A 110,695-nucleotide genomic window follows, 5' to 3' on the forward strand; every position below is an offset into this window, starting at 1 on the left:
ATGGTGGTCGAGATCGGCGGCAAGCGCGGCGAAATCAGCTACACGGCCGGCATGGTCGGCGTGACCGACGAAGACCTGCAGGCCCCGGGCATGGCGCTGCTCATGAAGCGCGGCGTGCTCAAGGCCAACGCGCGGCTGCCGGTGCAGTGGCTCGAGCAGATCGCCGCCACCGGCGCCGAGAGCGGCCAGACGCCGCCGCCCGACAAGGTGGCCGGGCTGGTCGAGCAAGGCGAGCAGCTGGGCTTCGTCAAGCGCGACGGCGAGCACGTCACCGGACAGGTCGAGTTCAGCGAAGGCAGCCTGAAGGTCAACGGCACGCCGCTGAACGCGCTGGGCAAGTAAGCCCCGGCCGAAGCCACGAAAAAGGCGCTGACCCTTGCGGGGCAGCGCCTTTTTTCATGGATCAGCAGGCGGCCGTCAGACCAGGCACTGCTCCAGTCCCTGCTCGAGAATTTCGCGCGGCAGCTCGATGCCGATGAACACCATGCGGCTCTGGCGGTTCTCGTCCTTGCCCCACTCCGGGCCCAGGTCGCTGCCCATCAGCTGGTGCACGCCCTGGAAGATCACCTTGCGCTCGGTGCCCTTCATGTGCAGCACGCCCTTGTAGCGCAGCATGCGCGGGCCGTAGATGTTGACGATGGCGCCCAGGAAGTCTTCCAGCTTGGCCGGGTCGAACGCGCGGTCGGCCTTGTAGACGAAGCTCTTGACGTCGTCGTCGATGTGATGGTGGTGGCCGTGGCCTTCGTGCTTGTGCGAGGGATGGTCGCAAGCCTCGCCATGCGCATGATCATGATCGTGGTGGTCATGCGCCTCTTCTTCCTTCAGGAAGTCGGGGTCGATGTCCAGCTTGGCGTTCAGGTTGAAGCCGCGCAGGTCGAAGATGTCCTTGAGCGGCACGTCGCCGAAATGCGCCTTCTGCTGCGGCGCGCGCGGGTTCATGTGCTTCAGGCGATGGATGAGCGCCTCGGTCTCCTCGGCCGACACCAGCTCGCTCTTGCTGATGAAGATCTGGTCGGCAAAGCCCACCTGGCGGCGTGCTTCCTGGCGATCGTTCAGCTGCTGGGGCGCGTGCTTGGCGTCCACCAGCGTGAGGATCGAATCGAGCAGGTAGCTCTCGGCGATCTCGTCGTCCATGAAGAAGGTCTGCGCCACCGGGCCGGGGTCTGCCAGGCCCGTGGTCTCGATCACCACGCGATCGAAATCCAGCAGGCCCTGGCGCTTCTTGGCGGCCAAGAGCTGCAGCGCTTCGCGCAGGTCTTCGCGGATGGTGCAGCAGACGCAGCCGTTGCTCATCTGGATGATCTGCTCCTTGGATTCGGTCACCAGGATGTCGCTGTCGATGTTCTCTTCGCCGAACTCGTTCTCGATGACCGCGATCTTCTGGCCATGGGCCTCGGTCAGGATGCGCTTGAGCAGCGTGGTTTTGCCCGAGCCGAGAAAGCCGGTGAGGATGGTCGCGGGAATGAGGGCCATGAGGAGTGCTCCGGAAGCGGAAAAACAGGGAATCGGGGGATTGGCGGGCAGTTTAGCCAATGCCACTGAGTTGCGTTGGCGAAGGGGTCAAGCGGCCTTTTCAGAGGGGTTTGCGCACCACCACCAGGCCCTTGAGGTATTCCCCTTCGGGGAACTCGATGGTCATCGGATGGTCGGGCGCCGCGCCCAGGCGCTCGCTGATGTAACCGTCGACGTTCGCGTCCAGCCCGGCCGAGGCCACGATCTTGTGGAACAGGTCGGCACCGATGCCGCCCGAGCACGAAAACGTCAGCAGCACGCCGCCCGGCTCCAGGATCTTGAGCGCGAGCCGGTTGATGTCCTTGTAGGCACGCGCCGCGCGCTCGGCATGCGCCGCCGTGGGCGCGAACTTCGGCGGGTCGAGCACGATCGCGTCGAAGGTGCGGCCCTGGTCGATGAACTCGCGCAGCACGGTGTTCACGTTGGCGTCCAGAAACTCGGTCTTCACGCCCGAGCCCTCGCCGCCGAAGCCGTTGAGCGCGATGTTGGCGCGCGCGAAATTCAGCGCCGGCTGCGACGAATCGACCGACACCAGCTCGGCGCCTTCCAGCGCGCCCGCGGCCTTCAACCCCGCCAGCGCCGCGACGGTGAAGCCGCCCGTGTAGCAAAAGCAATTGAGCACGCGCCTGAATCGCCGGTGCTTCGCCAGCTCGGCAAAGCGCTGGCGGCTGTCGCGCTGGTCGAGATAGAAGCCGGTCTTGTGCCCGGTCGCGATGTCGAGCGACAGTTTCCAGTCGTGCTCGCGGATCGTGATCGCGGTGGCGCCCTCCCCGCGCAGCCAGCCCGTGACCGGCTTCAGGCCCTCGCGCTCGCGGCCGCTGGCGTCGGAGCGCTCATAGAGCCTGGTGAGGCCCGTGGCCTTCAGCAGCGCATCGGCCAGCGCGTCCTTCCATCGCTCGACGCCGGCCGAGAGAAATTGCGCGACCAAGGTGTCGCCGTAGCGATCGACGATCAGCCCCGGCAGCCCATCGGCCTCGCCATGCACCAGCCGCACGCCATCGCTCTGCAGGTCGAAGAGGCCGCGTGCGCGCACGGCGCGCTCGCACACCGAGGCGAGGAACGCCGCGTCGATGCGCTGCGTTTCCACGAAGCTCCAAGCCCGCGCGCGGATCTTGGAAATCGGGCTGAACGCCGCCCACGCGAGGAACGCGCCGTCATGGGATTCCACGCGCACCGTCTCGCCCGAGTCGGCACCGCCGCGCGCGATGGCGGATTCGAAGACCCAGGGATGGCGGCGCTGCATCGAGCGCTCTTTGCCGGGTTTGAGGCGAAGGGTTTTCATTTTTTACTTGCTTGCTTGCTTATTTGTCTTTATCGGTCCGGGCCTTGGCACGCGGAGCCTCGGGGCGCGCCTGCGCGCGCGGATGTGCCGCGTCATAGACCTTCGCCAGATGCTGGAAATCCAGCCGCGTATAGACCTGCGTGGTCGCGATGTTGGCGTGGCCCAGCAGCTCCTGCACCGCGCGCAGGTCGCTGCTCGATTGCAGCACGTGGCTCGCGAACGAATGCCGCAGCATGTGCGGATGCACGGGCGCCGCGAGGCCGGCCTTCAGGCTGCGTTCGCGCAGCAGCTTCCACACCGCCTGCGGCGACATCCGCGCGCCCTTGGCGCTGATGAAGAGTGCGGGCGCGGGTCGGTCGCCGCGCACGTCGAGCCATTCCTGCAGCGCCTCGGCCGCCTTGCCGCCCACCGGCACGATGCGGCGCTTGCTGCCCTTGCCGAGCACGTTGGCCTCCTTCGCATCGAGATCGACCCAGCCGAGCGCCGTGTTGCTCGCCTGCGCATCGAGCCCCGTGAGTTCGCTCACCCGCAGGCCGCAGCCGTAGAGCAGCTCGACGATGGCGCGGTCGCGCGCCTCGGTCCACGGGTCGGCGTCTTCGTCGTGCAGCTCGGCCAGGCGCACCGCATCGTCCACGCCGAGCGCCTTCGGCAGCGGGCGGCCGGCCTTGGGGGCGTGCACGTCCTGCACCGGGTTGAAGCCGATCAGCCCTTCATGCCCGAGCCAGCGGTAGAAGCTGCGCCAGCACGACAGCACCAGCGCGATGCCGCGCGGCTCGCGCCCGGCGCTGTGCAGCCTGGCCATCCAGCGGCGGATGTGGGCGGTCTGCACGCGGTCCAGCGGCAACCCGGCCTCGGCCGCGTTCTCCCGGAGCGCCTGCAGGTGAAAGGCGTAGAGCTCGAGCGTGCGCGCCGCGAGCCGGCGCTCCACGCGCACATGCGCCAGGTATTTTTCGATCGGGTCCATCTCGCTCAAATGGATGCCTGTACGCGCAATACCGCGGAACCGGCTTTGCCGGGCCGCTGGCAGTGCCCCCGGCGAGGGGTAAGGAGAAGCGACACGAAGTGCGCCAAGCCTGGGGGAGAGCTAAAACAAGTAGCCATGGGCGGCATTGTTGATGATCGCCGCCGGCTCGCGCAATGCACCCTTGAACAACATGCCCCAGCGGCGCCAGCACGAGGTCGATGCGGCCGCGTACTGCACGTCGAAGGTCTGGTCGAAACCGCTCATGCGCACCAGCCGCTCGATGCGCCACAGGTGATACGGCTCCGACACGATGACCACGCTGCGCACCCCGGCCGCCTGCAGCAACGGACGCGAGAGCGAAAGATTCAGCCGCGTGGAAGTCGATGCGGGCTCCAGCAGCATCGGCCCCGCAAAACCCAGGCCCAGTGCGTGCGCGTGCATCACGTCGGCTTCGATGCGCCCGTCTTCCTTGTCGACACCGCCGCTGAACACGAGTTGCTTTACCCCGCCGGCCTTGGCCAGGGCGATGGCCGTGTCGACGCGCCCCGTGAGGCAGGGGTTCGGCTTGCCGTCCAGGTAGGCGCGGCTCCCCAGGATCAGCGCCGCATCGGCGGGCCTTTGCGGCGGGTTGTCCAGCACCTTGTCGGCGCGCTGCCAGATGACGGCGCCGATCGCCGCATAGGCCAGCGCCAGAGCCAGGAGGCCGCCGAACAGCGCGACCTGCCACGGCCGCCGAAGCCAGCGCGGCCGGTTCAAGGACGCAGCCGCGAGAGCCCGCCCGAGGCCAGCTCGGCGATGCGCTCCAGAAAGTCGGTGCCCATCTCGGCATTGAAGCGCTGCGCGTCGGGCGACGCCAGCACCAGGAGGCCGAAGGCCGGCGATTCGGCATCGGCGCGCAGCGGAATCAGCGCGATCGACATCGCGGCAGCCGGCTCGGGCAGCCAGTTGGCCGCTTCGAAGCCCGAGTTCAGGCCGCAGTACGGCGAAGTGAGCGAGGTGGCCAGCGCCTTCACGTCGTCGCTCACCCACTGGGCATAGGCCTCGTTCAGGTATTCGCTGCTGCAGTCCCACACCTTGATGGCCGTCTGCGGCACCAGGAACAGCGACTGCAGATCGACTGCGATGCGGTACGGCAGGCTGCGCGGGTCGCGCGTGGTGAGGAGGCCGTTGGTCCAGCGCTGCAGGCGGTCGGCGATGACCACGTTCTCGGTGCCGTGGCGCACCATGTCCATCAGGCGATGCTCCAGCGCCTTGATCTTCTCGCGCAGCATCTCGGCCTGGCGCTCCTGCAGGCTCACGGCGCGGTTGCCGTGCGGGCTGGTGAGCTGCACCTGCGCCAGCAACTGGGCATGGCGCTCGAAGAAGTCGGGCGTGTTCGCCAGGTAGTTGGCGATGTCGTCTTCGGTGATCGGGTTCATGGCGTCGTTGTCGTGTGTGGAGTTGGTCATGGCTGTTCCGAGATTTCGGGCACGTCGGGTACGTCGGGTACGTCGATGTCGCCCTCGAACACCGTCGTGGCCGGGCCCGTCATGAGCACCGGCTGGCCCTCGCCCTGCCATTCGATCGTGAGGATGCCGCCGTGCGTCTGCACGTCGACGCGTCGGTCCAGGAGCCCCAGACGGATGCCCGCCACCACTGCCGCGCAGGCGCCCGTGCCGCAGGCCAGCGTTTCGCCGGCGCCGCGCTCGAACACGCGCAGCTTGATGTGCGAGCGGTCCACCACCTGCATGAAGCCCGCGTTCACCCGCTGCGGAAAGCGCGGGTGGTGCTCGATCTGCGGGCCCTGCTCGGCCACGGGCGCCGTCTCCACGTCGTCCACCACCTGCACCGCGTGCGGATTGCCCATCGAGAGCACCGCGACCGACACGATGGCGCTGCCGGCCCGGGTGCCCAGGGCGAGGTGCCACTTTTCCCACGCGCCGTCGGGCTGCGCATCGAGCCCGGCGGTGTCGAAGGGCACGCGCGCGGCCTCGAAGATGGGGGCGCCCATGTCGACCGTCACGCGGCCGTCGGCGCCCATGCGCGGCTGGATGATGCCGGCCAGCGTCTGCACCCGCACTTCGGTCTTCTCGGTGAGCTTGTGTTCGCTCACGAAGCGCATGAAGCAGCGCGCGCCGTTGCCGCACTGCTCGACCTCGCCGCCGTCGGCGTTGTGGATCACGTACTGGAAGTCGATGCCCTCCGCGGGCGAAGGCCGCACGGTGAGGATCTGGTCGGCGCCGACGCCGAAATGGCGGTCGGCCAGGAAGCGGTATTGCGCGGCCGTGAGGCCCAGCGTGCCGCGCGTTTCGTCCAGCACGACGAAATCGTTGCCGGCTCCCTGCATCTTGGTAAAGCGGATTCGCATGGGGGGATTATCCGCCGCTGGCCACGCGCAGCTTGTCCAGCGCCCGATCGAGAAAGTCCAACCGGTCCTGTCCCCAGAACCGCTCGCCGCCCAGGATGAACGTCGGCGCGCCGAACACGCCCGCCTCCACCGCCTCCGCGCTGTTCGCGCGGTACACCGCCAGCGTGTCGGCCATCTGCTCCAGCGCCTGCAGCGAGGCACCGTCGTAGCCGTTCTCCTCGGCGACTGCGATGCGCACCTCGGCCTGCGAGGTGTCGCGCTCCTCGGCCCAGAGCGCGCGCAGCAGCGCGTGCGAGAGCGGCTGCGCATCGAGCCCCTGCAGCTGGGCTGCGATCACCATCCAGCCGGCGTACTTGTTCCAGTTCGGATCGGTCGGCGCGCCCTTCGGGTAGTGCGCGGGCGCCAGGTTCATCGGCATGCCGAGGTAGTCGCTCCAGCGCGCAAGCTCCAGCGCGTGGTACGTGCGGCGCGGCTCGGGGCGCGTCTTCAGCGGGATGCCGCCGGTCTGCGGCACCACGGCCTGGAAGTCGTAGGGCTTGAGCGTGAGCTGCACATGGTGGCGGCGCACGATGTCCTGCAGTTGCGGGCCGCCGAGGTAGGCCCAGGGGGAAGAGAGGCTGTAGTAGCAGTCGAGGGCGATCATGGCCCGATTATCTTCAGCGCCCGTTGCGCCGCCATCCGCCTCTCGCGGCGCAACGGGCGACGGGCGAAGCGATTCGCCCGATCAGGTCTTGCCGGGCTGGGACAGCGACCGCCTGATGGCGTCGATGCGCTCCAGGATCGTGGCGATCTGGTTGGAAAGCAGTGCGCCTTGCCGCGCGTAGCGATCCCTGCATTCGTCGAGCTTCTTCGTGAGCACCGCGACCTGCGCCTGGTGCGCGACCTGCTGCGATTGCAGCTTGGCGGCCAGTTTGCGCACGGTCATTTCGTTCGCGTCGGGGGTGGGGACGGCGGGAGCTTCCGCCCGCGGGGGCTGTGGTTTAGGTGTGTCGGTCATGGATGGATTTGCACGATCGGCGCGAACCGCCAGCCTCATGCGGACTGGACGGGTTCGGACGATCCGGGAGTCAAAAAAAAAACCATGAACGCGCGCCATGCGGAGACTGCGAGGCGATGTCCATGGGGCTGCTTGCGACGTCGCGTCCAGTATCTGTGCGCCGATTGCCGGCAACCGCCTGCGCCGGTCAGGCGATGGGCGTCGCGCCGTTAAATTCTTGGCGTCGCGTTCGGCTCAATTGCAAGCCAGTTGCAAACTGGCTTTTCACACCCGGGCCGGCCCTTCGCTCGGCTACATCACCTTGACCGCGCGCCCGATGAACTGGATCGGCCCGGTCGGCCGGTCGATCGGCGAGCCGTTCTCGGGCTCCAGCGTCAGCTCGAAGAGCTGGTTGGGCTCCAGCGGGGGGAGCTTGTCGATGGGGATGCGCAGCGTCTGGCCCTGTTGCTTCACGAGGCCGAGCGACACCGGCCCGCGCCACTGGTCAGCCTTGGTCCAGAACTGCAGCGTCTTCTGCGGCGGCACCTCGAAGGTGCCCAGCGGCACGAGGTTCAGCTGGCGCGACGAATTGGCCTGGATCACCCAGCCGGGCGACTTGTTCTCGGGCGCGACCAGCACCACCATGTACTGCGTGGCCGGCGGCGCCGCGACGCGCGTGACGACCACCGCCAACAGCAGCGCCGCCGTGGCGAAGCCGCCCGCGGCCAGCCCGCGCCAGAGCTTGAGGTTGTTCCACCAGCCGACAGCGCCCGCGGCCTGCGCCTTCGAGGCCTTGCCCAGCCCATCGACGCTGCGCTCGATGCGCGTCCAGAGCGACGGCGACGGATCGGCCGGCTCCGCCAGCGCGGTGAGCGGCTGCAGCCGCGCCTCCCACGCGCGCACCGCTTCGCGCAGCGCCGGCTCGCCGTTGCGCATGCGCACTTCGACCGCCGCGCGTGCGGTGGCCGAGAGCGTGCCCAGCACGTACTGGCCCGCGAGCCCGTCGATGTCGTTGGTGTCGTTGGTGTCGTCCGTGTCTTTGTCTTCAGCGGCGCTCATGCCATGCACTCCCGCAGCGCGCGCATGCCGCGCTGGATCCAGGCCTTCACCGTGCCCAGCGGCGTCTGCAGCCGCTCGGCGATTTCGCCATGCGAGCAGCCTTCGACGTACGCATAGAGGATGCAATCGCGCCGCGCCGGCTCCAGCCCCGAGAGGCAGCCGTGCAGCCGGCCGAGATCAGCGCGCAGCTCGAACGGATCGCTTACGGCCGCATACGCCGCGAGCGAGGCCTGGTCGTCGACCGCAACGGCTTCGTCTTCGTCCAGGCTCACCTGCCGCGCGCCGCTGCGCACCATGTTCAGCGCGGCGTGGCGCACCACGCTGTAGACCCAGCCCCGGCCTTCGCCGAGCGCGGGGTTGAAGCTCGCCGCCCGTTGCCAGATGCTGATGAAGGCGTCGTGCAGCACGTCTTCGGCCTGCTGGCGCTGGCGCACGATGCGCAGCGCCACGCCCATCAGGTAGCGGCTCTCGCGCTGGTAGAGCTGCTGCAACGCCAGACGGTCGCCGCGGGCGCAGGCCATGAGCGCGGCGTCGTAGTCGAAGGGGACGGTGGATGTGGGGGGCGACAAGGTCGGCGGCGGGTGGTGGGCGGCCCCATCGTAGTGGAGCCGGCGCGCCGCGCCGCGGATTCACCCCCGGATCATCAGGACGCCTTGTAGAAGATGTAGTCGGCCTGGTACTTCACGACCTGCTTCTGGCCCTTGGTGGCGGGCGTGCAGGGCACGGCCGCCGGTGCCACGCCGCCTTGCAGGGCGACACGCTGGATGTAGGTGACGCCGGACATCGCGCCCGAGCCCACGGCCGGGTTGGCCTTCACGAGCTGGAACGGCAGACTGGTCGGACCCGAGGGCGCGACGGCCAGCTGCGTGGCGGTGAGCTTGGAGCCGTCCATCGACTCCCAGGTGGCCGGCGGGCCGTAGTACTTGCCGACCTGCTTGCCGCTGCGGTCGTTCAGCTTCGCATCGGGGCCGACGAACACCCACTCGGTCGCGCCGGGTGTGTTGGCCTTGTCGCGGCATTCGTAGGTGATGTCGCCCACGCCGACGGTTTCCATGGCGACCTTGTTGCCGGCCGGGACCTGGATGGTGGGCGGCAGGCTGGACTGGTTGAAGGCCGGGGCCATCGACATCGAGCCGCAGGCGGTGAGCACGGCGGCGGCTGCGGAGATGGCGCCGAGGACGGCGATCGAACGGGTGGTGTGCATGGAATTACTCCTGGGTTGTAGAGGGTCAGCAGCGCCTCGCTGCTGAAGGGAACTACACGCCAGGTGGGCGTTTGGATGCGGGGGTGCGAAATATTTTTTGGACGACTGTCGGAGCACAGGCTCGACGTCGTCGGCCGCAACAGCTGCTTGACGCTCGTCCTTCGGCGCTCACTCGCCGGTCTGGGGCAGATGGCGCGCGAGTGGCCGGGCGCTGAGGTGGAAGACAGCCGGCGAACGCTGGCGAAAAGACAGGGAGACGGAAAGAGCGAAAGAACGAAAAAGGCCGCCGGGCTCACCGGCGGCCCGGCGCTTACTTACTTACGTCGCCGAGGGCAGGAGGCTGTTGCTGCCGACGCCGATTGTGCTGCCGCCTTGCAGCGCCCGGCGAACGTCGCCAGCCGCTGCGTTGACGGCGCCGATGCGCGCCACGAGCGCTTCGTTGATCAGGCTGAGCAAGGCGCTCAGTTCGCTGCGTGTGGGGGCGAGCGCCTCGCTGTCGTTCGGGGCGCCGGTTTCGATGAGCTTTTCGAACGCGGCGTAGGCGAGGAGGACCTCGTTGAGGTTTTCGGCGTCGTCGCAGGTTTGGATTGCGAGGGTGTCGAGGGTGGACTCGGGTGTGAGATGGGCGCGAGTTTGCGCGGATGCGGATGCAGATTCAGCCATGTGTGGCCTCCCAGAACTTCGGTTTGCAACAACCGCCGCACCCGCTTCCAAACGGTGGCGGCAGCTCGAACGGGTTGGAAGACCGGGAAGCTCTGACGAGAACCGGCAAGGCTTGCGCCTTCCCGTTCGAGCCGCCAAAACTGGAGGCGCAAACAGAAAAGCCGCAGACCATGTTGCGGTGACTGCGGCTTTCGTCGCAGAACTTCGACGGGCTTCCAAACCCGGTCGCGCTACGCGCGCGACGGCTCGCAGTATATCGACCAGATAACGATGGCAGCCTTGATGCCCTCAATGCATTCCACGATGGTTCACTCGCGCAAGCAAGGCGAATCCAAGGGTCATGCCACTTGATACTGCGTCGGAAAACACTCCAAAAAATAAAGATTGCAATTATGGAATCCCCCTAAGAAGCCAGATTAAAAGTACGCAGTTACGAATCGCAGCATATGATTACCCGCAATCCCGTTGGAGGAGTGAATAAATGACTGATAGCGCCAAACATAGCGCACCGGGGCCTTACCTAGGCTTTGCGCTGCAACCAGTTCGTCTCTGCTATCACCTACTTTCTTGCCCGGAAACGGCATCGGTATCAATCGAGCATTTAGATGATGTTGCCGTGCATTATGCAGACGGAACAACATTGCTCGAACAGTCAAAAAGTGCACTTAGCCATAATGCCTTGGCTGACTGGTCAAAGGATCTTTGGAAAACTGTAGCAAACTGGGTTGCTGACGCCCAAAACGGCACTATAAATTGCAAAGCAGCCTATTATCAAATTTATGTAACGCCCATCAAAACCGGAAAAATATCAACTCGCTTTCACGAGGCAAAAAATGCGGCTGACGTGATGGCTTTAACTGCAGACGTGACAAACAAGCTCAAACTGCGAAAGAGCTTGCCGGACTGCATTGATCACGTGAATGTTTTTCTTAATGCGGACGAAGCGATTAGGCGAGCCATCGTGATCAATATGCGCGTTGTAAGTGCCCATGACGATCCTATAGAAGCTCTTAGAGAGCTTCTAAAACCAACTACACCAGCAAACGTTCTGGATCAGATATGTGCATCTGCGATTGGAATAGCACAAGAGCAAGCAAATAAGTTATTGCGTGAAAAAAAGCAGGCACTCGTATCGGCCTCCGAATTTCGCAAACAATTCCACGCATTCGTACAAAAAAACAATCTCCCTGGTCTTCTAACCTCGTTTGCCGAAGAACCGCCCTCCGCAGAGGTTCAATATTTATTCAGTTCTCGGCCGTGCTTTGTTCAGCAATTAGATCTCATCCAGACACCTCCCGACCAGCAAATGCGCGCTGTAAGTGACTATTTAAGGACGCGTGCCACGAAGACTGAATGGGCAACGAGAGGCGCAGTATATGAAGGCAGCTTTGACGAATGGGATCAAGGTCTTTTAAGACACTACAACTCCATTCGCTCGGAAGTTGCGGAAGTTCATAGTGAAAAGCCTGAAGCCAGCAGAGGAAGAATTACCTATAACCAATGCACGAGGATTCAACAAGCACTCGAAGGCCGTGAGGTTCCTTTGCATTTTTGTCATGGCAGCTTCAACGTGCTAGCCGATCAACAATTGCTTGGCTGGCACCCTCGCTACAAAGATCTTTTGAGGTAAAGCCTGATGCCCAGAACAAACTTGCGTCCACTCAGTGAAACTGCATTAATTCAAAATCCAGCGCTGGGCGCATTTGCACTATGGAATTTTGGAATCTCCTACCAAGCGGAGCGGGCGGAACGTCCTAGTCTTCCTTTAGCATTTATCGTATTGCCTCTCGTGCTTCATCAAGAGACAAGAGAACTCATTGGAAGCACTCTTAAGGCATCAGGCTTGGCGCTGTTTGCGGAGAAGCTTGGGGAACAACGGGAAAATCTACTAGCGGTACACAATCGAGCTCTGCATTTAAGAACACTGACGCTCAATTCCATCGCGGTTGGCGCATCGACGAGACTCCTCACCATCAACTACGAAACCGCAAAACTGCGAGCCAATAGTCTCGAGGGTCGATCACTCAAACCCAAACTCCCAGAGCGAATCAAATGGATCGGTGCCGCCACAGAAAAATTAGGGCATTGGTTTTCCATAATTCCCGATCAACAAATTGCTCGAACGCTCAGGATTGATTTCTGATGTACTTCCAAATTCGTAAAGTCATATTGTGGCCGCGCAGCGAGGGACTTGATCCTCGCCTAGTTCATTTCGAAGCGGGGAAAGTCAACGTCATTAGCGGCGCTTCAAAAACAGGAAAATCTGCCGTTATCCCAATCATTGACTACTGCTTAGGATCCGATAGGTGCGGAATTCCTGTAGGGGTAATTCGTGAGTCGTGTGCTTGGTTTGGCATTGTGATTGACACCATTGAGGGGCAAAAACTTTTAGCAAGACGAGAACCGGGCGACGCGCAATCTACGGGCGAAATGTTTCTTGCAGAAGCTGATTTTGTTGAGATACCGCATCGTATAGACAATAAAAATACGAACGTCGATATTGTCAAATCAGCATTAAATCGATTAGCTGGATTACCCAATCTCAGCTTCGAACCTGGAACCGATATAGGATACAAGAGTAGGCCAAGTTTTCGCGATCTTATGGCTTTTACGTTCCAGCCGCAAAACATAGTCGCGAATCCGGACGTAATGTTTTTCAAGGCAGATACGACTGAGCATCGAGAAAAACTAAAAACAATTTTCCCCTATGTTCTTGGTACTGTAACCGCCGAGATCCTAGAGGCTAAACACCAGATCGACCATCTATTTCGCTTGTTAAAGCGCAAAGAAGCTGACCTGAGAGCACTCGATGCAGCAGGCTCGGCTTGGCAGCGTGAAGGTCAGGCATGGATCCGCCAAGCAATTGAATATGGGCTCCTGCCATCGGGCCATCTTATTCCTTTCGACTGGTCGGGTATCGTAGAAAATCTCCGGCAAATTGCGCGCGTCGATCCCAAAAGCGCGCTGCCTACGCTCGAGGGGTTTGACACGGTTTTAGAGCGCCTAGCAATATTGCGAGCGGAAGAAACTAATCTTTCAATAAAATTGTCTGAGCATAGACAAAGGTTGCAAGAGCTCCGCCGCCTTGAAGAAAGCAGCGACGAGTACGGATCGGCAATGCGCGTTCAACGCGACCGGCTCTCTCTCTCGACGTGGATTCGCGAATTATCCGAAGTCGAGCAAGACCCTGTTTTTGCTCTCACGGGAAGTGCGAGAGAGCAAATTGCTCATTTATGCGAAGCGCTGAACGGAATCGAAGTGCAATTACGCTCTCACCCAGTCATGAATGAAACTGTTGGAAGAGAAACAATTCGCCAACGCCAAGCAACCCAATCTGTGCTCGACGAACTCAACGGTGTACGCGGAGAAACTCGCCTACTCGAAATTCAATCGAAACAAGTCCAAGATGCCGCGGCGTCACAGGATCGATTGGATCGATTTCTCGGCCGATTAGAAGAAGCATTGAGGCTTTACGACAAAGCGGATCAATCCGGAGAACTAATAACCGAGGTAAAAGTTCTTCGTGATCAGATCGCAGAACTGCAACGTGCTATCGCCGAGCACGAGACTGCTCGAAAACTAAGGAATGCCCTCGAACGCGTTGAAAATTTTGCAGGCAAATTGATCCCATTACTTGATGGTGAATGGCCTAACGATCCCATCAAACTAATCATCAACGATTTGACCATCAAGGTGATTCGCGGTGCTAAAGACGTCTATCTTTGGGAGGTTGGCAGCGGAGCCAATTGGCTTGCTTACCACATTGCGATCACAACTGCTCTGCAGCGATATTTTCTCGAGGTGCCTCACCATCCTGTACCCGGATTGCTCATTTATGACCAACCGAGCCAAGTTTATTTCCCAGTTAAGCGAGTGGTTCGAGAAAATGAACCAGCAGAGGATTTGGATTGGCGCATGGAAGACGTAGCAGCTGTGCGAAAGGTATTCACGTTGCTAGATGCGGAGGTACATTTCGCTCAAGGTCGCTTACAGGTTATTGTTCTCGATCACGCCGATGAAGAAGTATGGGGTGGCCTACCAAATGTTCATGCCGTGGAAGAGTGGAGAGGCAAAGCAAAAGCCCTAGTCCCCCCAGCTTGGCTAGATTCCGGCTCCTGAAGTTTAAAAATAAAAGCTTTCTCTATCCTCTATTTTTGATTCCGCTCTAGAGGCAATCTCCACTAAATTGACGCTTAAAGGCTTCTGAGCTAGGTCGATATAGTTGCGTTCGAATCAACTATCTTCTGCAAGATCACCCCTTTATCCGCAAAGGTATCCCCAAGACACTCCTCCTAACCCATCCAGGAGTGCCTCATGCCAATCGCCTTACTCGCGCTGACCCTCAGCGCCTTCGCCATCGGGACGACCGAGTTCGTCATCGTTGGCCTCATCCCCACGGTCGCTGCTGACCTGGGCATCGGCCTGCCCTCGGCCGGCCTTCTGGTCAGCCTCTACGCGCTGGGCGTCGCCATCGGCGCGCCGGTGCTCACCGCCCTCACGGGCAAGCTGCCGCGAAAGGCGCTGCTGCTTGGGCTCATGGCCCTCTTCACGATCGGCAATCTGCTGGCGTGGAAGGCACCGAGCTATGAATCGCTGGTGGCCGCGCGCATCCTCACGGGCCTGGCGCACGGGGTGTTCTTCTCGATCGGCTCGACCATCGCCACGGGCCTCGTGCCCAAGGAAAAGGCGGCCAGCGCCATCGCGATCATGTTCACCGGGCTCACGGTGGCACTGGTCACGGGCGTGCCGCTGGGCACGTTCATCGGGCAGCACTTCGGCTGGCGCGAGACCTTCCTGGCCGTGTCCGCGCTGGGCGTCATCGCCTTCATCGGCAGCTGGATCTTCATTCCCAACAACATCCGCCACACGCCGCCGGCCTCGCTCGCGCAGCAGGCCAAGGTGCTGGCCGAGCCGCGCCTCTTGCTGGTGTATGCCAAGACGGCCATCGGCTACGGCGGCTCGTTCATTCCGTTCACGTTTCTCGCGCCGATCCTTACCGACGTGTCGGGCTTCAGTGCCGGCTCGGTGGGCTGGGTGATGCTGGTCTATGGTGTGTCGGTGGCGGTGGGCAACATCTGGGGCGGCAAGCTGGCCGACCGCATGGGGCCGGTGCCGGCGCTGAAGATCATCTTCGCGCTGCTGGCCGCGGTGCTGCTGGTCTTCAACTTCGCGGCGCCGCACAAGTGGCCCGCACTGGTGGCCGTGCTGATGTGGGGCGCGGTCGCCTTCGGCAACGTGCCGGGGCGGCAGGTGTATGTGGTCAAGCAAGCCGAACGCTTCACGCCGCAGGCGGTCGATGTGGCCTCGGGCCTGAACATCGCGGCCTTCAACCTGGGCATTGCCCTGGCAGCCTGGGCCGGCGGCCTGATCGTGACGCACCTGGGCCTCATGCACACGCCCTGGATCGGCGCACTGGTGGTGCTGGTGTCGCTGGGCCTCACGTACTGGAGCGGCGCGCTGGACCGCCGCGCGGGCATCCCGGTTCGCGCTTCCGGGCCGGTGCCGGTCGGCCACTGATTTCCGATTTCTTTCTTCTTCTTTCTGTCTTTCTTTTTTTCAACGCACAAAGGACAACTCAGCCATGACAACGAACAACAACGCCACCATCCCCGCCTTCGGCCTCGGCACCTTCCGCCTGAAGGGCCAGGTGGTGATCGACTCGGTGAAGAACGGCCTGGACGTGGGCTACCGCGTGGTCGACACGGCGCAGATCTACGGCAACGAGGCCGAGGTGGGCCAAGCCATTGCCGAAAGCGGCGTGGCGCGCAAAGACCTGTTCATCACCACCAAGATCTGGACGGACAACTACGCCAAGGACAAGCTGGTGCCCAGCCTGAAGGCGAGCCTCGCCAAGCTGCGCACCGATCACGTCGACCTCACGCTCATCCACTGGCCCTCGCCCGGCAACGCCGTGCCCGTCGCCGAATTCATGGGCGCGCTGGCCGAGGCCAAGGCGCTGGGGCTCACGAAGCGCATCGGCGTGTCGAACTTCAACATCGCGCTCATGAAGGAAGCGATTGCGGCCGTGGGCGCGGAGAACATCGCCACCAACCAGATCGAGCTGCACCCGTACCTGCAGAACCGCAAGGTGGCCGAGTTCGCCAAAAGCCAAGGCATTCACATCACCTCGTACATGACGCTGGCCTACGGCAAGGTAATTGCCGACCCGGTGATCGAGGCGATTGCCAAGGCGCACGACGCCACCACCGCGCAGGTCACGCTGGCCTGGGCGATGCAGCTGGGCTACGCGGTGATTCCGTCGTCCACCCAGCGCGCGAACCTCCAGGGCAACCTGAAGGCGCAGCACCTGAAGCTCTCGGACGCCGAGATGGCGCAGATCGCCGCGCTCGAGCGCAACGAGCGCCTCACCGACCCGGCCGGCCTCGCGCCGGCGTGGGACTGATCGATCGGCAGGCCACACGATGAACGACGACAAGACCCTGCCGCCGTTCGCCGGCCGCACGTTCGAAGTGCGCTACGGCGAGACGATGACCGCGCTGAACATCTACGCGGCCGACGGCCAGACGATGCGCTACGAAGTCACGGCCGGCCCCTTCAAGGGCGCGACGGCCGAGGTGCGCTACCAGGCCGAGGCGCTCGGCCCCGGGCTCTATGCGCTCTCGTGGCAGGAGGCCGACCAGGGCACGGTGGTGCATGTCGACGACTTCGAAGGCGGCCACTCGCGCTCTTACTACACGACGGCCGGGCACGACTTCGTGCGCATGGCCGGCACGCTGCGCGAGGTGGCTGCGGCATGACCACCACCTCACTTCAACGGCTGGTCGCCACCAACGGCAGCGGCCCGAGCATCGGGCTCGAACTGCCGCTGGACAACGACTGGTCGCCCGCGGGCGACACCGCGCGCCGTGCCGCAGGCCGGCCGTTCGGCGTGCCCGACATCGCGCAGCACGCCACGCTGGCGAAGCTGGCCGACCGGCTGGGCTTTCGCGCGCTGTGGGCACGCGACGTGCCGCTGTACGACCCGGCCTTCGGCGATGCCGCGCAGGTGTTCGAGGTGTTCAGCTACCTGGGCTACCTGGCGGGCGTGACCGAGCGCATCTTGCTGGGCACCGCCGCCGTGGTGCTGCCGCTGCGCGAACCCGTGCTCACGCTGAAGTCGGCCGCCACGGTCGACCACCTGAGCAATGGCCGGCTGATGCTGGGCGTGGCGAGCGGCGACCGGCCGGTGGAGTACCCGATCTTCGGGCGCGACTACGCCTCGCGCGGCGAGCGCTTTCGGGAGCAGGTGGCGATGGTGCGCGACTGGGGTACCGGAGAAAGGTCCGCATTGCCCGAAGGCATCGCGCTGCTGCCGCGTCCGCAGCCGCACCCGCTGCCGCTGCTGGTGGCCGGCCTCGCGCAGCAGACGCCCGACTGGATCGGCACGCACATGGACGGTTGCCTCGCCTACCCCGGCACGCCGGAAGACCACGCGCGGCGTTCGGCGCAATGGCGTGCGCTGGCGGGCGAGCACAAGCCCTACGTGAGCTTCATCCACCTCGACCTGGCGGACGATGCCGATGCGCCGCTGGAGCGCTACCGCTTCGGCGGGCGCATGGGGCGCCACGCGCTCATCGCCGAACTGGCCGCGCTGCATGCGGCGGGCGTGCAGCACGTGGGTCTGCATCTGCGGCGCAACCGGCGGCCGATTGCGGAAACGATGGAAGAGATTGCGCAGTTCGTGCTGCCGGTATTCCATGCGGAAGCCGGCATGCGCCGGTCGGAAGAAGACGACGCCGTCGCGGCCGTCGCGGTGTAAGGCCTATTCGGCGGCCACCGGCCCGCTCTTCTTCTGCGCGGAGATGGCGGCAGGCTTGATGTGCAGCGCGTTCAGCGCATCGCACTCGGTCTTCAACTCGGCCGCGACCTTCTCGGGCGCCACGCGCAGCTCGACGATGTCGCGCTCGCCGACGCAGTGGCCATCGAGCCGCACGTAGATGCGCTTGAAGTCGACGCCCAGCGCCTTGGCCACATCGCGCAGGCACTCGGGCAAGGTCACGAAGCCGCTGTTCTTGTAGGAGCTGGGAGGAATCACGCCCTTGGAGCGCGGCGCGCGAACCGAATAAGCGAACGAGGCGCCCTCGGCCCGCAACTCCACGACGGGCTGCAGGTTGCGTTGGACTTCCTCGGGGCGCTTCATGGGGGCAGTTTAAGTGCGGCACGGGCGGTCGCAGCGGCCGCACCGGTCATGGCGGTCATCGCGATCACGGCAGTCATGGCAGTCATGGCGGTCATGGCGGCCATTCACGCGGCGAGTCCGTCAGCGGCTGCCCGGTTTCTTGCGCGCCGGCCCGGTCGCCGCGGGCTTGTCGCGGCGGGCGTGCAGGAGCATGTCGTAGAACAGCCGGGCGGCCGGCATCAGCTCCCGGCCGCGCCGCTTGATAAGGCCGATCACGCGGGTGACCTTGGGGTCTTCGAGCGGAATGCTGATGAGCCCCGAATGCCCCTTGGGCGGCATCGCCAGGCGCGGCACCACGCCCAGGCCCAGGCCCGCTTCCACGAGGCTCACGAGTGCCGGCACATGCCGCACTTCGCAGATCCACTGCGGCTTGTTCTCCACATGGCTGAGCGCCTGGTCGATGAGAAAGCGGTTGCCGCTGCCCTGCGCGATGGTGACGTACTCGTGCTCCGCCAGTTCGGCCCACGTCACCCGCCGGTGCTTTGCGAGCGGGTGCCCCGCGGGGCACGCGACGACGAAGCGCTCTTCGAGCAGGGGCTCGAAGTCGATGTCGGACTCCTGCGTGCCGATGTAGGTGAGGCCGAAGTCGGCATCGCCCCTTGCAACGGCCACCAGGATCTCCGCGGACGATTCGTCGATGAGGCGGATGCGCACGCGCGGGTACGCGGCATGGAAGCGCTTGATGGCCACCGGCAAAAAGTAGCCGACCGCCGACGGCACGCAGGCGATGGTCACCTGCCCCGAGATGCGCTCGGTCGTGTCCTTGATGCCGACGAGCGCGTCTTCCAGCTCGCGCATCACGTTGCGGGCCTTGGGCACGAAGGCGCGCCCCACGGTCGTGAGCTCGACCTTGCGCGTGGTGCGGCTGAAGAGCTTCACGCCCAGCGCCGCCTCGAGCTTGTCGATGCGGCGGGACAGCGCGGACTGCGACAGGTGCAGGTTGTCCGAGGCCGCGCGAAAGCTCGCGAAGTCGGCCACCGACAGGAAGGCGCGGAGGTCCGCCAGATCGAAATTCATGCGTTGGCTGCAAGAGTAGAGCGAATATTTGCAATTTACACCGACTCCACTCGTCACGATCATTCAGCCCTGACTCGCAGCCAGCCGCAACGAAGGCGGCATGAACAACAAGGAGACATGGATGAGTATCTGGCCCCGCACCGGCCGTCGCCCCCGACGCCCGCTTCTTCTGCCCGCCGCGCGCCGCGTGATCGGGTTCGCGTCCATCGCCGTGATGACGGCCATCGCGCCGCTGGCCCACGCCGCCGCCTGGCCGGACAAGCCCGTGCGCCTGGTGGTGCCCTACGGCCCCGGCGGCAGTTCCGACGTGATTGCGCGCCTGCTTGCCAACGAGATGGGAAAGATCCTCGGGCAGGCGGTGGTGGTCGACAACAAGGCGGGGGCGTCGGGAATCATCGCCATGCAGGAGGTGGCGCGCGCCGCGCCCGATGGCTACAACGTGGTGCTGGGCCACGTCGGCACGCTGGCGGTGAACCCGGCGATGTTCGCCAAGCTGCCCTATCGCGATGAAGACTTCTCGCCGGTCGTGCTGCTGGCCAAGGTGCCGATGGTGTTCGCGGTCGGGGCCAAGGTGCCGGCGCAGACGCTGGCGGAATTCGTGGCGCTGGCCAAGGCGCAGCCGGGCAAGCTGAACTACGGCTCCGCGGGCAACGGCAGCGCGGGCCACCTGGCGTTCGAGATGCTGAAAGTCACCACCGGCATCGACGTGACGCACGTGCCCTACAAGGGCACCGGCGCGCAGCTGAACGACCTGTTGGCGGGCAACACCGACGCGGCCTCCGCGGGGCCGCCGGGCTTCGTCGCGCAGGCCAAGGCGGGCAAGCTCAAGATCATCGCGAGCGGTTCACCGCAGCGGCTCGCGGCGCTGCCCAACGTGCCCACAGTGGCCGAGCTCGGCTATCCGGGGTTCGACAGTTCGCAGTGGTTCGGGATTCTTGCCCCCGCCCACACCCCGCCCGAAATAGTCACGCGCCTGCACGACGCGGCCGTCAAGGCGCTGAACATTCCCGCGGTCCGCGCACGCCTGGAAGACGAGGGCAGCACCGCATCGCCGATGGCCCCCGCGGAGTTCGCGAAGTTCATCAAGACCGAGCGCGAGCGGTGGAGCACCGTGGTGCGCAAGGCCGGCCTGAAGGCCGAGTGAATCCGAAGGCCCTGACCCTCACATCGACATCAACGCAACGACACCATGAACAGCATCACCGCAGAAAAAACCACGCTCAGCGAATCCGAACTGATGGCGCTCGGCACCCGGGCCTTCACGGGCCTGGGCCTCGAACCGAAGGACGCGCACGACGTGGCGCGCATCCTGGTCATGGCCGATCTCTTCGGCCTCTCGACGCACGGCCTGAGCCGCATCGAGTCTTACGGCGAGCGGCTGGCCGTGAAGGGCATCAAGGCGCGGCCCCGCATCACGGTCGAGCAGGTGGCGTCGGCCATGGTGCGCGTCGATGGCGACAACGGCGTGGGCCCGCTGGTGGGCATGCGCGCGCTCGAAGCGGCCATGGCCACGGCGAAGCAGACCGGGGTCGGCATCGCCTTTGCGCGGGGCAGCAACCATTTCGGGCCCGTCTCGCCCTACTCGCTCATCGCGGCGGAGGCGGGCTTCGCGAGCATCATCGGCAGCAACGCCACCACGACGATCGCTCCGTGGGGCGGCAGCGATGCGCGGCTGGGCAACAGCCCGGTCGGTTTCGGGGTGCCGAACCCGGGCGGCAAGCCGTTCATGCTGGACATGGCCATCAGCGTGGTGGCGCGCGCGAAGATCCGCAACGCGCTCAAGCGCGGCGAAGCGATCCCCGACAGCTGGGCCACCGACAAGGCCGGCCGCGCGACGACGGACCCGGCCGCGGCGCTGGACGGTTTCCTGCTGCCCATCGGCGGACACAAGGGCTACGGCCTCGCGCTGATCGTGGACATGTTCGCGGGCCTGCTCTCGGGCGCGGCGTACCTCACGCATGTGAAGTCGTGGGTCGATGCGCCCGATGAGCCACAGAACCTGGGGCACTTCTTCATCCTCATCGACACGCGGCACCTGGGCTCTACCGCGTGGCTGGCCGAGCGCATGAACGATTTCGCGGCGATCCTGCACGACAGCCCGCCGGCGGATGCATCGCGCCCAGTGCTCGTGCCTGGAGAAATCGAGCTAAACAACCTCGCACGCCACCGGCGCGATGGCCTCGCGCTGGACCCGGCCGTGCTCGCATTGCTCGAACAACACGCGGCCAACGCATGAGCACGGCGATGACCATCGACAACGCCCTGCGCTCTGCGCTCATGCCCACCGGCGTGCTGCGCGCATCGATCAATCTCGGCAACCCGATCCTTGCGAACTGGGACACCGGAAACCAGCGGGCGCGGGGCGTCTCGGTCGATCTCGCGAACGAACTGGCCAGGCGGCTGGGCGCCGAACTGCAGCCCGTGGTGTTCGATGCGGCGGGCAAATCGGTCGCGGCCGTGACCGGCGAAGAGGCCGACGTGGGGTTCTTCGCGGTCGATCCGCTGCGCGGCGAAGGGTTGCTGTTCACGGCGCCGTACATCCTGATCGAAGGGGCGTACCTCGTGCGCGAGGGGTCGGCCCTGCGGGCCAACGAAGAGGTCGATGCGGAGGGCCTGCGCATCATGGTCGGCAAGGGCAGCGCCTACGACCTCTTCCTGAGCCGCGAGCTGCAGCACGCCGCGATCGTGCGCGCGAACACGTCGCCGGCGGTGGTCGACGAGTTCATTGCGCAAGGGGTCGAAGTGGCCGCGGGCGTGCGCCAGCAACTGGCCGCGGATGCGGCGCGGCTGCCGGGGCTGCGCCTCTTGCCGGGGCGGTTCATGGTGATCCAGCAGGCGATGGGGCTGCCGCGCAGCCGGGGCACGGAGGCTGCGAATTTCCTCTGCGGCTTCGTGGAAGAAATGAAGGCGACGGGGTTCGTTGCCGATGCGATGGCGCGGCATGGCATCGAGGGGGCGCTGGTCGCGCCTGCCACGAAAAACTTGGCCGGCTGAAACAGCGCACCGAAGTCATTGCGGCTCGACCAGCCCGGCCACCTCTACCTGCATGCGCGGCGCATGCGACTTCGCGCGGGAGCTGCCGCTCAGACAACGAGCCCGGGCCGCGCATTGACGAAGCCGGCTTCGCCGTGGAACTCCAGCCAGTACTGCCCCTTGTGCTGCATGCGCTCCAGCTCCAGGATGGGCTTTTCATGGACGTACTTGTCCTGGCTCGAATACCTGTCGCCCTTGTCGATGCTGTAGTGCCATGCGCGGTCGGCCTTGATTCGCTCGATGGGGTGGTCGACGGCGCGGCGTGCGTCCTTGTTGACGCGACGGGTGTATTCGTCGGTTTTCTCGTAGCCGCCGCGAGCACCCGCGTCTCGCGTCGCGATGTCCAGCGACCTTTGCATCGGCGAGGTCGAAAAGCGCTCGATCAGTGCTTTTCCGCGCGCCTGCGCCTGTTTGAGGACCGCCGCTCGCCGCGCTTCGTAAAAGCTGATGAACCACTTGTCCTGCTTCGCGGCAAGGGAGGCCACGTTGTTCGCGGAGCGAAGCGTCTCCTTGGTCAGCGCATTGGCGCTCGGATGCGACTTCAGCCGCGCATCCAGCTCCTGGGGATGCGGGGGCTGCGCTTGCTTCTTCGACCAGGTGTTGATGGCCGACGTCAAATTCGCCGGGTTGTCGAACCACTCCTGCCAGCGTGTGCAATCGACAAGGTATTCCCACAGCGGCGAGCGCCGATAGGCGATGCCCTCGTTGTCCTTCGTGAACAAGGGAACCTTCGACATGCGCCCGGCCACGTTGGCATAGTGCTGCCCGGTCGCCGGCCCCCAGTTGAAGGCCAGGCCCGCGACCAGCCATTGGTAGGAATGCGAGAACTCGCCATGCCCGAGCGCGAACGAGTCCTTCCACAGGACCTTGGCACGAACTCTCTTGCCGAAGGCCGCGCCGCCCAGAGGGCCCGCGAAGACAACGTTGTCCTGCGTCGCGAAACCCATCTCGCGATTGGCCAGGTTGATGATGGATCGCGTGTAGCGATTGGTCCGATCCTCCATGCCCGGCTTTCGGTACTCCGCCCACAGCAGGACAGAGAGCTTCTCCAGCTCCCTGGCGAAGTTCGGATAGCCCTCGAAGCCGCACAGCAGGCCCAGCAGTTGCACATAGGGCGCCGCGTCGTGCCCCTGGAGCCCGTAGAGGTCCCGCAGGCGCTGCCGCGCATCGGCTTCGTCTCTCATTTCCATGATCGTCATGAGCTACTCCCGTTGGCGCAAGGCGCGCGCATCTCACGCCACGCTCCTCGCAACACCAGAAGGTTCACGCGCGCCCTGAGCTTTCGCGCGCGTGCCCTTCGGCACCTCTTTTTTCTCCCCTGCAGGGCTACGACCCGGGCGCGAAACCCCAGGCCTGCTTCTCGAACCCGGTAAAGCTGATCGCACTGACCACGGCGGCGGCCGCGGACTGCTCGCCTGCCACCCCGATGACCAGCGGCGGCTGCGAATTGCTCGCGCTGAACTTGCTCTGGATGTACCAGTAGCCCAGCTTCTCGGTGGACTGGAGGCACCACAGCTGCTCGGGCGGCTCGGCCGCGTTCCTGGGCATCATGACGACGGGCGTGGACTCGCCCTGGGCGTAGGGCTGCAGCGTCATGACGAAGCCGGTGCCCATCATCGACTTCAGGAACCACCACCCGGGATTCAGCGGACCCGCGGGAACGAACTGCCACAGCTGGTTGCCGGTGCCCGAGGTCTTGCGCGGATACGCGATGACCTGGGTGCCCGAGCCGGTGCTGCCGCTGTCCACGTCGAGCACGAGGTGGCTTGCGAGCATGTGCTGGATGAAGTACGGGCCCAGGTCCAGTTCGTCCGTCAGCGGCGGCGTGAGCGGCGGCGGTGAGATGACTTTTTCAGTGGTCGACATCGTTGCTCCTTTTCAAGGAAAAAGCGTTCGTGGGGGCTGTGCCGCTCAGCGGCGAGCGGCGGCGTTCTGGCTTTCGCCCTCGAAGGGCCCGTCCGGCAGGTGGTTCCACCAGTAGGCGTCGATCAGCGCCTCCGCATGGGCGGTGTCGGCTTTCTCGCCCTTGTCCTGCAGCAGCTGGATGGCCTGCGGGTAGGTCGTGTTCTCCGGAATGAAGAACGGCAGCCTCGGGTTGATGTTGACGTAGCGATCGCCCAGCAGAAAGCCGGCCAGCGTGGGCATGAGCTCGGTGGAGGTGCCGTTCAGGCACATGTCCAGGATGGGCCCCGGCTTGCTCTGGTTCATGAGAAAAGGCGGCGTGCTGTTGAACGGATTGGCATCGCCGTTCATCCACTGGTTGGCGCCCCATTGGCCGGTGTCGCTGGCGATCCAGTCGTGCATCATCCCGGTGCCGATGGTGATGGCGGTGATGTCCTCCAGCTTGTGCCCTGCCCTCACCGCAAGGGCGATGGCGGCCACGGTCGGGTCGTGGTTGAAGAACGCCCCATCGACATTGCCGTTGTAGGAGCCCAGCTGCCCCGGCATCGCGCCGCTGGAGGTGGCGGCCTCGGCGATGGAGACGTTGCCATGGTCCGGGATCATGTTGGTGTACATGACCGGCTTCCACGGAATGGGCGTCTGCACGCCGTCGATCGTTTCGATGCCGCCGACATTGAAGGTCACGAAGAGAACCTTGCGCGTGAGAGCCGAGACCAGCTTGTCTCCGTGCAGCGCGTGCTGCGACTTGTAGACCTTCTGGATGTCGTACGCGGGCGTGTCCGGGTCCGTGTCCATGTTGTCGTAGAACTCGATCTCGCCGTTCTTGAAGAAGTCGATGATCTCCGTGGTCGGCAGGCCTGCCACGAGTTCGCTCGTGATGATCGACCCCGTCGAGCACCCCGCGATCAGATCGGTGCGCCGAATGAGATCCGGAAAGTGCGTCTGCAGCTTCTTGAGGACCGTGACGGACATCAGTCCGCGAATGCCGCCGCCGACGAACGAGAGGATGGTGAATTTTTTTCCAGGCTCTGCCATTACCAGCTCCTTTCAAATCATTGAATCCCCGGGTTGGGGAAGCGGAGTCTCGGCCTTGGGCACATGCATCGTCTACGCGTGAAATCCCGTTCAATCCATCTGCGTAATTCCGAACGCTGCGCAAGATATCGGTTCCCTCTGAAGCATCGTCATACGGGTTCTCGCAGTGCTTGCAGCGCAGTCCTTAGTTCACTCTGTTGCGCGGGATCGAGCAGCCGTGCGAGGCCGAGGAATTCGGCCTGGTAGCAAGGCAGCACCAACGCCGCGGTGAATGCATGAACGCTGTCGCCGCGCGCGATGTGCGCATGGCATGCGGCGATGCTCCGGTGAATGGCGAGCGCGCGCTCGACAGCCGCGCGCGTCATCGCTTCGTCGTCGTTTCTCGTGATGGTCATTGCAGGCTCCTCATGGCGCACTGCAGATGGCGCCGCATCACGACTCTAGGGATGTGGGCGCGCGGCAGGGAGTAACAACATCGTCGTGAATCGGATCGCGATCAAGGAGCGCCGTGCGGGGACAATGGGTGACTCCTTGCAAACGAATGCATCCATGTCGACCGAACCCCGCACGCCTTCTTCTTCTCCCACGGACCAGCCGCCAACCGATGCGTCCGCGCCGGCCTCTCAGGCGCGCGCCGCACAAAGCGCGGGCAAGGCCCGGCGCCTTCGCACCGAGGCCGACAAGCTCGAAGCGTTCTGCGTGGTCGTTCGCGCGGCTTCGGCTGCCACGGACCACGCGGCGTTCACCGAGGTGAGCCGTGCGGCATCGAAGGCGCTGAAGGCCAAGTTCGGCGGCGGCTCGATCACCTCGGTGTTCGCGTGGCTCACCAGCAGTGCGGGAAAAGACGCGCTGGACAGCGTGCTCGCCGGCGAGGTCGAACTGACCGGTCCGCTCTCCACCGAGGAGATCGTCGAGGCTGTCGCGCTCGCGCAGAAGGCGGAGCTGCTGCGCGCCACGCAGGGCTGAGGCTTCCTCGGCTCAGCCGGCCGCGCGCCACTCGCCCGTATCGGGGCACACGCTGGCCCGCGTGCCGTTCAGCCAGACCTGCTCTTCGTTCAGTTGCGATGCGGTCGAGGGGTCGGTGTCGAAGTCGATGCGCAGTGCGCGTGCCACGTCGGCGTTTTCGATGGGGAGCTCCCATGTGAGGAACAGCTGGGTGCAGTCGACGTCGGGCGCGAAGTGGGCCGCATCGAAGCCGCTGCTGTCGCGGCGGATCACGGCGTGCGGCAGTGCGGTGTCGAACATCAGCACCGTGCCACGGGCCAGCGCAATGCGATCGCCCGTCGATGGGAAATGCACATCGAGCCCCTTGTCCTCGCTCACGAAGAGATTGCAGAAGGCGGCGCTGCCGTATTGCTCGCCGTCGTGGTGGTACCGCGCGCCGCGGCAGGCCATGAGGGCGATGTCGCTTGCGGCCAGCACGTCCTTCAGGCCAAGCGCGCGCGTCCAGTCGGCCATCGCCTGCACGCAGTGCTTGTAGTCGGGCCAGCGCATGCGGGCGCGGGCCAGCGGCAAGGGTTCGACGTCGCCGGGTTCGAGGAACAGCGTTGAAGCGATGTCGCGCTCCCAATCGGCCATGAGCCGCGCGGGCGGCGCGGGCACATCGACCCTGGCCGCCAGCACGACACCGCCCACGCTTCGGCTGCGCAGGGCGGTGCCGCTCCAGAAGTAGGACGTGTGGGGTTGGCTCATCAGAGCCAGTGTAGTGAGCGCCTTATCCGATCTCGAAGGACAGGTGTTCGGGGCTGAGCGATGCGAGGAAGTCGCGCGCATCGAACGCCTGGCCGGCCGTCAGCACGCCGGGTGTCTGGACCTGTCCGCCGACGACGCGCGCCAACGCCTCCACCACGAGCGGCGCGGTGAACGCGTAGATGTCCCGCCCGCTCGCGATTGCCCTGCGCTCCTGGCCGTCCTTGCGCGCGATCACTTCGACGACGAAGGTCTGCGACGAACGGCCGCTCTCGTCGCTGGCCGTGGGCGCCTTTGCGCTCGGATCGATCAGGTCCTTGACGGCGGCGAGCGTCATGTACGAGCGGATCTCGGGCACCTCGATGTGGCGCGAGATCGTCACCGTGTCGGCCATCGTGAATTCGGAGACGGCCTGCTGCCGGCCCACGGGCGCGGGAAATTCCCATTCGACGACCGGCGCGGTGCCCGTCGTGTACGCGATCTTGCCGTTCGCGAAGACGACGCGGCGGCCATCGCGGCGCTGCCTGGAGACCTGGCCCGCGACCAGCGTGCCGGCGGTCGGCAGCCAGCTGTCCAGGCCGTAGGCGATGGAGATGTCATCGGCCGATGTCCAGTCGCCCATGGCCGCGGTCGCGAGCAGGTCGCCCAGCCCGCCGTAGAACGCCATCGCGTGCACGACGACGACGCCGGCCTCGCGTGCGCGGTCGGCGTACTGCGTGAAGGTGTCGATGTTGGCTTCGACTTCGGCGGCGACGTCCAGGTACGGAGTGCGTGCGCGCAGTGCCGCTTCGATGACGGGTCCGGCCGTGCTGGCGAAGGGGCCGGCGCAGTTGATGACCGCCGCCGCGCCCTGGAGCGCGCGGTCGAGCGAGGCAGGCTCATCGACCGATGCGGGCCTCGCTTGGAGGCCGGGGTATTCGGTTGCCAGCGCGTCCAGCTTGCGTGCATCGCGCCCCGAAAGCACAGGTGTCCAGCCGCGCTTGCGCAGTTCCGAAACGACGAAGCGGCCGGTGTGGCCATAGGCGCCATAAACGACGACGGATTGATTCGATGCCATCGGAATTCCTCTGATGCAGAGCCATCCGCGGCACGACGCTACAGATCTGTACTCCTTGGCGCGGAGCTTAGAGTACAGATCTGTAGCGTGTCAAGGTAAACTGCCGGCATGAACCAACGCACGGTCGCGACCACCGAAGCAGTCGCCAGCGAACGCAGCCCTTCCGTCGCGCGGGCGCGCATCCTCGAAACGGCGGCGGCGCTGTTCTATCGGGAAGGCGTGAGGGCTGTGGGCGTGGACTTGGTGGTCGAGCGATCGGGCGTCGCGAAGACCAGCCTCTACCGGCACTTCACGACCAAGGACGATCTGGTCGTGGCATTCCTCGAACAGGAAGACGCCGAGTACTGGCGCGACTGGGACGACGTGGCGGACAAAGCGAAGGGCGATGCCGCAGCGGAACTCGAAGCGCACATTCGCTGGATCGCCCATCACGTCCTCAAGCCGACCTACCGCGGCTGCCCGTTCCTCAACGTGGCCACGGAGTTTCCAGATGCCGCGCACCCCGCGCGCGCCATCACCACGCGGCACAAGCTCGAATTGCACCGCCGCCTCTCCGCATTGGCGAAGAAGGCGGGCATTCGCAAGCCCGATGAACTGGCGGATCAGTTGGGCCTGCTGTTCGATGGGGCCTACATGAACGGCCACCTCACGGGAAAGAAGGGGCCCGTGCGCTCCTTCGTCGCGGCCGGGCTCGCGCTGCTGCGCCTTGCCCGGGAACAAAAATAGCGCGCGCGGTTTTTTAGCCCGCGTTCTTCAGCGACTGCTTGGCCTTGTCGGCCGAGCTCTTGGAGCGGTTCTTGTGATAGCCCGACTTGACGTTGTTCACCGCCTTGCCGACCGGACCGCTCTTCTTGGCCTTGCTGTCGGCCTGCTTCTCGTCGATCTTGTGCTGCGCGGCATCGGTCGCCTCGGAGGCGGCCTTGCCGACCTGTGCACTGGCCGTACCGGCCGCGAGCAGGGTGAGCGAAGTGGCCAGGGCGATCAGGGTCTTGTTCATGGGGTGTCCTCCAAGTGTTGAAATCGGCGTCCATGGTTGCACCGCCGGTGGCGGCGCCGTGTCAGCCGCGGCCTCGCGTGGCGTGAGGACCAAGCCCCGCGGCGGCGCCGTTCACAACGCCGCAACCTCCGCCTGCAGCACGCCATCGCGCGCCACGACGCGGCCACCCGCCACCACCAGCTTGCGCACCGGCCGCGACACCACCGCATGCGCGACGGTCTCTGCATCGAGCAGCACCAGGTCCGCTCGGTTGCCCGGCACGAGCCCATAGGCCTCGAAGCCGCAGCCGCGCGCGCCCGAGTGGGTGACGGTGTCCAGCGCCACCTCGACCTCGTCGTCGCGGCGCAGGTTGTAGCGCAGGCCGATGAGCATCGCGCGCTCCAGCATGTCGGGGTTGCCGTAGGGCGTCCATGCGTCGCGGATGCCGTCGTTGCCGCCCACCACCGTCACGCCCGCCTGCCGGCAGGCCATGAGCGGGGGCACGCTGCGGGACGGCGGCGCGCTGGTGACCAGCACCACGCCGAGCCTGGCCATGCGCGCGAGCAGCGTCTCGCGCTCGCGTTCGGCCACCTCGCCCAGGCAGAAGCCGTGGCTCACGGCGACCTTGCCCTGCATGCCCAGCGCCTCGGTGCGCTGCAGGATGAGGTCGAGCGAGAACGCGCCCATCGCGCCCGGCTCGTGCAGGTGGATGTCGATGGGGCGCTGGTGCTTGTCGGCGATGCCGAAGAGCACGTCGAGCGATTTCACGGGGTCGCCGTCGATCGCGCAGGGGTCGAGGCCGCCGAGCACGTCGGCGCCGAGCGCGAGCGATCGGTCGAGCAACTCGGCGGTGCCCGGGCGGCCCAGCAGACCGGACTGCGGGAACGCGACGACCTGGATCTGCTGCAACTCACGCAGCGCCTCGCGCGTGCGCAGCGTGCCTTCCAGGTGAACGAGGCCCGCCTGCGTATCGACATCGACATGCGTGCGAAGCCGCGTGGTGCCCAGCGCGAGAAAGGCCTTGGCGAGCGCGAGCGACTGCGCGGCGGCATCGTGCCCGCTCGCGTGGCGGAAGGCCCGCTCGTTCTCGATCTTGTCGATGAGGTGGGTGCCGACTTCGTTGCGGTACCAGTCCATGCCCCACATGTCTTGTCCAGGTGGGTGTGGCCTTCGACGAGGCCGGGGAGCAGCAAGGCGCCGCCGCCCTCTTGCACCGTCGCATCGGCGGGCGCGGACAGCGCGGCGCCGATGCCTGCGATGCGGCCGTCGCGCACCAGCACGTCGACGGGGGAAGCGCCCAGGGGGCGAACGTTGCGGATCAGGAGCGTGGGCATGGTCTTTTTTTGAAAAGCATCGGGCGGGTCGTCGTGAGACAGCGTACCCAGATTCGGGCGCGTGGTCATCACCGCACGGTTCGTTCCAGGGCGAAGTGTCCGCGGCGCCCGCTCGCGATGATCGGCGCACCATGCACACGACCACACGCGATACGACCGCCACGCCCCGCCCCAACCTCGCCTTCGAATGGGCGCTGCTCGCGGTGCTCGCGACGTGTTGGGGCGCCTCGTACACCTTCATCAAGATCGGCGTGCAGACGCTGCCGCCCGTCACGCTGATCGCCACGCGCACGCTGGTCGCCGGCCTGCTGCTGCTCGCGGTGCTGCGCGTGCGCGGCGTGAGGCTGCCGGCCGAGCCCGCGATGTGGGGGCGCTTCGCGCTGCAGGCGTGCCTGAACAGCGTGCTGCCGTTCACGCTCATCGCATGGGCCGAGCGCAGCGTGGATGCCGGGCTCGCGACCATCCTCAACTCGACCTCGCCGATCTTCATCTTCCTGCTGGGCCTTTGCATGGGCGGCGCGGACAGGCCCACGCTGCGCCGCCTCTTCGGCGTGGGCGCGGGGCTGGCGGGCATCTGCCTGATCGTGGGCTTCGAGGCGCTGCACGGCCTCGGGCATTCGCTGCTCGCGCAGGTCGGGCTGGTGGCCGCGGCCGTCTGCTACGGCTGCGCCGCGATGTTCGGCCGCGTGTTCAAGGGGCTGGACCCGATGGTGCCGGCCGCGGGCTCGCTCTTGAGCGGCGCGGCGATGCTGCTGCCCGCGAGCATCGCGCTCGACAGGCCGTGGACGCTCGCGCCATCGGTCGCTTCGATCGTGGCGGTGCTGGCGCTCGCGGTGCTCTCCACGGCGCTGGCCTTCACGATCTACTTTCGCCTCATCAAGACCCTCGGGCCGATGTCCACCGCCGCGCAGGCCTACCTGCGCGTGCCCATCGGCGTCGCGATCGGCGTGGTGTGCCTCGGCGAGGCGCTCTCGCCCACCGCATGGATCGGCCTGGCGTGCATCATGGCGGGCGTGGTCGCGATGACGATGCCCGCGCGCGGCAGCACCCCAACGATGCGGAGATGAACGACATGCTCGAACTCAGGCCCAACTGCGAATACTGCGACAAGGACTTGCCCGCCCACGCGAGCGATGCGCACATCTGCAGCTACGAGTGCACCTACTGCACCACCTGCGTGGAGACGGTGCTGCACAACGTGTGCCCCAACTGCGGCGGCGGCTTCGCGCCGCGGCCGATTCGGCCCGCGACCGAGCGGCGGCCAGGCGTCTTCCTCGGCAAGCAGCCGGCATCGGCCACGCGCAAGCACCTGAAGTGGGATCGGGGCGACCTGCCCGCGTTCGTCGAAGCCGTGCGCCGCATTCCGCCGGCCGAGCGCTGAGCCTTCCCGCAGATTCATTTTTTTTCGAACGGATGCGTCCGTTCGGAAACCCGTGGCGTAAGTGAAAGCAGGACAACGACGCGGACCGCCATGTGCCCACGTCCGGACGGCCCATGACATCGGCGCGCAGCCCCGGCTGCGCGCGGTGGCATCCGTCGGGCCGAAGACATATGGACGGGCCGAGGGGGCTTCAGGAATAGGGCCGCCCGTTGCCTTCGATGCGCAAGCAACGATCCTTTCACCGATCCCAATGAATACGACGACCATGATTTCCGACCTCGACAACCCCTCGCGCGCCGCACTCTGGACCGGCCGCATCCTCGGCGCCGTGGTGGTGCTGGCCTTGCTCGCCGACGCGGGCGTGTCGCTCTTCGCGTCGCACCTGCTTGCCAGGAACATGGAGGAAACGGGCTTCCCGGTCGGGCTCTCATCCGTCGTCGGGGGCATCCTCGCCGTCAGCACCGTTCTCTATGCAATTTCCCGCACGAGCGTGCTCGGCGCGATCCTGCTGACGGGATTCCTGGGCGGCGCCATCTGCACGCACCTGCGCATGGGCGAGTTGGGCTCGCCCCCGCAGATCGTCAGCGCCCTGCTGGGGGTCGCCGTCTGGGCCTCGCTCTATCTGCGAAACAGCACCGTCCGCGCGCTGCTTCCGCTGACCGGCCAACAACGAGGCTAGGCGCCTTCGAGTTCGAGCCGCGCAGTCGGCCGCAGGAGGCGCCAGGCCACGATCAACCCGACCAGTGCGAACACCGCGCACGCCACGAACGACGCCCGGTACCCGTGGTTCAGCGCCGCCGCAGTGCTGCCCACGGTGAACGACACGGCCACCGTCGCGACCACGGCGGAGCCGAATGCGCCGCCCAACTGGAAGGCGGCCGTGTTCAGGCCCGAGGCGAGCCCCGCCTCGGAGCGGGTCACGCCCATCAGCGCGGCGATCGAGGCCGCGACGGCGCACGAACCGAGCCCCGCACCGAAGATGAACAGGCCGAAGAAGATGTCGCCGAAGTAGGTGCCCTCCACGCGGATGCGGCTCAGGAGCAGGCTCGCGATGCCCAGCAGCAGCATCGCGCCCATCGCCACGCGGCGTGAGCCCACGCGCGTGACAAAGCCCTGCCCGAAAGTCGAGCCGACCACCGCCATCACCGTGAGCACCGCGGTGCCGAGCCCGAACTGCAGCGCCGAATAGCCGAGCACCTTCTGCGCGTAGAGCGACACGGTCGTGCCCACGCCCCACGCGGTCATGCCGAGCACGAGCATCAGGAGGTTGCCGCCCACCAGCGTTCGTGCGCGGAAGATCGAGAGCGGCACCAGCGGCGCGGCCGAGCGCGCCTCGATCAAGGCGAAGAGCGCGATCAGCACCACGGCCGCGGCGAACACGCCCAGCGTCTGCCGGCCTAGCCATCCGACGGCGGGCGCCTCGACCAGCGCATAGACCAGCAGCATCAGCCCCGCCGTGATGGTGAGCGCGCCGGCCGGGTCGTAGCGGCGCGGATGCGTTCGCTCTTCGGCGCGGCTCTCGCGCAGCAGCACGGGGGCCAGCAGCATCACCGCGCCGGCCACCGGCACGTTGATGTAGAAGATCCACGGCCAGCCCAGCGCGTCGGCCAGCGGACCGCCGATGAGCAGCGCCGACGTCGCGCCCACGCCGCCCATGCCCGACCAGATGCCCAGCGCCTTGTTGCGCTCGGCGCCCTCGGTGAAAGTGGTCATGAGGATGGAGAGCGCCGAGGGCGACATCACCGCCGCGGCCACGCCCTGCAGCACGCGCGCCACGACCAGCGCCTGCGGCGAAGCGGCCAGCCCGCAGCCCAGCGAAGCCAGCAGGAAGAGGCCGGTGCCCAGCATGAACAGGCGCCGCCGCCCCAGCAGGTCGGCCATGCGCCCGCCGAGCAGCAGCAGGCCGCCGAAGCTCAGCAGGTAGGCGCTCATCACCCACTGCACGCGGCCGGGCGAGAAGCCCAGCGCCCGCTCGATGGACGGCAGCGCCAGGATGACGATCTGCGAATCCAGGATCACCATGAAGTAGGCGGTGCACAGCACGGCCAGCGCTTTCCAGCGGCGTGGATCGGGCCCGTTCGCAACTGCGGCAACGCGGGCGGCCTGGGGTGAGGTGTGGGAGGTGTTCATGACCAGTAGTCGAACGGCGATGGCCCGGATCGACATGCGCGCTTCAAACTTTTGCGCCGGCGCCCCGTTTTTTTACACGGCTTTTAGACGCCTCCTCCTACGCTGCCGGCTCCTCCATCCGTTAGCGATTTCTTTCGATGAAACACCTTATCCGCATCGCCCTGCCGGTGCTCGTTCTCCCCACCCTCGCCGTCCTGCCGATGTTCGCGAGCGCGCAGCTCACGGGCAACGTGGCGCTCACCAGCAACTACAAGTTCCGCGGGCAGGACCAGGACATGCTGGGCCGCAACGACTACGCCAAGACCAGCGGCTTCAAGCCCGCCATCCAGGGCGGCCTGGACTACGCCTTCGGCGAGAGCGGCTTCTACGTGGGCAACTGGAATTCGAGCGTCAACTGGCTCAAGGGCAACAGCCTGGAGAGCGATTTCTACGGCGGCTACAAATTCAAGGCCGGCCCGCTGGACCTGGACGTGGGGGCGCTCACCTACGTCTATCCCGGCAATTCATCGGGCAACACGACCGAGCTCTACGGCAGCGCCGGCTACACCAACGAGGCGATCGGCTCCTTCACGCTGAAGTACTCGCACACCGTGTCCAAGGACTACTTCGGCTACGCAGGCAACAAGGCCGGCTCGGGTTTGAAGGGCACCAACACGGGCTACCTGAATCTTGCGTACAGCAAGGAGATCGTGCCCAAGCTCACGCTGAAGGCGGCCGTGGGCTACACCAACATGTCCAGCGACATCCGCAGCCTCGGCTACAAGAGCTACGTCGACTACAACGTGGGCGCCTCGTACGACTTGGGCAACGGCCTCTCGCTGGCCGGCTCGGTGCAGGGTGCGAACAAGAAGAGCGCGTACACCGCGGTGAGCAACCCCGGCGTGGACTTCGGCTTCGGCACCTTCGGCCAGGCGACCTACTCGCCCAACAAGGCGCGCTTAATCGTCACACTGACGAAGACGCTGTAGTCACCAGAGCACTGGCGCCAGCCACCCACCCCCAGCGTGCCTATGTGCGCAGGGCGTCGGGTGCTCCCCGCAGCGAAATAAAGGAGGAGGGCGAAGCCCGGGGGACATTCGCGGAGGGGAGCACCCGGCGCCCTGCGCACGCGCCCCGAACACACGCCGAACCGATCAGTCGATGCTGATGTTCGCAGCCTTCGCCACCTCCGCCCACTTCACGCGGTTCTCATGCACGGTCTTCTTGAACTGCGCAGGCGACTCGATGCGGATGGTGTTCCCCTGGGCCTCGAACTTCTCGCGAATGTCGGGCTGCTCGAGCACCGCCTTCACCGCGGCATTGAGCTTGTCCACGATCTGCGGGTCCGTGCCCTTGGGCGCGAAGATGCCGAACCAGATCGAGCTGTCGAAGCCCTTGGTGCCCGGCACGCCGCTGGAGGCGATGGTGGGCACTTCCTTCACCGCCGCCACCGGTGTGGCCGTGGTCACGCCCAGGAGGCGCACCTTGCCCGCCTTGTAGTGCGGCAGCACCGTCTGCACCTGGTTCATGATGCAGCAGGTCTCCCCGCGCACCACCGAGGTGATGGCCTCGGGCCCGCCCTTGTAGGGCACGTGCACCATGTTCAGCCCGAGGCGCGAATTGAATTCGGCAAACGCCATGTGCGTGCCCGCGCCGTTGCCTGTAGACGCATAGTTGTACTTGCCGGGGTTGGCCTTGACGAGATCGACGAACTCCTTCAAGGTCTTCACGTCGATCACGCTCGAATTGATGGTGAGCACGTTCGACACGTCGAGCACCGGCGCCACGGGCACGAAGTCGGCCTCCACGTCGAAAGGCAATTTCTTGTAGAGCGCGGCATTGCTGCCATGCGTGGCCGCGGTGCCGAACGAGAGCGTGTAGCCGTCGGGCTTCGAATGCGCCACGTATTCGCTGGCGATGTTGCCGGCGGCGCCCGAGCGGTAGTCAATGATGACCGGGCGGCCCAGTTGCCTGGCCAGCGGCTCCTGGATGGTGCGGGCGACCACGTCGACGCCCGAGCCGGCCGGAAAGCCCATGATCAGCGTGACGGGCTGCTGCGGCCAGTCTTGCTGGGCGAAGGCGGCCGGTGAGGCGGCGGCGCACAGCGCGGCGGCAACGGACAGCAGCGAGCGGCGCGAAAACAGGGAGAAGGGAGAGGAAGGAGAGGAAGGAGAGGACGGAGAATGGGCCATGACTGTCTTTCTACGAGACTGACGGTAAAGACGGTGCAAAAAGCGGATTGTGGCGCGCGGCTCATGCCCGTTTCCCCATGAGCTTATGCACCGCGACACACGTGCATCGCACCCGCTCCCCATAATCACCCCATGGTCCGCTTCTCCCAACTGATCCACCCCGCACGCGAGCCCGCGCCCGTGCGCGCCGCCGCCACCGTGCTGCTGCTGCGCGACACGCCCGCCGGCATCGAGGTGCTGATGACCCGCCGCTCGGCCACCGCGAGCTTCGCGCCGGGCGCCTATGTGTTTCCCGGCGGCCACATCGACGCGGCCGACGAAGCCGCCAAGCGCATCGCCACCCGCCGCACCACCCAGAGCCGCGCACAGCGCACCCAGGCCATCGCGGCGATCCGCGAGGCTTTCGAAGAACTGGGCATCCTGCTCGCCCACCACGCCGACGGCCGCCCGGTGAGCGCCGAAGACATCGCCGCCATGGACCGCAACGCCACCGCGGGCACGGGCTTTGCCGACCAGTGCGCGGCGCGCGGGCTGGTGCTGGCGTCGGACCAGGTGTTCACCTTCGCGCACTGGATCACCGACCGGGACCTCCCCAAGCGCTTCGACGTGCCCTTTCTCGTGGCACGCATGCCCGAGGGCCAGGTGCCCACGGCCGACGAGAGCGAGCAGTTCGAGCCCAGCTGGGTGCGCCCGGCCGATGCGCTCGCGCGGCACGCGGCGGGCAACTTCTTCATGATCTTTCCGACCGTTCGCACGCTGCAGCGCATGGCCGCCTATGCCACGGTCGATGCGGTGCTCGCGGCCTGCGCGCCGGGCGGCAACGGCGGAATCGCCGAAGGGCCTCTCTGGACCAGCTGCCCGCGCGCCGGCCTCCTCAAGGGCGAGGACGTGCGCTACATGGAAAGCGATTCGCCCTACGGCGAGCTCGCGCTGGTGTGCCCCGACGGCCAGGTGGTGCATTCGCTGGACTGGCAGAGCGAACAGCCGGTGGCGCTCCTGAAGAACGTGCAGCGCCTGACCGCGCCCAACCCGAGCGCCATGACAGGCCCGGGCACCAACACCTACATCGTGGGCGACGCGGCCACGGGCTACCTGGTGATCGACCCGGGCCCGAACGACTTCGACCACATCGGCCGCCTCTGGCGCCTGACGCGCGGCGACATCCGCATGATCGTCTGCACGCACTCGCATGCCGACCATTCACCGGGCGCCGCGCCGCTGCAGGCGCTGTGCAAGGCGAAGAAGCCACCGATCCTGGGCCTGCCCTCGGCGCCGACCGCGCGCGCCACGGCGCGCTTCACGCCCGAGCGCTCGCTGGAAAACGGCGAGCGCCTGTCGCTCTCGGGCACCACCGCCGAGGGCGAACCCATCAGCCACACGCTGCGCGTGATCCACACGCCCGGCCACGCGGCCAACCACCTGTGCCTGGTGCTGGAAGAAGACGGCCTGCTCTTCTCGGGCGACCACATCCTGAACGGGAGCACCACGGTGGTCGATCCGCCCGACGGCGACATGACGGCCTACCTCGATTCGCTGGACACGCTGGACGTGGCCTGCGCCGCGGGCGTCGTCGAATTCATCCTGCCGGCCCATGGCTACGTGATCGGCTTTGCGCGCAACGCCATCGCGCAGTTGAAGGCGCATCGCCTCAAGCGCGAGGCCAAGATCGCCGCGGCCATGCACCGGCTGCCCGAAGGCACGCCCGAGCAATGGCTGCCGCTCGCCTACGACGACGTGCCCGAGCGCATGTGGCCGGTGGCCGCGCGTTCGCTGGCCGCGCACGTGGCGCGCATCCAGCAGCAACAACAGGCGGGCGCCCGATGAACAGGGGCTCTCCGGAAGACGAAGGCATCCGCCTGGCCAAGCGCGTGGCGGCCCTGGCGGGCGTGTCGCGGCGCGAGGCCGAACTCCTGATCGAGAACGGCGCGGTGCGCGTCGACGGCGTGCCCGCCGTGCTGCCGCAGTCGCGCGTGCAGGCGCACCAGCAGGTCGAGATCGCCGCCGGCGCGAAGCCCGAGCCGGTGGTGCCCGTCACGATGCTGCTCTACAAGCCAGCCGGCATGCCGACCGACAACGCCTTCAAGCTGCTGGTGGCCGCGAACCACCACGAGCCCGAGCGCGCCGGCCAGCGCTTCCTGCCGGTGCACGTGAAGGGACAGCACTGCATGACGCCGCTGGAGACCGGCGCGAGCGGCCTCGTGGCGTACACGCAGGAGTTCCGCATCGAGCGCAAGCTGCAGGAAGACGCGGGCATCCTCGAACACGAGGTGATGGTCGACGTGGCCGGCACCGTGGGCCCCGAGGTGCTCGCGCGCTTCGAGCGTTCGCCCGCGCGCGTGAGCATCGGCCGGCAAGCCGAGGACGGCCAGCAGACGGGCCTGCGCTTCGCGCTCAAGGGCGCGCGGCCGGGGCAGATCGCGCACCTGTGCGACCAGATGGGCCTGACCATCGTCGCGATGCGGCGCATCCGCATCGGGCGCGTGCCGCTCGCGGGGCTGGCGCCCGGCCAGTGGCGCTACCTGGCGCCGCACGAACGTTTTTGATCGAAGAAGAAAAGAGAACGACGCGCCGCATGCGCGCTGAAAGGGAGACCGAGCCATGAATTTCAGAGGAACCAGAGCCAGAACCAGAACCACGGCCGCTGCATTGGCCTCGACCGTGCCCCTGGCCCTGCTTGCGGGCTGCAGTTTCTTCGCCTCGCTGCAGCCCGCGACCGAACCCGCCGCGGCGTCCGCCCCGCCCGCTCCACCGCCCGCGGTGGTGTCCAGGGAAGGGCTGGCGCCGATCACCGGCGAGCAGGTCGAGCGCATCCGCGAAGCCATCGGCGGCAAGACGCCCAGCCCGGCCGTGACCAAGGTGGTGCGCGGCGCGGCGCCCACCATCGAGTCGTTCGTGCGGACCGAAGGCTGCATCACCGCGCGCAACGGCGCCGTGCTCAACCCCTTCGCGGCGCCGGGGCGGCTGTTCGACGGCACGGGCTTCCAGGGAGGCCCGATGCTGCAGATGCAGTACCACGACAAGACGGCCTGCGTGACCGTCAAGCGCATCCAGAACTGGAAGATGGTCTCGCCCAGGCTGCTGCGCTTCGACGTGGTCTACGTGGGCGACGACGGCGAGGAGCACTCGATCCGCCGCCACGAGCTGATGCGCCAGCCCAAGGGCGGCTGGCTGTTCACGCGCTGACGGCGATTCGCCTATGCCGTTGAGCCGCCTGCTTGATCGCTCGGACGTACTGCACGAGACGATCCTGCGGTACTTGGATCATTCGTCGTTCTACGACTCCTCAAGAGAGGAAGCGAGCTTCGGAATGTGCAGCGTTTCGCTCGAGCACGCGCAGAGTTTGCGCCTGCTTTTCGCAGCCGATCTTCCGACTTCGGCAGTTGGCTTGTTGCGGCTGCAATTCGAGGCGCTGACACGTGCCATATGGTTGCTCTATGCAGCACCGGAGCTGGCCGTCGAAAAACTGATGCCCCCGCTTTCTCTGCAAAGTGAACAGGGTGCGAATAATTTACCAAGCCTCAGCAGCATGGTCGACGAAATCGGCCGGAGCATCGCGAAAGGCACTCCCACCCAAGCACATCGGATGCTGGTTCAATTCAAGGACGTGACGTGGAAGTCCCTGAACTCGTATGTACACGGTGGAATTCACCCGCTGCGTAGACACACGGAAGGGTTTCCCATTCCCCTCGCCGCACAGATCGTTCAAAGCTCCAACGGGTTGTTGACCATGGCCGGCATGACGCTCGCGGTTTTGACCGGCGAGCAGCTGGTTGCCTCTGCAATCAAACGGATTCCACTTGATTTTGAGGACTGCTTGCCGCCGCTTATTCGATAGGCCAAAGACGCGATCACGCACCCTGCTTCTCGAGCTTCTGGGTGCGTAGCGCGATGCCGAACGACAGCTGCGCCACGATGCCCGCCACGGCCAGCACGAGGGCCGCGGCCAGCGCCGGATTTGCGTGGCCCATGCCGGCCAGCGCCGTGCACAGCGCGCCTACCGCCATCTGCGTGAACCCGTAAAGGCCCGAGGCCGATCCGATCACCCGCGGGTTGACGCTGATCGCCTGCGTCAGCGCGGTCGGCGAGGCCATGCCCGCGCCGACGGTGTAAAGGAACATGGTGCCGATGACCAGTGGCACCGACAGGTGCCCCGACAACACCCCGCCCAGAAGCACGAAGGACGCGAGCACGCTGAGCATGTTCGACCGGATCATGAGGCTGTCGACCCGCACGCGCTGGATCAGGTGGCTCGTGAGAAAGCTGCCGAGCCACACGCCCGACACCAGGATCGCCAGGTAGATGCCCGCCTCGTGCGCCGGCCTGTGCAGCTGGTCCACGAAGATGAACGGCGCGGAGGCGATGAAGGCGTACATCGAGGTGGTCGCGCAGCCGCCGCCGATCGAGAAGCCGAGGAACGCGGGCGAGCGCAGCAGCTGGCCGTAGTTGCGCGCGAGCGCCGATGCATCCAGCCGCGCGCCCGGCGTGCCGGTCTCGGGCAGCAGGCGCCAGGTGAACAGCAGCCCGACGATGCCGAGCGCGAAGAGCGCGTAGAAGATCGAGCGCCAGCCGAGCGCGGTGGCGAGCGCGCCGCCGACCAGCGGCGCGATGCTCGGGCCGACGGTGACCATGAGGTTCATGAGCGCGAGTCGGCGCGTGGCTTCCTGCGGCCCGGCCGTGTCGCGCACGATGCTGCGGCCCAGCACGAGGCCGGCGCAGCCGCCGATGGCCTGGAACAGCCTCGCCGCGATGAGCGCATGCACGTCGGGCGCGAGCGCGGCGACCAGCCCCGCCGCCGAGTAGAGGCCGAGCCCGAACAGCAGCACGGGCCGTCGGCCGAAGCGGTCGGCCATCGGGCCGTACAGCAACTGCCCCACGGCGAGGCCGAAGATGTAGAGGCTCACCGTCATCTGCATCGCGCCCATGCCGGCGCCGAGGTTCTTTGCGGCGATGGGCAAGGCGGGCACGAAGATGTGCATGGCCAGCGTGCCGCTGAAGGTGACCAGCGCGAGCAGCCACAGCGGCGCGTGCGGACGTGGCGCAGGCGCTTCTTCGGTCGGCGTCATTGCTTCACGGTCGCCGCGTGCCCGCCGACTGCGACGGCACCCGATTCGTCGGGCTCCCAGCCACCGCCGAGCGCCATGAACAGCACCACCTGGTCGTCGGCCAATTGCGCGTCGCTGGCGGCCAGGGCCGCATCGCTCGCGGCGAGCGAGCGCTCGGCATCGAGCGCGTCGAGGTACGCGGTGCGGCCGTTCTGGTAGAGCTGGCGCGCCTGCGCCGCGACCTTCGCACTTTCGTCGCGCGAGGCCTGCAGGGCGGCGCGGCGGTCGAGCTCGCGGGCGTAGGTGCCGAGCGCGGTCTCGGTTTCGCGCAGCGCGGTGAGCACCGTGCCGTCGAACCTGGCGAGCGCGCCGCGCGTGCCGGCTTCGGCCTCGGCGATGCGGGCCTGTGCGATGCCGGTGTTGGGAATGGTCCAGGAAATCAGCGGGCCCATGCTCCAGCTGAAGGTGTCCTTGCGGCCGAAGTCGGCGGCCGTGCCGACTGATGAAGCCGAGAGGCCGAGCGTGACCTTCGGATAGAGATCGGCCGTGGCCACGCCGATGCGCGCGGTCGATGCGGCAAGGCTGCGTTCGGCCTGGCGGATGTCGGGGCGGCGGCGCAGCAGGGCCGCGCCATCGCCCACGGGCAGCGTGCCGGCCACGCGCGGGGGCACGGTGCAGTCGGCCACTTCGCGCGGAAAGTCCTGCGGCAGTGCGCCGGTGAGCGTGGCGAGGCGGTAGAGCGCGCCCTGGCGCTCGGCCTTCAGCGGCGGCAGCGCGGCGTTCAGTTGCTGCAGTTGCGCGCGTGCGCGGCCCGCATCGATGGCGCCGGCGCGGCCTGCGCGCTGCAGGCGGTCGGTGACGTTCACGGCGTCCTGCTGCAGCGCGACGGACTTCTGCGCGATCTGCAGGCGCAGGCCCGTCGAGCAGGCCTCGGCGTAGGCGCGGGCGGTGCCGGCGGCGACGTTCACGCGCACGAGGTCCAGCGCGGCTGCGGCGGCTTCGGTGCTGGCGCCGGCCGCTTCGATGCTGCGGCGGATCTGGCCGAACAGGTCGACCTGGTAGGAGAGCGATGCGCCGGCGCTGTAGTTGAAGCGGCTCGGCGGCTCGTAGCCCTTCTGCAGCAGCGAGAGGCCCGACACATGGCCGAACGACGGGCCGCCGTTCACGCCCAGCGTGGGGCGTTCGGCGCCGGCCACTTCGGACTCGATGGCGCGTTCGCGTTCGAGGTTCGCGACGGCCTGGCGCAGGTCGGTGTTGTGCGCGAGGGCTTGCGTGACCAGCTTGTCGAGCAGCGGGTCGCGGTACAGGCGCCACCAGTGCGGCGGCAGCGGCGCGGCATTCGCGGGCGCCTCGGCGAAGGGCCTGGCGGCAGCGGACTGGCTGGCGAGCGCGTCGGCGGGCTGCTTGTAGTCGGGGCCGACCGCCGCGCACGCGGCGAGCCCGGCGGCCACCGCCAACGAGGCCATGCGGAAAGCGAAGCGGGTCGTCATGGCGTTATCCCTTCTGCGGTGCGGCTGCACCGCGGGCGGCGACGCGATCCAGCACCTGCACGGTCACGGTCTGGCCCGCAACCAGCCGCGCGCCTTCGGGCAGCGGATCGAGCTTCACGCGCACCGGAATGCGCTGCGCGAGCCGCACCCAGTTGAAGGTCGGGTTCACGCTGGGCAGCAGGTTCGCGCTGGTGGAGCGGTCGCGGTCGGCGATGCCGGCGGCCACGCTGTCGACCGCACCTTCGAGCACCGCGCCGCCGCCCATCGGCGTGACGCGCACGCGGTCGCCCAGGTGGATGCGCGGCAGCTTCGTTTCCTCGAAATAGCCTTCGACGTAGAACGACTGCGCATCGACCAGCGCGAGCACCGGCCGGCCGGCGGCGGCGTAGCTGCCCTGGCGCAAGTCCAGATTGGTGACCAGGCCGTCGGCCGGCGCGCGCACCTGGGCGCGCTGCAGGTTCAGGCGCGCCGAATCCAGCGCCACCTCGGCCTGCGCGACGGCGGCCTGCATCTGCTCGACGCGGGAGCGCGTCTGTTCGCGCGCTTCCTTGGAGACGAGCTCGTCCAGGCCCGTGTTGCGCGCGTTCTCGCGCTGCACCTGCGCGCTCATCGCGCGCTGCGCCGAGAGCGCGGCCTGGGCCTGCCGCACGGCGAGGTCGTAGCGCGCGCGGTCCACTTCGAACAGCAGCGTGCCGGCGGCGACCGACTGGTTGTCCTGGATCGGCACGGCGGTGACCAGGCCCGACACGTCGGGCGCGATCTGGACCACGTTGGCGCGCACGCGGCCGTCGCGCGTCCACGGCGCGAGCTCGTAGTGGTCCCAGAGCCGGAAGCCGGCCCAGACGGCCGCGGCCACCACGGCCACGGTGAGGAGGACGCGCACCAGGCGCTGCGCCCGGGAGTTGTCTGCGGATGAACTGGCTGTCATGGGAATCTCGTCGTCTATTGAAGGTGTGAGGTGAGGCGGCTGAGCGCGTAGAGCAGCAGCAGGTAGAGCGCCATGTCGAACAGCGCCGGGTGCCACACCCAGCGGTACAGGCCCGTGGCCGCGAGCAGGCGGCGCACGCCCCAGAGCGCGACGAGCGCGGCGGCTGCGAGCACCATGAGCCATGGCACGTAGAGGCCGTAGAAACTGGCTTCGCCGATCATGCGGAAGCTCCTTGGGGAATGACTGCGGCCAGCGTGGGCGGCGCGTCGGGGAACAGGTTGCGGCGCAGGCCCACCAGCGCTGTGACGGCGGAGCGCGACGCCGACGATGTGTCGCGCGCGGCGAGCACTGCGCGGAGCGCTTCGTCGATCTGCGGCAGCAGCGCCTGCGGGCGCGGCGCCATGCGGCCTTCGCCGCGCTGGCGGAAGAAGCGCGAGATGCCGCCCAGCAGCGCGGCCGAGGTGGCCAGCGGCAACTGCGTGCGCACGCGCTGCAGCACCGCGATGTCGGCGCCCATGCGCAGGTCGCGCAACGCGTCATCGGCGGCCACGCCTTCGACGGTGCCGCCGGCCTGCGCGATGCGCGGCGCGAGCAGGCCGATGCGGTCGAGCATGCGCACCGCGTAGGCGTCGCTCTGCGCGTACTGCGGGTGCGACGACGCGGCCATCTCGCCGAGCTCGCGCCAGGTCGCGCGCTGGATGCGGCGCGCGCTCCAGTCGGCGCCCACCGAACGCACGAGCCGCGTGACGCGGGCCGCGACCACCACGCCCACGACCTGGCCGATCATGCTGTTGATGAAGCTCACCAGGTCGGCGCTGGCGGTGTCGTACAGCGCGAGCGTGCCGGCCACGCCGAAGACCATCGCCATCGCGGGCATGAAGTGCGTCGGCCGCGGCAGGTACAGGCCCAGCAGCAGGAAGAGCGGCGCGCAGATCGCGACCAGCATGCCGAAGTCCTGCACCGTGGGCATGAGCACCAGCACGTAGACCGCGGAGATCGGGATCGACCACAGCGTCCACTTGAGGAAGCCGTGGATCGCGGGCACCGGGTCGTCCATGGTCGCGAAGAAGCAGCAGAAGACCGCGGCCATCATGGTGGCGGCCGAGCCCATGGTCCAGCCGGTGAGGATCCAGAACGCGCCGCACAGGCAGATGGCGATGACGGCCGCGAGCGCGGAGAGCAGTGCCATGCCGTAGTCGCGGTGCAATGTGCGGCTGCTCAGGGCGGCGGTGCGGCGCAACGGGGCGGCGCCCTTGAGGCCTTCGTCGATATCCAGGCGCAACTGGGCGCAGGCGGTCCAGCCATCGACGAGTTCCGCGAGGCGGCCGGCCAGGCCGATGCGCAGCGCGCGGCCCCAGGCAGTGGGTTGCGCGCCGCTGCCGGCTTGCGGTGCGGCGCCCAGTGCGGCGATGGCAGTGCGCAGGGCCTGCAGGCGTTCGGTGCGCGCGGCGTTTTCGCTCGCGGGCTCGGCTTCTGCGCGCAGCCATTGCCCGGCCTGCGAGAGCACGGCGGCAACATCGGGTGCGAGTGCGCCTTCGGCCTGTTCGAGCGCGCGCAGCCGGTCTTCGACGGCCGAGAGCGCGGGCGTGAGCGCGGCGACGCGGTCCTGCATCGCGCGGATCGCGCCGGCCGTCCAGCGCAGGTGCGTGGTGTCGAAGGGCACGTGGGTGGAAAGCAGGCGCAGCTGCGTGATGTCGCCCGCGAGGCGGCGGCGGTCGTCGTCCAGGCGCTTGGGGTCGGCGTCGCTCTTGCGGCCGGTCGGCTGCAGCAGGTCGCCCAGCCACTTGCGCGCGTCCGTCAGCGTGCGGTCGAGCAGGCCCAGCACCGTGGGCGCGAGGCCTGTGGGCAGCACGAGGCTGTGGACCAGCGTCGCGCAGAAGATGCCGAGGCCGATCTCCTCGACGCGCGCGACGGCGGTGTCGAACAGCACCAGCGGCGTCTGCACCGACGGAAAACCGATCAGCGCCGCCGTGTAGCCCGCGAGCATGAAGACGTACGAGCGCGGCGTGCGGTCGAAGAGCGAGATGCACAGGCACAGGCCCACCCACAGCGCGAGCACCAGCGTCAGCAACTCGGGCGCGTTGGAAAGCGCGGGCACGAGCAGCACCGTCGCCGTGCTGCCGATCAGCGTGCCGACGAAGCGGTACACCGCCTTGGAGCGCACCGCGCCGGCCAGCGGATGCGCGACGACGTAGGTGGTCATCAAGGCCCAGAACGGGCGCGGCAGGCCTGCGCGGCTCGCAAGATACATCGCGAGCATCGCCGCGGCGAAGCTCTTGACGGAGAACAGAAGCTCCGCGCGGGTGAAGCGCGGCAGGCGCAGCGCGGTCATTTACTTGCGGCCCTCCTGCAGCGCCGGGGCGTTGCGGCCCAGGCGCTCTTCGAGCGTGGCGAAGACGCGCAGGCAGGCGGCGATGTCGTCGTTGCCGATGCCTTCGAACAGCGTGCCGCGCATCTCGCTCAGCGAGGCTTCGAGGGTGGCGCAGGCGGTCACGCCCGTGGGTGTGAGGTGCAGGGTCTTGGCGCGGCGGTCGGCAGGGTCTTCCAGGCGCTGCACGAAGCCCGCCTCCACCAGTTGATCGACCGAGCGCACCAGCGACGGCCCCTCGATGCCCAGCACCTCGGCCAGCACGCCCTGGCGCATGCCGTCGCCCATGCGCCCGATCATCACGATCGGCCAGGCCAGGGTCTGCGACACGCCGACGTGGGCCACCGCCTTGTCGGCCGCGGCACGGTAGGCGCGCTGCAACGTGGACAGCGACATGCCCAGGTGCATGAGCGCGTGTTCGCGGGTCTGGGTGTTTCTGGAGGTGGGCACGTCGGATAGCAATTAGTTAGCTTGCTATCTATTATAGGGGTAACTACCGATCCGCGCGGCGGACACGCTGGCGCCCGCCTCGGGCGCCGGAAAACCGGGAAAAGAAAAACGGGGGGAAGAAGAAAAGTGTGAAGCCCGCCGATAAGCCGGATTCTGTGCACCGAAGGCCTCTTGCGAAGCCCTCGGCGTGACCGCCATTACTCTGGGCCGTTTGTCGCCAAACGGCTCGATGCCACCTACCCGCCAGCTCAGCGGAACCACCTCGATACTGGCCTACTTGGTGTTGCTGCGCGCAGAGATTGCCCGTTTCACCCGAACTCAATCGGCTCGTCTCTGTTGCTCTGATCCTCACCTCACGGTGGAGAGTCGTTAACTCCTGCGCTGTCCTGTGCAGTCCGGACGTTCCTCCAGTGCGGTCTTTCGACACGATGCCCGAAGGCAGAGCGTCCCTTTCGGGCTTGCACCAGCGGCGGTCTGGCGTGCTTCACGGCTCGATTATCGCCCGGCGCGCCGATGGCCCCGCGCAGCGTTACGGCGTGCCCGCCGCGAACACCTCGATGGCGATGAGGTTCGACACCGAGCGCCCCTGCTTCACCTCGCCCGGCACCACCAGGCGCGCCACGCCGTTCGCGCCCAGCGGCGCGGCGTTCATCTCGTAGGCGATGAGCGCCGTCTTGTTGCCGAAGCCCGGATCGATCTCGCCCAGCGACACCGCGGCCCTGTAGCCGTCGCTGCCGGTGGCCACCGCGTACATGCCGAGCGATGCGTTCTTGCCCGCCGGCAGGCGCAGGCCGATGGTATCGAGCAGCGTCCAGAGCGTGACGCCCTTGTAGGTGTTGGGCCCGACGGTGACGCTCGTGGCCGGCAGGCCCTGCAACGCAGCGATGTCGAAGCTCATCGGCGTGTTCACCTGGCCCGAGACCGCGAAGCCCGAGGACACGCCGCCGCCGACACCGGCCGTCGCCGCCGGCGAGGCGCTCACGTCGAGCCGCGTCATGTTCGACACGTAGCGCCCGCCCTTGATGTCGCCCGGCGCGGTCACGCGGAACGGGCCGTCGGTGGCGTTCAGCGGCGCGGAGGCGCCCGCGGTCGTTTCCGCATACGCGACCACGCTCTGCTTGTTGCCGAAATCCGGACTCAGCTCGCCCAGCGTGAAGACCACCTTGTAGCCATCGGCACCGGTGGCCAGCACGTAGCGATTCAGGATGTCGTTCTTCGGGGTGGCATTGGTCTGGATGCCCGCATCGCTCAACAGCGCCCAGAGATCGGCGCCCGTGTAGATGTGCGTCTGCGCGCCGCTGCCGCCGCTGGTGAAGGTCACCGTCTGGGTGACGGCGGCGCGCGCCGACAGGTCGGCCACGGTGAAACCGGCCGGGTGGTCGATGGCGCCGCCCACCTGGAGCGCGGGCGCCGGTGGCGCGGGGGGTGGAGGTGGGGGAGGCGGTGGCGGCGCGGGCGCCGGTGCGGGCGGCGGCACGATCGGAAAGAACGTGCCCCCGTTGTCGCCTCCACCACCGCAACCCGCCAGCGCGAGCGCGGCAACCCCTGAAACAAGTCCTGTTGACCAGCGCATAGCTCGAATCTCCTTATCGATGTATTTATTCAGGCACAGCGAAATTCATGCGCCGGGCCTGTAACCCGCCAGCCCTGCCGGACGAACTAAAGACGTAAACGCCGAAATCGCCGGAGCGAATGTACATCGCTATGTTCCAACGGATACATCGAAAGCGCGTTTCCGCCAACTTTCCATGAAAGGGCTGTCATGACGCAAACCACGGGACGCCGCTTCGCCATCGCCGCCGGCGCATCGACGCTGGGCCTGGCCATTGCCCACGCATTCGGCTGGGGCACGCGCCCGGCCGAGGCGGCGGAAGCGGCGACATTCGAAGTCACCCATACAGACACCGAATGGCGCAAGCTGCTCGATGCCAACGCCTACGCCGTGCTGCGCAAGGAAGGCACCGAGCGGCCCTACACGAGCCCGCTCAACGACGAGCACCGCGCCGGCAAGTTCGCCTGCGCCGGCTGTGCGCTGGACCTGTTTTCCTCGAAGACCAAGTTCGACAGCCGCACCGGCTGGCCCAGCTTCTGGCAGCCGCTGGACAACGCCGTCGGCCAGACCGAAGACCGGACCTTCGGCATGCGCCGCACCGAGGTGCACTGCCGCCGCTGCGGCGGGCACCTGGGCCACGTGTTCGACGACGGCCCCAAGCCCACGGGCCTGCGCTACTGCATGAACGGCGTGGCGATGAAGTTCACGCCGGGCGCGGCCTGATCAAGCGACTGCCACATCGTTCGAGGAACGCCGGAAACGCCCCGGCGTGATCCCCGCGTGGCGCGCGAACGCGCGGTTGAACGCGGCCTCCGAGCGGTAGCCGACCGCCTCGCCGATGCTGGCCATGTCCTGTGCGCCCTGCCCGCCTTGCGCGAGCAGGCGCGAGGCCAGTTCCATGCGCAGCGTCGTCAGGAATTCCAGCGGCCCGCTGCCCACGCGCCGCGTGAATTCGCGCGCGAAGGTGGCGCGCGAAAGATGGCAGCGCGCGGCCAGCGACGCCACGGTCCAGGGCTCCCCTGGCTGCGCCAGCATCGCCTGCAGGCCGGGCGCCAGACGGGGGCTGGCCATGAGGGCGAGCACGCCGGTGAGCTCGGGCCGCGTCTCCAGGTGCGCGCGCACCGCCAGCGTGAACAGCGTGCCCGACAGCTGCGCCACGATGGCCGCGGCGCCGGCGCGCTGCTGCGCGATCTCCTGTGCCATGAGCCGCACCAGCCCTTCGAGCCAGGCGAACCCGGGGCGGTCGGCGAAGGCGATCACCATGGGCTCGGGCAGCGCCTCGAGAAGCACGCTGCGCCGCCGGCCGGGGAATTCGAATTCGCCGCAGAGGATGTCGGTGTCCGCCTTCTCGGGGCGCCGGAGGTTGGTCTTGAGATCGAGCAGCCCGCCCGTCCGCAGCCGGATCGCGCGGCCCTCGCCCGCCTCGCTCTTGAGCCCGGCGGTGCGCAGCACATGCGCCGGCCCGCGCGGCAGGACGACGAGGCTGCCTTCCTCCAGCGGCACGAGCGTGCGGCTCTCGGGCAGCCAGAGTTCGCAGCGCCCGCGCAGCACGATGTGAAAGGGCGCGCGCCACGGGCCGATGGCCGCGTGCGGCGCCGCCCAGTCCTCGCCGAACAGGCAGTGCAGGTCCATGCGGCCGCGCAGGCCGAGCCAGTCGACCAGTTCGCTCAAGGGATCGGTGTGCGGATTCATTTGAGACGATGGAGCAATTTACAGAGGCTGCGGAGCATTCAAAATCTTAGCTCCGGCGCCCAGAATTCATCCAACGATCCTCCGATCCTCTCAGGTGAAAAGAATGACTTCCGCGCGTGCCCCCATTCCCGTTTCCTATTTCGGCATTGCCGTCGGTGCGCTGGCGCTGAGCAATGCCTGGCGCGTCGCGGTGCCGCTCTGGCATCTGCCGCAGGACATCGCCCATGTCGCGACCTGGAGCGGCCTTGCGGTGTGGCTCGCGCTGCTGGCGCTCTACGCCCACAAGTGGCTGCGCCACGGCGACGCCGCGCGCGCCGAGATGAACCACCCGGTGCAGTCGTCGTTCGCCTCGCTGGTCCCGCTGGCCAGCATGCTCGCGGCAATGGCGCTGCTGCCCTATGCGCGGGCCGTGGCGCTCGCCCTGTTCGTGGTGGCTATTGCCGCGTCGCTCGTGCTGGGCCTCTGGCTCTACGGGCGCACGTGGCAGGGCGGGCTCGCGCCCGAGCTCGTCACGCCGGCCTTCTACCTGCCGGCGGTCGGGCAGAACTTCGTGGCCGGCACGGCCGCGGCGGCCTTCGGCTGGCCGCAACTGGGCATGTGGTTCTTCGGCGCGGGACTCTTCTCGTGGCTGGCCATCGAATCGCTGATCCTCGGCCGCGCGGCGACGCAGGCGCCGCTGCCCGAAGCGCTGCGCCCCGTGCTGGGCATCCAGCTCGCACCGCCGGTGGTGGGCGGCGTCACGTACATGAGCCTGAACCACGGCGCGCCCGACCTGTTCGCGCAGGTGCTGCTCGGCTACGGTCTGTTCCAGGCGCTGCTGCTCCTTCGGCTCTTGCCGTGGATCGCAAGGCAGGCCTTCACGCCGTCGTACTGGGCCTTCACCTTCGGCGTGGCGGCGCTCCCGACGTTGGCCATGCGCCTGGTCGCGGCCGGCGCCACCGGGCCCATCGAATGGGTCGCGCCGGTGGCCTTCGCGGCGGCCAACGCGATCATCGGATTCCTGGCGCTCAGGACGATCGCGCTGCTGGTGCAGGGGCGCCTGTTGCCTGCTGCAACACCCTCGCGCTGAAGCGGTCATGGGCTGGTCTCACAATGCGCGCTGTCTGTCGAACAACCGCATAAGGAGATCCATTCCATGAAGGCCCAGAACATCCTCCAGACCATCGGCAACACGCCGCACATCCGCATCAATCGCCTGTTCGGCAACGCGAAGCAGGCGGTCTGGATCAAGTCAGAGCGCGCCAATCCCGGCGGCTCGATCAAGGACCGCATCGCGCTGTCGATGGTGGAAGACGCCGAGAAGTCCGGCGCGCTCAAGCCCGGCGGCACCATCGTGGAGCCCACCTCGGGCAACACGGGCATCGGCCTGGCGATGGTGGCGGCGGTCAAGGGCTACAAGCTCATCCTGGTGATGCCCGACAGCATGTCGATCGAGCGCCGCCGCCTCATGCTGGCCTACGGCGCCACCTTCGACCTCACGCCGCGCGCCGGCGGCATGAAGGCCTCCATCGCCCGCGCCGAGGAAATCGTGGCCGGCACGCCCGGCGCGTGGATGCCGCAGCAGTTCAACAACCCGGCCAACGTCGAGGTGCACGTGCGCACCACGGCCGAGGAAATCGCGGCCGATTTTCCCGATGGCATCGACGTGATCATCACCGGCGTGGGCACGGGCGGCCACATCACCGGCGTGGCACGGGTGCTCAAGAAGAAGTGGCCCCGGCTGCAGGTATTCGCGGTGGAGCCGGTGGCATCGCCCGTCATCTCGGGCGGCGCGCCGTCGCCGCATCCGATCCAGGGCATCGGCGCGGGCTTCATCCCGCAGAACCTGGACACCTCGCTGCTCGACGGCGTGCTGCAGGTCGATGCCGAACCGGCGCGCGAAATGGCCCGCCGGTGCGCGCAGGAGGAAGGCATCCTCGTGGGCATCTCCTCGGGCGCCACGCTCGCGGCCATCGCGCAGAAGCTGCCCTCGCTCGCGCCCGATGCGGTGGTGCTGGGCTTCAACTACGACACGGGCGAGCGCTACCTGTCGGTCGAAGGCTTCCTGCCGGCCTGAATTCCGGCCTGAGTTCCGGCCTGGATTTCGGTGTCACAACAGCTATCTCTTTCATAGCGCCCCGGCGCGTAAAATCCGCGGTCTGCTTGATAACCACAAGCCACCGCCATGCTGAGAATCTCCGAACTCAAACTCCCGCTAGACCACGCGCCTGACGCGCTGGTCACCCTGATCGCCCGGACCCTGGACGTCCCGCTCGAAGCGATCGCTTCCCACACCGTCTTCAAGCGCAGCTTCGATGCGCGCAAGGTCGACCTGCTCACGGTCTACATCTGCGACGTGCAGCTGGCCGATGCGAAGCTGGAAGCCGCGCTGCTCGCGAAGCACGCCGGCCATCCGCACATCCAGCCCGCGCCCGACATGCGCTACACGCCGCCGGCCGATGCGCCCGAGGGCACGAGCCGCCCCGTGGTGATCGGCTTCGGCCCCTGCGGCATCTTCGCGGCGCTGATGCTCGCGAAGATGGGCTTCAAGCCGATCGTGCTCGAGCGCGGCAAGACCGTGCGCCAGCGCACCCGCGACACCTGGGGCCTGTGGCGCAAGAGCGTGCTCAACCCCGAGTCGAACGTGCAGTTCGGCGAAGGCGGCGCAGGCACCTTCTCCGACGGCAAGCTCTACAGCCAGATCAAGGACCCGCGCTTTCTCGGCCGCAAGGTGATGCAAGAGTTCGTGAAGGCCGGTGCGCCGCCCGAGATCCTTTATGTCGCGCATCCGCACATCGGCACCTTCAAGCTGGTGAAGGTGGTGGAGAACATCCGCGAGCAGATCGTCGCGCTCGGCGGCGAAATCCGCTTCGAGCAGCGCGTGACCGACGTGCGCATCGAAGACGGCCAGGTCCGTGCGCTCACCGTGCTCGACCAGACCACCGGCCAGTCGAGCGAACTGCGCGCCGACCACGTCGTGATGGCCCTGGGCCACAGCTCGCGCGACACCTTCGCGATGCTGCACGAACGCGGCGTGCACATCGAGGCCAAGCCCTTCTCGATCGGCTTTCGCGTGGAGCATCCGCAGGGCCTCATCGACCGCGCGCGCTGGGGCCGGCATGCGGGCCATCCGCTGCTCGGCGCGGCCGACTACAAGCTGGTGCACCACGCGAGCAACGGCCGCTCGGTCTACAGCTTCTGCATGTGCCCCGGCGGCACGGTGGTCGCGGCCACCAGCGAACCGGGCCGCGTGGTCACCAACGGCATGAGCCAGTACTCGCGCAACGAGCGCAACGCCAATGCGGGCATCGTGGTGGGCATCGACCCGCGCGACTTCCCGGGCGATGCGCTCGCGGGCATCGCCCTTCAGCGCGATCTCGAATCGAACGCCTACGTGCTCGGCGGCAGCAACTACCACGCACCGGGGCAGCTCGTCGGCGACTTCGTGGCCGGCAAGCCCTCGACCGCGCTCGGCAGCATCGCGCCTTCGTACAAGCCCGGCGTGACGCCCACCGACCTGCGCGAGGCCCTGCCCGCCTACGCCATCGAGGCGATGCGCGAGGCCTTCCCCGCCTTCGGCCGCAAGATCAAGGGCTTCGATACGCACGACGCGGTGCTCACCGGCGTGGAGACGCGCACCTCGTCGCCGATCCGCATCACGCGCGGCGACGACTTCCAGAGCCTCAACGTGCGCGGCCTCTACCCCGCCGGCGAAGGCGCGAGCTACGCGGGCGGCATTCTCTCGGCGGGGGTCGATGGCATCAAGGTGGCCGAGGCGGTGGCGCGCAACGTGCTCGCCGCGGCCGAACGCGAGCGCACGGCGAACGCCTGATGCAGCTCACCTCTTTCGCGCGCCCCACCGCCGGCCAGTTCGCCGTCGCCACGCTGGCGATGGCCGCAGTCGTGCTCGCCTCCAACATCCTGGTGCAGTTCGCCCTCAACGACTGGCTCACCTGGGGCGCCTTCACCTACCCGGTGGCGTACCTGGTGAGCGATCTGGTCAACCGGCGCTTCGGCCCCGGCATGGCGCGCCGCGTGGCGTGGGTCGGCTTCGCGGTGGCCATCGTGGCTTCGCTGCTGCTCGCGCCGGTGCGCATCGCGCTCGCCTCGGGCCTGGCCTTCATCGCTTCGCAGCTGCTCGACATCCGCGTGTTCGACCGCCTGCGGCGCGGCCTCTGGTGGCGCGCGCCGCTGGTGGCGACGGTGATCGCGGCGGTGCTCGACAGCATCGTGTTCTGGGGCATCGCCTTCGCGGGCACCGACGGACCCTGGCTCACCTGGGCCGCGGGTGACCTCGCGGTGAAGCTCGTCGTGGGCGTGTTGATGCTGCTGCCGTTCCGGCTGCTGATCGGGCGGCAGGCCGCGCGCACCTCGGCCATGAGTCACTGAGAGCCATGATGAGCGACGATTTCCACTACTACGAACCGGCCAAGGGCCACGGCCTGCCGCACGACCCGTTCAACGCGATGGTCGGCCCGCGCCCCATCGGCTGGATCTCGTCGCAGGACGAGAACGGCGTGCTGAATCTCGCGCCCTACAGCTTCTTCAACGCCTTCAACTACACGCCGCCGATCGTTGGCTTCGCGAGCATCGGCGCGAAGGACAGCCTGCACAACATCCGCCAGACGCGCGAGTTCGGCTGGAACCTCGCCACGCGCCCGCTGGCCGAGCAGATGAACCAGTCGTGCGCGATGGTGCCGCCGGAGGTGAACGAGTTCGAGCTGGCCGGCCTCACGCCCGTGGCTTCGAAGCAGATCGCGGTGCCGCGCGTGGCCGAGAGCCCCGTGTCCTTCGAATGCCGTCTCACGCAATTGATCCAGCTCGAAGGCGTCGACGGCGTGCCGGTGCAGACCTGGCTGGTCCTGGGCGAAGTGGTGGGCGTGCACATCGCGCGCCACCTGCTCAAGAATGGCATCTACGACACCGCGGCGGCGCAGCCCATCCTGCGCGGCGGCGGCCCGGCCGACTATTTCGAGATCAGCCCCGACAATATGTTCAGGATGTTCCGGCCGCGCTGAGCGCAGAACCGGTTTTTCTCTGTTGTTCCCCTTTCATCCCATCGCGCCCACCGCCGAGCCCCACCGTATGACCGACGCATCCACCGCAGCCCCGAACACGAACGCGCGCAACGCACGGCGCCAGCGCCCGGACCTCGCCGAGCAGCTGCAGCAGCTCAAGACCGGCGCCAGTGCCGACACAGGTGCCGACGCGCAAGCGCCCGCCGAGCAGCAGCCACGCCAGCAGCAAGAGCAGCGCCCACCGCGCGAGAAGAAGCCGCGTCCGCAGGGGCAAGGGCAAGGGCAAGGGCAACAGCCCCGCCAACAGCAGCAGGCCCGCAAGCCCCAAGCTCAAGCGCAACAGCAACAACCCCAGCGCGCGCCGCGCAAGGTCAACCCGGTGCTCGAGCGCCTGTTCGAGCTGTACCCGCAGCTCTTCGGCGCGCGCTTCGTGCCGCTCAAGCTGGGCGTGTACGAGGAGCTGATCGCGCGCCATCCGGAAGACTTCAAGGCCGAAGACCTGAAGATCGCGATGGGCCAGCATGCGCGCTCCACGCGCTACCTGGAGAGCGTGGCCGCGGGCCTCGCGCGCCACGACCTGGACGGCAACGCGCTGGACCCCGTCGCGCCCGAGCATGTGCATCACGCCATCCTCGAGCTGCACCGCCGCCGCATGCATCGCAATCCCGGCGAAGACCTGCGCCCGCAGCTCGTCGCGCGCATCGCCAAGGCGATCGAAGCCTCGGGCCTGGACCGCGAAGCCTATGCCGTGCTCGTGCGCTCGCGCGACGCGAACACCAACGCGGTGGTCGACGAGGCGCTGGCCGAGCTCGCCCAGCAGGCTGCCAAGCGCGAGGCGCTGCTGCGTGCCTTCGAGGCCAGCGGCCGCACCGAGCAGGAGTTCGCCGACATGTACGGCATGAAGCCGGGCGAGGTCGCGCGCACGCTGCAGCACGCACGCGCCGAGCGGCAGGCGCCGGCTGCTGCCGTTGCTGAACCCGCTGAGCCCGCTGAAGCGGCTGAATTGGCTGAATCGGCTGAACCGGTCGAGCCCACCGAACCCGCCGCCGACTGACACGCCAAGCGCCCCCGGGCCGCAACGGCCCATAAAAAAACCGCCACGCAAAGCTGGCGATTTTTTTTCATCCGGCGGCAGCGCCGCGTCGATGTCAGCGCGCGTTCTGCAGCGCGGCGATGCGCTCCTCGATCGGCGGGTGCGTCGCGAACAGCTTGCCGATGCTGCCGGTGATGCCCATGGCTTCCACCGCCTTGGGCAGTTCGCCGGCCGGCAAGCCGCCCAGGCGCGCGAGCGCGTTCATCATCGGCTGCTTCTGGCCCATGAGCGCGGCGGCGCCGGCATCGGCGCGGAACTCGCGCTGGCGCGAGAACCAGGCCACCACCATCGCGGCGGCAAAGCCCAGCACGATGTCCAGCACGATGGTGCTCACGTAGTAGCCGATGCCGGGGCCCGAGGAGCGGTCGTCGCCGCGGCGCAGGAAGCTGTCGACCGCATAGCCGATCACGCGCGAGAGGAACACGACGAAGGTGTTCATCACGCCCTGGATCAGCGTCATCGTGACCATGTCGCCGTTGGCGATGTGCGCCACCTCGTGGCCGATGACGGCCTCGACCTCTTCGCGCGTCATGTTCTGCAGGAGGCCCGTGGACACGGCCACGAGCGACGAATTCTTGAAGGCGCCGGTGGCGAAGGCATTGGGCTCGCCCTCGAAGATCGCGACCTCGGGCATGCCGACGCCGGCCTTGTCGGCGAACTTGCGCACGGTGGCGACGATCCAGGCCTCGTCGGGCGACTGGGGGTTGTCGATCATGCGCAAGCCTGCGGTCCACTTGGCCATCGGCTTGCTGATGAGCAGCGAGATGAATGCGCCGCCGAAGCCCATGATGAGCGCGAAGCCCAGCAATGCCGTGAGGTTCAGGCCGTTGGCCGTGAGGAAGCGGTTGACGCCGAGCAGGCTCGCGACGATGCCGAGCACTGCGACGACCATCACATTGGTCAAAACGAACAGAAGGATACGTTTCAAGTTGAATTCTCCGTGGGGGAACTGCCGCTCAGATGAGGGCCGGCGGGCCCTCTTCAAGCCATGCGGTGATGCGGGCGCTTCTTTGTTGTTTGGATACTGACGCGGCCCCGGCATGGCGGCTGCGGGTAGAGCAATGATAGGAGCAAAAGTTCTACGGACGGGGCCGGAAGACCTTCGGATCGTCGTAGTACTCGGCCGACGCATTCCCTGCACACCACCCCGGCATGCCCAGTACCGGAAGCGGCACGAAAGGCTTCTGCGCGAGCCATTCCGGGTTCAGGCGCTGCGCCAGCGCGGTGTCATCAAGGGCATTCGAACGCGCCGTGTCCGGCAAGAGCACGTGCGCCGTCGCAGCCTTGCGAGGCGCGACGAGCTTTTCGAGCAGCGCGTGGCCGAACACCAGCAGCCGCGCTTCGGACCACAGCGCGCGCCGCGTCACGAAAAGCGCGTGCCAGTCGCGCGCCACCAGCGCCTCCCACAGCGCGGCCGGCGCATCGAGCACCGCGCCGTTCTCGTCGAACAGCGTGAGCGCGTCGCGCAGCGGGCCGCGCGTGGCGCCGATGCCGGTGCGGGCGATCTCGGCGGCCTGCAGTTCGTTCAGGCGCCGCTTGGCCTCGGGAAAGGCGAGCCAGACCAGGCCGTTGAAGAAGTCGTGCAGGTTGTCGCGGGTCGGCACGGTGCGGGTCCGGAAGATGTGCGCTTCGTAGGCCTGACCGGCGGGCAGATGGTCCTGATGCACGAAGTCGGGCGCCGAGGGCGGCTTGAGGGCCTGCAGCGCCGAGGCGACCGACATGCCGTTCGCGGCCCGCACCACCGCTTCGCCATGGGCGCGATAGGGCGCGAGCCAGGGCTGCGCCCAGTCGACCGCCGGCAGCATCGGATCAGGACGCGGACGCACCCGTCCAGCGGATGCGGTCCGGGTGCTGCAGCACGGCGAACTCCGCGGTGAGCTTGTCGAAGAGCTTGAGCGAGCTGCCGCTCTTGCTCAGGAGGCCCGCGGTGCGCAAGGCTTTCGCCACGTCGTTGAGCGGCACGTCCTTGCCGCTGCGCAGCGCCGGCGCGGCCGCGAGGATGAACTCGGCGGCTTCCGAGACCGGTTGCTGCACGGGCTGGGGCTCTACCGCTGCCCGCGTCGTCTTCCTGGCTGCCGTCTTCGTCGCTGCTTTCTTCGCGGGCGCTGTCGTGCTCTTGGCGCGCCCAGTCTTCACCGCAGGCACCTTCGCCGCGACCTTCTTTGCGGCCGTGGTGCGTGCCGCCGGCTTCGCGCTGTGGTGCGCAAGATCGATGAAGGTGTCGTAGATGCCCACCGTCTCGTCGCCCGTCTTGCCCTGCTGCCCGATGCCGCAGACGCGGCAGCCCTTTTCGCGCAGCCGGCTCACGAGCGGCGCGAAGTCCGAATCCGAGGACACCAGCACCACCACGTCGGGCCGCTCGGCGATCACGAGGTCGATCGCATCGACCGCGAGCGCGATGTCGGTGCTGTTCTTGCCGGCCGAGAGGTTCACCATCGGCCGCACCGAGAGCTGCTTGAACAGGCCCTGCCGGTTGACCGCCATCTCGGCGTTGCAGTACGCGCGGCGCACGTGGATGGCGCCGTACTCGTCCATCGTGCGCTGCACGGCCTGCTCGATCACGTCGGCCGAGACGTTGTCGGCATCGATCAGAAGCATCACGCGCAGCGTCGGTGTCATACGAGTTTCCAGTTGATGGTTTCGCCGCCGCGCAGCGGCTTGAGCGTGGCTTCGCCGTAAGGCACGGTCTCCGGCACGGTCCAGGTCTCGCGCTTGAGCGTGACGGTGTCGGTGTGGCGCGGCAGGCCGTAGAAGTCGGGGCCGTGGAAGCTCGCGAAGCCTTCGAGCTTGTCCAGCGCGTTCACGCTGTCGAAGGCCTCGGCGTAGAGCTCGATCGCGGTCAGCGCGGTGTAGCAGCCCGCGCAGCCGAGCGCGTGTTCCTTCAGGTGCGCGGGGTGCGGCGCGCTGTCGGTGCCCAGGAAGAAGCGGTCGCTGCCGCTGGCAGCCGCCTCGACCAGCGCCACGCGGTGCGTCTCGCGCTTGAGCACCGGCAGGCAGTAGTAGTGCGGACGGATGCCGCCGGTGAAGATGGCGTTGCGGTTGTAGAGCAGGTGGTGCGCGGTGATGGTGGCGGCCGTGAAGCGGTCGGCATCGCGCACGTAGTGAGCGCCCTCTTTCGTGGTGAGGTGCTCGAACACCACCTTGAGCTCGGGGAAGTCGCGGCGCAGCGGGATCATCACGCGGTCCACGAAGACCGCCTCGCGGTCGAACAGGTCGATGGCCGGGTCGGTCACCTCGCCGTGCACCAGCAGCAGCAGGCCGTGCTTCTGCATGGCTTCGAGCGTCTTGTAGGTCTTGCGGATGTCGGTCACGCCGGCATCGCTGTTGGTGGTCGCGCCTGCGGGATAGAGCTTGAGCGCGCGCACGCCGGCTTCGGCGGCGAGGGCGATTTCCTCGGGCGGCAGCTTGTCGGTGAGGTAGAGCGACATCACCGGCTCGAAGGCGCTGCCTTCGGGCACGGCGGCAAGGATGCGGTCGCGGTAGGCCACGGCCTGTGCGGCGGTGGTCACGGGGGGACGCAGGTTGGGCATGATCAGCGCGCGGCCGAACTGGCGCGCGCTGTGCGGTACGACGGCTTCGAGCGCGGCGCCATCGCGCACATGCAGGTGCCAGTCGTCCGGGCGGGTGATCGTGAGGGTGTCTGTCATGGCGCGGGAATTGTCGCACCGCCTCCCCGGGCGTCGCCCCGCATCCTTCGCCGGGCTACGCGTGCAGGAACACCCGGCAGATGCCTGCCGCCATCTTCTGGCGCCACATGGCATGGTTCACCGAGCACCGCGCGCCCTTGTTCGGCGGCCAGGGATCGAGGATGCGCAGCGTGGTGCCGGCATCGCCGTCGCCGCGGATGCCGGCCACGACCACCAGGTGCCCCGGGCTGCCGACGCGCTCCGCACAGCCCTTGGCGCCCCAGCGCAGGTCGAACATCAAGAGGCCGTGCTGCAGCGCCGCGCGCATTGCGCCGACCGTCCAGGGCGCCGCGGGCTGCAGCGCCAGGCCGTGCACGGACGCGAAGAGCGCATCGGCCGTCATCGCGTCGTCGGTGTCCGCAAAGGTGCGCAGACCGCCGTCGTCGGCAATCAGCCGGGGCGGCGTGCGCGCGACCACCGCCTGCACGGTGGAGCGGGTGATCATCGCCGTGGCGGCGGCCCAGCACAGCGCCGGCCCGGGCTGCGGAATCAGCGCGACGGGGTGCAGGATCGGCGCGCTGCCTTCGCTGCCGAACACGACGCCCTGCGTGCAGGGGCCGGCCTCGCCGTCTTCGACGAGCCAGTTCGCAGCCTGCAGCCGGCGCACGGCCATCCGGGTGAACGGGCCGTAGTCGCCGTCGAGCACGAGCGCGGGCCCCGGCTGGAGGCGCCTGTTCAGGGCCTCCTGCAGCCTGCGGACATCGGCCCCGCGCGAGCCTTGCCTCAGTGTCGTCATCGGTTCTTGCCCCCTCGCCCTCGCGACTTCGACTGTCCCAGCGGGGCGCGGCTGCATTGTGGAAACCGGCGCGGCGCCGCGTCTATCGGTCGGACGGCATAGCCGGGATGGCGACGCCGCAATGACCAGCGCGTGCCTGGGGGCTCTTCGCCGGTTGGCACATGTCGTGCTTGAGCGCTCCTCTCGCCTTTTCGTCATCCCCACACCGGAGTTCCATGTGAAGCGTGCCGCCCCTGCCCTGTCCCTGAAACCCCTGGCCGCCTGCGCGGCGCTCGCCGTCCTGGTCCTTGCATCGCCCGCCGCGCTGGCGCAGGAAAAAACGCTGCGCATCGCGATGACCGCGGCCGACATTCCGCGCACCCTCGGCCAGCCCGACCAGGGCTTCGAGGGCAACCGCTTCACCGGCATCCCGATCTACGACGCGCTCACGCAGTGGGACTTGTCCAAGGCCGACGCACCCAGCGTGCTGATTCCCGGCGTCGCCACCGCCTGGGCGGTCGATGCGAAGGACAAGACCAAGTGGGTCTTCAAGCTGCGCCCCGGCGTCAAGTTCCACGACGGCTCGGCCTTCAACGCCGACAGCGTGGTGTGGAACGTGCAGAAGGTGCTCGACAAGGACGCACCGCAGTTCGACCCGAGCCAGGTCGGCGTGACGGCTTCGCGCATGCCCACGCTCAAGTCCGCTCGCAAGATCGACGACATGACCGTCGAGCTCACCACCAGCGAGCCCGATGCCTTCCTGCCGATCAACCTGTCGAACCTGTTCATGGCCTCGCCCGCGCATTGGCAGAAGAAGTTCGATGCCGCCGCCGGCGCCACGCCCGCCGACAAGGCCAAGGCCGCCTGGACCGCCTTCGCCGCCGACCCGGCCGGCTCGGGCCCGTTCAAGGTCACGCGCTTCGTGGCGCGCGAGCGGCTGGAGCTGGCCGCCAACAAGACCTATTGGGACGCGAAGCGCGTGCCCAGGATCGACAAGGTCGTGATGATCCCCATGCCCGAGGCCAACGCGCGCACCGCCGCGCTGCTGGGCGGCCAGGTCGACTGGATCGAGGCGCCCTCGCCCGACGCCATGGCGCAGATCACGCAGCGCGGCTTCAAGATCTATTCGAACGCACAGCCGCACGTGTGGCCGTGGCAGCTGTCGTTCGCCGAAGGCTCGCCCTGGCTGGACAAGCGCGTGCGCCAGGCAGCGAACCTGTGCATCGACCGCGGCGGCATGAAGCAGTTGCTGGGCGGCATGATGGCCGAGCCCAAGGGCACGGTGCCGCCGGGCCACCCGTGGTTCGGCAAGCCGACCTTCGACATCCGCTACGACGTGAAGGCCGCGCAGGCGCTCATGACGCAGGCCGGCTACTCGGCGGCCAAGCCGATCAAGGTGAAGGTGCAGATCTCCGCTTCGGGCTCGGGCCAGATGCAGCCGCTGCCGATGAACGAGTTCGCGCAGCAGTCGCTCAAGCAGTGCTTCTTCGACGTGCAGTTCGACGTGATCGAATGGAACACGCTCTTCACCAACTGGCGCAAGGGCGCGAAGGACCCGTCGGCCAACGGCGCCAACGCGGTCAACATCAGCTTCGCGGCGATGGACCCGTTCTTTGCGATGGTGCGCTTCGTGAGCACCAAGGCCTTCCCGCCGGTGTCGAACAACTGGGGCTACTACGGCAACGCCGAGATCGACAAGCTGGTGGCCGATGCGCGCACCAGCTTCGACGACAAGGCGCGCGACGCCGCGCTCGCCAGGCTGCACACGCACATCGTGGACGACGCGCCCTTCGTCTGGATCGCGCACGACGTGGGCCCGCGCGCCATGTCGGCCAAGGTGAAGAACGTGGTGCAGCCCAGGAGCTGGTTCATCGACATCGCCACCATGACGATGGACTGACCGTTTCCCTGCACCCGACCACGAGCCAGCCACGAGCCAGCCACCCTCATGTTCACCTACCTCCTGCGCCGCGTGATCTACGCCGTGCCGATCATGATCGGCGTGGCCCTCGTGTGCTTCCTGCTCGTGCACATCGCGCCCGGCGATCCGCTGGTGTCCATCCTGCCGCCCGACGCTTCGGCCGAGCTTCAGGCGCAGTTGCGCGAGCTCTACGGTTTCAACCGCTCGCTGCCCGAGCAGTTCGCCATGTGGGTCTGGCGCGCGGTGCACGGCGACCTGGGCGTGTCCATTGCCAGCAACCGCGCGGTGGCCGGCGAGGTGTTCACGGCCGTAGGCAACACGCTGCGCCTGGCGGTGGTGGCCACCTTCATCGGTTTCGTGCTGGGGTGCCTCTTCGGCTTCGTGGCGGGGTACTTCCGCAACTCCTGGATCGACCGCTTCGCCTCGATGTTCTCGGTGCTCGGCGTGAGCGTGCCGCACTACTGGCTGGGCATGGTGATGGTGATCGTGTTCTCGTCGCAGCTCATGTGGCTGCCGGCCACGGGCGCGGGCCCCAGCGGCTCGGACGACTGGGCCTGGAACTGGGAGCACCTGCAGTTCCTCCTGCTGCCCGCGCTCACCATGTCGGTGATCCCGATGGGCATCATCGCGCGCACCGTGCGCGCGCTGGTGGCCGACATCCTCGACCAGGAGTTCATCGTCGGCCTGCGCGCCAAGGGGCTCACGCACCTGGGCGTGTTCCGCCACATGGTGAAGAACGCGGCGCCCACGGCGCTGGCCGTGATGGGCCTGCAACTGGGCTACCTGCTGGGCGGCTCGATCCTGATCGAGACGGTGTTCTCGTGGCCCGGCACCGGCTTCCTGCTGAACTCGGCCATCTTCCAGCGCGACCTGCCGCTGCTGCAGGGAACGATCCTGGTGCTGGCCATGTTCTTCGTGGTGCTCAACCTGCTGGTCGATGTGCTGCAGACCTTGCTCGATCCGCGCATCGCGCGGGCCTGAAGGAAGAGAACCGCCAAGCCATGTCCACCACAGTGCTCGCTTCTTCTCCCACCGCCGCAGCCGTCGAACCGTTTCCGGCGCAACGCTCGCGCGGCTACTGGGCCTCCGTCTGGCTGCGATTTCGCCGCGACCCGGTCGCGGTCGGCGCCGCCATCGTCGTGCTGCTGCTGATCGCGCTCGCGCTGTTCGGCCCGTGGCTCGCGCCGTCCGACCCGTACCAGTCGTCGATGCTCAAGCGCCTCAAGCCCATCGGCACCGAGGGCCTGCCCTTCGGCAGCGACGAGCTGGGCCGCGACATGCTTTCGCGGCTGATCGTCGGCGCGCGGCTGTCGCTCTTCATCGGCATCACGCCGGTGCTCTGCGCCTTCGTGGGGGGCACGGTCATCGGCATCGTCGCGGGCTATGCGGGCGGCATCACCAACACGCTGATCATGCGCACGATCGACGTGTTCTATGCGTTCCCTTCCGTGCTGCTGGCCATCGCGCTCTCGGGCACGCTGGGTGCGGGCGTGGTCAATTCGCTGATCTCGCTGACCATCGTGTTCATTCCGCAGATCGCGCGCGTGGCCGAGAGCGTGACCACGCAGGTGCGCACCCGCGACTACGTGGAGGCGGCGCGCGCCTCGGGCGCCAGCCCCTTCACCATCGTGCGGGTGCATGTGCTGGGCAACGTGCTCGGACCGATCTTCGTCTACGCCACCAGCCTGATCGCGGTGTCGATGATCCTGGCCTCGGGCCTGTCGTTCCTGGGCCTGGGCGTGAAGCCGCCGGAACCCGAATGGGGCCTCATGCTCAACACGCTGCGCACTGCGATCTACGTGCAGCCCTGGGTGGCGGCGCTGCCGGGGGCGATGATCTTCATCACCTCGATTTCCTTCAACCTCCTGTCCGACGGCCTGCGTTCGGCGATGGACAACAAGGGCTGAAGCCATGGAAGCACTGAAGGACATCGGCGGCCCCGCGCAGCCGCTTCTCACCGTCACGGGACTGGTCAAGTACTTTCCGCTCAAGAAAGACCCGCTGGGCCGCGGCGGCGGCGTGGTGCGCGCCGTGGACGGCGTGGACTTCGAGGTCATGAAGGGCGAGACGCTGGGCGTGGTCGGCGAATCGGGCTGCGGCAAGTCGACCACCGCGCGCCTCCTGATGCAGTTGATCGAGCCGACACGCGGCGAGGTGATCTTCGACGGCCGCGAGGTCGGCGGCCGCGACCTGCCGCTGAAGGAATTCCGCCGCCAGGTGCAGATGGTGTTCCAGGACAGCTATGCCTCGCTCAACCCGCGCCTCACCATCGAGGACTCGGTGGCCTTCGGGCCGCAGGTGCATGGCGTGTCGCGGCGCGAATCGGTGGCGCGGGCGCGCGACCTGCTGGCGCGCGTGGGCCTCGCGCCGCAGCGCTTTGCCGAGCGCTATCCGCACGAGCTCTCCGGAGGACAGCGGCAGCGCGTGAACATCGCGCGGGCGCTCGCATTGCAGCCGCGCATGGTGATCCTGGACGAAGCGGTGTCGGCGCTCGACAAGTCGGTGGAAGCGCAGGTCATCAACCTGCTGCTCGACCTGAAGACCGAGTTCGGCCTCACCTACGTCTTCATCAGCCACGACCTGAACGTGGTGCGCTACGTGAGCGACCGCGTGATGGTGATGTATCTCGGGCAGGTGGCGGAGATCGGTCCGGCCGATGCGCTGTACGAAACGCCCGCGCATCCCTACACGCGCGCATTGCTGTCCTCGATGCCCTCGATGGACCCGGACCACCGCACCGAGGTGGCAGCACTTGCCGGCGACCCGCCCAACCCGATCAACCCGCCCACGGGCTGCCGTTTTCATCCGCGCTGCTCGATCGCTGCGCCCGTGTGCAGCCAGGTCGTTCCGGAACGCATCGCGACCGGCTCGCAGCATGCGGTGAGCTGCCTGGTGCACGAGCCGGGCAGCGGGCATCCGATGGCGCAGCCGCAACCCTTTCAAAGGCAGGCCGCATGAGCGCAGCAGCAGCAACAGCAACAGCAGCAACGACGACGGAAGCCCCCGGCCCCATGGTGCGGCTGCGCGACCTCAGCGTCACGTTCAGCGGCGGCCGCAAGCCCGTGCATGCGGTCAGCGGCGTGAGCCTGCAAGTGCAGCGCGGCGAGGTGGTCGCGCTGATCGGCGAATCGGGCTCGGGCAAGAGCGTGACCCTGCGCACGCTGCTGCGCCTGCACCCCGAGCGCCGCACGCGCACGGGTGGCCTCGTGGAAGTGGCGGGCCGCGACGTCCTCGCGATGTCGCAGCGCGAACTCGCGGACTTTCGCGGCAAGGTCGCCTCGATGATCTTCCAGGAGCCGCTGCTCGCGCTCGACCCGGTGTACTCGGTGGGCGCGCAGATCGTCGAGTCGATCCGCCGCCACGAGTCCGTGAGCCAGGCCGAGGCGCACCAGCGCGCGCTGGCCCTCTTCGAGCGCGTGCGCATTCCCAGCCCCGAGCGGCGCCTGCAGGCCTATCCGCACGAAATGTCGGGCGGCATGCGGCAGCGCGCCATGATCGCGCTCGCCCTCGCCTGCAAGCCGCAGCTGCTGCTGGCCGACGAGCCGACCACCGCGCTGGACGCGACGGTGCAGATCCAGATCCTGTTGCTGCTGCGCGAGCTGCAGCGCGACCTCGGCCTCTCGGTGATCTTCGTCACGCACGACATCGGCGCGGCCGTCGAGGTGGCCGACCGCATCGCCGTGATGTACGCGGGGCGCATCGTCGAGGAGGGCACGGCGCGCGAGCTGATCCGCTCGCCGCGCCATCCGTACACCATCGCGCTGCTCAAGAGCCGCGCGCACGGCGCGCTCGCGCGCGGCACGCGGCTGGAGACCATCGGCGGTGCGCCGCCCGATCTTTCCGCGCTGCCGTCCGGCTGCTCCTTTGCCGAGCGCTGCGCGCTCGCGAGCGATGCCTGCCGTGCCGCGCAGCCGCCGGTGGTTGAACTGGCACCGAATCACCGTGTACGCTGCATCCACACGGATGCGGCTGCGGCCATTGCGCCCGTGCTGGTTGCCTGAATCCCTTCCTTCTTCACGTTCATCGCCATGCCATTGCACGACCCCGCCCACGCCTTCGTTCCGTACCCCGATGCGCCCGTGGCGCGCGCCGGCACCGGGCCCTTGTCGGACCTGAGCTTTGCCGCCAAGGACCTGTTCGACGTGGCCGGCTACCCCACCGGCGGCGGCAACCCCATCGTGCTGGCGATGTCGGGCATCAAGACCCGCACCGCGCCTACGGTGCAGAAGCTGCTCGATGCCGGCGCGCGCTTCGCCGGCAAGACCGTGACCGATGAGCTCGCGTTCTCGATGAACGGCAACAACGCGCACTTCGGCGCGCCGGTCAACGGCGGCGCGCCGCTGCGCATCACGGGCGGCTCGTCGTCGGGATCGGCCTCGGCGGTGTCGTCGAACCTGTGCGACTTCGCGCTCGGCACCGACACCGGCGGCTCGGTGCGCGCGCCGGCCAACCACTGCGGCCTGTACGGCTTGCGCCCGACGCACGGCCGCGTGAGCCTGGAGGGCGCGCTCGACCTGGCGCCCAGCTTCGACACCTGCGGCTGGTTCGCGCGCGACGTAGGCACCTTCGCGCGCGTGGCCGATGTGCTGCTGGGCGCCGATGCAGCTGCCCTGCCCGGGCGCGTGCGGCTGCTGCGGCCCGACGACGTCTGGGCGCTGGCCGTGCCTGCCGCGGCCGACGCACTCCAGGGCGCGGCCGATCGCGTGCAAAGCCTGCTCGGCCCCGCAGAAAGAGCGACGGTGGCGATGGAATCCTTCGACGCGATGTACTGGCACTTCCGCTACCTGCAATCGCGCGAGGCCTGGCTCACCGACGGCCCGCTGATCGAGCGCTACGCGCCGCCGCTGGGCCCGGGCGTGGCCGAGCGCTTTGCGTGGTCGCGAGAAGTGACCGATGCGCAGGTGGCGACCGCACGCGTCTTCCGCACCGCGTTCCGCACACACCTGACCGCCCTGCTCGGCAACGACGGCGTGCTGCTCCTGCCGACGATGCCCGACATCGCGCCGTTGCGCAGCGACAGCGAGGCGTCGCTGGAGGATTACCGCAACCGCGCGATCCGGATGCTGTGCATCGCAGGGCTGGCGGGCTTGCCGCAGCTCTCGATGCCGCTCGCCACGCGCGACGGCGCACCGCTGGGCATTTCGCTGCTCGGGCCGGCGGGGTCGGACCGGTCGCTGGTCGCATTGGCCGAGCGCATCGCGGGGTAACGCGGGATAACGCGGGCTGGGGTAGGCTGCGCCTCCCACGTTCAAGCAGGAGCCCCATGTCCAACGACAGCCAGGTCACCACCCCCAGGGAAATCGCCGCTTCGCTCACCGAGTTCTGGTCGCCGCGCGTCGTCGCCGAAGTCGACGACGCCTACATCAAGGTCGCCAAGGTCCACGGCTCGCTCGCCTGGCACAGCCATGACGACGAGGACGAGCTCTTCATGGTGCTCAAGGGGCACCTGCGCATCGAGATGGAAGCCGGCCCCGTCGAGCTCGGCGAGGGCGAGATGTTCGTCGTGCCCAAGGGCGTGCGGCACAACCCGGTCGCCGACGAGGAATGCCACCTCATGCTCATCGAGCGCAAGACCACGCTGCACACCGGCAGCACCGTCACCGAGAAGACGCGCTCGCTGGCGGACCAGTTGCGCCCGGTCTAGGCCGTCGCGACGCGGGCCGCGACCTGCAGCTCGCAGACATCGCAATCGACAGCGCCCGCAGCCCGCTCGATCACCACGAAGTCGCCCGCATCGACCGCCAGCAGCGCGTGGTGCCAGGTGCCGGGCGCGAGCGCCACGCCTTGATGGCCATCCGTGACGAAGGCCGCGAGGTGATCGGCCGAAGCAGGCGCATCGCCAGCCCGCGCCACCACGATCACGAAGCGCCGCTCGCCCAGCGGCACGAAGGCCTGGCTGCCCAGCGCATGCCGTTCCATCTGCGTGACCTCGTGCGGAAAGTGCCGCGCCTGCGCGCGGAACAGCGCGAGCATCGGCCGGCCGCCATCGGCATCGAGCTGCAGATCGCCCAGCAGGTCGAAGCGCCGCGCGTTGCCGCCGTTGATCGGCCGGCCTTCGCCGGCAGGCGCCTCGATCACGGTGCCGTAGGGCGCGAAGGCCGTGGACGTGAGCGGTTGCGCAATGCGCAGCGTGGCGGCGGGTGATTCGTCGTTCATGCCGCGATTGCAGCAGAAACCGTGCCGCGCGCGCGTTCGAGGTCGTCCAGCCAGCGGGCATAGGCCTCCGCGCGTTCGCCGTCCGCCAGCCGCAGCAGCGCGGACGGATGCAGGGTCACGAACACGGGCCTTCCGTCGCGGCGCTCGTGCAGCCACGCGCCGCGCTCGGCCTGCACCGCCACCGGCCGGCCCAGCAACGCGCGCGCCGCCGTGGCGCCGAGCGCCACCAGCCCCTGCGGCCTCACGAGCGATATCTCGCTGTCGAGCCAGTGCGCGCAGGCGTCGGCCTCGCGCTGCGCCGCGGTCTTGTGGATGCGCCGCTTGCCGCGCAGCTCGTACTTGAAGTGCTTCACGGCGTTGGCCAGGTACACGGTGTCGCGCGCCCAGCCCAGTTGCGCCATCGCGCGGTCGAGCAGCTGGCCGGCCGGGCCGACGAAGGGACGGCCGGCCAGGTCTTCCTGGTCGCCGGGCTGCTCGCCGACGAGCATGTGCTGCGCCGCCAGCGGGCCTTCGCCGCAGACGGCCTGCGTGGCGAGCGCGCCGATGGGGCAAGCGCGGCAGGCGTGCGCGGCGGCGCGCAGCTCGGCCAGGTCGGCGGGCGCCGTGCCATCGGCCGGCCGCAAGTGCAATGCAATGGGCGCGCGGATGCGGCGTGCCACCGTCGGCGGCGCATCGATCATCGACTGGCTGCGCGCCTGGGCCGCGTCCGTGAGCGGCTGGATCAGCGCGGCCTCGGGCAGGTTGTGCCAGTAGCGGCGCGGCATCTCGCGCCGCATCATCGCGACCTTCAGGCGCGCGGGATTGAAGATGTGCTCGTAGTAGGTGAGCCAGAGCTGCTCGCCGGCATCGGGCGGCGGTTTCTCGCGGCGGTCGGCGCCCTCGCCGAAGGCCAGCGCCTGGCCGTTCCACTCGACGCAGCGCTCGGGCGTGAGGATGGCCCAGCGCATCTGCGCGAAGCGGCGTGCGAAGAAGGGCGCATTGGCCTCCACGATGTGGTGGTCGGGCTCGAACCACGCGACGTGGTGCTCGAGCCCGTCATCGCCCGCCACGCGGGTGAAACGCACGAAGGCGCGCATCTTGTGGATGTCGCGGTGCACGGCCTTGGCCATCTGCTGGGCCTGCAGCATGTCGGCGTCCAGCGGATCGTGCCGCAGCGCGGGCTCGTGCGCGAGCCGCCAGAGCAGGCGGTACAGGAGCGCGAAGCGTTGCGGATCGCGGTGCAGGACGACGTCGCCGCACAGCGCGACGAAGGACGCGGGCACGGCATGCCGCGCGGCTGCGACGGGCGCTGCGGATGGCGCGGCGTCGCCCGCTTCGCCCGATTCGCCCGATTCACCGAAAAGATCGGCTGCGCCCCCGCCCGCCCGCTCCCCGTTCCATTCGACGCGGTCCGGCGGCACGCCCGCCGCCAGCAACTGCCGCGCGTGGCGGCGGAAGGCGTCCAGATCGACCGGGTCATCGAGCCGCACGTGCATGACCTTCTCCCTTCGGCCCTTGCTCAGAACAGCGCGGCCTGCACCGCTCGCGGCGGCTGCGCGGCGGGCGCGGACGACGCCATGGCGCCGGCCGCGGGCCGGTGCCCGTCCGCCACCACGAACGGCAGCACCTTGCGCGCGGGCACGTGCAGCCGCCGCAGGTCGTCCGCGCGCACCCGGCGCACGCGCCGCGCCTGCAGCAGCCGCTCGACGGCCTTCACGCCGAGCCCCGGCACGCGCAGCAGCATCTCGCGCGGCGCGTGGTTCAGGTCGACCGGAAAGCGCTCGGCGTGCGCGAGCGCCCAGGCGAGCTTGGGATCGACATCGAGCCGCAGCAGGCCGTCGGGCGCGGCCACGATCTCCTGGTGCTCGAAGCCGTAGAAGCGCATGAGCCAGTCGGCCTGGTAGAGCCGGTGCTCGCGCATCAGCGGCGGCGCGACCAGCGGCAGCGCGCGGGCCGCATCGGGGATGGGGCTGAAGGCCGAGTAGTAGACGCGCTTCAACTTGTAGGCGCCGTAGAGCGTGGCGCTGGAGGCGAGGACGTGCCGGTCGTCGGTGGCGTCGGCGCCCACGATCATCTGCGTGCTCTGGCCCGCGGGCGCGAAGGGCGGCGGCTTCGCGGCGGTGGGCGCGGCGCCGGGCAGCGCGCGGATCGGCACCACGCGGCGCGCCTCCTCGCGCGTGTCGTCGATGCGAAGGCGCAGCCGCGCCATCGAGCGGCGGATCGCGCTCTCGTCCTTCTCGGGCGCCAGCGCCTGCAGGCCCTCGGTGGTGGGCATCTCGACGTTGATGCTGAGCCGGTCGGCGTAGCGGCCGGCGCGCGCGATGAGCTCGTCGCTGGCGTCGGGAATGGTCTTCAGGTGGATGTAGCCGCGAAAGTCGTGGTCTTCGCGCAGCTGGCGCGCCACCTCGACCACCTGCTCCATCGTGTGGTCGGGCGACTTGATGATGCCGCTGGAGAGAAAGAGGCCCTCGATGCAATTGCGGCGGTAGAAGTCGAGCGTGAGCTGCACCACTTCTTCGACGCGAAAACGCGCGCGCGGCACGTTGCTCGATGCGCGGTTCACGCAGTAGAGGCAGTCGTACTGGCAGTGGTTGGTGAGCAGCACCTTCAAGAGCGAGATGCAGCGGCCATCGGGCGCGTAGCTGTGGCAGATGCCGGCGCCCTCGGTCGAGCCGATGCCGCGCCCGCCGAGCGAGTCGCGCGGCTGCGAGCCGCTGGACGCGCACGAGGCGTCGTACTTGGCGGCGTCCGCGAGGATGGCGAGTTTGCGCTGGAGGTCCACGGGTTCGGGTTGGAAAATACTGTATGAATATACAGCTTTCAAATACCCATGTCGGAAGAAAGCGCAGGCTGGTCGCGCTGCATTGCGCGGTGCCCGGCCCTTGGGCTACGCTCCGCGGCAGATGACGTCTCCCGCCCTCAGCGACACCGCAGCCCCCCGCCTGATTTCCCCGAGCCTCGCCGACGGCGGCCTGGCAGCCACGTTCATGACGCCCGACGGCGCGCCCGCCTTCGCGGTGCGATGGAGCGGCGGCGTGTACGGCTATCTCAACCAATGCCCGCATGCGGGCGGCCCGCTCGATTTCGAAGGCCAGGTCCTCGAAAGCTCCGGCCGCTTCCTGATGTGCGCGCGGCACGGCGCGATCTTCGAGCCGGACACCGGAAAGTGCGTCGGCGGCCCCTGCCGCGGCGCGCGGCTCACATCGCTCGCGGTCCGCGAAGAAGCGGACGGCAGCGTATGGCTCACCGATTGACAACAACCACCCCTGGAAAACACATGCGCACCCTCTCCCTTTCGACCCTCGCCGTCGCAGCCCTCGTCTCCGGCTGCGGCGCCATGGCCCCTGCCACCGGCGGCAAGGCGCCTACCGGCATGAAGGTCACCTCGACCGCCTTCGCCGACAACACCGTCATCCCGGCCGAACACGCCGGCGTGGGCGACTGCGGCGGCAAGAACGTCTCGATGCCGGTGGCCTGGACCCAATTGCCCGTCAACGCGAAATCGGTCGCCGTGCTGCTGTCGGACCCGGACGGCGCGCTGGGCCTGGGCGTCTCGCACTGGGTGGCCTACAACATCCCGGCCGAGCGCGGCCAGCTCAAGGCGAACGAGACGGGCGGCTTCACCGTGGGCACGAACGTGGCGGGCGCGACGGCCTACCGCGGCATGTGCCCGCCGGTGGGCGACCATCCGCACCACTACGTGCTGACCGTGGTCGCTTCCGACCTGGCACCGGGCGCGCTGCCGGCCGCGCTCACGCGCGATGCGCTGCTCGCGGCGCTCAAAGGCCATGCGCTGGGCGGGCAAAGCGTGGTCGGGCTCTACAGCCGCTAAAGTCGCAGGCTCCTTCTTCCTTCCTCTACCGTGCGCAGCGATGCGCATCTCCGATGCGCCCCTCGCCCGCCCTCCTCGCTCTTCTTTCCGCCACGCTCGTCATTGCAGGCTGCGCCTCGTCCAGGCCCTCGCCGCGCGTGAGCTTCCTCGGCGATGGCGTCTTCAAGTCGCCCACCGCGCGGGACGCCGAAGCCTATTGCCGCAACTTCGGCGCGCCGCTGCGCTACCTCGACCCGAAGGGCGTGCGCGAGCCGGTGGGCGAAGTCACCTACCGCTGCGACTGATCGACCGGTTCCGCGGCGGGCGCACGCACCCGCTCCAGGATGAAGTCGATGAAGGTGCGGATCGCCCGCGTGTGCTGCCGGTTGGGCATGTAGAGCATGAACATCTGCGTGCCGAAGATGGAGAGGCGCCAGTCGTCCAGCGTGGTCAGCACGTCGCCGCGGCGCACGTCTTCCTGCACCACGTAGTCGGGCACGAGGCCGATGCCCAGGCCCGCGAGGATGGCCTGGCGCAGGAACAGGAAGTTTTCCGAGATCAGCGTCGGCTCCAGGATCACCTCGCGCCGGGTTTCCCCTTGGTAGGCCGACACGCGCAGCTGCCGGCCGATGACGGCGGCGGTGACCACGGGCGCGCCCTGCAGTTCGTCCAGTTGCACGGGCAGCGGATGTTTTTTTGCATAGTCGCGTGAGGCGCACGCCACGTAGCGCACCGGCCCCAGGTCGCGCGCCACCAGGTTCTGCGGCGGCTCGGGGATCACGCGCACCGCGATGTCGACCTCGTCGCGCAGCAAGTCTTCGATGCGGTTCTCGAACACCACGTCCAGCACGATGCCGGGGTACTGGCGCTTGAAGTCGATGAGCCAGTCGGCCATCACCAGCTGCCCGTAGCCGCTGGGCACGCTCAACCGCACGCGGCCCTGCAGGCCCTCGCCCAGCGCGGTGACCGATTCGCGCGCGGCCAGCAATTCGGTCTGGATGGCCACGCCGTGTTGGTAGAGCCTCAAGCCGATTTCGGTCGGCTCGGCGCGCCGCGTGGTGCGCCGCACGAGCTGCGCGCCGACCGAGCGCTCCAGCTGGTTCAGGTGGTAGCTGACGTTGGCGCGGCTCATCTTGAGCCGGCGGGCGGCGGCGCTCAGGTTGCCGGCGTCCAGGATTTCCACCAGCAGGGTGAGCGATTGAAGGTCCATTTGACGATTGTGTCAAAAATTCTTTGACAGTCTGTCAACCGTCTATGCAATTGTCAAAGCGGCGGTGCGGGCCAAGAATGCGGGGTTCACCCCCAGAGCCTCGGGTCCCTCGCCTTGCATCCGCATTCGAGGGCCCGCCAACGCAAGAGACAAGCACATGGCCACCACCACCCCGAGCACCACCACGTCTTCCGGTCCCGTCACCTTCCAGCGTCTTGGCGACGTGTTCGTGGTGACCATCGACAACCCGCCCGTCAACGCCCTGGGCGTGGATGTGCGCCGCGGCCTCGTGGCTGCCATCGACGCGGCGGAGGCCGACGGCGCGGCCAAGGCGGTGCTGATCGTCGGCGCGGGCCGCAACTTCATCGCGGGCGCGGACATCCGCGAATTCGGCAAGACACCACAGCCGCCGTCGCTGCCCGAGGTGTGCCTTGCGATCGAGAACTGCACGAAGCCGGTGGTCGCCGCCATTCACGGCGCGGCGCTCGGCGGCGGACTCGAAGTGGCGCTCTCGGCGCACTACCGCCTCGCCTCGCCCACCGCCAAGCTGGGGCTGCCCGAAGTGGCGCTCGGTCTCCTGCCCGGCTCGGGCGGCACGCAGCGCGCGCCGCGCCTCATCGGCGTGAAGCCCGCGCTCGAGCTGATGCTCAGCGGCCGCCATGCGGGCGCGAAGGAAGCGCTGTCGCTCGGCCTTATCGACCGCCTGGGCACCGATGCCGACGCGCGCGCCGAAGGCCTCGCCTACGCGCAGGAACTCATCGCCGCCAAGGCCCCGGTGCGCCGCACGCGCGAAGCCACCGGCCTCGCCGACAAGGACGCCAGCCGCGCCGCCCTCGAAGCCGCGCGCGCCGACACCGTCAAGAAAAGCCGCGGCCTCTTCTCGCCCATGAAGATCATCGAAGCCGTCGAGGGCGCGCTCACGCTGCCCTTCGACGAAGGCATGGCGCTGGAGCGCAAGCTCTTCATGCAGTGCATCGACAGCCCGCAGCGCGCGGGCCTCATCCACGCCTTCTTCGCCGAACGTGAAGTGCTCAAGGCGCCCGAGACCCGCTCCGCCAGTCCGCGCAAGCTCGAATCGGCCGGCATCGTCGGCGGCGGCACCATGGGCGCGGGAATCGCGGTGGCGATGCTCGATGCGGGCCTGCCCGTGACCATGATCGAGCGCGACGAGCCCAGCCTCGCGCGCGGCCGCCAGCATGTGGAGAAGGTGTACGACGGCCTCATCGCCAAGGGCCGCATGACGCCCGAGGCCAAGGCCGCCGTCATGGCGCGCTTCAGCGGCTCCACGTCGTATGACGCGCTGGCCAGCGTCGACATCGTGGTCGAGGCGGTATTCGAAGAGATGGGCGTGAAGAAGGCCGTGTTCGCCGAACTCGACCGCGTGTGCAAGAGCGGCGCGGTGCTCGCCACCAACACCTCGTACCTGGACATCGACGAGATCGCCGCCAGCATCTCGCGCCCGCAGGACGTGGTGGGCCTGCACTTCTTCTCGCCGGCCAACATCATGAAGCTGCTGGAGATCGTGGTGCCCGCCAAGGTGAACGCCGACGTGGTGGCCACCGGCTTCGAGCTCGCGAAGAAATTGAAGAAGGTGCCCGTGCGCGCCGGCGTGTGCGACGGCTTCATCGGCAACCGCATCCTCGCGGTGTACCGCCAGGCGGCCGACCACATGATGGAAGACGGCGCCTCGCCCTACCAGATCGACGAAGCCGTGCGCGCGTTCGGCTACCCGATGGGGCCGTTCCAGGTGTCGGACCTCGCGGGCGGCGACATCGGCTGGGCCACGCGCAAGCGCAAGGCCGCCACGCGCGACCCGCAGGCGCGCTACGTGCAGATCGCCGACCGCATCTGCGAGCGCGGCTGGTTCGGCCAGAAGACGCAGCGCGGCTACTACCTGTACCCCGAGGGCGCGCGCACCGGCTCGCCCGACCCGGCGGTGCTGGCCATCATCGATGCCGAGCGCGAGCGCGCGGGCATCGTGCGGCGCAGCTTCACGAACGAGGAAATCATCCGCCGCTACATGGCCGCGATGGTCAACGAGGGCGCCAACGTCGTGCTCCAGCGCATCGCGCTGCGCCCGCTGGACGTGGACGTGACCTTCCTCTACGGCTACGGCTTCCCGCGCCACCGCGGCGGCCCGATGAAGTACGCCGACACCGTGGGCCTGCCCAAGGTGCTGGCCGACATCCGCGAGTTCGCCAAGGAAGACCCGATCTTCTGGAAGCCGTCGCCGCTTTTGGTCGAGCTGGTCGAACGCGGCGCTGATTTCTCGAGCCTCAACCAAAACTGAAACCTTGCGGGACAGATCAAGAAACTGCGCAGCAGTTTTTGCTCTGTCCTCAACCAATTAAGGAGATATCTCATGCGCGAAGCCGTCATCGTTTCCACCGCCCGCACCCCGCTCACCAAGGCGCACCGCGGCGAATTCAACATCACCCCCGGCGCCACGCTGGCGTCATTCGCAGTGAAGGCCGCAGTCGAGCGCTCGGGGCTGGACCCTGCGCTCATCGAGGACGCGATCCTCGGCTGCGGCTACCCCGAGGGCACCACGGGCCGCAACATCGCGCGCCAGGCCATCATCCGTTCGGGCCTGCCGATCAGCATTGCCGGCACCACGGTGAACCGCTTCTGCGCCTCGGGCCTGCAAGCCATTGCCATGGCCGCGGGCCGCATCGTGGTGGATGGCGCGCCGGCCATGATCGCGGGCGGCGTCGAAAGCATCTCGCAGATTCGTGGCCGCAGCCCCGGTGATGGCGGCGACCTCAGCCTGGACCCGTGGATCGTCCAGCACAAGCCCGACCTCTACATGGCGATGATCGACACCGCCGACATCGTGGCCAAGCGCTACGGCATCAGCCGCGAGGCGCAGGACCGCTTCTCCGCCGAGAGCCAGCGCAGGACCGAAGAAGCGCAACTGGCCGGCCGCTACAAGGACGAGATCGTCGCCTGCACCACCACGATGGCCGTGACCGACAAGGAGACCAAGGAGGTCACCTACCGCGAAGTCACCGCCACCGAGGACAACTGCAACCGCCGCGGCACCACCTACGAGGCGCTCGCCAAGCTCAAGCCGGTGATGGGCGAGGACAAGTTCGTGACCGCGGGCAACGCCTCGCAGCTCTCGGACGGTGCCTCGGCCTGCGTGCTGATGGAAGCCAGGGACGCCGAGCGCGCCAACATCCAACCGCTGGGCACGTTCCGCGGCCTCGCGCTGGCCGGCTGCGAGCCCGACGAGATGGGCATCGGCCCCGTGTTCGCGGTGCCCAAGCTGCTTGCGCGCCACGGCCTCAAGGTCGAGGACATCGGCCTCTGGGAACTCAACGAAGCCTTCGCCTCGCAGTCGATCTACTGCCAGGACAAACTGGGCATCCCATCGGAACTGCTCAACGTGAACGGCGGCGCGATCTCCATCGGCCACCCCTTCGGCATGACCGGCGCACGCCTCACGGGCCATGTGCTCATCGAGGGCAAGCGTCGCGGCGCGAAGTACGCGGTGGTCACGATGTGCATCGCCGGCGGCATGGGCGCGGCCGGTCTCTTCGAAATTTTCTGAAACCTTGCGGGACAGACCAAGAAATTGCGCAGCAATTTTTGCTCTGTCCTCAACTGATTGGAGTGCTATGGACCTGAACTTCACCCCCGAAGAAGAAGCCTTCCGCGCGGAAGTGCGCGCCTTCCTCGCCGACAAGCTGCCTCTGCGCCTTTCGGCCAAGGTCGGCGGCGGCAAGATCCTGACGAAGGCCGACATGCAGGAATGGCACGCCATCCTGAACGCGCGCGGCTGGCTCGCCAACCACTGGCCCGAGCAGTACGGCGGCCCGGGCTGGACGGCGGTGGAGAAGTTCATCTTCGAACACGAATGCGCGCTGGCCTTCGCGCCGCGCATCGTGCCCTTCGGCGTGAACATGCTGGGGCCGGTGATGATCAAGTACGGCAACGAGGCGCAGAAGCAGCGCTGGCTGCCGCGCATCCTCGACGGCTCGGACTGGTGGTGCCAGGGCTATTCGGAACCCGGCGCGGGCTCCGACCTCGCAGCGGTGAAGACCTCGGCCGTGCGCGGCATCGATGCCAAGGGCGACCACTACATCGTGAATGGCCAGAAGACCTGGACCACGCTGGGCCAGCACGCCAACATGATCTTCTGCCTGGTGCGCACCAACCGCGAGGCGAAGAAGCAGGAGGGCATCAGCTTTCTCCTGATCGACATGACCTCGCCCGGCGTGGAAGTGCGCCCGATCATCACGCTCGACGGCGAGCATGAAGTGAACGAAGTGTTCTTCTCGGACGTGCGCGTGCCGGCCGAGAACCTCGTGGGCGAGGAGAACAAGGGCTGGACCTGCGCCAAGTACCTGCTGACCTACGAGCGCACCAACATCGCGGGCGTGGGCTTCTCGGTGGCCGCGCTCGAACAGCTCAAGGGCATTGCCGCGAAGCAGGTGAAGAAGGGCAAGCCACTTGCCGACGACCCGTCGTTTGCAGCACGCCTGGCGCGGGTCGAGATCGACCTGGAGAACATGAAGACGACGAACCTGCGCGTGATCGCGGCCGTGGCCGGCGGCGGCGTGCCGGGTGCGGAGAGTTCGATGCTGAAGATTCGTGGCACGGAGATCCGCCAGGAGATCTCGTCTCTGGCGCGCCGCGCGATGGGCGTCTACGGCCGCCCCTTCGTTGCGGAAGCGCTGCAGGACGGCTACGAAGGCGAGACCTTCGGCCCGGCCTACGCGAAGGCAGCCGCCGCGCGCTACTTCAACAACCGCAAGCTGTCGATCTTCGGCGGCTCCAACGAAATCCAGAAGAACATCATCTCCAAGATGATCCTGGGCCTCTAAAGGAAACGCCATGAACTTCGAACACACCGAAGACCGGCGCATGCTCGCCGACAGCCTGAACCGCTTCATCGCCGAGCAGTACGCCTTCGATGCGCGCGATCGCATCGCGAAGTCGGCGCACGGATTCAGCAAGGAAATCTTCCAGCAGTTCGCCGAGCTCGGCGTGATCGGCGCGCTGTTCAGCGAAGCCGATGGCGGCTTCGGCGGCGGCGGCTTCGACATCGCCGTGGTCTTCGAGGCGCTGGGCCGTGGCCTCGTGGTCGAGCCGCTGCTGGGCGCGGTGATGGTCGGCGAGGCGCTCGTTGCCACGGGCAGCGATGCGCAGAAGGAAAAACTCGGCGACCTCATCAACGGCGTCACCGTCGCGGCCTTCGCGCACGACGAGGCTGACTCGCATTACGAACGCACGCGCGTGGCAACCCGCGCCGAACGCAGCGGCGATGGGTGGGTGCTGAACGGCGCCAAGGCCGCCGTGCCGCAAGGCGAGCAGGCCGACCTGTTCCTGGTCTCGGCCCGCACCTCGGGCAACGTGGACGACGAAGCCGGCATCTCGCTGTTCCTCGTGCCCGCGAAGACCGCCGGCCTCACGGTGCGCGGTTGCCCCGCCATCGACGGCGGCCGTGTCGCCGAGCTCGCGCTCGACGGCGTGAAGCTCGGCGCCGATGCATTGCTCGGCGCCGAAGGCCAGGGCACCGCGACGCTGGAGCGCGCCATCGGCCGCGGCGTGCTCGCCCTGTGCGCCGAAGCCGTCGGCGCGATGGAAGCCGCCAAGACCGCGACGCTGGAGTACCTGCGCACGCGCAAGCAGTTCGGCATCCTCATCGGCAGCTTCCAGGCGCTGCAGCACCGCATGGCTGACCTGCTGCTCGAAATCGAACAGGCCCGCTCGGCCGTCATCAACGCCGCGGCCGCCATCGACGGCACGGACCGCGTGGCGCGCGAGCGCGCGCTGTCGGCCGCCAAGTTCAGCATCGGCCGCATCGGTGCGCTGGTGGCCGAAGAAAGCATCCAGATGCACGGCGGCATCGGCATGACGTGGGAGCTGCCGCTGCCGCACTACGCCAAGCGGCTCGTGATGATCGACCACCAGCTCGGCGACGAAGACCATCACCTGCAGCGCTACATCGCGCTCGGCAAGGAGTTGGCCGCATGACGGACAAGACGGTTCTGATCTCGCAGCAGGGCGCGGTCCGCATCCTGACCAACAGCAACCCCGGCGCACGCAACGCGATCACGCCGACGCTGTATGCCGAACTGTCGGCCGCGCTCGCCGATGCGCAGAACGATCCCGAAGTGGGCGCCATCGTCTTCACCGGCGCCGGCGATTTCTTCTGCTCCGGCGGCGACTTGAACCTGCTGGCCAAGCGCCGCGAACTGCCCGCTTCGGAGCGCCGCGAAAAGCTCGAAGGCCTGCACGACCTGATCCGCGCGATCCGCGATTGCGGCAAGCCCGTCATCGCGGCCGTCGAAGGCGGTGCGGCGGGTGCGGGCCTCTCGATGGCGCTGGCCTGCGACATGCTGGTGTCGGCGCGCGATGCGTTCTACACGGTGGCCTACGTCAAGGTCGGCCTCACGCCGGATGGCGGCGCCACGGCGTTCCTCGCGGAATTCGTCTCGCGCCAGGTGCTCACCGAGATGTGCCTCACCGGCGACCGCATGCCGGCCGAGCGCCTGCACGCGCTGGGCGCCGTCAATCGGCTGACCGACAAGGGCGCGGCGCTGGCCGAAGCCATCGCGCTTGCAGCCAAGGTGGCCGACGGTCCGCAACGCGCGAGCGCGCGCATCAAGACGCTGTGCCGCCAGGCGCACCGCGCCACGCTCGAAGCGCAGATCGAAGCCGAGGCGGTGTACATGGTCGAATCGCAGGCCGACGCCGAAGCGGCCGAAGGCATCGGCGCGTTCCTCGGCAAGCGCCGCGCCGACTTCGTCGCGCTGCGCCGCAAGAAGCAGGACGCGCCCTGACGCCGCCCGCACAACCCCGCTTTCCTGCCTCGCACGCCGGTCACGCCGCGCGAGGCTTTCTCGTTTCCAGGGAGTTGCCTTCATGCCACTGCTGAATTCCTCGCTGCCGCTGGCCGGCGTGCGCGTCCTCGATCTGTCCCGCATCCTCGCGGGCCCCTGGTGCGGCATGGTGCTGGCCGACATGGGCGCCGAGGTGATCAAGGTCGAGCACCCGGGCCGCGGCGACGACACGCGCGATTGGGGCCTGCGTGTCGGCAAGACCGAGACGGCCTACTTCAACAGCGTGAACCGCAACAAGCGCTCGGTCACGCTGGACCTGCAGACGCCCGAAGGCCAGCAGATCGCGCGCGATCTTGCCAAGCAGTGCGACGTGGTGATCCAGAACTTCAAGTTCGGCGGCATCGACAAGCTGGGCCTGGGCTACGAACAGCTGAGCAAGGAGCAGCCCGGCCTCATCTACTGTTCGATCTCGGGCTACGACCGCACCGGCCCCGAAGCCGCGCGTCCGGGCTACGACCTCGTGGTGCAGGGCGAAGCCGGCCTCATGGCGCTCAACGGCGAAGCCAACCAGCCGCCGCTGAAGTTCGGCGTGGCGGCCGTGGACCTGTTCACCGGCATGTACTCGGCGCAGGCCATCCTCGCCGCGCTCTACCAGCGCGAGAAGACGGGCAAGGGCCGGCACGTGGAGATGGCGCTCTTCGACTGCGGCCTGATGATCACCGCCTACTACGGCCTCGAGGCGCTCCTGATGGGCGAAGACCCGCCGCGCTACGGCAACTCGCATCCGTCGATCGTGCCCTACGGCGTGTTCGATGCGGCCGATGGCCCGCTGGTCATCACCGTGGGCAACAACGCGCAGTTCGCGCGCTTCTGCACCGAGGTGATCGAGCGGCCCGACCTCGCGGCCGACGAGCGCTTCAAGACGAACATCCTGCGTTCGGCGAACCGCGCGGTGCTGCTGCCCGAACTGCACGCCGAACTCGCGAAGCGCCAGCGCGCCGACCTGCTCGCCAGGCTCACTGCCTCGGGCATTCCGTGCGGCGAAGTGCTGGGCCTGCTCGAAGCGCTGCAGTCGAAGCGCGCGACCGATGCGGGCCTGGTGACCACGCAGCCGCACCCGGTCGCCGGCACGGTCAACGTGCTCGCGCCGCCCTACCGTTTCGATGGCGAGCGCCTGCCGGTGCGCAGCGCGCCGCCCACCCTGGGCGAAGGCACGCACGACGTGCTGCAGTCCCTGCTCGGCATGTCGGACGACAAGCTGGCCGCGCTGAAATCGAGTGGCGTCGTCTGAAGAAGACGCCTGTGCATTCCTGATCTCCCTGATTCCCTGATTCCCTGAAGTAGCAAGAAGTCCATGGCCTCCCTCGTTTCCCGTTCCCTTCGCAACCCTCTTCGCCGTGCACTCGTCGCCCTGGCCCTTCCCCTTGTCACCGGCGCTGCCTTCGCGCAAGCCTGGCCCGCCAAGCCGATCACGCTGATCGTGCCCTTCCCGCCCGGCGGCCCGACCGACGTGGCCTCGCGCATCGTGGCGCAGAAGATGTCGATTGCGCTCAAGCAGAACATCCTGGTGGACAACCGCAGCGGCGCCTCGGGCACCGTGGGCGCGGCCGCCGCGGCACGTGCCGCACCGGACGGCTACACCTTCGTGATGCTGGCCACGCCCACCCTCCTGGCCTCGCACCTGTACGGCCCGACCGGCTACGACATCTTCAAGAACTTCACGCCCGTGGGCAGCGTGTACGACCTGCCGATCGTGCTGGTGGTGAACCCCAGGTCGCTGCCCGACGTCAACACCCTGCAGGGCCTGATCGCCAAGGCCAAGGCCGAGGGCGGCAAGCTCAACTACACGACGGCCGGCGCCGGCAGCTTCGGCCACCTGACGACCGAGCAACTCAAGACCATCGGCAAGTTCGACATGCAGCACGTGCCCTACCGCGGCAGCGCGCCGGCCGTGACCGACCTCATCGGCGGCCAGGTGCCCGCGATGTTCTCGGACCTCGTGGGCGTGCTGCCGCACATCCGCGCGGGCAAGCTGCGCGCCATCGCCGTCGGCTCGGGCCAGCGCGTGAGCCTGCTGCCCGACGTGAAGACGGTGGCCGAGCAGGGCTTTCCCGGTTTCGATGCGACCTCGTGGGGCGGCCTGCTGGCGCCGGCCGGCACGCCCAAGGACGTGATCGACCGCATGAGCGCCGAGCTGAAGACCGCGCTGGCCGACAAGCAGGTGCAGGAAAAGCTCGAGAGCGTCGGCTCGTTCGCGGCCTACCGCACGCCCGAGAAAACCGGCGAACGCATGCGCCAGGACTTCGAACGCTGGGGCAAGGTCATTCGCGACAACAAGATCACGAACCAGTAGAACTGCGGCACGCGGCACGCCGCCGGCAAGACGACATCAAGGAGACGACATGACAACGGGCAACGACAAGAACAACCACACGGGAACGGCCGCCGCGCCGTTCCGCCCCCTGTTCCCGGTGCGCGGCCTCGCCGACATCCGGCGGCTGGAAGAAACGCCGCTGGAAGAAGCGCTCACGGTGCGCAGCACCTACGAGATCTTCCGCAACTCCGGCGCGGCCTTTGGCGACAAGACGGCGCTGACCTTCCTGCGCAGCGGCAATCCGGCCGATGCGCCGATCCGCTGGTCGTATGCCCAGTTGCTCGCCGGCATTCACCAGACCGCGAACCTGCTGCACACGCTGGGCGTGGGGCCCCAAGACGCGGTGGCGGTGCTGCTGCCCGGCTGCCTCGAATACCACCTCGCGCTCTGGGGCGGCGAGGCGGCCGGCATCGTGCAGCCGCTCAACCCGCTGCTGACCGACGAGAAGCTGGTCGCGCTGATGACCGCGGCGCGCGCGAAGGTGCTGATCGCCTACGGCTCGGACGCCGAATCGGGCATGTGGTCGAAGGCGATGCGCCTGCGCGGGCAGGTCCCCACGCTCACCACCGTGCTGCGCGTGGCGCCGCACGACGAAGCGCCGGGCGCGGCGGGTGCATTGCCCGAAGGCGTGGCCGAGTTCGATGTGCTGCGCGCCGCGCAAGCGAGCGACCGCCTCCTGAGCGGCCGCGACATCGCGCCCACCGACATCGCCGCCTACTTCCACACCGGGGGCACCACCGGCGCGCCCAAGCTCGCGCGCCACAGCCATGGCGCGCAGGTGTTCACCGCCTGGGCCAGCGTGCAGCTGGCGGGCATGAACGAACACGGCATCTCGATCAACGGCTATCCGCTGTTCCATGTGGCGGGCGTGCTGCCGGCCTCGCTCTCGTCGCTGTCGGCGGGCGTGGAGGTGATCATTCCGACGCCCTCGCTGCTGCGGAACAAGGAGGTGCTGGCCAACTACTGGAAGCTGGTCGCCAGGTACCGGCCGACCTCGCTCTCGGCCGTGCCCACGGTGCTCGCGGCGCTCGCGAACGTGCCGCTGAACGGCGCGGACATCTCTTCGATCACCTACTGCCGCACCGGCGCCGCCGTGCTCGCACCCGAGCTGGCCGCGCGCTTCGAGCGCCTGTTCGGCCTGCATGTGCACGAGAGCCTGGGCATGACGGAGATGGCCGGTATCTCGACCATCACGCCGCCCGGAGTGAACGGGCCGGCCGGCTGCGTGGGCTTTCGCCTGCCGTACTCGCAGATCCGCATCGTCGCGCTCGACGAGAGCGGCAACGCGAGCGACCGCGACGTGCCGCCCGGCGCTCAGGGCATGGTGCTCTTCAAGTCGCCCAATGTGTTCTCGGGTTTCGTCGATCCGGCGGACAACGCCAAGGCGTTCACGGCCGATGGCTGGCTCGCCACCGGCGACCTGGGCTGGATGGACGGCGAGGAGCGGCTGAACCTCACCGGCCGCTCGAAGGACCTGATCATCCGCAGCGGCCACAACATCGACCCGAAGACCATCGAGGACGCACTGGGCGCGCACCCTGCGGTGCAGCTGTGCGCAGCCGTCGGCGCGCCCGATGCCTACGCGGGCGAGCTGCCCGTGATCTTCGCGACGCTGGTGCCCGGCGCCTCGGCCACCGAAGAAGAGCTGCTGGCCTTCACCTCCGCACGCGTGGATGAAGCGCCCGCCAGGCCCAAGTGGGTGTCGGTGATCGGCGCGATGCCGATGACCAACGTCGGAAAGATCTACAAGCCCGATCTGCGCGCAATGGCTGCGCGGCAGGTGGTGGCCGCGACGGTTGCAGAGGTGTGCGTCGAACTCGGTGCCAGCGGTGCCGCACAACCTGTGGTGACCACCGAAGGCGAAAGCCTCGTGCATGTGCAGATCGATGCCGCCGCAGCAGGCGCGCTGGCCGCACCGCTGCAGGAGCGCCTGCAGAAGGCGCTGGCGCCGCTGCCTTTCAAGACGCGCATCGCGCTGAAGTGAATCGCCGCTTCGAGATTTTCTGAAACCACAAGGGAGACACAAGACCATGACCCATCAACCATTCCATCGCCGCGCCTTGCTGTGCGCCGCCGCATCGACTGCCGCGCTGTTCGCGCTGGCACCGGCCCACGCGCAAGCGCCCTATCCGAACAAGCCGATCCGCATGGTCGTGCCCTTCCAGGCCGGTGGCGCGACCGACGTGCTCGCGCGCGTGCTGGGCCAGAAGATGTCGGCCGGCTTCGGCCAGCCTGTCGTCATCGACAACAAGCCGGGTGCCGCCGGCATCATCGGCACCGATGCGGTCGCCAAGTCGGCACCCGATGGCTACACGCTCGTCTTCTCGCTCAGCAACGCGCTGCTGACCAACGAGTTCCTCTACGAGAAGCTGCCCTACGACACGCAGCGCGACCTCACGCTGGTCTACCAGGTGGCGATGGGACCGCTGGTGCTGGTGGTGCATCCGAGCGTGCCGGTGAAGACCGCGCCGGAACTCTTGAAGTACGTTGCCGCGAACAAGGGCAAGGTCGCCTACGGCTCCTACGGCGTGGGTGCGTACCCGCACCTGGCCGGCGCGCACATGAGCCTCACGCAGCAGGCCGACATGAACCACGTCGCCTACAAGGGCGAGGCGCCGATGATGCAGGACCTGATCGGCGGCCAGATCCAGATGGCCTATGCGAGCGCGCTGGTGGCCAAGCCGCACATCGACGCGGGCAAGGTGCGGGCCATCGGTGTGAGCGGCGAGCGCCGCATGGCCGCGCTGCCCAACGTGCCGACGATGGCCGAGCAGGGCTTGAAGGACGAGGCCTATCGCGTGACCGGCTGGCTCGCCTTCGCAGTGCCCGCCAGGACGCCCAAGCCCATCGTGGACCGCATCGCCGAAGAGGTGCGCAAGGCCACGCAGCAGCCCGACGTGCGCGAGCGCGTGGCGGCCATGGGCTTCGAGCTGAAGGACAGCTCGCCCGAACTCTTTGCCGCCGCCTGGAAGCAGGAGCGGCCGGTGTGGGAGCGGCTCATCAAGCAATCGGGCGCGAAGCTCGAGTAACCCATTTCATCGATTCATTCATTCGCCATTCGAAGGAGCAACCATGAAGGTTCTTGTACCTGTCAAACGGGTCGTCGATTACAACGTGAAGGTGCGCGTGAAGAGCGACGGCACCGGGGTGGACATTGCCAACGTCAAGATGAGCATGAACCCCTTCGACGAGATCGCTGTCGAAGAGGCGGTGCGCCTGAAAGAGAAGGGCGTGGTCACCGAAGTGATCGCTGTCTCCTGCGGCGATGCCAAGTGCCAGGAAACCCTGCGCACCGCGATGGCCATCGGCGCCGACCGCGGCATCCTGGTGGAGACCACCGAAGAGCTGCAGCCGCTGGCGGTGGCCAAGCTGCTGAAGGCGCTGGTCGACAAGGAACAACCCCAACTGATCATCCTCGGCAAGCAAGCCATCGACGATGACGCCAATCAAACGGGCCAGATGCTGGCTGCCTTGGCCGATCTGCCGCAAGCCACCTTCGCCTCCAAGGTCGACTTGGCCGCCGACAAGGTCACCGTGGCACGCGAAGTCGACGGCGGCATGGAAACGCTGACCCTCACGCTGCCCGCCGTCATCACCACCGACCTGCGCCTGAACGAGCCGCGCTACGTGACGCTGCCCAACATCATGAAGGCCAAGAAGAAGCAGCTGGACATCTTCAAGCCCGAAGACCTGGGTGTGGACGTCAAGCCCCGCCTGAAGACCCTGAAGGTCAGCGAGCCGCCCAAGCGCGGTGCCGGCATCAAGGTGCCTGACGTTGCAACGCTGGTGGACAAACTGAAGAACGAAGCGAAGGTGATCTGAACATGACCGCACTTGTATCCCTCGTCGTGGCCGAACACGACCACGCCAGCATCAAGCCGGCCACCCTCAACACCGTGACCGCAGCGATCGCTTGCGGTGGCGAAGTGCATGTGCTGGTGGCTGGCGCGAATGCCGCAGAAGCAGCCAAGGCAGCCGCCCAGATTGCAGGCGTCACCAAGGTCATCGCGGCCGACAGCCCGAGCCTGGCCGAGAACCTCGCCGAGAACGTGGCCGCTCAGGTCCTGGCGATTGCCAGCAACTACAGCCACATCCTGTTCCCCTCGACCGCCAACGGCAAGAACGTCGCCCCGCGCGTGGCCGCCAAGCTGGACGTGGCGCAGATCAGCGACATCACCAAGGTGGACAGCCCCGACACCTTCGAGCGCCCGATCTACGCCGGCAACGCGATCGCCACCGTGCAGAGCAGCGACGCCACCAAGGTGATCACGGTGCGCACGACCGGCTTCGATGCAGCCGCAGCCACCGGTGGCAACGCCACCGTCGAAACCGCTGAAGGCGTGGCAGACAGCGGCAAGAGCAGCTTCGTGGGCCGTGAAGTCACGAAGAGCGAACGCCCTGAGCTGACCGCCGCCAAGATCATCGTCTCGGGCGGCCGTGCCTTGGGCAGTGCCGAGAAGTTCACCGAAGTGATGGCGCCGCTGGCCGACAAGCTCAACGCGGGCCTGGGCGCCAGCCGCGCAGCGGTCGACGCGGGCTACGCCCCCAACGACTGGCAAGTGGGCCAGACCGGCAAGATCGTCGCGCCGCAGCTGTACATCGCAGCGGGCATCTCGGGAGCGATCCAGCATCTGGCCGGCATGAAGGACTCCAAGGTGATCGTGGCGATCAACAAGGACGAAGAAGCGCCCATCTTCAGCGTGGCCGACTACGGCCTGGTGGCCGACCTGTTCGTGGCCGTGCCGGAACTCGTCAAGGCGCTGTGAGCCGATGAAGACCCGCATCACCGAGCTGCTCGGCATCCGCTATCCCATCATCCAGGGCGGTATGCAGTGGGTGGGCCGCGCCGAGCTGGCCGCGGCCGTGTCGAACGCCGGCGGCCTGGGCATCGTGACGGCGCTCACGCAGCCCACGCCCGACGACCTGCGCCATGAAATCGCGCGCACCCGCACGCTGACCGACAAGCCCTTCGGCGTGAACCTCACGATCCTGCCGGCGGTGAAGCCGCCGCCCTATGCCGAGTACGTGCAGGCCATCATCGACAGCGGCATCAAGATCGTGGAGACCGCGGGCAACAGCCCGAAGGACTTCATCGAGGCGTTGAAGCGCCACGACGTGAAGATCGTGCACAAGTGCACCTCGGTGCGCCACGCGCTCTCGGCGGAGCGCAACGGCGTCGATGCGGTTTCGGTCGATGGCTTCGAATGCGCGGGCCATCCGGGCGAAGACGACGTGCCCGGCCTCGTGCTGCTGCCCATCGCGGCGCGCAAGCTGCGCATTCCGATCATCGCCTCGGGCGGCATCGCCGACGGGCGCGGCATGGCGGCGGCGCTCGCACTGGGCGCCGAGGGCGTGAACATGGGGACGCGCTTCTGCGTGACGCAGGAGGCGCCGATCCATCCGAACATCAAAGAGGCGCTGGTCAATGCGACCGAACGCGACACCAAGCTGATGTTCCGCACCATGCGCAATACCGCGCGGGTGTTCCGCAACGCGATCTCCGAAGAGGTGGTCGCCACCGAGAACCGACCCGGCGGCTGCGAATTCGAAGAGGTGCGCCCGCTGGTGGCCGGCGCGCGCGGCCGCGCGGCGCTGGAGTCGGGCGAGGTGCAGAACGGCGTGGTCTCGGCCGGCCAGTGCATCGGGCTGATCGACGACATTCCGACCTGCGCGGAGCTGATCGAGCGCATGGTGCGCGAATGCCGCGAGCACTTGGAGCGGGCGCGCGGCTGGATGGGCTGAGTCTTTCTGCTCGCATCCGGGGGGCGCTCAGGCCGACGGGGCACCTTGCTCCGCGAATGCCCTCCGGCCTTCGGCCTCCTCCTTTATTTCGCTGCGCAAGGCACCCCATCGGCCTGAGCGTTCAGCGCAGTTGCGCACTGGGACGCATGGCCCCTGAGGCGCGCGCGGCGCATTGCGGAAGCTGCATTTGTTGGCGATTGCCGAGACTTCGTGCGGCATGGAACGGCTACTGCGCCGGGCTCTTCTCTAAAGTGGATGCCCCTGTCACTCGATATCCCACCAAGGGAAGAAGAAAGGCGCAACACACCCACCACCCAGATGTTTGAAGGCTGCTTGCCTCGCGGCAGGTTGTCGGTGCGAAAGCAGCGATGCAAATGCGAGGCATCAAAAGGCGACGGCCGAGGCGTTATCAGCACCCCGACCGTCTAACCAAAGAAGTGCACTTACCTCTAAAGGACCGCACAAAAATGGCTACCAAGACTATAGCCCGGCCTCGCACGCCGGTAGCTTCCGAAGACAACGCCCAAGACCCGGCGGATCGTCTCGAAAACACCCTCTCGCAACTCGAAGCTCTCCTGTGGATCTGCCACGGTGAAGAGATCAACTGGTGCAGCGGTGACGGGCCTCGACAACTGGACAACCTGCTCTGGCTTGCGGCTGACCTTGCTCGCAAGGCTGGGGAGCTGTTTCAGTTGAGCGAGAAGGCGCGACGTGGAGCGCCTGAGACTGGCGGTTAGCGGCTGGTCTGCGGGCTGCGGTTTCGCGGCCCGCCTGCAGAGGCGGAGGCAAACTACTACCGGCAACTCGCCAGTCAGGCCATAGTGGTGATGGGCTGACTTGGGCCAAGCAGCCTCCAGGAAATCCCGGGCGGTTCACTCCTTCTCACTCAGACCCGGAGATAGCACTGCTTGACAAAACGCGGTCATGTTTATGCTACTTGGACGATTCGCCCAGAACTAAGGAGGAGTGGATGGAAACAAGCATTTTCACGCCGGACATCGAGCGCCTCGGCAAATTGAAGATCCAGGAGGCGACGGAAGTCTTTGGACGTCTTCTTTGGTGCGAGGCGGCGCGGCTAGGCCTAGTCAACATTGTCGTTTCGGGCGATGTCAATTCCGCGGACGGCGGCATTGATGCCAAAGCAGAACTGGTTGGCGACAAGGGCGGCCATTCATTTCACTACCAGATCAAAACAGGCACTTCCTTCAAGCCATGGCAGCCCACCGCCATCACGAAGGAACTCTTCGGAGATGCCAGAGCGAGACCTTCACGATCAGCGCTTGGCCCCGCAGTACGGCGTTGCATGAACGATGGCGGGACCTACGTGATGCTCGCGTTGGGCCACGACCTGCTTGCGGAGAATCACTCCCTTGCCGTGGAGTTGATCTCACATTCGTTTAGAAACTGTGGGTACAAGAATCCGCGTGTTCAGGTTTGGGGTTCGCGACAAGTGGCGAACATGCTGGAGCGATATCCATCTCTATGTCTTGACCTCGGCGCGATGGGCGATCTCCGGTTTCAGACCGTTTCGTCTTGGGCTATGAACGGCGACATGACGCCCGAATTGTCACTTGGCGGGGCGCAAGAGCAATTCATTTCCAGACTGCAGACCTTACTCACAGGTCCTGACGTCCAGCATGCGCGCATTGTCGGCGAGCCAGGCATCGGAAAGACGCGGCTGGTTCTAGAAGCCATCCAGAAACTGCGCCCCTTGGCAGCTAAAGCCATCTATGTCCCGTCCGCGGAGTTGTTTCAAAGAAGCAGGTTGTTCTTCGAGTTGCTAAAAGAGGACCGCGAGTATTCCGCTGTCTTGGTCGTTGACGAGTGCGACGACGATGAGCGCGCTTCGATATTCAGAGCTTTGAAGGGCAGAACGCGCATCAAACTGGTCACGATCGATCACGGTCCTGAGACTTCAGCTGATTCGCTCATGGAGGTGTTGAAATTCCCACCGCTTGAAGATGCCCAGATCGAAGCAATTCTTCGCCAGTACATCGGGAAGTCGGCCCATGCACACAACTGGGTCTCCTGGTGTGAGGGGTCTGCTCGTGTGGCCCATGCCGTCGGCGATAACCTGAAACGAAATCCCGGCGACATTCTCAAGTCACCTGCAATAGTTCCGATCTGGGAAAGGTTTGTTCTGGGCTACAACAAGGCAAGCGGGGAGGCAGCCGATCGACTCATGACGATCGTGAGACACATCGCCCTCTTTCGCAAGTTTGGTGCCAAGAGACCTGTCGCTGCCGAAGCTAGCTACATCGCACAACTGGCCGGTCGTGTCGATCCGGCCATCACCAAAGGCGCGTTTGATCTCGCGATCGATAAGCTTGCAGAACGCCGCATCCTGCAGGGCAGTCATACCCTGCGGTTGGTTCCAAGGGCTCTACATGTCCACCTCTGGAAGCAATGGTGGCAAATCCATGGCTCCGACATCGACCTAGCAGCCCTCATGGACAAGATGCCAGAGACCCTACGTAAGTGGTTTCTGGACATGATGATCTACTCAAACGGTGTTCCGTCTGCTCAAGCGGCCATCCAAGATGTGTTGGGTGCTGAGGATGGACCGTTTACCTCTAAGGAATTCGTCGCTAGCAAGAGCGGCTCAAGATTTCTAACTGTCATGGCGGAAGCCGATCCGGCCGCTACCCTGGCGGTACTGCAACGGACAGTCGGCGCCACGTCCCGGGCAAAGCTCAAGCGCTTTGGTGACGGCAGACAGAATCTCGTTCACGCGCTGGAAAAGATCGCTGTCTGGTCGCAATATTTCGCCCCAGCAGCCCGGTTGCTCGCGCATCTGTGCTTTGGCGAATCAACCACCTACTCCAACAATGCAAAAGGGACACTTACCGGCTTGTTCGTTTTAAGAGGTGGCGCCACCCAGGCAACCCCGCTTGACCGCCTTGCCTTCGTGCAGGAGCTAGTCAACGATGCGGATGACTTCAATCGCCGTCTCGGGCTGGACTTTCTCAAGGCTTTTCTGACCGACAAATCGAGAACGCGCGTCATCGGTGTCGAATACCAAGGGCTTGCTCCCGAGATCGGGTTTTGGGAGCCAAAATTGTGGAGTGACCTTTTCGATCCAAGAACTATGGCTTTACGCGGATTGCTTGCTTCCTCCGAGCCAAAAGCTCTCGAGTGGCAAGCCGCACTTTCTGAGGTCATCATCGAAGGTGCTGATGACCTCCTTCGATACAAGGAGGCTTCAGACTGGGCAATCTCTATTCTGCGTGAGCATCTGAATTTCCCCGGCGGCAACCGCCAGGTACTGACCAGAATGCTTATCCACCGGGTCAAGCATCCTTACAACGGCACTCCGCCGAATGTCACCGAGGCGTTAAGCGCGATCTTGGATGCAACCGGGACAGGTTCGTTCTCAACCCGGTTTGATCGCTTTGTCACGTACGACATCCACGAGGAGAACTACAGCTTCAGTTCGTCAGGCGAGTACATTGAGTCGGATGTGCCCGCCAAGCGCGTGGAGGCACTCGCTAGGGAGTTCGTAGGCTCACCCGCAATTAGGCGCGAGAGCCTGGAGACGGTCATGCGGTCTCAAGGCTCTCGCGCCAGTTCATTTGGACGATTTGTTGCGTCGATGTCCTCTGAGGTAGTCGACCTCGATAGTGAGATCTTCACTTGCGCGGAAACTCTAAATGAGGACGTCGGCAACTTCTTTCTGAGTGGTTACCTAGAAAAGATTAAGAGCTCTGACCGTGCGCGATGGGAAGGTCACGCATTGCGGCTGCTCGCAGACGAGAAACCGGCCGCATGGAAAATACGCGCCGTCGTATTCAGCGGTCTTTCTCCGAAAGTCACTGAGCGGTTGCTTGACCTGTTTACTGCTGGCTCAATCCATGCATCCTATTTCCAGAACATCGGCGGGAGTTTCGGAGAGACCGACCTTACCTCTGATCAGGTGCAATCTATCTGCTCTCGCCTTGAGAAGAGTGGCGACCCCAAGGCGGCGCGGGCAGCAGTTGAAATTGTCTCGTCGCGCTTTGCACGCAAACAAGCCGACTGCTCGTCTGAACTGCTGTGGTCACTGCTGATGAATCCCAAGGTCTTCGAACGGCACGACGACCATATGACGTCCTACCACTGGAAGATCTTGGCTACAGCGTTCAGGACGCGCCATCCCGAGCGCGATCTTGAGTTGTTGGCGGGGATCCTGACGGCTCACTGCAACTCGTACAGCATCCACTCCTACAGCGGCGTCTTCGAGACGGTCGCCGAGATCAGCAAGGCACATCCCAAGGATTGTTGGCCGCTGGTTGGTCGTGCGCTAGAGACCAGCGAGGCGAGTTGGACGATTGCCCATTGGCTTGGCGAAAACTATCGCACGGAAGATCCACCTGAAGAGGCGGCCCGCGCACTTCTTCCGATTGATGCCTTTGATCCCGAACAGATTCTCCGTTGGCTTTCCGAAAAAACTTCGCGCTCCGAACTGATCATGGAGGCCATTCCCAAATCCCTGGAGCCCGGCGCGGGCGGCGAACTAGCGCGAGGCTTCATCGATCTCTTTGGTGCGCGAAGCAAGGAGGCGCGCGGGCTCATGGGGCATTTTGAGAGTGGCACACGCTGGGGCCCAGATTCGGCTTACTACGCCAAGCAACGCGACAACGCTCGTATCTGGGTCGAGGCGGCCTCACCTGCTGTTCGTGAATGGATCGGTGAGTGGATCGACTATCTTTCGAATCGCATTGAACGAGCTCGCATCGCCGAGGAGCGAGATTTTTGAAGCAATCGATACTGCAGGTTCAAGTTTAGGCGATGCCTAAGATGTCCGATTCTGGCCGGAGTTGCCAGTTCTCAGCGGCGCAAAGAAGCGCGCCCCTCAGCTTGAGTAGACGCCTCCGGCTGAGGCTGGCAACGGCTAGCGCCCTGACGGCTCGTGAGCCTCATCCCGCGAGTTCCCCAACTCAATAGGAGGCCACCATGGGAACCATCGGTGGTGTCGCCCATCGTGAGCCGTGGAACAAGGGCAAGATCGCCAGGAAAGGAAAGTGCCCAGCTAAGGAAACCCCCGATGCATGAATGGTCATAGACCCTCTAGCATCGGCGGCTGCTCCCCCTTGTCGAGGTGTACGGATCGCGTCCCGGCGTCCGCCCGGTGACATGGCGCCTGCCTCACCTGCCCTTCCTGCGATGACAACTCCTCCCGAGTCCGGCCCCACGCTGGACGCCGCCAGCCCCCTCCCCCCCGACATCGAAGCCGCCGACGAACCCACCAAGGTGCCGCTGGCCATCGAAGACTGGCTCACCGTCCTCATCATGGGCGCGCTGGCGCTCATCACCTTTGCCAACGTGCTGGTGCGCTACTTCACCAGCTCGTCGTTCGCGTGGACCGAGGAGTTCTCGGTGTTCCTCATGATCATGCTGGCGCTGGTGGCCGGCTCGGCAGCGGTGGCGCGCGACCGGCACATCCGCATCGAGTACTTCTCCGAGAGCGGCTCGATGGCGCGCAGGAAGCGCCTGGCGCAATTCGGCGCGCTGATGATCGCCATCCTGTTCGCGCTGATCGGGACGCTGAGCATCCGCATGGTGTGGGACGACTACCGCTTCGAGGAGACCACCCCGGGCATCGGCCTGCCGGCCTGGTGGTACTCCATCTGGCTGCCGATCGTGTCGTATGCCATCGCGGGGCGGGCCGTCGGCCTCATGGTGCGGCGCGGTCGCAAGACCAACTACGCCTCCGACGCGCCGAAGGCCGGCAAGCCATGATCGCGACGCTGCTGTTCGTCGCCTTCGTCTTGATGATGCTGGTGGGCGTGCCCATCGGCGCCGCGCTGGGCCTGGCGGGTGCCGCCTGCATCGCGCTGGCCAACGGCGACGCCCAATGGTTCGGCCTCCTGGCCGTGCCGCAGAACTTCTACGCGGGCCTGGGCAAATACCCGCTGCTGGCCATTCCGATGTTCGTGCTGGTCGGCTCCATCTTCGACCGCTCGGGCGTGGCGCTGCGGCTGGTGAACTTCGCGGTCGCCATCGTGGGGCGCGGCCCCGGCATGCTGCCGCTGGTGGCGATTGCGGTGGCGATGTTCCTGGGCGGCATCTCGGGCTCGGGCCCGGCCAATGCCGCCGCCGTGGGCGCGGTGATGATCGCGGCCATGTCGCGCGCCGGCTACCCGGCCGCCTTCTCGGCGAGCGTGGTGGGCGCCGCGGCGGCCACCGACATCCTGATTCCGCCCTCGGTCGCCTTCATCGTGTACTCGGTGCTGGTGCCCGGCGCCTCGGTGCCGGCGCTGTTCGCGGCCGGCATGATCCCCGGCATCATGGCCGGCCTCGCGCTGATGATCCCGGCCGTGTGGCTGGCCCGCAAGCACAAGATGGGCGCGCTCGAAGCGACGCTGCCGCGCCCGCCGTTCTGGAAGAGCTTTCGCGAAGCGATCTGGGGCCTCGCGGCGCCGGTGCTCATCCTGGGCGGCATGCGCGCGGGCTGGTTCACGCCCACCGAGGCCGCGGTGGTGGCCGTGTTCTACGGCCTCTTCGTGGGCATGTGCATCCACCGGACCATCAAGGTGCGCGACCTCTTCGTGATCCTGCGCGAATCGGGCGAGCTCTCGGCGGTGATCCTCCTGGTGGTGTCGCTCGCGGGCATCTTTGCGTACTCGCTTTCGACGCTGGGCATCATCGATCCGGTCACGCGCGCCATCGTGAATTCGGGCCTCGGCGAATACGGCATCCTGGCACTGCTGATCCTGCTGCTCATCACCGTGGGCATGTTCCTGGATGGCGTATCGATCTTCCTGATCTTTGTGCCGCTCCTGCTGCCCATCGTGCAGTTCTACAAATGGGACCCGGTGTGGTTCGGCGTGATCCTCACGCTCAAGGTCGCGCTCGGGCAGTTCACGCCGCCGCTTGCCGTGAACCTCATGGTCTCGTGCCGCATCGCCAAGGTGCGCATGGAAGAGACCGTGCGCTGGGTGGGCTGGATGCTGTTCTCGATGTTCGTGGTGATGGTGCTGGTCATCGCGTTCCCCGAACTGGCGCTCTGGCTGCCGCGCAAGCTCGGCTACTGATTTTTTCGTTCCGCAATAGAACCCCGAGGAGACCTCTCATGAAATTCCGCCGCACCCTGCTGGGCCTTGCCGCCGTCGCCGCCACGCTGGGCCTCTTCTCGACCGGCGCCATGGCGCAGGCCAGCTACAAGCCCGAATACAAGATGTCGCTGGTGCTCGGCCCGCCCACGCCGTGGGGCCAGGCCGGAAAGATCTGGGCCGACCTCGTGAAGGAGCGCACCCAGGGCCGCATCAACATCAAGCTGTACCCCGGCGTGTCGCTGATCCAGGGCGACCAGACGCGCGAGTTCAGCGCGCTGCGCCAGGGTGTGATCGACATGGCCGTGGGCTCGACCATCAACTGGTCGCCGCAGGTGAAGCAGCTCAACCTGTTCTCCATGCCCTTCCTCATGCCCGACTACGCGGCCATCGACGCGCTCACGCAGGGCGACGTGGGCAAGGAAATGTTCAAGACCCTGGACAAGGCCGGCGTGGTGCCGCTTGCCTGGGGCGAGAACGGCTACCGCGAGATCACCAACTCCAAGAAGCCGATCAAGTCGCCCGAGGACATGAAGGGCATGAAGATCCGCGTGGTCGGCTCGCCGATCTATTCGGACATGTTCACCGCGCTCGGCGCCAACCCCACGCAGATGAGCTGGGCCGATGCGCAGCCCGCGCTGGCGAGCGGCGCGGTCGACGGGCAGGAGAACCCGCTGTTCCTGTTCACCGTGCTCAAGATGCACACCGTGGGCCAGAAGTTCGTGACCACCTGGGGCTACGTGGCCGACCCGCTGGTGTTCGTGGTGAACAAGGAGATCTGGGCCTCGTGGACGCCGGCCGACCAGGCCATCGTGCGCCAGGCCGCCGTCGATGCCGGCAAGCAGGAAATCGCGATCGCCCGCAAGGGCCTGGTGGAAGCCGACAAGCCCGTGCTGAAAGACATCGCCGCCATGGGCGTGACGGTGACCAGCCTCACGCCGGCCGAGCGCGATGCCTTCGTGAAGGCGACGCGGCCGGTGTACGACAAGTGGAAGTCGACGGTGGGCGCCGACCTGGTGGCGCAGGCCGAGAAGGCGATCGCCGCGCGCAAGAAGTAAGCAGCGTTTTCACAACACTGCACGGCCTTCGATGGCCGCGCCCAAGCCCCGCTCGCGGGGCTTTTTCTTTGCCGGTTGCGCACTTCCGACTGCAACGAAAATGGCGGGCGAAATCCTTGGTTTGCGGACCGCCCGATACCCTGCGGCAGCGGCGAAAAACACGCCTTCGATTTCATGCCGCCGATGCGAATTGCTCTGGCAGACTGGTTTTCAACGCGCGTTTTCTCGCGCTTCGAGGAAGCCATTTCATGCCCTTCTCTTCGCGTTGGAAAGCCGATCTTTCCTCGTTCCTTCTCGCGGGATTCGCTCTCTTGATGACCACCAGCCTCGCCCCGACCGCAGCGCGCGCCGCCGACGCCACCACGGTGCACACGCTGATCATCGACACCGACCCGGGCGCCGACGACGTGATCGCGCTGCTGTTCGCGATGGCATCGCCCGAGCGGCTGAAGATCCAGGCGCTCACCACCGTGGCCGGCAACGTGCCGCTGGCCAAGACCTCGCGCAACGCGCGCCTCGCGCGCGAATGGGCCAGGCGCCCCGACATCCCGGTCTACGCCGGTGCGCCGCGCCCCCTGTTGCGCACGCCGATCTACGCGGCCGACATACACGGCAGCGAAGGCATCACGGGCGTGAAGGTGTTCGAGCCGAAGCAGCCGCTGGCCGAAGGCAATGCGGTCGACTACCTCATCCGCACGCTGCGCGCAGCGCCCGAGAAAAGCGTGACGCTGGCAATGCTCGGCCCTGAAACGAACCTCGCGCTGGCACTGACGCAAGCGCCGGACATCGTGCGGGGCCTGCGCGAGCTGGTGCTCATGGGCGGTGCGCATTTCAACGGCGGCAACATCACGCCCACGGCCGAGTTCAACGTGTTCGCCGACCCGCATGCGGCCGAGATCGTGCTGAAAAGCGGCGTGCCGATCACCATGCTGCCGCTGGACGTGACGCACAAGATCCTCACGAGCCCGGAGCGCATCGCGAAGCTGCGCGGCCTCGGCAACCAGGCCGGCAAGACCGTGGCCGACATCCTCGACGCTTACGTGCAGCACGACATGCAGTACTACGGCCTGCCCGGCGGCCCGGTGCACGACGCCACCGTCATCGCCTACCTGCTGCAGCCTTCGCTCTTCAAGGGCAGGCAGGTGAACGTGGAGGTCGACAGCCGCGAAGGCCTCGGCTTCGGCCAGACGGTGGTCGACTGGTACGGGGGCCTGAAGCGCCCCGCCAACGTGAACTGGATCGCCGAAGGCGATGCGCAGGGCTTCTTCGACCTGCTGACGCAGCGCATCTCGCGGCTGCCCTGAGTTTTCCCCGGGGAAGGCGCGGCGCTTCGTTCGGTCGCTTGGCACCGCCTTTCCCGCGCTTCGTCGCAATCCGATGGCGGTTGCGGCCCGGCACGGCAACCATGCGCACTCCACTGACCCCATCGAGGAGACCCGCGATGCGCATCGCCTTCCGCCAGATCCTGCTGTTTGCCTCGGGCACGCTGCTGTCCTTCCAGTTGATGGCCGCCCAGGCCGGCTGGCGGCAGTTCAGCGTTCCGGGCGCCGCACCCGACGCCGCGCCGACCGTGGTCGCGCTCTACTACCCCACGCAGGCGACGGCCCGCACGACAGCCATGGGCCCGTTCACGGTCCAGGCGGCCATCCAGGCGCCGCCCGAGGACAGCTTCAAGGGATTGATCTTGTTGAGCCACGGCATCGGCGGCACCGAGTTGGGCCACAGCAGCCTGGCGGAGGCGCTCGCGCGGGACGGCTACCTGGTCGCGGCCATCCGCCATCCCGGCGACAACTGGCAGGACCAATCGCTGCTTCAGAAAGGCCCCAGCGTCTACTTCACGGAGCGGCCGCGGCAGGTATCCCGCGTGATCGACGCATTGCTGCAAGACCCGCAGTGGAAGGACCGGATCGCCAGCGACGCCCAGGGCTTTCGCATCGGCGCGGTGGGCCATTCGGCCGGCGGCTATACCGTGCTGGCGCTGGCGGGCGGACGGGCCGACCTGTCGCGCATCCGCACGCATTGCGAGGACGAACGCGCTGCCGACCCGATCTTCTGCGGTGTGAACCGGAGCGCGCCATCGGCGGCCACCAGCCCGCCTGCGGTGTCGGTCCTGCCTTCGCTGCGCGACCCCAGGGTGCGTGCGATCGTGTTGCTGGCACCTGCAAGCGTCCTCTTCACCGCGTCTTCGCTCGCGGAAGTCCGGGTTCCCACGCTGATCTACGAGGCGGAGCAAGACCGATTCCTCGTTCCGCGCTTCCACGCCGAGTGGGTCGCGCAGAACATGCCCGCGGCCCAGCTCCACCGCATCCCCGATGCCTGGCATTTCGCATTCATGGACACCCCCAGCAGCGCCATCCCGACCGACGACGGCGATATCAGAAGCGACCCGCCGGGCTTCGACCGAAAGGCTTTGCTCGCGCGCCTGGGCCGCGAGATTCCGACGTTCTTCGACAAGGCATTGCCCGGGAAATGAAAAAAGCCACGCTGCAGAACAGCGTGGCTTTTCCTGTCTTGGCGCCGCAGCGGCGAATCGATCAGTGCTGCAGGATCTTGTTGAGGAAATCCTTCGTGCGCGGCTGACGGTTCTCGGGATGGTTGAAGAACTCGTCCTTCGGGCAGTCTTCCAGGATCTTGCCGCCCACGTCGATGAAGATCACGCGGCTCGCGACCTTGCGGGCGAAAGCCATTTCGTGCGTGACCACCATCATGGTCATGCCTTCCTTGGCGAGCGCCACCATCACGTCGAGCACTTCGCCGACCATTTCGGGGTCCAGCGCCGAGGTGGGCTCGTCGAACAGCATCACGATCGGGTCCATCGACAGCGCACGGGCGATCGCCACGCGCTGCTGCTGGCCGCCCGAGAGCTGGCCCGGGAACTTGTCCTTGTGCGCCATCAGGCCCACGCGGTCGAGCATCTTCAGGCCCCGGGTCTTGGCTTCTTCGGCGCTGCGGCCCAGCACCTTGATCTGCGCGATCGTGAGGTTCTCGGTCACCGACAGATGGGGGAACAACTCGAAGTGCTGGAACACCATGCCGACCTTGGAGCGCAGCTTGGGCAGGTTGGTCTTGGGGTCGTGCAGCGGGATGCCGTTGACGGTGATCTCGCCCTTCTGGAAGGGCTCCAGCGCGTTCACGGTCTTGATGAGCGTGGACTTGCCGGAACCCGAGGGGCCGCACACCACCACCACGTCGCCCTTGGAGATGTTCACCGAGCAGTCGTTGAGCACCTGCACCGGGCCATACCACTTGGAGACGTTCTTGATTTCAATCATTTTTTCGGACATTTCTTTCTCTCCGGTTCAGCCACTCAGCGAATGATGGCGATCTTCTTGTGCAGGCGCTTCACGAGCCACGACAAGGCATAACACATGATGAAGTAGACGACGGCTGCGAGCAGGTAGGCCTCGATCGGACGGCCGAAGTTCTTGCCTGCGGTCTCGAAGCCCTTGAGCATGTCGTAGGCACCGATGGCGTAGACCAGCGAGGTGTCCTGGAACAGGATGATGGTCTGCGTGAGCAGCACCGGCAGCATGTTGCGGAACGCCTGCGGCAGCACCACCAGGCGCATGTTCTGGCCGTAGGTCATGCCCACCGCCTGGCCCGCATTCACCTGGCCGCGCGGGATCGACTGGATGCCCGCGCGCATGATCTCGCTGAAGTAAGCGGCCTCGAACGCGACGAAGGTGATCACGGCCGAGATTTCGGAGCGGTAGTTCGAGCCGAGCGAGCCGAACAGCGAATAGAACGACGCCGGCACGAGCAGGAAGAACCACAGGATCACCATCACCAGCGGAATGCTGCGCATGCCGTTGACGTAGATGGCGGCGGGCGTGTCCAGCCACTTCTTGCCCGACAGCCGCATGAGCGCCAGGATCGTGCCGAAGATCACGCCGCCGATGGTGGCCACCACCGTCAGCATGATGCTGAAGTAGAAGCCCTTGACGACGAAGTTGCTGATGACGTCCCAGTTGTAGAACGACAGGTCGAGATTCATGGTGCCTCCTGCCGGGCCGTCCCAAAGGAGGCGCGCGCCCCCTCGAAGGGCAGTGAAACGGCGTGGCCGCGAAGGTGGGGGTACGTCATGTCAATGACCTCCGCCGCCAGCACTGGCCGAAACGATGAAGCCCGGCACGCGGGTCTTCTTCTCGATGAATGCCATGAGCCGGTTGATCGCCAGGGCCGACACCACGTAGCACGCCGTCACCGCCAGGTAGACCTCGATGCCGCGCGAGGTTTCTTCCTGCGCCTGCATCGCGAACATGGTGAGCTCGGTGACCGACACGGCGAACGCGACGGACGAGTTCTTGAAGATGTTCATCGTCTCGCTCGTGAGCGGCGGGATGATGATGCGGTAGGCCATCGGCAGGATCACGTAGCGGTAGTACTGCGTGGTGGTGAAGCCCACCGCCATGCCCGCATAGCGCTGGCCCTTGGGCAGCGCCTGGATGCCCGAGCGCACCTGCTCGGCGATACGTGCCGAGGTGAAGAAGCCCAGCGCCAGCACCACCAGGATGAAGCTCGGCACGCCCTTCATCACCGGGATCAGCGCCGGAATGACGTGATACCAGAGGAAGATCTGCACCAGCAGCGGGATGTTGCGAAAGAGCTCCACCCATGCATTGCCGAACCGCACCAGCCACGGGCTGTCGGGCAGCGTGCGGATGATGCCGATCAGCGAGCCCAGCACGAGCGCCACGACCAGCGCCAGCAGTGCCACGGACACCGTCCAGCCCCAGGCCGAGAGCATCCATTGCCAGTAGGTCGGATAGTCCCCACCCGGGTCCTGCAGGAACACCTGCCAATCCCAGTTTCCCATTTCTTACTCCTTCACCGTCTTCGACAAAACCGTCCCTTGAAAAGAAACGCCCACCGCGAAAGGTGGGCGTCATTCACGCAGCGACGCGTGCTTATTCCTTGGTGACGTACTCTTCCGCGGGCTTGTCGTTCGGGTTGGCCCAGGCGTTCTTGGTGGCTTCGCCCAGCGGCAGGTTGATCACGACGTTGGCCGGGGGAATCGGCTTCAGGAACCACTTGTCATAGAGCTTGGTCAGCTCGCCCGACTTGGCCTGTGCCTTGATGCTGTCGTCCACGGCCTTCTTGAAGGCCGGGTCGTCCTTGCGGATCATGATGGCGATGGGTTCCACGGCCAGCACGTCGTTCAGGATCTTGTAGTCCTTGGGCGACTTCGACTTGGCGGCCAGCGCGGCCAGGATCGAGCCGTCCATCACGAACGCGTCGGCACGGCCGGTTTCCAGCAGCAGGAAGCTGTCGGAATGGTCCTTGCCGTAGACCTCCTTGAAGGTCAGGTTCTCGGCGCGCTTTTGCTTGCGCACGGTCTGCAGCGGCGTGGTGCCGGTGGTGGTGGCAACCGTCTTGTCCTTCAGGTCGGCCAGCGAGTTGATGCCCGAGTTGGCCTTCACGACGATCTTGGTTTCTTCGACGTAGGTGGTCACGCCGAAAGCCACGTCCTTCTGGCGGGTGGCGTTGTTGGTGGTCGAGCCGCACTCGATGTCCACGGTGCCGTTCTGCACGAGGGGAATGCGGTTCTGCGAGGTGACGGGCTGGTACTTGACTTCGAGCTTCTTGCCAGCGGCCTTCTCCAGGTCCTTGATGATGTTGGCGCAGACGTCGTAGTGGAAGCCGGTGTACTGGCCGTTGCCCAGCGTGTACGACAGGCCCGACGATTCACGCACGCCTTCGGTGATGGTGCCCGAGGCCTTGATCTTGGCCAGGGTGTCATTGGCCTGAGCGAAGGCGCCGCTGGTGGCGAGCGCCGCGATTGCCAATGCCATTGCTTGTTTTTTCATGCAGAAAACTCCTGAGGGTGACTGAAACAGATACAACGAAATTCTAGACATTCATATTTTGCGTGATACCCGGACCAACCCGGTGCATCCGGGGGGCATCCCGCCGTGCATTGCACCGGCCGCGCGCATTGGGGCGCCAGCCTGGTGCGATCCTGCCTCCTGGCATTGTCCGACTTTCACTAAGCAGCCTTTGTGCCCGAAGGCTCGGCAGCCGGGGGAACCGGTGCGGCGGACAGGCGTACCGGCTGCGTGAGGTTCTCGGGCACGAGCAGCGCCTCCATCTCGGCGCGCGTCATGATCCCGAGCGACTCGGCCACCAGGTCGATGGGCCCGCCGGTGGCCAGCGCGGTCTTGGCGATGAGCGCGGCCTTCTCGTAGCCGATGAGCGGATTGAGCGCGGTGACCAGCGTGACCGACTCGCGCACCCGCTTGGCCAGGAACTCGCGGTTGGCCTCGATGCCGTCCACGCAATTGACCTGCAGCGTGTTGCAGGCGTTGCTAAGGTGCTTGATGCTCTTGAAAAGGCTCCAGCCCATGATCGGCTCGAAGGCATTGAGCTGCAGCTGGCCGGCCTCGGACGCCATCGTGACGGTGATGTCGTTGCCGATCACCTCGAAGGCCACCTGGTTCATCACTTCCGGGATCACCGGGTTGACCTTGCCCGGCATGATCGAGGAGCCCGCCTGCCGCGCGGGCAGCCGGATCTCGCCGAAGCCGGCCTGCGGGCCGCTGGAGAGCAGGCGCAGGTCGTTGCAGGTCTTGCTGAGCTTGGTGGCCACGCGCTTCAACACGCCCGACAGCTGCACGAAGGCGCCCGTGTCCTGCGTGGCCTCGATGAGGTTGGCCGCCTGCTTCAACGGCACGCCGGTCTGCTCGGCCAGGTACTGGCAGGCGAGGTTGGCATAGCCGTGCGGCGCGTTGATGCCGGTGCCGATGGCGGTGGCGCCGAGGTTGATTTCCTCGATGAGCGCACGCGCTTCACCGAGCCGGGCCTCGTCCTCGCCGATCATGATCGCGTAGGTCAGGAACTCCTGGCCCAGCGTCATCGGCACGGCGTCCTGCAGCTGGGTGCGGCCGATCTTCAGGATGTCCTTGAACTCGAGCGCCTTGGCCTCGAAGCTGCGGCGCAGCGCGGCCATGGCTTCGAGCAGCTTGCCGATGGCGAACCACAGCGCCAGGCGCACCGCCGTGGGGTACACGTCGTTGGTGCTCTGCGAGGCGTTGACGTGGTCGTTGGGGTGCAGCACGTCGTAGCGCGCCTTCTCGTGGCCGAGCTTTTCGAGCGCGAGGTTGCAGATCACCTCGTTGGCGTTCATGTTGGTCGAGGTGCCGGCGCCGCCCTGGATCACGTCGACCACGAACTCGTCGAGCAGCTTGCCCTCGATGAGGTCCTCGCAGGCCAGGATGATCGCGGCGGCGCGGTCGCGGTCGATCGCTCCCAGGTCGGCATTGGCGCGGGTGGCGGCCTTCTTCACATAGGCCAGCGCACGAATGAGGTCGGGCATGGCCGAGATGCGGGTGCCGGAGATGGCGAAGTTCTCGACGGCGCGCGCCGTGTGCACGCCCCAGTAGGCGGCGGCGGGAATCTGCTTCTCGCCGAGGAAGTCGTGTTCGGTCCGGAAATTGGAGCTCATACGGGGTTCCTCGGCTTAAAAAAAAGCACGCGAGTGGCGCGTGCCGGGAAGGCTGCTGTGACAGCGGTGAAAAACTGCCGCGACTGTAGTACTGCGGTGCTCATGGCGCCAATGCTGAATCCGGGGGGCCCTATGCGCGGCATTTATAGATTGTGCAGCGCACAAATCCGGTGTCAGCGTGTCGCCGGCTGGGTGCCGACAAGGTAAGACCAGAGCGCGTCGGCCGTGCGCTTGGGCTGGATGCCCTCGGACACCGCCGCGACCTTGGCGGACCGGCCGTTGCCGGTCTTCACCGGCGCCGGGGCGCTCGGCCGCTCGCGGTAGGCACGGATTTCCATCGTCGCCTCCAGGCTGTCGATCTCGGGCGGCAGCGCGCTCACGAGCTTGCGGGCCTTGATCTCCTTGCGCACCGCGCTCTGCGGGAGGAAGGCGATGCCGTGGCCTTCGAGCGCCATGACCTTCAGGCCCTCGGCCATGTCGGTCTCGTAGACCCGGTCCAGGTGGATGGCCGTGCCCGATTCCTTCAGCAACTGGTCGACCACACGGCCCAGGTAGGCGCCGGGCGCATAGCCCAGGTAGGGCAGCGGCTGGCCCGGGCGGCCCGGCAGCCGGAAGCGCGGCGCGCCGTCGGCATCGGCCTTGACCCAAGGGGCCACGGTTTCCTCGCCCAGGCTCACCATTTCGTACTTGTTGTTGTCCAGCTGCAGCGGCTGCGAGGGGTGGTGGTAGGCGATCAGCAGGTCGCAGCTGCCCTCGACCAGCCGCAGCACCGCGTCGTGCACGTTGAGCGCGATGAGCCGGCTCTTGATCGGCCCGAAGTGCTCGCGCAGGCTGGTCACCCACGAGGGAAAGAAGGTGAAGGCCAGCGTGTGCGGCACGGCGATCTCGATCACGTCCTGCCCGGCGGCCGAGTGGCCGCGCAGCATGGCCCGGGTGCTCTGCAGCGACTGCAGCATCTCGATGGCCTGGCTGTAGAGCGTCTGGCCCGCGGGCGTGAGGCGTGTGGGGTAGGAGCTGCGATCCACGAGGTCGGTGCCGGCCCAGCCTTCGAGTGCCTGGATGCGGCGGGAGAACGCGGGCTGCGTCACGTGCCTCAACTGGGCCGAGCGGCTGAAGCTGCGGGTCTCCGCCAAGCTGATGAAGTCTTCAAGCCACTTTGTTTCCATGAGTGACGATTATGCGAGCGCCGCGCCATACTGGGCGCCCCCTCCTTTTCCCGCATCCGCACATGCCTTCAGACGACCTGCTCGACCTCAGCGCCACCGCGCTCTCGCGCCGCATCGCAACCCGCGACGTGTCCTGCCATGAACTCATGCGGGCCTCGCTGGCCCGCATCGAGGCGCTGAACCCGCGCTTCAATGCCATCGTCTCGCTGCGGGAGCCCGCGCAGTTGCTGGCCGAAGCCGGCGAGCGCGACGCCGAACTGGCGCGCGGCGAACGGCGCGGCTGGATGCACGGCTTTCCGCTCGCGGTGAAGGACCTGAGCCATGCCGCCGGGCTGCCCACCTCGATGGGCTCGCCCCTTTCCCCGCGCTCGCCTGCGCGTGCCGACAGCCTCCACGTCGCCCGCGCACGCGCGGCCGGCGCCATCGTCATCGGCAAGACCAACACGCCCGAGTTCGGCCTCGGCTCGCACACCTACAACACGGTGTTCGGCATCACCCGCAACGCCTATGCGCCCGAGCGCAGCGCGGGCGGCAGCAGCGGCGGCGCGGCCGTGGCGCTGGCCCTGGGCATGCTGCCGGTGGCCGACGGCAGCGACATGATGGGGTCTCTCCGCAACCCCGCCGCCTTCAACAATGTGATCGGCATGCGGCCCTCGCGCGGCCGCGTGCCCGGCGATCCGGAGCAGGAACTGTTCTTCCAGCAGCTGAGCACCGAAGGCCCGATGGCCCGCACGGTGGAAGACACGGCGCGGCTGCTCGCGGTGCAGTCGGGCTTCGACGGGCGCGTGCCGCTCTCGTCGCCCCATGCCCTGCCCTCGCCCGATGACATCGCGCTCGATGGCGACGGCAAGGGCCTCTGCATCGGCTGGCTCGGCAGCATCTGGCCCGACCTGCCGCTCGCGCCCGGCATCCGCGAACTCGGGGAGAAGGCGCTCGACACCTTTCGCACCATCGGCTGCGAGGTCGAGCCCTGCACGCTCGACGTGCCGCGCGAGCACAACTGGAGCGCGTGGCTGCGGCTGCGGCAGCTGCTGGTCGGCGGCAAGCTCGGTGCGTACCTGAGCGATCCGAAGCTGTTCGCGCAATTGAAGCCCGAGGCGCAATGGGAAATCGAGCAGAGCCAGCACCTGGATGCGGCCTCGCTGTACCAGGCTTCGCTCTATCGCTCGAACGTGTACCGCGCGTTCCTGAAGCTCTTCGAGCGCTTCGATTTCGTCGTGGCGCCGACCGCGCAGGTCTTTCCGTTCGACGCCGAATTGCACTGGCCCGCCGAAGTGAATGGCGTGAAGAGCGACACCTATCACCGCTGGATGGAGATCGTCACGCCGTTCACGCTGGCCGGTCTGCCGACGCTGAATGTGCGCGCCGGCTTCGGCGAAGGCGGTTTGCCGATGGGCCTGCAGCTCGCCGGGCCGATCCACTCGGACCTGGACGTGCTGCGGCTCGGGCATGCGTATGACCAGGCCTGCGGCTGGGGAGCGCAGCGCCCTCCGGCCTTGGCTTGACTCCCTCTCCCGCTGGGGGAGGGTTGGGGTGGGGGCAAGCGGCCGCCGATCGAGCGCTGCCTGCATTGCAAGCGCCGTCTGTCCCCATCCCCACCTTCCCCCAGGGGGGGAAGGCACAAGACCTTCAGATCGGCGTCAAGACACCGCGCCCCGCGAAGTGCCCTTGGGCATTCGCGAGGAAATGGTCCACCGACTTCTGCGTCGCCTCGGGCGACCAGCCGGCCATGTGCGGCGTGAGCAGGACGTTGTCCAGGCCCACGAGCGGTTCGGGCCGCTTGGGTTCGCTCTCGTAGACATCGACCCCGGCGCCCGCGATGCGGTGCTCGCGCAACGCGGCGCCCAGCGCCTCGGTGTCGACCACGCTGCCGCGGCCGATGCTCACGAGATAGCCCTCGGGCCCCAGCGCATCGAGCACTTCGGCGTTGACCAGGTGCCTGGTCGCGGGCCCGCCCGGCGCGGCAAGGATGAGGAAATCCGCCCAGCCCGCGAGCGACTTCAGGTCATCGAAGTAGCGGTGCGTCGCGCCTTCGCGCGGCTTCCTGTTGTGATAGCCGATCTCCATGTCGAACGCGGCGGCGCGCTTGGCGATCTTCTGGCCGATGGTGCCCAGGCCCAGGATGCCGAGCTTCTTGCCCGACACGTTGGCCGGCTGCGGGATGGCCTCGCGCCACACGCCTTCGCGGCACAGCCGGTCGAGCTTGCGGAACTCGCGCACGATGCCGATGAGCAAGCCGAACGCGTGGTCGGCCACGCAGTCGTCGTTGGTGCCTGCGCCGTTGGCGGTCACGATGCCGCGCGCACGCGTCGTCTCGAGCGGCACGCCTTCATAGCCCGCGCCCAGGCAGCAGATCAGCTCCACGGCCGGCATGGCCGCGATTTCCTCGGGGGTGATACCGATCACGCCGATGGTCAGCACCGCGCGGAATGCCTTGCCGTGCTCGGCAATGGCGGCGGCGCGCGCGACGGCGTCGAAGGCGTAGGTCGCGTCGTAGACAGCGGCAATCTGGGCCTGGTGGGCGCTCGAGAGGCTGTTGAGCACCAGCAGGGGAATCTTGGTCGACACGTCTGAACTCCTGGTTCGATAAGGAAAGGGTGGAATGATCGGGCTAGAGCAAGGGCGCTGCTTCGCTTTTCTGCAAAGCCCACATCTGGGCGTAGCGGCCTTGCCTTGCAAGCAGCTCGGCGTGCGTGCCGCGCTCGACGATCACGCCGGATTCGAGCACCAGGATCTCGTGCGCATCGACCACGGTCGACAGGCGGTGCGCGATGACCAGCGTGGTCTTGTCCTGCGCCGCGCTCTTGAGTTCCGACTGGATGGCACGCTCGTTGGCCGAGTCGAGCGCCGAGGTGGCCTCGTCGAAGATCACGATCGGCGGGTTCTTCAAGAGCGTGCGCGCAATGGCCACGCGCTGCTTCTCGCCGCCCGAGAGCTTGAGCCCGCGCTCGCCCACGGTCGTCTCGTAGCCCGCGGGCGTGGCCGAGATGAAGTCGTGGATGCGCGCGGCCCGCGCTGCGCCTTCCACCTCTTCACGGCTCGCGCCGGGCCTGCCGTACGCGATGTTGTATTCGACCGTGTCGTTGAACAGCACCGTGTCCTGCGGCACGATGCCGATCGCGCGGCGAACGCTGGACTGGGTGACTTCGCGGATGTCCTCGCCGCCGATGGTGATGCGCCCCTGCTGCACGTCGTAGAAGCGATAGAGCAGCCGCGCCAGCGTGGACTTGCCCGAGCCCGAAGGGCCGACCACGGCCACCGTCTTGCCGGCCGGAATCTCGAAGCTCACATGCTTGAGGATGGGACGTGCGGCTTCGTAGGCAAAGCTCACGTCCTCGAAGCGGATGGTGGAGTCGACGCCGGCCAGGGGCTCTGCCGTGGGCGCATCGCGCACCTCGCGCTCCTTCTCCATCAGCACGAACATCTTGTCCAGGTCGGTCAGGCTCTGCTTGATCTCGCGGTAGATCACGCCCAGGAAATTGAGCGGAATGTACAGCTGGATCATGAAGGCGTTGACCATCACCAGGTCGCCCAGCGTCATGCGCCCTTCGACCACGCCCGAGGTGGCGCGCCACAGCATCAGCACCAGGCTGATGGCGATCAACAGCTGCTGCCCGGTGTTGAGCATGCTCAGCGTGCGCTGGCTCTTGATGGCGGCCTTGCGGTAGCGGTCCAGGCTCGCGTCGTAGCGCTTCGCCTCGAACTCCTCGTTGTTGAAGTACTTGACCGTCTCGTAGTTCAAGAGCGAATCGACCGCGCGGCTCTGGGCCGTCGAGTCGAGTTCGTTCATGGTCTTGCGGAACTGGGTGCGCCACTCGGTCACGGTCACCGTGAAGGTGATGTAGAGCACCAGCGCGGCGGCCGTGATCCAGACGAACAGCGAGTCGAACTTCACCCCCAGGATCGTGAGCACCAGCACCAGCTCGATGATGGTGGGCACGATGCTGTAGAGCGACATCGAGATGAGCGAATGCACGCCGCGCGTGCCGCGCTCGATGTCGCGGGTCATGCCGCCGGTCTGGCGCTCCAGGTGAAAGCGCAGGCTCAGCGCGTGCAGGTGGCCGAACACCTCCAGCGCGATCTGGCGCGCCGTGCCCTCGGTGGCCTTGGCGAAGATCAGCTCGCGCAGCTCGCCGAAGAGCGCGGTCGAAAACCGCAGCAGCCCGTAAGCCAGCAAGAGCCCGATGGGCACGATCAGGAGCGCCTGCGCCATGTCCGGCTTGGGCGTCATCGTGTCCACGAGGTTCTTCAGCAGCACCGGCACGCCCACGTTGGCCACCTTGGCGCCCACCATGAATGCGAGCGCGGCCATCACGCGCCACTTGTACTGCCAGAGATAGGGAAAGAGCCGGCGCAGCGTCGCCCAGTCGGAGCGGTCGCTTTTCGCCGGCGGGTGGTCGGAGACGGTGAGGGAGGGAGAGGAGGGAGAAATGGCTTCACCACTGCGGCGCATGAGGGACAATCGTGGTTGTTGTTTGTTGCAGATTGTGCCCATGTCCGATACTTCCAGTGCCGCCGCCGCAGCCACCCTCAAAAGCCTGCCCACCGACATGGAGCTGGTGCTCAAGGTCATCCCGATGCCGGCCGACTGCAACGCCAACGGCGACATCTTCGGCGGCTGGGTCATGGCCCAGTGCGACCTGGCCGGCTCTGTGATCCCCGCGCGCTACGCCAAGGGCCGGCAGGCCACGGTGGCGGTCAACGAGTTCATCTTCAAGCAGCCGGTGCGCCTGGGCGACATCCTCTCGTTCTATTCGAAGCTGGTGCGCATCGGGCGCACCTCGGTCACGGTGACGGTCGAGGTGTTCGCCGAGCGCTTCCGGGCGCAGGGCGAATACATCAAGGTGACGCAGGCCACGTTCACCTACGTGGCGATCGACGACAACGGCCGTCCGCGCGTCATCGAGCAGCAGCCCTGAACCACGGGCTGCGGGCTCTCAGACGCCCGGGTCGCGCACCCGCTCGAAGCGCTCGAACTCGCGATTGACCCAGCGCCCGTCGCGCCGCTCGGTGCGGCGGATGTAGACGGTCTGCACGATGTCGCGCGTGTGGGCGTCGATCTCGATCGGGCCGCGCGGGCTCTCGAACTTCAGGCCCCGGAAGGCATCGACCAGCCGCTCTCCACTGGCATTGCCGCGGGCCGAGGGCGAAGTCATCGCGGCATCGATGGCCGCGAGCGCATCGTGCGCCGCCACCGCGAAATAGCCCGGCCGCAAATGGCTGCCGTACGCCGTCTCGAAGACGCCCGTGAAGCGGCGGTTGGCCGGCGATTCATGGACGAACGAGTAGTGGTGGCTGGTGACGAGCCCGTCGGCCAGTTCGCCGATGCCTTCCAGGTAGTGGTCGTCGGTGGCATCGCCGGTCGCGAGCAGGCGGATGCCGGTGTCGGCCATGCCGCGGTCGCGCCAGAACTTCAGGAACGTCGCCGGCATCTGCCCCGAGGGCAGGAAGAAGAACACCGCCTGCGGCTTGAGCTCGCGCAGCCGCAGCATGTAGGCCGAGTAATCGAGCGTGTTGAGCGGCACCCGCAGCATCGCGCCGACCTGCCCGCCGCCGGCGGTGATGCCCGCGACGAAGGCGCTTTCGGCATCGACGCCCGAGGCGTAGTCGGCCACCACGGTGCAGACGTCGCGCAGGCCCTGCTGCAGCGCCCAGCGCGCGAGCGGCAGCGTGACCTGGGCGATGGTGAACGACAGCCGCACGGCATAGGGACAGCGCGCCGTGATGCCCGAAGACGCCGCGTTCATCACCACCAGCGGCAGCTTCGCCTGCGCGGCGATGGTGCCGACGGCATACGCGTTGGAACTGAAGTCCAGGCCGGTGAGCAGATCGACGCGCTCGTTCTCCACGAGGTCCTGCGCCTGGCGGCGCGCCTGCTCGGGCGCACTGCCCGGCACGTCGCGGCGCAGCAGTTCGACCGGGCGCCCCGCGATCTGCTGGTTGTGCGCGGCCAGCCAGACCGACATGCCGGCATCGAACTGACGCCCCCCGCCCGCATAGGGGCCGGACCAGGAACCGATGACGCCGATGCGCAGCGGGCGAACCCGCGCCAGGACCACCGAAGGCGCCGCCAGGGTGCCCGCAAGCAAGC

General features: G+C 67.0%; 107 protein-coding genes, 1 other RNA gene and 1 pseudogene (2 of these 109 running past the window's edge). 58 read left to right on the plus strand and 51 right to left on the minus strand.

All coding sequences use genetic code 11. From position 1 onward, the window contains the following. Positions 1-342: the end of a YdgA family protein gene (locus BM133_RS28030; RefSeq protein WP_256219376.1), read on the plus strand. The gene continues 1,158 nt to the left of window position 1, outside the view; 342 of the gene's 1,500 nt are visible here — the last part of the coding sequence; its start codon lies beyond the left edge, outside the window; its stop codon occupies positions 340-342. A 75-nt stretch (positions 343-417) separates the two neighbouring features. Here BM133_RS28030 and BM133_RS28035 read toward each other — a convergent pair whose 3' ends face one another. From BM133_RS28035 to BM133_RS28090, 12 genes are all read right to left on the minus strand, one after another. Beyond that, positions 418-1,473, minus strand: coding sequence for a CobW family GTP-binding protein (locus BM133_RS28035; protein ID WP_093441384.1), 1,056 nt, complete (start codon positions 1,471-1,473; stop codon positions 418-420). Positions 1,474-1,573: 100 nt separating this feature from the next. Further along, on the minus strand, positions 1,574-2,794 hold the full coding sequence (locus BM133_RS28040; protein ID WP_093441386.1) for a class I SAM-dependent rRNA methyltransferase: 1,221 nt from the start codon (positions 2,792-2,794) through the stop codon (positions 1,574-1,576). Between the two features lie 19 nt (positions 2,795-2,813). Beyond that, on the minus strand, positions 2,814-3,758 hold the full coding sequence (locus BM133_RS28045) for a tyrosine recombinase XerC (protein ID WP_093441389.1): 945 nt from the start codon (positions 3,756-3,758) through the stop codon (positions 2,814-2,816). 120 nt (positions 3,759-3,878) lie between these two features. Then, the gene (locus tag BM133_RS28050; RefSeq protein ID WP_093441393.1) at positions 3,879-4,514 is read right to left on the minus strand and encodes a YdcF family protein; all 636 of its coding nucleotides are present in this window, start codon (positions 4,512-4,514) and stop codon (positions 3,879-3,881) included. Further along, the gene (locus BM133_RS28055; RefSeq protein ID WP_093441395.1) at positions 4,511-5,206 is read right to left on the minus strand and encodes a DUF484 family protein; all 696 of its coding nucleotides are present in this window, start codon (positions 5,204-5,206) and stop codon (positions 4,511-4,513) included. The genes BM133_RS28050 and BM133_RS28055 overlap by 4 nt, the downstream gene beginning before the upstream one ends. After that, positions 5,203-6,105, minus strand: coding sequence for a diaminopimelate epimerase (gene dapF / locus BM133_RS28060; protein ID WP_093441398.1), 903 nt, complete (start codon positions 6,103-6,105; stop codon positions 5,203-5,205). The genes BM133_RS28055 and dapF overlap by 4 nt, the downstream gene beginning before the upstream one ends. 7 nt (positions 6,106-6,112) lie before the next feature. Next, positions 6,113-6,748, minus strand: a complete 636-nt coding sequence (locus BM133_RS28065; protein WP_093441400.1) for a 2-hydroxychromene-2-carboxylate isomerase — start codon at positions 6,746-6,748, stop codon at positions 6,113-6,115. A gap of 81 nt (positions 6,749-6,829) precedes the next feature. Beyond that, entirely contained in the window at positions 6,830-7,030 is a 201-nt protein-coding gene (locus BM133_RS28070; protein ID WP_093441403.1) for a hypothetical protein, read from the minus strand. A 363-nt stretch (positions 7,031-7,393) separates the two neighbouring features. Next, a complete protein-coding gene (locus BM133_RS28075; protein WP_093441405.1) occupies positions 7,394-8,140 on the minus strand; it encodes an anti-sigma factor in 747 nt (248 codons plus the stop codon). Continuing rightward, positions 8,137-8,661, minus strand: coding sequence for a sigma-70 family RNA polymerase sigma factor (locus BM133_RS28080; RefSeq protein WP_371286364.1), 525 nt, complete (start codon positions 8,659-8,661; stop codon positions 8,137-8,139). Before BM133_RS28080 ends, BM133_RS28075 begins: the two co-directional genes overlap by 4 nt. Before the next feature lie 122 nt (positions 8,662-8,783). After that, positions 8,784-9,344: a DUF3455 domain-containing protein gene (locus tag BM133_RS28085; RefSeq protein WP_093441410.1), complete on the minus strand. Its 561-nt coding sequence runs from the start codon at positions 9,342-9,344 to the stop codon at positions 8,784-8,786. Between the two features lie 318 nt (positions 9,345-9,662). Then, on the minus strand, positions 9,663-10,007 hold the full coding sequence (locus BM133_RS28090; RefSeq protein WP_093441413.1) for a hypothetical protein: 345 nt from the start codon (positions 10,005-10,007) through the stop codon (positions 9,663-9,665). A gap of 481 nt (positions 10,008-10,488) precedes the next feature. Between BM133_RS28090 and BM133_RS34900 the strand changes: the two genes are divergently transcribed. From BM133_RS34900 to BM133_RS28115, 7 genes are all read left to right on the plus strand, one after another. Next, a complete protein-coding gene (locus tag BM133_RS34900) occupies positions 10,489-11,637 on the plus strand; it encodes an ABC-three component system protein (protein WP_143100230.1) in 1,149 nt (382 codons plus the stop codon). A gap of 6 nt (positions 11,638-11,643) precedes the next feature. Beyond that, a complete protein-coding gene (locus BM133_RS34905; RefSeq protein WP_143100231.1) occupies positions 11,644-12,150 on the plus strand; it encodes a three component ABC system middle component in 507 nt (168 codons plus the stop codon). Further along, positions 12,150-14,126: a DUF3732 domain-containing protein gene (locus BM133_RS28095; protein ID WP_093441416.1), complete on the plus strand. Its 1,977-nt coding sequence runs from the start codon at positions 12,150-12,152 to the stop codon at positions 14,124-14,126. The genes BM133_RS34905 and BM133_RS28095 overlap by 1 nt, the downstream gene beginning before the upstream one ends. A 195-nt stretch (positions 14,127-14,321) precedes the next feature. Then, positions 14,322-15,524 (plus strand): MFS transporter, encoded by a 1,203-nt coding sequence (locus BM133_RS28100; RefSeq protein ID WP_093441418.1) that lies wholly within the window; start codon positions 14,322-14,324, stop codon positions 15,522-15,524. Between the two features lie 64 nt (positions 15,525-15,588). Further along, the gene (gene dkgB, locus BM133_RS28105; protein ID WP_093441421.1) at positions 15,589-16,410 is read left to right on the plus strand and encodes a 2,5-didehydrogluconate reductase DkgB; all 822 of its coding nucleotides are present in this window, start codon (positions 15,589-15,591) and stop codon (positions 16,408-16,410) included. Positions 16,411-16,429: 19 nt separating this feature from the next. Further along, positions 16,430-16,765 (plus strand): MoaF-related domain-containing protein, encoded by a 336-nt coding sequence (locus BM133_RS28110; RefSeq protein ID WP_093441423.1) that lies wholly within the window; start codon positions 16,430-16,432, stop codon positions 16,763-16,765. Beyond that, positions 16,762-17,766, plus strand: a complete 1,005-nt coding sequence (locus BM133_RS28115; RefSeq protein ID WP_093441426.1) for a TIGR03571 family LLM class oxidoreductase — start codon at positions 16,762-16,764, stop codon at positions 17,764-17,766. Before BM133_RS28110 ends, BM133_RS28115 begins: the two co-directional genes overlap by 4 nt. Before the next feature lie 3 nt (positions 17,767-17,769). On the opposite strand, the gene BM133_RS28120 is transcribed toward BM133_RS28115, so the two are convergent. Continuing rightward, positions 17,770-18,147, minus strand: a complete 378-nt coding sequence (locus tag BM133_RS28120; protein WP_093441429.1) for a hypothetical protein — start codon at positions 18,145-18,147, stop codon at positions 17,770-17,772. 120 nt (positions 18,148-18,267) lie between these two features. Next, positions 18,268-19,203 (minus strand): LysR family transcriptional regulator, encoded by a 936-nt coding sequence (locus BM133_RS28125; RefSeq protein WP_093441431.1) that lies wholly within the window; start codon positions 19,201-19,203, stop codon positions 18,268-18,270. 121 nt (positions 19,204-19,324) lie between these two features. Between BM133_RS28125 and BM133_RS28130 the strand changes: the two genes are divergently transcribed. Genes BM133_RS28130 through BM133_RS28140 form a run of 3 tightly spaced genes read left to right on the plus strand, consistent with a single transcriptional unit; the run spans position 19,325 to position 22,197 of the window. Continuing rightward, positions 19,325-20,347 carry a Bug family tripartite tricarboxylate transporter substrate binding protein gene (locus BM133_RS28130; protein WP_093442013.1) on the plus strand — a complete coding sequence of 341 codons (1,023 nt, stop codon included), beginning with the start codon at positions 19,325-19,327 and terminating at the stop codon, positions 20,345-20,347. A gap of 45 nt (positions 20,348-20,392) precedes the next feature. Next, complete coding sequence (locus tag BM133_RS28135) at positions 20,393-21,439, plus strand: Ldh family oxidoreductase (protein WP_093441434.1); 1,047 nt, start codon at positions 20,393-20,395, stop codon at positions 21,437-21,439. Continuing rightward, the gene (locus BM133_RS28140) at positions 21,436-22,197 is read left to right on the plus strand and encodes an ABC transporter substrate-binding protein (protein ID WP_371286361.1); all 762 of its coding nucleotides are present in this window, start codon (positions 21,436-21,438) and stop codon (positions 22,195-22,197) included. Before BM133_RS28135 ends, BM133_RS28140 begins: the two co-directional genes overlap by 4 nt. An 89-nt stretch (positions 22,198-22,286) precedes the next feature. Here BM133_RS28140 and BM133_RS28145 read toward each other — a convergent pair whose 3' ends face one another. From BM133_RS28145 to BM133_RS28160, 4 genes are all read right to left on the minus strand, one after another. Further along, a complete protein-coding gene (locus tag BM133_RS28145) occupies positions 22,287-23,435 on the minus strand; it encodes a LirA/MavJ family T4SS effector (protein ID WP_093441436.1) in 1,149 nt (382 codons plus the stop codon). A 127-nt stretch (positions 23,436-23,562) separates the two neighbouring features. Next, positions 23,563-24,102, minus strand: coding sequence for an RICIN domain-containing protein (locus tag BM133_RS28150; protein ID WP_093441439.1), 540 nt, complete (start codon positions 24,100-24,102; stop codon positions 23,563-23,565). Between the two features lie 45 nt (positions 24,103-24,147). Next, on the minus strand, positions 24,148-25,173 hold the full coding sequence (locus BM133_RS28155; protein ID WP_093441441.1) for a patatin-like phospholipase family protein: 1,026 nt from the start codon (positions 25,171-25,173) through the stop codon (positions 24,148-24,150). Positions 25,174-25,322: 149 nt separating this feature from the next. Then, entirely contained in the window at positions 25,323-25,568 is a 246-nt protein-coding gene (locus BM133_RS28160) for a hypothetical protein (protein ID WP_093441444.1), read from the minus strand. A 154-nt stretch (positions 25,569-25,722) separates the two neighbouring features. On the opposite strand from BM133_RS28160, the gene BM133_RS28165 reads away from it, so the two are divergent. Then, positions 25,723-26,139 carry a hypothetical protein gene (locus BM133_RS28165; RefSeq protein ID WP_093441446.1) on the plus strand — a complete coding sequence of 139 codons (417 nt, stop codon included), beginning with the start codon at positions 25,723-25,725 and terminating at the stop codon, positions 26,137-26,139. 12 nt (positions 26,140-26,151) lie between these two features. Here the strand turns inward: BM133_RS28165 and BM133_RS28170 are convergent, their stop codons facing one another. Together BM133_RS28170 and BM133_RS28175 are read right to left on the minus strand one after the other, a co-directional pair. Beyond that, the gene (locus BM133_RS28170; RefSeq protein ID WP_093441449.1) at positions 26,152-26,865 is read right to left on the minus strand and encodes a hypothetical protein; all 714 of its coding nucleotides are present in this window, start codon (positions 26,863-26,865) and stop codon (positions 26,152-26,154) included. Positions 26,866-26,887: 22 nt separating this feature from the next. After that, positions 26,888-27,919, minus strand: a complete 1,032-nt coding sequence (locus tag BM133_RS28175) for a saccharopine dehydrogenase family protein (RefSeq protein ID WP_093441451.1) — start codon at positions 27,917-27,919, stop codon at positions 26,888-26,890. A gap of 108 nt (positions 27,920-28,027) precedes the next feature. Here BM133_RS28175 and BM133_RS28180 point away from each other — a divergent pair, with 108 nt between their 5' ends. Beyond that, positions 28,028-28,645, plus strand: a complete 618-nt coding sequence (locus tag BM133_RS28180; RefSeq protein WP_093441454.1) for a TetR/AcrR family transcriptional regulator — start codon at positions 28,028-28,030, stop codon at positions 28,643-28,645. 13 nt (positions 28,646-28,658) lie between these two features. Here the strand turns inward: BM133_RS28180 and BM133_RS28185 are convergent, their stop codons facing one another. Together BM133_RS28185 and BM133_RS28190 are read right to left on the minus strand one after the other, a co-directional pair. Next, complete coding sequence (locus tag BM133_RS28185; protein WP_093441456.1) at positions 28,659-28,916, minus strand: hypothetical protein; 258 nt, start codon at positions 28,914-28,916, stop codon at positions 28,659-28,661. A 111-nt stretch (positions 28,917-29,027) separates the two neighbouring features. Then, positions 29,028-30,229, minus strand: a pseudogene (locus tag BM133_RS28190) (amidohydrolase family protein). A 131-nt stretch (positions 30,230-30,360) separates the two neighbouring features. Here BM133_RS28190 and BM133_RS28195 point away from each other — a divergent pair. From BM133_RS28195 to BM133_RS28205, 3 genes are all read left to right on the plus strand, one after another. Continuing rightward, positions 30,361-31,296 (plus strand): DMT family transporter, encoded by a 936-nt coding sequence (locus tag BM133_RS28195; protein ID WP_093441459.1) that lies wholly within the window; start codon positions 30,361-30,363, stop codon positions 31,294-31,296. Next, a complete protein-coding gene (locus BM133_RS28200) occupies positions 31,293-31,610 on the plus strand; it encodes a DUF1272 domain-containing protein (RefSeq protein WP_371286362.1) in 318 nt (105 codons plus the stop codon). The genes BM133_RS28195 and BM133_RS28200 overlap by 4 nt, the downstream gene beginning before the upstream one ends. 250 nt (positions 31,611-31,860) lie before the next feature. Beyond that, positions 31,861-32,289, plus strand: coding sequence for a DoxX family protein (locus tag BM133_RS28205; protein WP_093441462.1), 429 nt, complete (start codon positions 31,861-31,863; stop codon positions 32,287-32,289). Here BM133_RS28205 and BM133_RS28210 read toward each other — a convergent pair. After that, positions 32,286-33,740, minus strand: coding sequence for an MFS transporter (locus BM133_RS28210; RefSeq protein WP_093441464.1), 1,455 nt, complete (start codon positions 33,738-33,740; stop codon positions 32,286-32,288). The genes BM133_RS28205 and BM133_RS28210 overlap by 4 nt on opposite strands. 137 nt (positions 33,741-33,877) lie before the next feature. Between BM133_RS28210 and BM133_RS28215 the strand changes: the two genes are divergently transcribed. Then, complete coding sequence (locus tag BM133_RS28215) at positions 33,878-34,708, plus strand: TorF family putative porin (protein ID WP_093441467.1); 831 nt, start codon at positions 33,878-33,880, stop codon at positions 34,706-34,708. Between the two features lie 165 nt (positions 34,709-34,873). Here the strand turns inward: BM133_RS28215 and BM133_RS28220 are convergent, their stop codons facing one another. Then, the gene (locus tag BM133_RS28220) at positions 34,874-35,911 is read right to left on the minus strand and encodes a Bug family tripartite tricarboxylate transporter substrate binding protein (RefSeq protein WP_177224962.1); all 1,038 of its coding nucleotides are present in this window, start codon (positions 35,909-35,911) and stop codon (positions 34,874-34,876) included. 132 nt (positions 35,912-36,043) lie between these two features. Here BM133_RS28220 and BM133_RS28225 point away from each other — a divergent pair, with 132 nt between their 5' ends. The 4 genes from BM133_RS28225 to BM133_RS28240 all read left to right on the plus strand — a co-directional run bounded on the left by BM133_RS28225 (position 36,044) and on the right by BM133_RS28240 (position 39,746). Beyond that, entirely contained in the window at positions 36,044-37,735 is a 1,692-nt protein-coding gene (locus BM133_RS28225; protein WP_093441468.1) for an MBL fold metallo-hydrolase, read from the plus strand. Continuing rightward, complete coding sequence (locus BM133_RS28230) at positions 37,732-38,454, plus strand: RNA pseudouridine synthase (protein ID WP_093441470.1); 723 nt, start codon at positions 37,732-37,734, stop codon at positions 38,452-38,454. The genes BM133_RS28225 and BM133_RS28230 overlap by 4 nt, the downstream gene beginning before the upstream one ends. A gap of 103 nt (positions 38,455-38,557) precedes the next feature. After that, entirely contained in the window at positions 38,558-39,094 is a 537-nt protein-coding gene (locus tag BM133_RS28235; protein WP_256219378.1) for a hypothetical protein, read from the plus strand. A gap of 13 nt (positions 39,095-39,107) precedes the next feature. Further along, positions 39,108-39,746 carry a DUF6988 family protein gene (locus BM133_RS28240; protein WP_093441475.1) on the plus strand — a complete coding sequence of 213 codons (639 nt, stop codon included), beginning with the start codon at positions 39,108-39,110 and terminating at the stop codon, positions 39,744-39,746. 13 nt (positions 39,747-39,759) lie between these two features. Here BM133_RS28240 and BM133_RS28245 read toward each other — a convergent pair whose 3' ends face one another. The 8 genes from BM133_RS28245 to BM133_RS28280 all read right to left on the minus strand — a co-directional run bounded on the left by BM133_RS28245 (position 39,760) and on the right by BM133_RS28280 (position 47,762). Continuing rightward, complete coding sequence (locus BM133_RS28245; RefSeq protein WP_093441478.1) at positions 39,760-40,974, minus strand: multidrug effflux MFS transporter; 1,215 nt, start codon at positions 40,972-40,974, stop codon at positions 39,760-39,762. Then, a complete protein-coding gene (locus BM133_RS28250) occupies positions 40,971-42,443 on the minus strand; it encodes an efflux transporter outer membrane subunit (RefSeq protein WP_093441480.1) in 1,473 nt (490 codons plus the stop codon). The genes BM133_RS28245 and BM133_RS28250 overlap by 4 nt, the downstream gene beginning before the upstream one ends. A gap of 4 nt (positions 42,444-42,447) precedes the next feature. Then, positions 42,448-43,371: an efflux RND transporter periplasmic adaptor subunit gene (locus tag BM133_RS28255; protein ID WP_093441483.1), complete on the minus strand. Its 924-nt coding sequence runs from the start codon at positions 43,369-43,371 to the stop codon at positions 42,448-42,450. Positions 43,372-43,385: 14 nt separating this feature from the next. Next, positions 43,386-43,592 carry a DUF1656 domain-containing protein gene (locus BM133_RS28260; RefSeq protein WP_093441486.1) on the minus strand — a complete coding sequence of 69 codons (207 nt, stop codon included), beginning with the start codon at positions 43,590-43,592 and terminating at the stop codon, positions 43,386-43,388. Next, entirely contained in the window at positions 43,589-45,703 is a 2,115-nt protein-coding gene (locus tag BM133_RS28265; protein ID WP_093441488.1) for an FUSC family protein, read from the minus strand. The genes BM133_RS28260 and BM133_RS28265 overlap by 4 nt, the downstream gene beginning before the upstream one ends. Then, the gene (locus BM133_RS28270) at positions 45,704-46,147 is read right to left on the minus strand and encodes a MarR family winged helix-turn-helix transcriptional regulator (RefSeq protein ID WP_093442023.1); all 444 of its coding nucleotides are present in this window, start codon (positions 46,145-46,147) and stop codon (positions 45,704-45,706) included. A 168-nt stretch (positions 46,148-46,315) separates the two neighbouring features. After that, an RNA gene (gene rnpB, locus BM133_RS28275) (RNase P RNA component class A) lies at positions 46,316-46,675 on the minus strand. A 43-nt stretch (positions 46,676-46,718) separates the two neighbouring features. Then, on the minus strand, positions 46,719-47,762 hold the full coding sequence (locus BM133_RS28280) for a molybdopterin-binding protein (protein ID WP_143100232.1): 1,044 nt from the start codon (positions 47,760-47,762) through the stop codon (positions 46,719-46,721). A gap of 189 nt (positions 47,763-47,951) precedes the next feature. On the opposite strand from BM133_RS28280, the gene msrB reads away from it, so the two are divergent. Continuing rightward, positions 47,952-48,464, plus strand: a complete 513-nt coding sequence (msrB, locus tag BM133_RS28290; RefSeq protein WP_093441496.1) for a peptide-methionine (R)-S-oxide reductase MsrB — start codon at positions 47,952-47,954, stop codon at positions 48,462-48,464. Here msrB and BM133_RS28295 read toward each other — a convergent pair whose 3' ends face one another. Then, positions 48,465-49,412 carry an AraC family transcriptional regulator gene (locus BM133_RS28295; protein WP_177224963.1) on the minus strand — a complete coding sequence of 316 codons (948 nt, stop codon included), beginning with the start codon at positions 49,410-49,412 and terminating at the stop codon, positions 48,465-48,467. A gap of 124 nt (positions 49,413-49,536) precedes the next feature. Here BM133_RS28295 and tehA point away from each other — a divergent pair, with 124 nt between their 5' ends. From tehA to BM133_RS28325, 6 genes are all read left to right on the plus strand, one after another. Beyond that, on the plus strand, positions 49,537-50,502 hold the full coding sequence (gene tehA, locus BM133_RS28300; protein ID WP_093441501.1) for a dicarboxylate transporter/tellurite-resistance protein TehA: 966 nt from the start codon (positions 49,537-49,539) through the stop codon (positions 50,500-50,502). 66 nt (positions 50,503-50,568) lie between these two features. Next, positions 50,569-51,489, plus strand: a complete 921-nt coding sequence (cysK, locus tag BM133_RS28305) for a cysteine synthase A (RefSeq protein ID WP_093441503.1) — start codon at positions 50,569-50,571, stop codon at positions 51,487-51,489. A gap of 108 nt (positions 51,490-51,597) precedes the next feature. Then, entirely contained in the window at positions 51,598-53,244 is a 1,647-nt protein-coding gene (locus tag BM133_RS28310; RefSeq protein ID WP_093441506.1) for an NAD(P)/FAD-dependent oxidoreductase, read from the plus strand. Next, positions 53,244-53,801, plus strand: a complete 558-nt coding sequence (locus tag BM133_RS28315) for a VUT family protein (RefSeq protein ID WP_093441508.1) — start codon at positions 53,244-53,246, stop codon at positions 53,799-53,801. Before BM133_RS28310 ends, BM133_RS28315 begins: the two co-directional genes overlap by 1 nt. 5 nt (positions 53,802-53,806) lie before the next feature. Then, positions 53,807-54,430 carry a flavin reductase family protein gene (locus tag BM133_RS28320; RefSeq protein WP_218158404.1) on the plus strand — a complete coding sequence of 208 codons (624 nt, stop codon included), beginning with the start codon at positions 53,807-53,809 and terminating at the stop codon, positions 54,428-54,430. Between the two features lie 67 nt (positions 54,431-54,497). Next, complete coding sequence (locus BM133_RS28325) at positions 54,498-55,484, plus strand: ProQ/FinO family protein (RefSeq protein ID WP_093441511.1); 987 nt, start codon at positions 54,498-54,500, stop codon at positions 55,482-55,484. A 94-nt stretch (positions 55,485-55,578) separates the two neighbouring features. On the opposite strand, the gene htpX is transcribed toward BM133_RS28325, so the two are convergent. From htpX to BM133_RS28350, 5 genes are all read right to left on the minus strand, one after another. After that, complete coding sequence (htpX, locus tag BM133_RS28330; protein ID WP_013539363.1) at positions 55,579-56,451, minus strand: protease HtpX; 873 nt, start codon at positions 56,449-56,451, stop codon at positions 55,579-55,581. 151 nt (positions 56,452-56,602) lie between these two features. Continuing rightward, positions 56,603-57,328 carry a DUF3025 domain-containing protein gene (locus tag BM133_RS28335; protein ID WP_093441514.1) on the minus strand — a complete coding sequence of 242 codons (726 nt, stop codon included), beginning with the start codon at positions 57,326-57,328 and terminating at the stop codon, positions 56,603-56,605. 4 nt (positions 57,329-57,332) lie between these two features. Then, positions 57,333-58,142, minus strand: a complete 810-nt coding sequence (locus BM133_RS28340) for an NYN domain-containing protein (RefSeq protein WP_093441516.1) — start codon at positions 58,140-58,142, stop codon at positions 57,333-57,335. Further along, positions 58,139-59,170 (minus strand): dihydroorotase, encoded by a 1,032-nt coding sequence (gene pyrC / locus BM133_RS28345; RefSeq protein WP_093441519.1) that lies wholly within the window; start codon positions 59,168-59,170, stop codon positions 58,139-58,141. The genes BM133_RS28340 and pyrC overlap by 4 nt, the downstream gene beginning before the upstream one ends. A gap of 55 nt (positions 59,171-59,225) precedes the next feature. Further along, positions 59,226-59,945 carry a peptidoglycan-binding protein gene (locus BM133_RS28350; protein ID WP_177224964.1) on the minus strand — a complete coding sequence of 240 codons (720 nt, stop codon included), beginning with the start codon at positions 59,943-59,945 and terminating at the stop codon, positions 59,226-59,228. A 217-nt stretch (positions 59,946-60,162) separates the two neighbouring features. Between BM133_RS28350 and BM133_RS28355 the strand changes: the two genes are divergently transcribed. The 7 genes from BM133_RS28355 to BM133_RS28385 are packed head-to-tail and all read left to right on the plus strand — an operon-like array spanning position 60,163 to position 67,489. After that, positions 60,163-61,824, plus strand: coding sequence for an ABC transporter substrate-binding protein (locus tag BM133_RS28355; protein ID WP_093441524.1), 1,662 nt, complete (start codon positions 60,163-60,165; stop codon positions 61,822-61,824). A gap of 48 nt (positions 61,825-61,872) precedes the next feature. Further along, positions 61,873-62,826, plus strand: a complete 954-nt coding sequence (locus BM133_RS28360; protein ID WP_093441526.1) for an ABC transporter permease — start codon at positions 61,873-61,875, stop codon at positions 62,824-62,826. Positions 62,827-62,846: 20 nt separating this feature from the next. Next, positions 62,847-63,752, plus strand: a complete 906-nt coding sequence (locus BM133_RS28365; protein WP_093441529.1) for an ABC transporter permease — start codon at positions 62,847-62,849, stop codon at positions 63,750-63,752. A gap of 4 nt (positions 63,753-63,756) precedes the next feature. Then, positions 63,757-64,803: an ABC transporter ATP-binding protein gene (locus BM133_RS28370; RefSeq protein WP_093441531.1), complete on the plus strand. Its 1,047-nt coding sequence runs from the start codon at positions 63,757-63,759 to the stop codon at positions 64,801-64,803. A 53-nt stretch (positions 64,804-64,856) separates the two neighbouring features. Then, positions 64,857-65,846, plus strand: a complete 990-nt coding sequence (locus BM133_RS28375) for an ABC transporter ATP-binding protein (RefSeq protein WP_093441534.1) — start codon at positions 64,857-64,859, stop codon at positions 65,844-65,846. Positions 65,847-65,873: 27 nt separating this feature from the next. Further along, positions 65,874-67,052, plus strand: coding sequence for an amidase (locus BM133_RS28380; RefSeq protein ID WP_093441536.1), 1,179 nt, complete (start codon positions 65,874-65,876; stop codon positions 67,050-67,052). A gap of 56 nt (positions 67,053-67,108) precedes the next feature. Next, on the plus strand, positions 67,109-67,489 hold the full coding sequence (locus BM133_RS28385) for a cupin domain-containing protein (RefSeq protein ID WP_093441539.1): 381 nt from the start codon (positions 67,109-67,111) through the stop codon (positions 67,487-67,489). On the opposite strand, the gene BM133_RS28390 is transcribed toward BM133_RS28385, so the two are convergent. The 3 genes from BM133_RS28390 to BM133_RS28400 are packed head-to-tail and all read right to left on the minus strand — an operon-like array spanning position 67,486 to position 70,762. After that, complete coding sequence (locus tag BM133_RS28390) at positions 67,486-68,001, minus strand: ureidoglycolate lyase (protein ID WP_093441542.1); 516 nt, start codon at positions 67,999-68,001, stop codon at positions 67,486-67,488. The genes BM133_RS28385 and BM133_RS28390 overlap by 4 nt on opposite strands. After that, positions 67,998-69,476, minus strand: coding sequence for a UdgX family uracil-DNA binding protein (locus BM133_RS28395; RefSeq protein ID WP_093441544.1), 1,479 nt, complete (start codon positions 69,474-69,476; stop codon positions 67,998-68,000). The genes BM133_RS28390 and BM133_RS28395 overlap by 4 nt, the downstream gene beginning before the upstream one ends. A 23-nt stretch (positions 69,477-69,499) precedes the next feature. After that, entirely contained in the window at positions 69,500-70,762 is a 1,263-nt protein-coding gene (locus BM133_RS28400; protein ID WP_093441547.1) for a putative DNA modification/repair radical SAM protein, read from the minus strand. A 121-nt stretch (positions 70,763-70,883) separates the two neighbouring features. Between BM133_RS28400 and BM133_RS28405 the strand changes: the two genes are divergently transcribed. The 3 genes from BM133_RS28405 to BM133_RS28415 are packed head-to-tail and all read left to right on the plus strand — an operon-like array spanning position 70,884 to position 72,096. Then, positions 70,884-71,234 (plus strand): Rieske (2Fe-2S) protein, encoded by a 351-nt coding sequence (locus BM133_RS28405; protein ID WP_093441549.1) that lies wholly within the window; start codon positions 70,884-70,886, stop codon positions 71,232-71,234. A 23-nt stretch (positions 71,235-71,257) separates the two neighbouring features. Next, on the plus strand, positions 71,258-71,812 hold the full coding sequence (locus BM133_RS28410) for a YbhB/YbcL family Raf kinase inhibitor-like protein (RefSeq protein ID WP_093441552.1): 555 nt from the start codon (positions 71,258-71,260) through the stop codon (positions 71,810-71,812). A 53-nt stretch (positions 71,813-71,865) separates the two neighbouring features. After that, complete coding sequence (locus tag BM133_RS28415) at positions 71,866-72,096, plus strand: hypothetical protein (protein ID WP_093441554.1); 231 nt, start codon at positions 71,866-71,868, stop codon at positions 72,094-72,096. On the opposite strand, the gene BM133_RS28420 is transcribed toward BM133_RS28415, so the two are convergent. Beyond that, the gene (locus BM133_RS28420; RefSeq protein WP_093441557.1) at positions 72,081-73,001 is read right to left on the minus strand and encodes a LysR family transcriptional regulator; all 921 of its coding nucleotides are present in this window, start codon (positions 72,999-73,001) and stop codon (positions 72,081-72,083) included. The genes BM133_RS28415 and BM133_RS28420 overlap by 16 nt on opposite strands. A 157-nt stretch (positions 73,002-73,158) precedes the next feature. Here BM133_RS28420 and BM133_RS28425 point away from each other — a divergent pair, with 157 nt between their 5' ends. From BM133_RS28425 to BM133_RS28515, 18 genes are all read left to right on the plus strand, one after another. Beyond that, entirely contained in the window at positions 73,159-75,291 is a 2,133-nt protein-coding gene (locus BM133_RS28425) for a 3-hydroxyacyl-CoA dehydrogenase NAD-binding domain-containing protein (RefSeq protein ID WP_093441559.1), read from the plus strand. A 72-nt stretch (positions 75,292-75,363) separates the two neighbouring features. Next, positions 75,364-76,554: an acetyl-CoA C-acyltransferase gene (locus tag BM133_RS28430; RefSeq protein WP_093441562.1), complete on the plus strand. Its 1,191-nt coding sequence runs from the start codon at positions 75,364-75,366 to the stop codon at positions 76,552-76,554. Between the two features lie 67 nt (positions 76,555-76,621). Further along, positions 76,622-77,830: an acyl-CoA dehydrogenase family protein gene (locus BM133_RS28435; protein WP_093441564.1), complete on the plus strand. Its 1,209-nt coding sequence runs from the start codon at positions 76,622-76,624 to the stop codon at positions 77,828-77,830. 10 nt (positions 77,831-77,840) lie between these two features. Continuing rightward, positions 77,841-78,983, plus strand: a complete 1,143-nt coding sequence (locus tag BM133_RS28440) for an acyl-CoA dehydrogenase family protein (protein WP_093441567.1) — start codon at positions 77,841-77,843, stop codon at positions 78,981-78,983. Beyond that, on the plus strand, positions 78,980-79,792 hold the full coding sequence (locus BM133_RS28445; protein WP_093441569.1) for an oxepin-CoA hydrolase, alternative type: 813 nt from the start codon (positions 78,980-78,982) through the stop codon (positions 79,790-79,792). The genes BM133_RS28440 and BM133_RS28445 overlap by 4 nt, the downstream gene beginning before the upstream one ends. A gap of 82 nt (positions 79,793-79,874) precedes the next feature. Beyond that, on the plus strand, positions 79,875-81,083 hold the full coding sequence (locus BM133_RS28450) for a CaiB/BaiF CoA transferase family protein (RefSeq protein WP_093441572.1): 1,209 nt from the start codon (positions 79,875-79,877) through the stop codon (positions 81,081-81,083). Between the two features lie 63 nt (positions 81,084-81,146). Beyond that, the gene (locus BM133_RS28455; protein ID WP_093441574.1) at positions 81,147-82,145 is read left to right on the plus strand and encodes a Bug family tripartite tricarboxylate transporter substrate binding protein; all 999 of its coding nucleotides are present in this window, start codon (positions 81,147-81,149) and stop codon (positions 82,143-82,145) included. Between the two features lie 49 nt (positions 82,146-82,194). Then, positions 82,195-84,150: an acyl-CoA synthetase gene (locus BM133_RS28460; protein WP_093441576.1), complete on the plus strand. Its 1,956-nt coding sequence runs from the start codon at positions 82,195-82,197 to the stop codon at positions 84,148-84,150. A 46-nt stretch (positions 84,151-84,196) separates the two neighbouring features. Further along, complete coding sequence (locus BM133_RS28465; RefSeq protein ID WP_093441578.1) at positions 84,197-85,195, plus strand: Bug family tripartite tricarboxylate transporter substrate binding protein; 999 nt, start codon at positions 84,197-84,199, stop codon at positions 85,193-85,195. Between the two features lie 43 nt (positions 85,196-85,238). Continuing rightward, a complete protein-coding gene (locus BM133_RS28470) occupies positions 85,239-85,988 on the plus strand; it encodes an electron transfer flavoprotein subunit beta/FixA family protein (protein ID WP_093433965.1) in 750 nt (249 codons plus the stop codon). A 2-nt stretch (positions 85,989-85,990) separates the two neighbouring features. Further along, entirely contained in the window at positions 85,991-86,932 is a 942-nt protein-coding gene (locus BM133_RS28475) for an electron transfer flavoprotein subunit alpha/FixB family protein (protein WP_093441581.1), read from the plus strand. A 4-nt stretch (positions 86,933-86,936) separates the two neighbouring features. Next, positions 86,937-87,908, plus strand: coding sequence for an NAD(P)H-dependent flavin oxidoreductase (locus BM133_RS28480; protein WP_093441583.1), 972 nt, complete (start codon positions 86,937-86,939; stop codon positions 87,906-87,908). A gap of 970 nt (positions 87,909-88,878) precedes the next feature. Beyond that, the gene (locus BM133_RS28490; RefSeq protein WP_093441586.1) at positions 88,879-92,643 is read left to right on the plus strand and encodes a P-loop NTPase family protein; all 3,765 of its coding nucleotides are present in this window, start codon (positions 88,879-88,881) and stop codon (positions 92,641-92,643) included. 407 nt (positions 92,644-93,050) lie between these two features. Beyond that, entirely contained in the window at positions 93,051-93,626 is a 576-nt protein-coding gene (locus tag BM133_RS28495; protein ID WP_093441588.1) for a TRAP transporter small permease, read from the plus strand. Then, the gene (locus tag BM133_RS28500) at positions 93,623-94,921 is read left to right on the plus strand and encodes a TRAP transporter large permease (RefSeq protein ID WP_093441590.1); all 1,299 of its coding nucleotides are present in this window, start codon (positions 93,623-93,625) and stop codon (positions 94,919-94,921) included. The genes BM133_RS28495 and BM133_RS28500 overlap by 4 nt, the downstream gene beginning before the upstream one ends. A gap of 38 nt (positions 94,922-94,959) precedes the next feature. Further along, positions 94,960-95,997: a DctP family TRAP transporter solute-binding subunit gene (locus BM133_RS28505; RefSeq protein ID WP_093441592.1), complete on the plus strand. Its 1,038-nt coding sequence runs from the start codon at positions 94,960-94,962 to the stop codon at positions 95,995-95,997. 314 nt (positions 95,998-96,311) lie between these two features. Beyond that, on the plus strand, positions 96,312-97,301 hold the full coding sequence (locus tag BM133_RS28510) for a nucleoside hydrolase (protein WP_256219381.1): 990 nt from the start codon (positions 96,312-96,314) through the stop codon (positions 97,299-97,301). Positions 97,302-97,438: 137 nt separating this feature from the next. Next, positions 97,439-98,470 (plus strand): alpha/beta hydrolase family protein, encoded by a 1,032-nt coding sequence (locus BM133_RS28515; RefSeq protein ID WP_093441597.1) that lies wholly within the window; start codon positions 97,439-97,441, stop codon positions 98,468-98,470. 61 nt (positions 98,471-98,531) lie between these two features. Here the strand turns inward: BM133_RS28515 and BM133_RS28520 are convergent, their stop codons facing one another. From BM133_RS28520 to BM133_RS28545, 6 genes are all read right to left on the minus strand, one after another. Continuing rightward, entirely contained in the window at positions 98,532-99,269 is a 738-nt protein-coding gene (locus tag BM133_RS28520) for an amino acid ABC transporter ATP-binding protein (RefSeq protein WP_093442030.1), read from the minus strand. Between the two features lie 35 nt (positions 99,270-99,304). Then, positions 99,305-99,991: an amino acid ABC transporter permease gene (locus BM133_RS28525; protein WP_093441600.1), complete on the minus strand. Its 687-nt coding sequence runs from the start codon at positions 99,989-99,991 to the stop codon at positions 99,305-99,307. Between the two features lie 90 nt (positions 99,992-100,081). Continuing rightward, the gene (locus BM133_RS28530; RefSeq protein ID WP_093441603.1) at positions 100,082-100,813 is read right to left on the minus strand and encodes an amino acid ABC transporter permease; all 732 of its coding nucleotides are present in this window, start codon (positions 100,811-100,813) and stop codon (positions 100,082-100,084) included. 91 nt (positions 100,814-100,904) lie between these two features. Next, positions 100,905-101,804, minus strand: coding sequence for an amino acid ABC transporter substrate-binding protein (locus tag BM133_RS28535; protein ID WP_093441605.1), 900 nt, complete (start codon positions 101,802-101,804; stop codon positions 100,905-100,907). A 179-nt stretch (positions 101,805-101,983) separates the two neighbouring features. Further along, positions 101,984-103,438: an aspartate ammonia-lyase gene (locus tag BM133_RS28540; protein ID WP_093441608.1), complete on the minus strand. Its 1,455-nt coding sequence runs from the start codon at positions 103,436-103,438 to the stop codon at positions 101,984-101,986. 173 nt (positions 103,439-103,611) lie between these two features. Further along, positions 103,612-104,604 carry a LysR substrate-binding domain-containing protein gene (locus tag BM133_RS28545; RefSeq protein WP_093441610.1) on the minus strand — a complete coding sequence of 331 codons (993 nt, stop codon included), beginning with the start codon at positions 104,602-104,604 and terminating at the stop codon, positions 103,612-103,614. 62 nt (positions 104,605-104,666) lie between these two features. On the opposite strand from BM133_RS28545, the gene BM133_RS28550 reads away from it, so the two are divergent. After that, on the plus strand, positions 104,667-106,109 hold the full coding sequence (locus BM133_RS28550) for an amidase (protein WP_093441613.1): 1,443 nt from the start codon (positions 104,667-104,669) through the stop codon (positions 106,107-106,109). Between the two features lie 124 nt (positions 106,110-106,233). Here the strand turns inward: BM133_RS28550 and BM133_RS28555 are convergent, their stop codons facing one another. Both BM133_RS28555 and BM133_RS28560 read right to left on the minus strand, forming a co-directional pair. After that, complete coding sequence (locus tag BM133_RS28555) at positions 106,234-107,172, minus strand: 2-hydroxyacid dehydrogenase (RefSeq protein ID WP_093441615.1); 939 nt, start codon at positions 107,170-107,172, stop codon at positions 106,234-106,236. Between the two features lie 43 nt (positions 107,173-107,215). Continuing rightward, a complete protein-coding gene (locus BM133_RS28560; RefSeq protein ID WP_093441618.1) occupies positions 107,216-109,057 on the minus strand; it encodes an ABCB family ABC transporter ATP-binding protein/permease in 1,842 nt (613 codons plus the stop codon). 40 nt (positions 109,058-109,097) lie between these two features. Between BM133_RS28560 and BM133_RS28565 the strand changes: the two genes are divergently transcribed. Further along, on the plus strand, positions 109,098-109,523 hold the full coding sequence (locus BM133_RS28565) for an acyl-CoA thioesterase (RefSeq protein ID WP_007834091.1): 426 nt from the start codon (positions 109,098-109,100) through the stop codon (positions 109,521-109,523). A gap of 18 nt (positions 109,524-109,541) precedes the next feature. Here the strand turns inward: BM133_RS28565 and BM133_RS28570 are convergent, their stop codons facing one another. Next, positions 109,542-110,695, minus strand: partial view of an ABC transporter substrate-binding protein gene (locus BM133_RS28570; protein ID WP_177224965.1) — the 3' portion only. 4 nt of this gene lie beyond the right edge of the window; 1,154 of the gene's 1,158 nt are visible here — the last part of the coding sequence; its start codon lies off the right edge, out of view — the gene reads right to left on this strand; it ends in the stop codon at positions 109,542-109,544.

Origin of the sequence: Variovorax sp. 770b2 (genome assembly GCF_900115685.1) — a bacterium.
Lineage (GTDB): Bacteria > Pseudomonadota > Gammaproteobacteria > Burkholderiales > Burkholderiaceae_C > Variovorax.

What these genes read in the sequence shown, in the direction of transcription:
- BM133_RS28310 (WP_093441506.1), top strand. Translation starts at nt 51,598, where the DNA reads ATGCTGAGAATCTCCGAACTCAAACTCCCGCTAGACCACGCGCCTGAC.
- BM133_RS28270 (WP_093442023.1), bottom strand. Translation starts at nt 46,147, where the DNA reads ATGCACCTGGGCATGTCGCTGTCCACGTTGCAGCGCGCCTACCGTGCC.
- BM133_RS28440 (WP_093441567.1), top strand. Translation starts at nt 77,841, where the DNA reads ATGAACTTCGAACACACCGAAGACCGGCGCATGCTCGCCGACAGCCTG.
- BM133_RS28395 (WP_093441544.1), bottom strand. Translation starts at nt 69,476, where the DNA reads ATGCACGTGCGGCTCGATGACCCGGTCGATCTGGACGCCTTCCGCCGC.
- BM133_RS28475 (WP_093441581.1), top strand. Translation starts at nt 85,991, where the DNA reads ATGACCGCACTTGTATCCCTCGTCGTGGCCGAACACGACCACGCCAGC.
- BM133_RS28430 (WP_093441562.1), top strand. Translation starts at nt 75,364, where the DNA reads ATGCGCGAAGCCGTCATCGTTTCCACCGCCCGCACCCCGCTCACCAAG.
- BM133_RS28160 (WP_093441444.1), bottom strand. Translation starts at nt 25,568, where the DNA reads ATGACCATCACGAGAAACGACGACGAAGCGATGACGCGCGCGGCTGTC.
- BM133_RS28315 (WP_093441508.1), top strand. Translation starts at nt 53,244, where the DNA reads ATGCAGCTCACCTCTTTCGCGCGCCCCACCGCCGGCCAGTTCGCCGTC.
- BM133_RS28385 (WP_093441539.1), top strand. Translation starts at nt 67,109, where the DNA reads ATGTCCAACGACAGCCAGGTCACCACCCCCAGGGAAATCGCCGCTTCG.
- BM133_RS28360 (WP_093441526.1), top strand. Translation starts at nt 61,873, where the DNA reads ATGTTCACCTACCTCCTGCGCCGCGTGATCTACGCCGTGCCGATCATG.
- BM133_RS28185 (WP_093441456.1), bottom strand. Translation starts at nt 28,916, where the DNA reads ATGAACAAGACCCTGATCGCCCTGGCCACTTCGCTCACCCTGCTCGCG.
- BM133_RS28075 (WP_093441405.1), bottom strand. Translation starts at nt 8,140, where the DNA reads ATGAGCGCCGCTGAAGACAAAGACACGGACGACACCAACGACACCAAC.
- BM133_RS28365 (WP_093441529.1), top strand. Translation starts at nt 62,847, where the DNA reads ATGTCCACCACAGTGCTCGCTTCTTCTCCCACCGCCGCAGCCGTCGAA.
- BM133_RS28455 (WP_093441574.1), top strand. Translation starts at nt 81,147, where the DNA reads ATGGCCTCCCTCGTTTCCCGTTCCCTTCGCAACCCTCTTCGCCGTGCA.
- tehA (WP_093441501.1), top strand. Translation starts at nt 49,537, where the DNA reads ATGACTTCCGCGCGTGCCCCCATTCCCGTTTCCTATTTCGGCATTGCC.
- BM133_RS28080 (WP_371286364.1), bottom strand. Translation starts at nt 8,661, where the DNA reads ATGGCCTGCGCCCGCGGCGACCGTCTGGCGTTGCAGCAGCTCTACCAG.
- BM133_RS28530 (WP_093441603.1), bottom strand. Translation starts at nt 100,813, where the DNA reads ATGGGAAACTGGGATTGGCAGGTGTTCCTGCAGGACCCGGGTGGGGAC.
- BM133_RS28220 (WP_177224962.1), bottom strand. Translation starts at nt 35,911, where the DNA reads ATGGCCCATTCTCCGTCCTCTCCTTCCTCTCCTTCCTCTCCCTTCTCC.
- BM133_RS28245 (WP_093441478.1), bottom strand. Translation starts at nt 40,974, where the DNA reads ATGACGCCGACCGAAGAAGCGCCTGCGCCACGTCCGCACGCGCCGCTG.
- BM133_RS28250 (WP_093441480.1), bottom strand. Translation starts at nt 42,443, where the DNA reads ATGACGACCCGCTTCGCTTTCCGCATGGCCTCGTTGGCGGTGGCCGCC.
- BM133_RS28415 (WP_093441554.1), top strand. Translation starts at nt 71,866, where the DNA reads ATGCGCCCCTCGCCCGCCCTCCTCGCTCTTCTTTCCGCCACGCTCGTC.
- BM133_RS28320 (WP_218158404.1), top strand. Translation starts at nt 53,807, where the DNA reads ATGATGAGCGACGATTTCCACTACTACGAACCGGCCAAGGGCCACGGC.
- BM133_RS28150 (WP_093441439.1), bottom strand. Translation starts at nt 24,102, where the DNA reads ATGTCGACCACTGAAAAAGTCATCTCACCGCCGCCGCTCACGCCGCCG.
- BM133_RS28450 (WP_093441572.1), top strand. Translation starts at nt 79,875, where the DNA reads ATGCCACTGCTGAATTCCTCGCTGCCGCTGGCCGGCGTGCGCGTCCTC.
- BM133_RS28470 (WP_093433965.1), top strand. Translation starts at nt 85,239, where the DNA reads ATGAAGGTTCTTGTACCTGTCAAACGGGTCGTCGATTACAACGTGAAG.
- BM133_RS28410 (WP_093441552.1), top strand. Translation starts at nt 71,258, where the DNA reads ATGCGCACCCTCTCCCTTTCGACCCTCGCCGTCGCAGCCCTCGTCTCC.
- BM133_RS28340 (WP_093441516.1), bottom strand. Translation starts at nt 58,142, where the DNA reads ATGACACCGACGCTGCGCGTGATGCTTCTGATCGATGCCGACAACGTC.
- BM133_RS28045 (WP_093441389.1), bottom strand. Translation starts at nt 3,758, where the DNA reads ATGGACCCGATCGAAAAATACCTGGCGCATGTGCGCGTGGAGCGCCGG.
- BM133_RS28145 (WP_093441436.1), bottom strand. Translation starts at nt 23,435, where the DNA reads ATGACGATCATGGAAATGAGAGACGAAGCCGATGCGCGGCAGCGCCTG.
- BM133_RS28335 (WP_093441514.1), bottom strand. Translation starts at nt 57,328, where the DNA reads ATGCTGCCGGCGGTCGACTGGGCGCAGCCCTGGCTCGCGCCCTATCGC.
- BM133_RS28260 (WP_093441486.1), bottom strand. Translation starts at nt 43,592, where the DNA reads ATGATCGGCGAAGCCAGTTTCTACGGCCTCTACGTGCCATGGCTCATG.
- BM133_RS28115 (WP_093441426.1), top strand. Translation starts at nt 16,762, where the DNA reads ATGACCACCACCTCACTTCAACGGCTGGTCGCCACCAACGGCAGCGGC.
- BM133_RS28390 (WP_093441542.1), bottom strand. Translation starts at nt 68,001, where the DNA reads ATGAACGACGAATCACCCGCCGCCACGCTGCGCATTGCGCAACCGCTC.
- BM133_RS34900 (WP_143100230.1), top strand. Translation starts at nt 10,489, where the DNA reads ATGACTGATAGCGCCAAACATAGCGCACCGGGGCCTTACCTAGGCTTT.
- BM133_RS28280 (WP_143100232.1), bottom strand. Translation starts at nt 47,762, where the DNA reads ATGCGCTGGTCAACAGGACTTGTTTCAGGGGTTGCCGCGCTCGCGCTG.
- BM133_RS28120 (WP_093441429.1), bottom strand. Translation starts at nt 18,147, where the DNA reads ATGAAGCGCCCCGAGGAAGTCCAACGCAACCTGCAGCCCGTCGTGGAG.
- BM133_RS28095 (WP_093441416.1), top strand. Translation starts at nt 12,150, where the DNA reads ATGTACTTCCAAATTCGTAAAGTCATATTGTGGCCGCGCAGCGAGGGA.
- BM133_RS28255 (WP_093441483.1), bottom strand. Translation starts at nt 43,371, where the DNA reads ATGACAGCCAGTTCATCCGCAGACAACTCCCGGGCGCAGCGCCTGGTG.
- dkgB (WP_093441421.1), top strand. Translation starts at nt 15,589, where the DNA reads ATGACAACGAACAACAACGCCACCATCCCCGCCTTCGGCCTCGGCACC.
- BM133_RS28535 (WP_093441605.1), bottom strand. Translation starts at nt 101,804, where the DNA reads ATGAAAAAACAAGCAATGGCATTGGCAATCGCGGCGCTCGCCACCAGC.
- BM133_RS28420 (WP_093441557.1), bottom strand. Translation starts at nt 73,001, where the DNA reads ATGGACCTTCAATCGCTCACCCTGCTGGTGGAAATCCTGGACGCCGGC.
- BM133_RS28210 (WP_093441464.1), bottom strand. Translation starts at nt 33,740, where the DNA reads ATGAACACCTCCCACACCTCACCCCAGGCCGCCCGCGTTGCCGCAGTT.
- BM133_RS28200 (WP_371286362.1), top strand. Translation starts at nt 31,293, where the DNA reads ATGAACGACATGCTCGAACTCAGGCCCAACTGCGAATACTGCGACAAG.
- BM133_RS28380 (WP_093441536.1), top strand. Translation starts at nt 65,874, where the DNA reads ATGCCATTGCACGACCCCGCCCACGCCTTCGTTCCGTACCCCGATGCG.
- BM133_RS28110 (WP_093441423.1), top strand. Translation starts at nt 16,430, where the DNA reads ATGAACGACGACAAGACCCTGCCGCCGTTCGCCGGCCGCACGTTCGAA.
- BM133_RS28155 (WP_093441441.1), bottom strand. Translation starts at nt 25,173, where the DNA reads ATGGCAGAGCCTGGAAAAAAATTCACCATCCTCTCGTTCGTCGGCGGC.
- BM133_RS28545 (WP_093441610.1), bottom strand. Translation starts at nt 104,604, where the DNA reads ATGGAAACAAAGTGGCTTGAAGACTTCATCAGCTTGGCGGAGACCCGC.
- BM133_RS28500 (WP_093441590.1), top strand. Translation starts at nt 93,623, where the DNA reads ATGATCGCGACGCTGCTGTTCGTCGCCTTCGTCTTGATGATGCTGGTG.
- pyrC (WP_093441519.1), bottom strand. Translation starts at nt 59,170, where the DNA reads ATGACAGACACCCTCACGATCACCCGCCCGGACGACTGGCACCTGCAT.
- BM133_RS28215 (WP_093441467.1), top strand. Translation starts at nt 33,878, where the DNA reads ATGAAACACCTTATCCGCATCGCCCTGCCGGTGCTCGTTCTCCCCACC.
- BM133_RS28265 (WP_093441488.1), bottom strand. Translation starts at nt 45,703, where the DNA reads ATGACCGCGCTGCGCCTGCCGCGCTTCACCCGCGCGGAGCTTCTGTTC.
- BM133_RS28170 (WP_093441449.1), bottom strand. Translation starts at nt 26,865, where the DNA reads ATGAGCCAACCCCACACGTCCTACTTCTGGAGCGGCACCGCCCTGCGC.
- BM133_RS28375 (WP_093441534.1), top strand. Translation starts at nt 64,857, where the DNA reads ATGGTGCGGCTGCGCGACCTCAGCGTCACGTTCAGCGGCGGCCGCAAG.
- BM133_RS28445 (WP_093441569.1), top strand. Translation starts at nt 78,980, where the DNA reads ATGACGGACAAGACGGTTCTGATCTCGCAGCAGGGCGCGGTCCGCATC.
- BM133_RS28560 (WP_093441618.1), bottom strand. Translation starts at nt 109,057, where the DNA reads ATGCGCCGCAGTGGTGAAGCCATTTCTCCCTCCTCTCCCTCCCTCACC.
- BM133_RS28225 (WP_093441468.1), top strand. Translation starts at nt 36,044, where the DNA reads ATGGTCCGCTTCTCCCAACTGATCCACCCCGCACGCGAGCCCGCGCCC.
- BM133_RS28525 (WP_093441600.1), bottom strand. Translation starts at nt 99,991, where the DNA reads ATGAATCTCGACCTGTCGTTCTACAACTGGGACGTCATCAGCAACTTC.
- BM133_RS28130 (WP_093442013.1), top strand. Translation starts at nt 19,325, where the DNA reads ATGAGTATCTGGCCCCGCACCGGCCGTCGCCCCCGACGCCCGCTTCTT.
- BM133_RS28180 (WP_093441454.1), top strand. Translation starts at nt 28,028, where the DNA reads ATGAACCAACGCACGGTCGCGACCACCGAAGCAGTCGCCAGCGAACGC.
- BM133_RS28480 (WP_093441583.1), top strand. Translation starts at nt 86,937, where the DNA reads ATGAAGACCCGCATCACCGAGCTGCTCGGCATCCGCTATCCCATCATC.
- BM133_RS28055 (WP_093441395.1), bottom strand. Translation starts at nt 5,206, where the DNA reads ATGACCAACTCCACACACGACAACGACGCCATGAACCCGATCACCGAA.
- BM133_RS28515 (WP_093441597.1), top strand. Translation starts at nt 97,439, where the DNA reads ATGCGCATCGCCTTCCGCCAGATCCTGCTGTTTGCCTCGGGCACGCTG.
- BM133_RS28085 (WP_093441410.1), bottom strand. Translation starts at nt 9,344, where the DNA reads ATGCACACCACCCGTTCGATCGCCGTCCTCGGCGCCATCTCCGCAGCC.
- BM133_RS28195 (WP_093441459.1), top strand. Translation starts at nt 30,361, where the DNA reads ATGCACACGACCACACGCGATACGACCGCCACGCCCCGCCCCAACCTC.
- msrB (WP_093441496.1), top strand. Translation starts at nt 47,952, where the DNA reads ATGACGCAAACCACGGGACGCCGCTTCGCCATCGCCGCCGGCGCATCG.
- BM133_RS28435 (WP_093441564.1), top strand. Translation starts at nt 76,622, where the DNA reads ATGGACCTGAACTTCACCCCCGAAGAAGAAGCCTTCCGCGCGGAAGTG.
- BM133_RS28230 (WP_093441470.1), top strand. Translation starts at nt 37,732, where the DNA reads ATGAACAGGGGCTCTCCGGAAGACGAAGGCATCCGCCTGGCCAAGCGC.
- BM133_RS28460 (WP_093441576.1), top strand. Translation starts at nt 82,195, where the DNA reads ATGACAACGGGCAACGACAAGAACAACCACACGGGAACGGCCGCCGCG.
- BM133_RS28550 (WP_093441613.1), top strand. Translation starts at nt 104,667, where the DNA reads ATGCCTTCAGACGACCTGCTCGACCTCAGCGCCACCGCGCTCTCGCGC.
- BM133_RS28505 (WP_093441592.1), top strand. Translation starts at nt 94,960, where the DNA reads ATGAAATTCCGCCGCACCCTGCTGGGCCTTGCCGCCGTCGCCGCCACG.
- BM133_RS34905 (WP_143100231.1), top strand. Translation starts at nt 11,644, where the DNA reads ATGCCCAGAACAAACTTGCGTCCACTCAGTGAAACTGCATTAATTCAA.
- BM133_RS28325 (WP_093441511.1), top strand. Translation starts at nt 54,498, where the DNA reads ATGACCGACGCATCCACCGCAGCCCCGAACACGAACGCGCGCAACGCA.
- BM133_RS28165 (WP_093441446.1), top strand. Translation starts at nt 25,723, where the DNA reads ATGTCGACCGAACCCCGCACGCCTTCTTCTTCTCCCACGGACCAGCCG.
- BM133_RS28490 (WP_093441586.1), top strand. Translation starts at nt 88,879, where the DNA reads ATGGAAACAAGCATTTTCACGCCGGACATCGAGCGCCTCGGCAAATTG.
- BM133_RS28540 (WP_093441608.1), bottom strand. Translation starts at nt 103,438, where the DNA reads ATGAGCTCCAATTTCCGGACCGAACACGACTTCCTCGGCGAGAAGCAG.
- BM133_RS28100 (WP_093441418.1), top strand. Translation starts at nt 14,322, where the DNA reads ATGCCAATCGCCTTACTCGCGCTGACCCTCAGCGCCTTCGCCATCGGG.
- BM133_RS28035 (WP_093441384.1), bottom strand. Translation starts at nt 1,473, where the DNA reads ATGGCCCTCATTCCCGCGACCATCCTCACCGGCTTTCTCGGCTCGGGC.
- BM133_RS28070 (WP_093441403.1), bottom strand. Translation starts at nt 7,030, where the DNA reads ATGACCGTGCGCAAACTGGCCGCCAAGCTGCAATCGCAGCAGGTCGCG.
- BM133_RS28175 (WP_093441451.1), bottom strand. Translation starts at nt 27,919, where the DNA reads ATGGCATCGAATCAATCCGTCGTCGTTTATGGCGCCTATGGCCACACC.
- BM133_RS28065 (WP_093441400.1), bottom strand. Translation starts at nt 6,748, where the DNA reads ATGATCGCCCTCGACTGCTACTACAGCCTCTCTTCCCCCTGGGCCTAC.
- BM133_RS28140 (WP_371286361.1), top strand. Translation starts at nt 21,436, where the DNA reads ATGAGCACGGCGATGACCATCGACAACGCCCTGCGCTCTGCGCTCATG.
- BM133_RS28240 (WP_093441475.1), top strand. Translation starts at nt 39,108, where the DNA reads ATGCCGTTGAGCCGCCTGCTTGATCGCTCGGACGTACTGCACGAGACG.
- BM133_RS28135 (WP_093441434.1), top strand. Translation starts at nt 20,393, where the DNA reads ATGAACAGCATCACCGCAGAAAAAACCACGCTCAGCGAATCCGAACTG.
- BM133_RS28520 (WP_093442030.1), bottom strand. Translation starts at nt 99,269, where the DNA reads ATGATTGAAATCAAGAACGTCTCCAAGTGGTATGGCCCGGTGCAGGTG.
- BM133_RS28495 (WP_093441588.1), top strand. Translation starts at nt 93,051, where the DNA reads ATGACAACTCCTCCCGAGTCCGGCCCCACGCTGGACGCCGCCAGCCCC.
- BM133_RS28350 (WP_177224964.1), bottom strand. Translation starts at nt 59,945, where the DNA reads ATGACGACACTGAGGCAAGGCTCGCGCGGGGCCGATGTCCGCAGGCTG.
- BM133_RS28370 (WP_093441531.1), top strand. Translation starts at nt 63,757, where the DNA reads ATGGAAGCACTGAAGGACATCGGCGGCCCCGCGCAGCCGCTTCTCACC.
- BM133_RS28205 (WP_093441462.1), top strand. Translation starts at nt 31,861, where the DNA reads ATGAATACGACGACCATGATTTCCGACCTCGACAACCCCTCGCGCGCC.
- BM133_RS28565 (WP_007834091.1), top strand. Translation starts at nt 109,098, where the DNA reads ATGTCCGATACTTCCAGTGCCGCCGCCGCAGCCACCCTCAAAAGCCTG.
- BM133_RS28040 (WP_093441386.1), bottom strand. Translation starts at nt 2,794, where the DNA reads ATGAAAACCCTTCGCCTCAAACCCGGCAAAGAGCGCTCGATGCAGCGC.
- BM133_RS28425 (WP_093441559.1), top strand. Translation starts at nt 73,159, where the DNA reads ATGGCCACCACCACCCCGAGCACCACCACGTCTTCCGGTCCCGTCACC.
- BM133_RS28405 (WP_093441549.1), top strand. Translation starts at nt 70,884, where the DNA reads ATGACGTCTCCCGCCCTCAGCGACACCGCAGCCCCCCGCCTGATTTCC.
- BM133_RS28465 (WP_093441578.1), top strand. Translation starts at nt 84,197, where the DNA reads ATGACCCATCAACCATTCCATCGCCGCGCCTTGCTGTGCGCCGCCGCA.
- BM133_RS28090 (WP_093441413.1), bottom strand. Translation starts at nt 10,007, where the DNA reads ATGGCTGAATCTGCATCCGCATCCGCGCAAACTCGCGCCCATCTCACA.
- cysK (WP_093441503.1), top strand. Translation starts at nt 50,569, where the DNA reads ATGAAGGCCCAGAACATCCTCCAGACCATCGGCAACACGCCGCACATC.
- BM133_RS28510 (WP_256219381.1), top strand. Translation starts at nt 96,312, where the DNA reads ATGACCACCAGCCTCGCCCCGACCGCAGCGCGCGCCGCCGACGCCACC.
- BM133_RS28125 (WP_093441431.1), bottom strand. Translation starts at nt 19,203, where the DNA reads ATGAATTTCGATCTGGCGGACCTCCGCGCCTTCCTGTCGGTGGCCGAC.
- dapF (WP_093441398.1), bottom strand. Translation starts at nt 6,105, where the DNA reads ATGCGAATCCGCTTTACCAAGATGCAGGGAGCCGGCAACGATTTCGTC.